This window comes from Pseudomonas sp. RA_105y_Pfl2_P56 (genome assembly GCF_963970845.1).
Classification (GTDB): Bacteria; Pseudomonadota; Gammaproteobacteria; order Pseudomonadales; family Pseudomonadaceae; genus Aquipseudomonas; species Aquipseudomonas baetica_A.
Genome location: NZ_CAXAPL010000004.1, coordinates 1 through 115,343, shown reverse-complemented (window position 1 = coordinate 115,343; position 115,343 = coordinate 1). Strand labels below are relative to the sequence as shown.

Annotated in this window: 95 protein-coding genes, 1 tRNA gene and 2 pseudogenes (1 of these 98 running past the window's edge); 47 read left to right on the top strand and 51 right to left on the bottom strand. The window is 58.4% G+C overall.

Translation table 11 applies throughout. The annotated features are described in order from the left end of the window. From AACY11_RS04550 to ureC, 12 genes are all read left to right on the top strand, one after another. A protein-coding gene (locus tag AACY11_RS04550) for a FecCD family ABC transporter permease (protein ID WP_339493966.1) crosses the window boundary here: on the top strand, positions 1 to 941 show its 3' portion. 70 nt of this gene lie to the left of the window's left edge; the window shows 941 of its 1,011 coding nt (coding positions 71–1,011); its start codon lies beyond the left edge, outside the window; it ends in the stop codon at positions 939 to 941. Positions 942 to 1,267: 326 nt separating this feature from the next. Next, positions 1,268 to 2,533 carry an urea ABC transporter substrate-binding protein gene (gene urtA, locus AACY11_RS04545; RefSeq protein WP_339431821.1) on the top strand — a complete coding sequence of 422 codons (1,266 nt, stop codon included), beginning with the start codon at positions 1,268 to 1,270 and terminating at the stop codon, positions 2,531 to 2,533. A 162-nt stretch (positions 2,534 to 2,695) separates the two neighbouring features. Beyond that, positions 2,696 to 4,198: an urea ABC transporter permease subunit UrtB gene (gene urtB, locus AACY11_RS04540; RefSeq protein WP_339431820.1), complete on the top strand. Its 1,503-nt coding sequence runs from the start codon at positions 2,696 to 2,698 to the stop codon at positions 4,196 to 4,198. Beyond that, positions 4,198 to 5,277, top strand: a complete 1,080-nt coding sequence (urtC, locus tag AACY11_RS04535) for an urea ABC transporter permease subunit UrtC (protein ID WP_339493965.1) — start codon at positions 4,198 to 4,200, stop codon at positions 5,275 to 5,277. The genes urtB and urtC overlap by 1 nt, the downstream gene beginning before the upstream one ends. Further along, complete coding sequence (gene urtD / locus AACY11_RS04530) at positions 5,274 to 6,143, top strand: urea ABC transporter ATP-binding protein UrtD (protein ID WP_401065072.1); 870 nt, start codon at positions 5,274 to 5,276, stop codon at positions 6,141 to 6,143. Before urtC ends, urtD begins: the two co-directional genes overlap by 4 nt. A 134-nt stretch (positions 6,144 to 6,277) precedes the next feature. Next, positions 6,278 to 6,976, top strand: a complete 699-nt coding sequence (gene urtE, locus AACY11_RS04525; protein ID WP_339493963.1) for an urea ABC transporter ATP-binding subunit UrtE — start codon at positions 6,278 to 6,280, stop codon at positions 6,974 to 6,976. A gap of 30 nt (positions 6,977 to 7,006) precedes the next feature. Next, positions 7,007 to 7,846: an urease accessory protein UreD gene (locus tag AACY11_RS04520; protein ID WP_339431818.1), complete on the top strand. Its 840-nt coding sequence runs from the start codon at positions 7,007 to 7,009 to the stop codon at positions 7,844 to 7,846. Positions 7,847 to 7,888: 42 nt separating this feature from the next. Next, positions 7,889 to 8,191, top strand: a complete 303-nt coding sequence (gene ureA, locus AACY11_RS04515) for an urease subunit gamma (RefSeq protein ID WP_339431817.1) — start codon at positions 7,889 to 7,891, stop codon at positions 8,189 to 8,191. Positions 8,192 to 8,200: 9 nt separating this feature from the next. Continuing rightward, positions 8,201 to 8,734, top strand: a complete 534-nt coding sequence (locus AACY11_RS04510; RefSeq protein ID WP_339493961.1) for a GNAT family N-acetyltransferase — start codon at positions 8,201 to 8,203, stop codon at positions 8,732 to 8,734. A 5-nt stretch (positions 8,735 to 8,739) separates the two neighbouring features. Then, complete coding sequence (locus AACY11_RS04505) at positions 8,740 to 9,273, top strand: GNAT family N-acetyltransferase (RefSeq protein ID WP_339431815.1); 534 nt, start codon at positions 8,740 to 8,742, stop codon at positions 9,271 to 9,273. Next, a complete protein-coding gene (locus AACY11_RS04500) occupies positions 9,273 to 9,578 on the top strand; it encodes an urease subunit beta (protein WP_007915947.1) in 306 nt (101 codons plus the stop codon). Before AACY11_RS04505 ends, AACY11_RS04500 begins: the two co-directional genes overlap by 1 nt. A gap of 142 nt (positions 9,579 to 9,720) precedes the next feature. Then, positions 9,721 to 11,421 carry an urease subunit alpha gene (gene ureC / locus AACY11_RS04495; RefSeq protein WP_339431814.1) on the top strand — a complete coding sequence of 567 codons (1,701 nt, stop codon included), beginning with the start codon at positions 9,721 to 9,723 and terminating at the stop codon, positions 11,419 to 11,421. A 163-nt stretch (positions 11,422 to 11,584) separates the two neighbouring features. Here the strand turns inward: ureC and AACY11_RS04490 are convergent, their stop codons facing one another. Continuing rightward, complete coding sequence (locus tag AACY11_RS04490; RefSeq protein ID WP_339493960.1) at positions 11,585 to 13,213, bottom strand: hypothetical protein; 1,629 nt, start codon at positions 13,211 to 13,213, stop codon at positions 11,585 to 11,587. A 430-nt stretch (positions 13,214 to 13,643) separates the two neighbouring features. Here AACY11_RS04490 and AACY11_RS04485 point away from each other — a divergent pair, with 430 nt between their 5' ends. Next, positions 13,644 to 14,771: a sensor histidine kinase gene (locus AACY11_RS04485; RefSeq protein WP_339431812.1), complete on the top strand. Its 1,128-nt coding sequence runs from the start codon at positions 13,644 to 13,646 to the stop codon at positions 14,769 to 14,771. Positions 14,772 to 14,919: 148 nt separating this feature from the next. On the opposite strand, the gene AACY11_RS04480 is transcribed toward AACY11_RS04485, so the two are convergent. Together AACY11_RS04480 and AACY11_RS04475 are read right to left on the bottom strand one after the other, a co-directional pair. Then, a complete protein-coding gene (locus AACY11_RS04480; RefSeq protein WP_339431811.1) occupies positions 14,920 to 15,225 on the bottom strand; it encodes a chaperone modulator CbpM in 306 nt (101 codons plus the stop codon). A 23-nt stretch (positions 15,226 to 15,248) separates the two neighbouring features. Then, entirely contained in the window at positions 15,249 to 16,196 is a 948-nt protein-coding gene (locus AACY11_RS04475; RefSeq protein WP_339431810.1) for a DnaJ C-terminal domain-containing protein, read from the bottom strand. A gap of 292 nt (positions 16,197 to 16,488) precedes the next feature. Between AACY11_RS04475 and AACY11_RS04470 the strand changes: the two genes are divergently transcribed. Next, complete coding sequence (locus AACY11_RS04470; protein ID WP_339493958.1) at positions 16,489 to 17,763, top strand: Hsp70 family protein; 1,275 nt, start codon at positions 16,489 to 16,491, stop codon at positions 17,761 to 17,763. Between the two features lie 134 nt (positions 17,764 to 17,897). Here AACY11_RS04470 and AACY11_RS04465 read toward each other — a convergent pair whose 3' ends face one another. From AACY11_RS04465 to AACY11_RS04455, 3 genes are all read right to left on the bottom strand, one after another. Next, positions 17,898 to 18,911 (bottom strand): AI-2E family transporter, encoded by a 1,014-nt coding sequence (locus AACY11_RS04465; RefSeq protein ID WP_339493956.1) that lies wholly within the window; start codon positions 18,909 to 18,911, stop codon positions 17,898 to 17,900. Positions 18,912 to 19,114: 203 nt separating this feature from the next. Next, a complete protein-coding gene (locus tag AACY11_RS04460; protein ID WP_339464598.1) occupies positions 19,115 to 19,420 on the bottom strand; it encodes a PsiF family protein in 306 nt (101 codons plus the stop codon). A 63-nt stretch (positions 19,421 to 19,483) separates the two neighbouring features. Continuing rightward, a complete protein-coding gene (locus AACY11_RS04455; protein ID WP_339493954.1) occupies positions 19,484 to 20,278 on the bottom strand; it encodes an AraC family transcriptional regulator in 795 nt (264 codons plus the stop codon). Between the two features lie 96 nt (positions 20,279 to 20,374). On the opposite strand from AACY11_RS04455, the gene AACY11_RS04450 reads away from it, so the two are divergent. After that, positions 20,375 to 21,262 (top strand): DMT family transporter, encoded by an 888-nt coding sequence (locus AACY11_RS04450; RefSeq protein ID WP_339431805.1) that lies wholly within the window; start codon positions 20,375 to 20,377, stop codon positions 21,260 to 21,262. Between the two features lie 96 nt (positions 21,263 to 21,358). Here AACY11_RS04450 and AACY11_RS04445 read toward each other — a convergent pair whose 3' ends face one another. Further along, positions 21,359 to 22,237 (bottom strand): triacylglycerol lipase, encoded by an 879-nt coding sequence (locus AACY11_RS04445; RefSeq protein ID WP_339431804.1) that lies wholly within the window; start codon positions 22,235 to 22,237, stop codon positions 21,359 to 21,361. Between the two features lie 258 nt (positions 22,238 to 22,495). Between AACY11_RS04445 and AACY11_RS04440 the strand changes: the two genes are divergently transcribed. After that, positions 22,496 to 23,026: a ferritin-like domain-containing protein gene (locus tag AACY11_RS04440; RefSeq protein WP_221732851.1), complete on the top strand. Its 531-nt coding sequence runs from the start codon at positions 22,496 to 22,498 to the stop codon at positions 23,024 to 23,026. Positions 23,027 to 23,085: 59 nt separating this feature from the next. On the opposite strand, the pseudogene AACY11_RS04435 reads toward AACY11_RS04440, so the two are convergent. Further along, positions 23,086 to 25,161, bottom strand: a pseudogene (locus AACY11_RS04435) (AsmA family protein). Between the two features lie 383 nt (positions 25,162 to 25,544). On the opposite strand from AACY11_RS04435, the gene AACY11_RS04430 reads away from it, so the two are divergent. The 7 genes from AACY11_RS04430 (at position 25,545) to AACY11_RS04400 (ending at position 30,710) form a co-directional block, all read left to right on the top strand. Beyond that, positions 25,545 to 25,886, top strand: coding sequence for a hypothetical protein (locus AACY11_RS04430; protein ID WP_339431802.1), 342 nt, complete (start codon positions 25,545 to 25,547; stop codon positions 25,884 to 25,886). A 172-nt stretch (positions 25,887 to 26,058) separates the two neighbouring features. After that, positions 26,059 to 26,691, top strand: coding sequence for a TetR family transcriptional regulator (locus AACY11_RS04425; RefSeq protein WP_339431801.1), 633 nt, complete (start codon positions 26,059 to 26,061; stop codon positions 26,689 to 26,691). Positions 26,692 to 26,991: 300 nt separating this feature from the next. Further along, positions 26,992 to 27,492: an urease accessory protein UreE gene (gene ureE, locus AACY11_RS04420; RefSeq protein ID WP_339431800.1), complete on the top strand. Its 501-nt coding sequence runs from the start codon at positions 26,992 to 26,994 to the stop codon at positions 27,490 to 27,492. Next, the gene (locus AACY11_RS04415; RefSeq protein ID WP_339431799.1) at positions 27,489 to 28,163 is read left to right on the top strand and encodes an urease accessory protein UreF; all 675 of its coding nucleotides are present in this window, start codon (positions 27,489 to 27,491) and stop codon (positions 28,161 to 28,163) included. Before ureE ends, AACY11_RS04415 begins: the two co-directional genes overlap by 4 nt. Before the next feature lie 23 nt (positions 28,164 to 28,186). Next, a complete protein-coding gene (ureG, locus tag AACY11_RS04410; protein ID WP_339431798.1) occupies positions 28,187 to 28,801 on the top strand; it encodes an urease accessory protein UreG in 615 nt (204 codons plus the stop codon). 27 nt (positions 28,802 to 28,828) lie between these two features. Next, positions 28,829 to 29,401, top strand: coding sequence for a HupE/UreJ family protein (locus AACY11_RS04405; protein ID WP_339431797.1), 573 nt, complete (start codon positions 28,829 to 28,831; stop codon positions 29,399 to 29,401). Between the two features lie 175 nt (positions 29,402 to 29,576). Then, positions 29,577 to 30,710 (top strand): AGE family epimerase/isomerase, encoded by a 1,134-nt coding sequence (locus AACY11_RS04400; protein ID WP_339493952.1) that lies wholly within the window; start codon positions 29,577 to 29,579, stop codon positions 30,708 to 30,710. Positions 30,711 to 30,763: 53 nt separating this feature from the next. Here the strand turns inward: AACY11_RS04400 and AACY11_RS04395 are convergent, their stop codons facing one another. The 8 genes from AACY11_RS04395 to amaB all read right to left on the bottom strand — a co-directional run bounded on the left by AACY11_RS04395 (position 30,764) and on the right by amaB (position 40,716). Then, positions 30,764 to 31,528: an SDR family oxidoreductase gene (locus tag AACY11_RS04395; protein ID WP_339493950.1), complete on the bottom strand. Its 765-nt coding sequence runs from the start codon at positions 31,526 to 31,528 to the stop codon at positions 30,764 to 30,766. 772 nt (positions 31,529 to 32,300) lie between these two features. Further along, positions 32,301 to 33,017 (bottom strand): ABC transporter ATP-binding protein, encoded by a 717-nt coding sequence (locus AACY11_RS04390; RefSeq protein ID WP_339431794.1) that lies wholly within the window; start codon positions 33,015 to 33,017, stop codon positions 32,301 to 32,303. Further along, positions 33,014 to 33,886 (bottom strand): ABC transporter ATP-binding protein, encoded by an 873-nt coding sequence (locus AACY11_RS04385; RefSeq protein ID WP_339431793.1) that lies wholly within the window; start codon positions 33,884 to 33,886, stop codon positions 33,014 to 33,016. The genes AACY11_RS04390 and AACY11_RS04385 overlap by 4 nt, the downstream gene beginning before the upstream one ends. Then, positions 33,883 to 35,184 (bottom strand): high-affinity branched-chain amino acid ABC transporter permease LivM, encoded by a 1,302-nt coding sequence (gene livM / locus AACY11_RS04380; protein WP_339493948.1) that lies wholly within the window; start codon positions 35,182 to 35,184, stop codon positions 33,883 to 33,885. Before livM ends, AACY11_RS04385 begins: the two co-directional genes overlap by 4 nt. 3 nt (positions 35,185 to 35,187) lie before the next feature. Continuing rightward, positions 35,188 to 36,102: an ABC transporter permease subunit gene (locus AACY11_RS04375; protein WP_221733065.1), complete on the bottom strand. Its 915-nt coding sequence runs from the start codon at positions 36,100 to 36,102 to the stop codon at positions 35,188 to 35,190. Positions 36,103 to 36,280: 178 nt separating this feature from the next. Continuing rightward, positions 36,281 to 37,414 carry an ABC transporter substrate-binding protein gene (locus AACY11_RS04370; RefSeq protein ID WP_221733066.1) on the bottom strand — a complete coding sequence of 378 codons (1,134 nt, stop codon included), beginning with the start codon at positions 37,412 to 37,414 and terminating at the stop codon, positions 36,281 to 36,283. Between the two features lie 368 nt (positions 37,415 to 37,782). Then, a complete protein-coding gene (gene amaA / locus AACY11_RS04365) occupies positions 37,783 to 39,066 on the bottom strand; it encodes an L-pipecolate oxidase (protein WP_339431791.1) in 1,284 nt (427 codons plus the stop codon). A 159-nt stretch (positions 39,067 to 39,225) separates the two neighbouring features. Next, entirely contained in the window at positions 39,226 to 40,716 is a 1,491-nt protein-coding gene (amaB, locus tag AACY11_RS04360) for an L-piperidine-6-carboxylate dehydrogenase (protein ID WP_339493946.1), read from the bottom strand. A 162-nt stretch (positions 40,717 to 40,878) separates the two neighbouring features. On the opposite strand from amaB, the gene AACY11_RS04355 reads away from it, so the two are divergent. Continuing rightward, positions 40,879 to 41,775 carry a LysR family transcriptional regulator gene (locus tag AACY11_RS04355; protein WP_339431789.1) on the top strand — a complete coding sequence of 299 codons (897 nt, stop codon included), beginning with the start codon at positions 40,879 to 40,881 and terminating at the stop codon, positions 41,773 to 41,775. A 35-nt stretch (positions 41,776 to 41,810) separates the two neighbouring features. On the opposite strand, the gene AACY11_RS04350 is transcribed toward AACY11_RS04355, so the two are convergent. Next, positions 41,811 to 42,620, bottom strand: a complete 810-nt coding sequence (locus AACY11_RS04350; RefSeq protein WP_339431788.1) for a helix-turn-helix domain-containing protein — start codon at positions 42,618 to 42,620, stop codon at positions 41,811 to 41,813. Between the two features lie 174 nt (positions 42,621 to 42,794). On the opposite strand from AACY11_RS04350, the gene AACY11_RS04345 reads away from it, so the two are divergent. The 5 genes from AACY11_RS04345 (at position 42,795) to nadE (ending at position 47,018) form a co-directional block, all read left to right on the top strand. Beyond that, positions 42,795 to 44,261 carry an alanine/glycine:cation symporter family protein gene (locus AACY11_RS04345; protein ID WP_339464594.1) on the top strand — a complete coding sequence of 489 codons (1,467 nt, stop codon included), beginning with the start codon at positions 42,795 to 42,797 and terminating at the stop codon, positions 44,259 to 44,261. 135 nt (positions 44,262 to 44,396) lie between these two features. Then, positions 44,397 to 44,666, top strand: a complete 270-nt coding sequence (locus AACY11_RS04340) for a hypothetical protein (RefSeq protein WP_339431786.1) — start codon at positions 44,397 to 44,399, stop codon at positions 44,664 to 44,666. Next, complete coding sequence (locus AACY11_RS04335; RefSeq protein ID WP_339493944.1) at positions 44,659 to 44,913, top strand: hypothetical protein; 255 nt, start codon at positions 44,659 to 44,661, stop codon at positions 44,911 to 44,913. The genes AACY11_RS04340 and AACY11_RS04335 overlap by 8 nt, the downstream gene beginning before the upstream one ends. Before the next feature lie 49 nt (positions 44,914 to 44,962). Continuing rightward, positions 44,963 to 46,186 (top strand): nicotinate phosphoribosyltransferase, encoded by a 1,224-nt coding sequence (gene pncB / locus AACY11_RS04330; protein ID WP_221733073.1) that lies wholly within the window; start codon positions 44,963 to 44,965, stop codon positions 46,184 to 46,186. 4 nt (positions 46,187 to 46,190) lie between these two features. Further along, entirely contained in the window at positions 46,191 to 47,018 is an 828-nt protein-coding gene (nadE, locus tag AACY11_RS04325) for an ammonia-dependent NAD(+) synthetase (protein WP_339431784.1), read from the top strand. A 118-nt stretch (positions 47,019 to 47,136) separates the two neighbouring features. Here the strand turns inward: nadE and AACY11_RS04320 are convergent, their stop codons facing one another. Further along, the gene (locus AACY11_RS04320; RefSeq protein WP_339431783.1) at positions 47,137 to 47,430 is read right to left on the bottom strand and encodes a hypothetical protein; all 294 of its coding nucleotides are present in this window, start codon (positions 47,428 to 47,430) and stop codon (positions 47,137 to 47,139) included. A gap of 183 nt (positions 47,431 to 47,613) precedes the next feature. After that, positions 47,614 to 48,060 carry an azurin gene (gene azu / locus AACY11_RS04315; protein WP_339493942.1) on the bottom strand — a complete coding sequence of 149 codons (447 nt, stop codon included), beginning with the start codon at positions 48,058 to 48,060 and terminating at the stop codon, positions 47,614 to 47,616. A gap of 343 nt (positions 48,061 to 48,403) precedes the next feature. Between azu and AACY11_RS04310 the strand changes: the two genes are divergently transcribed. Further along, the gene (locus tag AACY11_RS04310; RefSeq protein ID WP_339431781.1) at positions 48,404 to 48,991 is read left to right on the top strand and encodes an LOG family protein; all 588 of its coding nucleotides are present in this window, start codon (positions 48,404 to 48,406) and stop codon (positions 48,989 to 48,991) included. A 68-nt stretch (positions 48,992 to 49,059) separates the two neighbouring features. Beyond that, positions 49,060 to 49,239 (top strand): hypothetical protein, encoded by a 180-nt coding sequence (locus tag AACY11_RS04305; protein WP_339431780.1) that lies wholly within the window; start codon positions 49,060 to 49,062, stop codon positions 49,237 to 49,239. A gap of 128 nt (positions 49,240 to 49,367) precedes the next feature. Here the strand turns inward: AACY11_RS04305 and AACY11_RS04300 are convergent, their stop codons facing one another. From AACY11_RS04300 to AACY11_RS04280, 5 genes are all read right to left on the bottom strand, one after another. Continuing rightward, positions 49,368 to 50,261, bottom strand: a complete 894-nt coding sequence (locus tag AACY11_RS04300) for a transglutaminase family protein (RefSeq protein ID WP_339431779.1) — start codon at positions 50,259 to 50,261, stop codon at positions 49,368 to 49,370. Further along, positions 50,261 to 52,747, bottom strand: coding sequence for a circularly permuted type 2 ATP-grasp protein (locus AACY11_RS04295; RefSeq protein ID WP_339464591.1), 2,487 nt, complete (start codon positions 52,745 to 52,747; stop codon positions 50,261 to 50,263). Before AACY11_RS04295 ends, AACY11_RS04300 begins: the two co-directional genes overlap by 1 nt. 88 nt (positions 52,748 to 52,835) lie before the next feature. Continuing rightward, entirely contained in the window at positions 52,836 to 56,111 is a 3,276-nt protein-coding gene (locus tag AACY11_RS04290) for a transglutaminase family protein (protein ID WP_339493940.1), read from the bottom strand. Between the two features lie 383 nt (positions 56,112 to 56,494). After that, positions 56,495 to 57,916, bottom strand: a complete 1,422-nt coding sequence (gene ltrA, locus AACY11_RS04285; RefSeq protein WP_339493938.1) for a group II intron reverse transcriptase/maturase — start codon at positions 57,914 to 57,916, stop codon at positions 56,495 to 56,497. A 477-nt stretch (positions 57,917 to 58,393) separates the two neighbouring features. Beyond that, the gene (locus tag AACY11_RS04280; protein ID WP_339464589.1) at positions 58,394 to 60,706 is read right to left on the bottom strand and encodes a YgiQ family radical SAM protein; all 2,313 of its coding nucleotides are present in this window, start codon (positions 60,704 to 60,706) and stop codon (positions 58,394 to 58,396) included. A gap of 188 nt (positions 60,707 to 60,894) precedes the next feature. Here AACY11_RS04280 and AACY11_RS04275 point away from each other — a divergent pair, with 188 nt between their 5' ends. Together AACY11_RS04275 and AACY11_RS04270 are read left to right on the top strand one after the other, a co-directional pair. After that, on the top strand, positions 60,895 to 63,618 hold the full coding sequence (locus AACY11_RS04275) for a hypothetical protein (RefSeq protein ID WP_339493936.1): 2,724 nt from the start codon (positions 60,895 to 60,897) through the stop codon (positions 63,616 to 63,618). A 52-nt stretch (positions 63,619 to 63,670) separates the two neighbouring features. Continuing rightward, entirely contained in the window at positions 63,671 to 68,392 is a 4,722-nt protein-coding gene (locus AACY11_RS04270) for an NEL-type E3 ubiquitin ligase domain-containing protein (RefSeq protein WP_339493934.1), read from the top strand. A 43-nt stretch (positions 68,393 to 68,435) separates the two neighbouring features. On the opposite strand, the gene dnaB is transcribed toward AACY11_RS04270, so the two are convergent. The 7 genes from dnaB to rnr form a co-directional block, all read right to left on the bottom strand. Further along, positions 68,436 to 69,833 carry a replicative DNA helicase gene (gene dnaB / locus AACY11_RS04265; protein WP_339433667.1) on the bottom strand — a complete coding sequence of 466 codons (1,398 nt, stop codon included), beginning with the start codon at positions 69,831 to 69,833 and terminating at the stop codon, positions 68,436 to 68,438. A 121-nt stretch (positions 69,834 to 69,954) separates the two neighbouring features. Continuing rightward, entirely contained in the window at positions 69,955 to 70,401 is a 447-nt protein-coding gene (gene rplI / locus AACY11_RS04260) for a 50S ribosomal protein L9 (protein ID WP_003186385.1), read from the bottom strand. Positions 70,402 to 70,420: 19 nt separating this feature from the next. Next, on the bottom strand, positions 70,421 to 71,314 hold the full coding sequence (locus tag AACY11_RS04255) for a hypothetical protein (RefSeq protein WP_339433666.1): 894 nt from the start codon (positions 71,312 to 71,314) through the stop codon (positions 70,421 to 70,423). 36 nt (positions 71,315 to 71,350) lie between these two features. Beyond that, positions 71,351 to 71,581 carry a 30S ribosomal protein S18 gene (gene rpsR, locus AACY11_RS04250; protein WP_002551829.1) on the bottom strand — a complete coding sequence of 77 codons (231 nt, stop codon included), beginning with the start codon at positions 71,579 to 71,581 and terminating at the stop codon, positions 71,351 to 71,353. Positions 71,582 to 71,609: 28 nt separating this feature from the next. After that, positions 71,610 to 72,032 carry a 30S ribosomal protein S6 gene (gene rpsF / locus AACY11_RS04245; protein ID WP_003236224.1) on the bottom strand — a complete coding sequence of 141 codons (423 nt, stop codon included), beginning with the start codon at positions 72,030 to 72,032 and terminating at the stop codon, positions 71,610 to 71,612. A gap of 307 nt (positions 72,033 to 72,339) precedes the next feature. Next, positions 72,340 to 73,104 carry a 23S rRNA (guanosine(2251)-2'-O)-methyltransferase RlmB gene (gene rlmB, locus AACY11_RS04240; RefSeq protein ID WP_221733085.1) on the bottom strand — a complete coding sequence of 255 codons (765 nt, stop codon included), beginning with the start codon at positions 73,102 to 73,104 and terminating at the stop codon, positions 72,340 to 72,342. Further along, the gene (gene rnr / locus AACY11_RS04235) at positions 73,101 to 75,731 is read right to left on the bottom strand and encodes a ribonuclease R (protein ID WP_339433665.1); all 2,631 of its coding nucleotides are present in this window, start codon (positions 75,729 to 75,731) and stop codon (positions 73,101 to 73,103) included. The genes rlmB and rnr overlap by 4 nt, the downstream gene beginning before the upstream one ends. 226 nt (positions 75,732 to 75,957) lie before the next feature. Between rnr and AACY11_RS04230 the strand changes: the two genes are divergently transcribed. The 3 genes from AACY11_RS04230 (at position 75,958) to AACY11_RS04220 (ending at position 78,810) form a co-directional block, all read left to right on the top strand. Further along, a tRNA-Leu gene (locus tag AACY11_RS04230) sits at positions 75,958 to 76,044 on the top strand. 190 nt (positions 76,045 to 76,234) lie between these two features. Continuing rightward, a complete protein-coding gene (locus tag AACY11_RS04225) occupies positions 76,235 to 77,245 on the top strand; it encodes an extracellular solute-binding protein (protein ID WP_339433664.1) in 1,011 nt (336 codons plus the stop codon). Next, positions 77,245 to 78,810 carry an ABC transporter permease gene (locus AACY11_RS04220; protein WP_339493933.1) on the top strand — a complete coding sequence of 522 codons (1,566 nt, stop codon included), beginning with the start codon at positions 77,245 to 77,247 and terminating at the stop codon, positions 78,808 to 78,810. The genes AACY11_RS04225 and AACY11_RS04220 overlap by 1 nt, the downstream gene beginning before the upstream one ends. An 81-nt stretch (positions 78,811 to 78,891) precedes the next feature. Here AACY11_RS04220 and AACY11_RS04215 read toward each other — a convergent pair whose 3' ends face one another. The 12 genes from AACY11_RS04215 to AACY11_RS04160 form a co-directional block, all read right to left on the bottom strand. Continuing rightward, complete coding sequence (locus AACY11_RS04215; RefSeq protein ID WP_339433662.1) at positions 78,892 to 80,826, bottom strand: methyl-accepting chemotaxis protein; 1,935 nt, start codon at positions 80,824 to 80,826, stop codon at positions 78,892 to 78,894. A gap of 139 nt (positions 80,827 to 80,965) precedes the next feature. Next, positions 80,966 to 82,258 carry an adenylosuccinate synthase gene (locus AACY11_RS04210; protein WP_221733090.1) on the bottom strand — a complete coding sequence of 431 codons (1,293 nt, stop codon included), beginning with the start codon at positions 82,256 to 82,258 and terminating at the stop codon, positions 80,966 to 80,968. Between the two features lie 54 nt (positions 82,259 to 82,312). Next, the gene (locus AACY11_RS04205; protein WP_221733091.1) at positions 82,313 to 83,500 is read right to left on the bottom strand and encodes an ATP phosphoribosyltransferase regulatory subunit; all 1,188 of its coding nucleotides are present in this window, start codon (positions 83,498 to 83,500) and stop codon (positions 82,313 to 82,315) included. 312 nt (positions 83,501 to 83,812) lie between these two features. Next, positions 83,813 to 84,682 carry a protease modulator HflC gene (hflC, locus tag AACY11_RS04200; protein WP_221733092.1) on the bottom strand — a complete coding sequence of 290 codons (870 nt, stop codon included), beginning with the start codon at positions 84,680 to 84,682 and terminating at the stop codon, positions 83,813 to 83,815. Next, the gene (gene hflK / locus AACY11_RS04195; protein ID WP_339433661.1) at positions 84,682 to 85,854 is read right to left on the bottom strand and encodes an FtsH protease activity modulator HflK; all 1,173 of its coding nucleotides are present in this window, start codon (positions 85,852 to 85,854) and stop codon (positions 84,682 to 84,684) included. The genes hflC and hflK overlap by 1 nt, the downstream gene beginning before the upstream one ends. A 96-nt stretch (positions 85,855 to 85,950) precedes the next feature. Then, a complete protein-coding gene (hflX, locus tag AACY11_RS04190; protein ID WP_339433660.1) occupies positions 85,951 to 87,252 on the bottom strand; it encodes a ribosome rescue GTPase HflX in 1,302 nt (433 codons plus the stop codon). A 12-nt stretch (positions 87,253 to 87,264) separates the two neighbouring features. Further along, positions 87,265 to 87,531, bottom strand: coding sequence for an RNA chaperone Hfq (gene hfq, locus AACY11_RS04185; RefSeq protein ID WP_095109354.1), 267 nt, complete (start codon positions 87,529 to 87,531; stop codon positions 87,265 to 87,267). Positions 87,532 to 87,626: 95 nt separating this feature from the next. Further along, positions 87,627 to 88,598 (bottom strand): tRNA (adenosine(37)-N6)-dimethylallyltransferase MiaA, encoded by a 972-nt coding sequence (gene miaA / locus AACY11_RS04180; RefSeq protein WP_339493931.1) that lies wholly within the window; start codon positions 88,596 to 88,598, stop codon positions 87,627 to 87,629. Next, positions 88,598 to 90,508 carry a DNA mismatch repair endonuclease MutL gene (gene mutL / locus AACY11_RS04175; RefSeq protein WP_339433657.1) on the bottom strand — a complete coding sequence of 637 codons (1,911 nt, stop codon included), beginning with the start codon at positions 90,506 to 90,508 and terminating at the stop codon, positions 88,598 to 88,600. The genes miaA and mutL overlap by 1 nt, the downstream gene beginning before the upstream one ends. Beyond that, complete coding sequence (locus AACY11_RS04170; RefSeq protein WP_445261467.1) at positions 90,505 to 91,878, bottom strand: N-acetylmuramoyl-L-alanine amidase; 1,374 nt, start codon at positions 91,876 to 91,878, stop codon at positions 90,505 to 90,507. Before AACY11_RS04170 ends, mutL begins: the two co-directional genes overlap by 4 nt. A gap of 57 nt (positions 91,879 to 91,935) precedes the next feature. Then, positions 91,936 to 92,406 (bottom strand): tRNA (adenosine(37)-N6)-threonylcarbamoyltransferase complex ATPase subunit type 1 TsaE, encoded by a 471-nt coding sequence (tsaE, locus tag AACY11_RS04165; protein WP_339433656.1) that lies wholly within the window; start codon positions 92,404 to 92,406, stop codon positions 91,936 to 91,938. Further along, complete coding sequence (locus AACY11_RS04160) at positions 92,394 to 93,893, bottom strand: NAD(P)H-hydrate dehydratase (protein ID WP_339433655.1); 1,500 nt, start codon at positions 93,891 to 93,893, stop codon at positions 92,394 to 92,396. The genes tsaE and AACY11_RS04160 overlap by 13 nt, the downstream gene beginning before the upstream one ends. Positions 93,894 to 93,956: 63 nt before the next feature. Here AACY11_RS04160 and queG point away from each other — a divergent pair, with 63 nt between their 5' ends. Beyond that, positions 93,957 to 95,069 (top strand): tRNA epoxyqueuosine(34) reductase QueG, encoded by a 1,113-nt coding sequence (queG, locus tag AACY11_RS04155; protein WP_339433654.1) that lies wholly within the window; start codon positions 93,957 to 93,959, stop codon positions 95,067 to 95,069. Positions 95,070 to 95,114: 45 nt separating this feature from the next. On the opposite strand, the gene AACY11_RS04150 is transcribed toward queG, so the two are convergent. The 3 genes from AACY11_RS04150 to AACY11_RS04140 all read right to left on the bottom strand — a co-directional run bounded on the left by AACY11_RS04150 (position 95,115) and on the right by AACY11_RS04140 (position 103,793). Further along, entirely contained in the window at positions 95,115 to 99,848 is a 4,734-nt protein-coding gene (locus AACY11_RS04150; protein WP_339493929.1) for an RHS repeat domain-containing protein, read from the bottom strand. A 79-nt stretch (positions 99,849 to 99,927) separates the two neighbouring features. Continuing rightward, entirely contained in the window at positions 99,928 to 100,914 is a 987-nt protein-coding gene (locus AACY11_RS04145) for a hypothetical protein (protein WP_339433652.1), read from the bottom strand. Positions 100,915 to 101,261: 347 nt separating this feature from the next. Beyond that, positions 101,262 to 103,793, bottom strand: a complete 2,532-nt coding sequence (locus AACY11_RS04140) for a hypothetical protein (protein ID WP_339433651.1) — start codon at positions 103,791 to 103,793, stop codon at positions 101,262 to 101,264. Between the two features lie 343 nt (positions 103,794 to 104,136). Here AACY11_RS04140 and AACY11_RS04135 point away from each other — a divergent pair, with 343 nt between their 5' ends. Next, on the top strand, positions 104,137 to 104,433 hold the full coding sequence (locus AACY11_RS04135) for a hypothetical protein (protein WP_339493928.1): 297 nt from the start codon (positions 104,137 to 104,139) through the stop codon (positions 104,431 to 104,433). Positions 104,434 to 104,553: 120 nt separating this feature from the next. Here AACY11_RS04135 and AACY11_RS04130 read toward each other — a convergent pair whose 3' ends face one another. Then, positions 104,554 to 105,165 carry a trimeric intracellular cation channel family protein gene (locus tag AACY11_RS04130; protein ID WP_221733102.1) on the bottom strand — a complete coding sequence of 204 codons (612 nt, stop codon included), beginning with the start codon at positions 105,163 to 105,165 and terminating at the stop codon, positions 104,554 to 104,556. Between the two features lie 97 nt (positions 105,166 to 105,262). Further along, positions 105,263 to 105,805 (bottom strand): oligoribonuclease, encoded by a 543-nt coding sequence (gene orn, locus AACY11_RS04125; protein ID WP_123530761.1) that lies wholly within the window; start codon positions 105,803 to 105,805, stop codon positions 105,263 to 105,265. A gap of 107 nt (positions 105,806 to 105,912) precedes the next feature. On the opposite strand from orn, the gene rsgA reads away from it, so the two are divergent. From rsgA to AACY11_RS04105, 4 genes are all read left to right on the top strand, one after another. Beyond that, entirely contained in the window at positions 105,913 to 106,944 is a 1,032-nt protein-coding gene (rsgA, locus tag AACY11_RS04120) for a small ribosomal subunit biogenesis GTPase RsgA (RefSeq protein WP_339433650.1), read from the top strand. Positions 106,945 to 107,156: 212 nt separating this feature from the next. Next, positions 107,157 to 107,564, top strand: a complete 408-nt coding sequence (locus AACY11_RS04115) for a TIR domain-containing protein (protein WP_339433649.1) — start codon at positions 107,157 to 107,159, stop codon at positions 107,562 to 107,564. Between the two features lie 2 nt (positions 107,565 to 107,566). Continuing rightward, positions 107,567 to 108,526 carry a caspase family protein gene (locus AACY11_RS04110; RefSeq protein WP_339433648.1) on the top strand — a complete coding sequence of 320 codons (960 nt, stop codon included), beginning with the start codon at positions 107,567 to 107,569 and terminating at the stop codon, positions 108,524 to 108,526. Further along, positions 108,526 to 109,011, top strand: coding sequence for a toll/interleukin-1 receptor domain-containing protein (locus AACY11_RS04105; protein ID WP_339433647.1), 486 nt, complete (start codon positions 108,526 to 108,528; stop codon positions 109,009 to 109,011). The genes AACY11_RS04110 and AACY11_RS04105 overlap by 1 nt, the downstream gene beginning before the upstream one ends. A 42-nt stretch (positions 109,012 to 109,053) precedes the next feature. On the opposite strand, the gene AACY11_RS04100 is transcribed toward AACY11_RS04105, so the two are convergent. Together AACY11_RS04100 and AACY11_RS04095 are read right to left on the bottom strand one after the other, a co-directional pair. Next, positions 109,054 to 109,329, bottom strand: coding sequence for a hypothetical protein (locus AACY11_RS04100; RefSeq protein WP_339433646.1), 276 nt, complete (start codon positions 109,327 to 109,329; stop codon positions 109,054 to 109,056). A 473-nt stretch (positions 109,330 to 109,802) separates the two neighbouring features. After that, entirely contained in the window at positions 109,803 to 110,207 is a 405-nt protein-coding gene (locus AACY11_RS04095; RefSeq protein WP_339433645.1) for an acyl-CoA thioesterase, read from the bottom strand. 430 nt (positions 110,208 to 110,637) lie between these two features. Here AACY11_RS04095 and AACY11_RS04090 point away from each other — a divergent pair, with 430 nt between their 5' ends. The 5 genes from AACY11_RS04090 to AACY11_RS04070 all read left to right on the top strand — a co-directional run bounded on the left by AACY11_RS04090 (position 110,638) and on the right by AACY11_RS04070 (position 114,882). Then, positions 110,638 to 111,819 (top strand): ferritin-like domain-containing protein, encoded by a 1,182-nt coding sequence (locus tag AACY11_RS04090; RefSeq protein WP_339433644.1) that lies wholly within the window; start codon positions 110,638 to 110,640, stop codon positions 111,817 to 111,819. A gap of 10 nt (positions 111,820 to 111,829) precedes the next feature. Further along, complete coding sequence (locus AACY11_RS04085) at positions 111,830 to 112,342, top strand: PaaI family thioesterase (RefSeq protein ID WP_339433643.1); 513 nt, start codon at positions 111,830 to 111,832, stop codon at positions 112,340 to 112,342. Then, on the top strand, positions 112,329 to 112,592 hold the full coding sequence (locus tag AACY11_RS04080; protein ID WP_339433642.1) for an acyl carrier protein: 264 nt from the start codon (positions 112,329 to 112,331) through the stop codon (positions 112,590 to 112,592). The genes AACY11_RS04085 and AACY11_RS04080 overlap by 14 nt, the downstream gene beginning before the upstream one ends. Before the next feature lie 80 nt (positions 112,593 to 112,672). After that, a complete protein-coding gene (locus tag AACY11_RS04075) occupies positions 112,673 to 114,343 on the top strand; it encodes an AMP-binding protein (RefSeq protein WP_339433641.1) in 1,671 nt (556 codons plus the stop codon). Next, positions 114,340 to 114,882: an acyl-CoA thioesterase gene (locus AACY11_RS04070; protein ID WP_175554138.1), complete on the top strand. Its 543-nt coding sequence runs from the start codon at positions 114,340 to 114,342 to the stop codon at positions 114,880 to 114,882. Before AACY11_RS04075 ends, AACY11_RS04070 begins: the two co-directional genes overlap by 4 nt. A 3-nt stretch (positions 114,883 to 114,885) precedes the next feature. Here the strand turns inward: AACY11_RS04070 and AACY11_RS04065 are convergent. Then, positions 114,886 to 115,343: pseudogene (locus tag AACY11_RS04065) on the bottom strand (hypothetical protein); the annotation flags it as partial.

The window sequence follows — 115,343 nt, the reverse complement described above, 5'->3', positions numbered from 1 at the left end:
CGCTCGGCTTCGGCCCGGCGCGGGTGCCGGTGGACGTGGTGTGGCGGATTATCCTGCACAAGACGCTCGGTTTCGGCGAGCTGAACTGGAGCGCCGGGCAGGAACATATCGTCTGGCTGATCCGCGTGCCGCGCATGTTGCTCGGGGCGCTGGTCGGTGCCGGCCTCGCACTGATCGGCGCGGTGCTGCAAGCGGTGACGCGCAACCCTCTGGCCGATCCGCATCTGCTCGGTGTGACATCCGGAGCGACGTTGGGCACAGTGATTGTGGTGCTGCACGTCGGTGAAATCATCGGCCTGCTGACCTTGCCGATTGCGGCGTTCATTGGCGCGTTGCTGAGCATGCTCGTGGTGGTGGCGATTGCCAGTCGCCATGGCCGGCTCGACAGCGATCGCTTGCTGCTGTGCGGTGTGGCGGTGTCGTTCGTGATGATGGCGATCGCCAATCTGCTGCTGTTCATGGGCGATCACCGCGCCAGTTCAGCGGTGATGTTCTGGATGCTCGGCGGACTCGGGCTGGCGCGCTGGGAGTTGCTCGCGGTGCCCGCGGCCAGCGTATTGCTCGGATTGTTTTTGCTGCTGGGCATGGCGCGGCCATTGAACGCGTTGATGGCGGGCGAGCAGACCGCCGTGACCCTCGGCCTGAATGCTCGCTCGGTACGCTTGCGGGTGTTTGTCATCGCCTCGTTGATGACCGGGGTGCTGGTGTCGATCAGCGGCTCCATCGGGTTTGTCGGGCTGATGGTGCCGCACATTGCGCGGCGTCTGGTCGGCGCCGAACATCGGCGCTTGCTGCCGGTGTGCATGTTGCTCGGCAGTGTGTTTCTGATCTGGGTCGATGTGGCCGCGCGCACAATGATCGCCCCCGAAGACCTGCCCATCGGCGTCGCGACCGCTGCCATTGGCGGGCTGTTCTTCATCGGTCTGATGCGCCGTCGCTGACTCTCCACCTTTCAAAACTGTGGGAGCGGACTTGCTCGCGAAGGCGTCGTGCCAGTCACCTTATGCATTGACTGACAGACCGCTTTCGCGAGCAAGCCGCTCCCACATTTGATTTTTGTTTACCACCAGATCGCGCCCCAATCTGGCGCGGCCGCCTGCACCAACGCTCCACGAGCGTTCCTTCATGGTGCACCCAACCCACGCGCAAGCGCTCTAAACCGACATTTTCCTGCCCATCCCCGACCGGGCACAGCCCTTGCAAAACACCCTTCAGTCGTCCGCATCTGCCAACCATAAAAAACTTTAACGTTCATGGAGATCGCACAATGAAGCGTCGCAGTTTGATCAAGGCTTTCACACTCACGGCATCCATTGCCGCGATGGGCATGACCTGGACTGTCCAGGCCGCCGAGACCATCAAGGTCGGGATTCTGCATTCGTTGTCCGGCACCATGGCGATCTCCGAAACATCGCTCAAAGACATGGCGCTGATGACCATCGACGAGATCAACGCCAAGGGCGGCGTCAATGGCAAGATGCTCGAGCCCGTTGTCGTCGACCCGGCGTCGAACTGGCCGTTGTTCGCCGAAAAGGGCCGGCAGTTGCTGACCCAGGACAAGGTTGCCGTGGTGTTCGGCTGCTGGACCTCGGTGTCGCGTAAATCGGTGCTGCCGGTGTTCGAAGAACTCAACGGTCTGCTGTTCTACCCGGTGCAATACGAAGGCGAAGAGATGTCGCCGAACGTGTTCTACACCGGCGCTGCGCCCAACCAGCAAGCGATCCCGGCGGTTGAATACCTGATGAGCGAAGAAGGCGGCAGCGCCAAGCGTTTCTTCCTGCTTGGCACCGACTACGTCTACCCGCGCACCACCAACAAGATCCTGCGTTCGTTCCTGCATTCCAAAGGCGTGGCCGACAAGGACATCGAAGAGGTCTACACGCCGTTCGGTCATAGCGACTATCAAACCATCGTTGCCAACATCAAAAAATTCTCGGCCGGTGGCAAGACGGCGGTGATTTCCACGGTCAACGGCGACTCCAACGTGCCGTTCTATAAAGAGCTGGCCAACCAGGGCCTGAAAGCCACCGACGTACCGGTGGTGGCGTTCTCGGTGGGCGAAGAAGAGTTGCGCGGCATCGACACCAAACCGTTGGTGGGCAACCTCGCGGCATGGAACTACTTCGAGTCGGTGGAGAACCCGGTGAACAAGAAGTTCGTCGCGGACTGGAAAGCCTACGCGAAGAAACACAACCTGCCGGGCGCCGACAAAGCGGTGACCAATGACCCGATGGAAGCCACCTACGTCGGCATCCACATGTGGGCTCAGGCCGTGGAGAAAGCCAAGTCCACCGACGTCGACAAAGTCCGCGAAGCCCTCGCCGGCCAGACTTTTGCCGCACCGTCGGGCTACACCCTGACCATGGACAAGACCAATCACCACCTGCACAAACCGGTGATGATCGGCGAGATCCAGAGCGACGGTCAGTTCAACGTGGTCTGGCAGACCGAAGGCCCGATCCGTGCGCAGCCGTGGAGCCCGTTTATCGAGGGCAACGACAAGAAGCCGGATTATGCGGTGAAGAGCAACTGAGCCACTGGGTGTCAGGGCCCGAGTACAAAACCCGGACCTGATGCAATTCCCTGTGGGAGCGGGCTTGCTCGCGAAGACGGCGGCACATCCAACATCAATGTGACTGACCCATCGTATTCGCGAGCAAGCCCGCTCCCACATTGTCCGCGTAAGGCCAATGACATGCTGACTGCCCTTTACCGTCTATTGCTCGCCATCGCGCTCCTGCTGCCGATGGCCGCCCATGCCGGCGACGCCGAAGACTTCGTCGCCGCCAACCCCATGCAACAGGCCAAACTGCTGCAAGAATGGGCCGCGCAGCCCGAACCGGCCCGTATCGAGCTGATCAACGCCCTGCAACAAGGCGAACTGACCGTCGACGGCCAAGCCAAAACCCTGCGCCTGAACAACCGCCTGCGGGGGCTGATCGACACCGCTCTGGCCAGCCACCAATTGCTCGCCGCCGACGCCAAAATCCGTCTGGCTGGCGCGCAGCAATTGCAGAAAAGCGCTAAACCCGCGCAGCTGAAATTCCTTGACCAGCAACTGGCTGGCGAAACAGATGAAAGCGTCCACGCCGCCCTGAGTCTGGCCCTGGCCAATCTGCAACTGGTCGACACTGACCCGGCCGTGCGGCTGGCCGCCGTGCGCTTGCTCGGTAAAACCGGCGATCCGCTGGCTCGCACTCGTCTTGAAGGCTTGCTTGAACCCGGTGTCGAAACCGATGCCGGCGTGCGCACTGCCGCCCAAACCAGCCTCGCTCAGGTGAAACGCAAACTGTTGATCGGCGAAATACTCGGCCAGGCGTTCAGCGGCATGTCACTCGGCTCGATCCTGCTGCTCGCGGCACTGGGCCTGGCGATTACCTTCGGTCTGCTGGGCGTGATCAACATGGCCCACGGCGAAATGCTGATGCTGGGCGCCTACTCGACCTACGTGGTGCAACTGATGTTCCAGCGCTACGCCCCACAGGCCATCGAGTTCTATCCGCTGATCGCCCTGCCGGTGGCGTTCTTCGTCACCGCCGCCATCGGCATGGCGCTGGAGCGCACGGTGATTCGCCACTTGTATGGCCGACCGCTGGAAACCCTGCTCGCCACCTGGGGCATCAGCCTGATGCTGATTCAGCTTGTGCGTTTACTGTTCGGCGCACAGAACGTTGAAGTGGCCAACCCCGCCTGGCTGTCCGGTGGCATTCAGGTGCTGCCGAATCTGGTGCTGCCGTACAACCGCATCGTCATCATCGCCTTCGCGCTGTTTGTGGTGGTGCTGACCTGGCTGCTGCTGAACAAGACACGCCTGGGCCTCAACGTGCGTGCTGTCACCCAGAACCGCAACATGGCTGCTTGCTGCGGCGTGCCAACCGGGCGCGTCGACATGCTCGCTTTCGGTCTCGGTTCCGGTATCGCCGGCCTCGGCGGTGTGGCGCTGAGCCAGATTGGCAACGTCGGCCCGGACCTCGGCCAGAGCTACATCATCGATTCGTTTCTGGTGGTGGTGCTTGGCGGCGTCGGCCAATTGGCCGGTAGCGTGCTGGCGGCGTTCGGCCTCGGTATCACCAACAAGATTCTCGAACCGCAGATCGGTGCGGTGCTCGGCAAGATCCTGATCCTCGCGCTGATCATTCTGTTCATTCAGAAACGTCCGCAAGGCCTCTTCGCACTCAAAGGACGGGTGATCGACTGATGAACCAGCCTCTATTAGTCACGGCCACGCAAAAGGCTGGCCCGAAAATCACGATTGCCGTTGGCGCGGTGATCCTCGCGTTACTGATCGCCCTGCCTTTGCTGTCGCTGTTGTCGCCGGAAAACGCGCTGCATGTCTCGGCGTACACCCTGACGCTGGTCGGCAAAATCCTCTGCTACGCCATCGTCGCGCTGGCGCTGGATCTGGTCTGGGGTTACGCCGGTCTGCTGTCCCTCGGCCACGGCTTGTTCTTCGCCCTCGGCGGTTATGCGATGGGCATGTACCTGATGCGTCAGGCCGCCGGTGATGATTTGCCAGCGTTCATGACCTTCCTGTCGTGGACCGAATTGCCGTGGTACTGGGCCGGCACCAGCAGCTTTGTCTGGGCCCTGTGCCTGGTGGTGCTGGCGCCGGGGTTGCTGGCACTGGTGTTCGGCTTCTTCGCCTTCCGTTCGCGGATCAAGGGCGTGTATTTCTCGATCATGACCCAGGCCCTGACCTTCGCCGGCATGCTCCTGTTTTTCCGTAACGAGACTGGGTTTGGCGGCAACAACGGCTTCACCAATTTCCGCACGATTCTCGGTTTCGGCATCACGGAACCGGGCACCCGTGCGGTGCTGTTCCTGGCCACGGTGTTGCTGCTGGTGGCGAGTCTGTTTATCGGCTGGCGTCTGGCGCAAAGCAAGTTCGGCCGAGTGCTGACGGCGCTGCGCGATGCGGAAAACCGCCTGATGTTCTGCGGTTACGACCCGCGTGGCTTCAAGCTGTTTGTCTGGGTGTTGAGCGCAGTGTTGTGTGGCTTGGCCGGTGCGCTGTACGTGCCGCAGGTGGGGATCATCAACCCGAGCGAAATGTCGCCGACCAACTCCATCGAAGCGGCGGTCTGGGTCGCCCTCGGCGGGCGCGGCACGTTGATCGGGCCGTTGCTTGGCGCCGGCGTGGTCAACGGCATGAAGAGCTGGTTCACCGTGGCGTTCCCCGAGTACTGGCTGTTCTTCCTCGGTGCGCTGTTCATCATCGTGACCCTGTATTTGCCCAAAGGCGTGATTGGTCTGCTGAAGAAACGAGGTGAACAATGAGAGTCACGGCAAGTGCTGAATTCATGCTCGAACCGGCCTTTTTTCCCGTGGAGCCCAACAAGGATGAGGGCACCAGCCGCGACTCGATCGGCCTTGGCCAGCGCGTTGGCCCGGGGCTCGACACGCGTCACGGGACGATCCTGACCCTGGAAGATATCAGCGTCAGCTTCGATGGCTTCCGGGCGCTGAACAACCTCAACCTGTACATCGGCGTCGGCGAATTACGCTGCATTATCGGCCCCAACGGCGCGGGCAAGACCACGCTGATGGACGTGATCACCGGCAAGACGCGCCCCAGCCACGGCAAGGCCTGGTTCGGCGAAACCCTGGACCTGACGCAGATGAGCGAAGTGCAGATCGCCCAGGCCGGCATCGGCCGCAAGTTCCAGAAGCCGACGGTGTTCGAAGCGCTGAGCGTGTTCGAAAACCTCGAACTGGCGCAAAAAACCGACAAGTCGGTGTGGGCCAGTTTGCGTGCGCGCCTCAGTGGCGAGCAGAAGGATCGCATCAGCGAAGTGCTGGAGACCATTCGCCTGACCGCCTCGGTCAATCGCCCTGCGGGCTTGCTCTCTCATGGCCAGAAGCAGTTTCTGGAAATCGGCATGTTGCTGATGCAGGACCCGCAATTGCTGCTGCTCGACGAACCGGTCGCGGGCATGACCGACGCTGAAACCGAATTCACCGCCGAGCTGTTCAAGTCGCTGGCAGGCAAGCATTCGCTGATGGTGGTGGAACACGACATGGGCTTTGTCGGCTCGATTGCCGATCACGTCACGGTGTTGCACCAGGGCAGCGTGCTGGCCGAAGGGTCGCTTGAGCAGGTGCAGGAAAACGAGCGAGTGATCGAGGTCTACCTCGGCCGCTGACCCTGAAAACACCTTTCCAATGTGGGAGCGGGCTTGCTCGCGAATGCGGTGTGTCATTCAAAGTTGATGGCGACTGATCCACCGCATTCGCGAGCAAGCCCGCTCCCACAGGGGGATTTGAGGAGAATTTGAGAATGCTGCAAGTCGACACGCTGCACCAGTACTACGGCGGTAGCCACATCCTGCGCGGCCTGAGCTTTGACGTGAAGGTCGGGGAAGTCACCTGCCTGCTCGGGCGCAACGGCGTGGGCAAGACCACCCTGCTCAAATGCCTGATGGGTCTGTTGCCGGCCAAGGAAGGCGCAGTGAATTGGGAAGGCAAACCGATCACCACGTTCAAGCCGCATCAGCGGGTGCACGCCGGGATCGCTTATGTGCCGCAGGGCCGGGAAATCTTCGGCCGCCTGACGGTGGAAGAAAACCTGCTGATGGGGCTGTCGCGATTTCCCGGCAGCGAAGCCAAAGAGGTGCCAGGTTTCATCTACGAATTGTTCCCGGTGCTGCTACAAATGAAGCAGCGGCGCGGCGGCGACTTGTCCGGTGGTCAGCAACAACAGTTGGCCATTGGTCGAGCCCTGACCAGCCGCCCGCGTTTGCTGATCCTCGACGAGCCCACCGAAGGTATTCAGCCGTCGGTGATCAAGGAGATTGGCGCGGTGATCAAAAAGCTCGCCGCCCGAGGCGACATGGCGATTCTGCTGGTGGAGCAGTTCTACGATTTCGCCGCTGAACTGGCCGATCAGTACCTGGTGATGTCCCGGGGCGAAATTGTCCAGCAGGGACGCGGAGAAAACATGGAAGCCGAGGGTGTGCGCGGACTGGTTACGATCTAACCTGTAGCGTCCTGACGATAATCAGAAAACATGAATTTACCTTTAACGACTGCCCTGTTTACCCCGAGCTGGCATGCCGAGCTGGAGTTGGCGTACGCCCGCTTCGGCGACTGCACGCGCCCGGTTCAGCGCCGGCACCTCGGCCCGCTGCGGGTGCAGAAGCATCTGTATGCAGAAGGCCCCGAGGTCTGCCAGCACATCATCGTCCATCCGCCGGGTGGCATTGCCGGCGGTGATCGGCTGGACATCAGCGCCCGTGTCGAACCACACGCCTGGGCGCAGATCACCAGCCCCGGCGCGGCCAAGTGGTATCGCGCCGCGGGCCCGGCCTTTCAAAAGCTCGACTTGAAAGTGGCTGCCGGAGCAACGCTGGAATGGCTGCCACAGGAAACCATCGTCTACAGCGCGGCACAGGCTGAGCTGACCACCTCGATTGAGCTTGAGGGGGATGCGCGGCTGTTCTACTGGGACGTGGTGGCGCTGGGTCGTCCGGCCAGCGGCGAGCGTTTCGACCTCGGGCATTTTCAATCGCACCTGGATATTCGTCGCGACGGTCGATTGCTCTGGCATGAGCGCCAGCGCATTGTCGGCGATGACGGTTTGCTCGATTCGCCGATAGGGCTGGACGGCCAACCGGTGTTTGCCACGTTGTTGGTGACCGGTGAGATTGATGCCGAACGGCTGGAACACTGCCGCTCGCTGGGCCATGACGTGCGCGGGGATCTGACGCAGTTGCCGGGATTGCTGGTTGCCCGTTGCCTGGCGAGCGAGGCACTGCTGGCCCGCGCCTGGCTGATCGACTTGTGGCGCTTGCTGCGCCCCGCCCTGCTAGGCCGCGACGCCCTGCCCCCAAGAATCTGGAACACCTGAAATGCATGACAACTTTTCAATCTGCCCTGATGGATATCCACAATGGACCTGACCCCACGCGAAAAAGACAAGCTGTTGATCTTCACCGCCGGCCTCGTCGCCGAGCGGCGTTTGGCGCGCGGTGTGAAGCTCAACTACCCCGAAGCCATGGCCTACATCTGCGCCGCGCTGCTCGAAGGCGCCCGTGACGGCCAGACCGTGGCCGAGCTGATGCACTACGGCACCACCCTGCTGACCCGCGAACAAGTGATGGAAGGCATCCCGGAGATGATCCCCGAGATCCAGGTCGAAGCGACGTTCCCCGACGGCACCAAACTGGTCACTGTTCACCAACCGATCGTCTGAGGCCGGGCCATGACTTACAGCATTCGCGATGCGCTGCATGCCGACCTGCCGGCGATCCGCGACATTTACAACGACGCGGTGCTCAACACCACGGCGATCTGGAACGACGCGCCCGTCGACCTCGGCAACCGTCAGGCATGGTTCAGCGCCCGTCAGGCCCAGGCTTATCCGATTCTGGTGATCGTCGACGCCGACAACGCGGTGCTCGGCTACGCTTCTTTTGGTGACTGGCGGCCATTCGACGGTTTTCGTCATACCGTCGAGCACTCGGTTTATGTGCGCAGCGACCAACGCGGCAACGGCCTCGGCCCGCAACTGATGAGCGTGCTGATCGAGCGGGCCCGGGCCTGTGGCAAACACGTCATGGTCGCCGCCATCGAAACTGGCAACGCTGCCTCGATTGCTCTGCATGAACGCGCCGGTTTCATCACCACAGGCCAGATGCCGCAAGTCGGCACCAAGTTCGGTCGCTGGCTCGACCTGACTTTCATGCAGCTCACCCTCAACCCTGGCGCGCAGCCGCCTGACGCCAACAAGGAGTGACATCGATGAACGCCGCCCAACTGCGCCGCGTCAATGCTGAAAGCTTTGCCCACTATCGTCAGGGCCTGATCGATCTGCTGCTCGATGCAGTGGGTTATGGCGCCAGTGTCGGATTCATGGCCGACCTCGATGCGGCTCAGGCTCGCGCCTATTTCGATGAGGTTCAGGACAACATCAACAAAGGCAGCGTGTTGCTCTGGGTGGTGGTCAAGGACGAGCAAGTGCAGGCCAGCGTGCAACTGGGACTGTGCCAGAAGGCCAACGGCCTCAATCGCGCCGAAGTGCAGAAGCTGCTCGTGCGCGAACACGCCCGTCGGCGTGGCCTTGGCCAGCAATTGATGAGCGCCCTGGAGCTTGAAGCCCCAAGGCACAAACGCGGCATGCTTTACCTCGACACCGAAGCCGGCTCTCCAGCCGAAGACTTCTACAGGGCGCTTGGCTACATCCGCGCAGGTGAAATCCCCGACTACGCCTGTGACCCGCACGGCACCTACCGGCCAACCGCCCTCTACTACAAGATTCTGCAAGGAGCCCAGTGATGATTCCCGGTGAATACCAGATCCAGCCCGGCGACATCGAACTCAACGTCGGCCGCCGCACGGTCAGCCTGAAAGTCGCCAACAGCGGCGACCGGCCGATTCAGGTCGGCTCGCACTATCACTTTTTCGAAACCAATGACGCCCTGACCTTTGATCGAGCGGCCAGCCGTGGCATGCGCCTGAATATTCCGGCCGGCACGGCGGTGCGCTTCGAGCCGGGACAGAGTCGCGAGGTTGAGCTGGTGGATTACGCCGGGCATCGCCGGGTGTTCGGTTTTGCCGGACGGGTGATGGGTGATCTCTAAGTAATGCGGTGTCTGCTCTGGCCCCTTCGCGAGCAAGCCCGCTCCCACATTTGGACCGCGTTCCCTTGTGGGAGCGGGCTCGCTCGCGAATCTGTGAGCGCAGCGAACAGTCTCAAACTCAACTGAATTTCAAGGCGAACGAATGAAGATCTCCCGTCAAGCCTACGCCGACATGTTCGGCCCCACCGTCGGCGACAAGGTGCGCCTGGCCGACACCGAGCTGTGGATCGAGGTCGAAAAAGACTTCACCACCTACGGCGAAGAAGTGAAATTCGGCGGCGGCAAAGTCATCCGCGACGGCCAGGGACAGAGCCAGTTGCTGGCCGCCGAGGTGGTCGACACCGTGATCACCAACGCACTGATCGTTGATCACTGGGGCATCGTCAAAGCCGACGTCGGCCTCAAGGACGGCCGCATCGCCGCCATCGGCAAGGCCGGCAACCAGGACGTGCAACCCAACGTGACCATGGCCATTGGCGCCGGCACCGAAGTGATCGCTGGCGAAGGCATGATCCTCACCGCCGGCGGCATTGACACGCACATCCACTTCATCTGCCCGCAGCAGATCGAAGAGGCGCTGATGAGCGGCGTCACCACCATGATCGGCGGCGGCACGGGACCGGCCACCGGCACCAACGCGACGACCTGCACTTCCGGCCCGTGGCATCTGGCGCGCATGCTCCAGGCCGCCGACGCCTTCGCGATGAACATCGGCCTCACCGGCAAGGGCAACGCCAGCCTGCCGGAGCCGTTGATCGAACAGGTCAAGGCCGGCGCCATTGGCCTCAAGCTGCACGAAGACTGGGGCACCACCCCGGCGAGCATCGACAACTGCCTGAGCGTTGCCGATCAATACGATGTGCAGGTGGCGATCCACACCGACACCCTCAACGAATCCGGCTTCGTCGAAACCACCCTCGGCGCGTTCAAGGGCCGCACCATCCACACCTATCACACCGAGGGTGCCGGTGGCGGCCACGCGCCGGACATCATCAAGGCCTGCGGGTTTGCCAACGTGCTGCCGAGTTCGACCAACCCGACCCGGCCGTTCACCCGCAACACCATCGACGAACACCTGGACATGTTGATGGTCTGCCACCACCTCGACCCGAGCATCGCCGAAGACGTCGCGTTCGCTGAAAGCCGCATCCGCCGCGAGACGATTGCCGCCGAAGACATCCTCCACGACCTCGGCGCCTTCTCGATGATCAGCTCCGACAGCCAGGCCATGGGCCGTGTTGGCGAAGTCATCACCCGCACCTGGCAAACCGCCGACAAGATGAAAAAGCAGCGCGGCCCGTTGCCGCAGGATGGCGAAGGCAACGACAACTTCCGCGCCAAACGCTACATCGCCAAATACACCATCAACCCGGCGATCACCCATGGCATCAGCCATGAAGTCGGTTCGATCGAAGTCGGCAAGTGGGCCGATCTGGTGCTTTGGCGTCCGGCGTTTTTTGGTGTCAAACCGACGCTGATTCTCAAGGGCGGCGCGATTGCTGCCAGCCTGATGGGCGATGCCAACGCCTCGATCCCGACCCCGCAACCGGTGCACTACCGCCCGATGTTTGCCAGTTATGGTGGCTCGCTGCACGCCACCAGCCTGACCTTCATCAGCCAGGCCGCGCAGGAGGCCGGTTTGCCCCAAGCATTGGGTTTGAAGAAGAAGATCGCCGTGGTCAAAGGTTGCCGCGAGGTGCAGAAAACCGACCTGATCCACAACGATTACCTGCCGAACATCGATGTCGATCCGCAGACGTATCAAGTCAAGGCTGACGGTGTGCTGCTGTGGTGTGAACCGGCGGAAACGCTGCCGATGGCTCAACGCTACTTTCTGTTTTAGAGCCCGCGTCCCGAGTACGGACACTCGTGTCCGTACTCGAGATCCCTGCATAGGTGACGGTGTCCCGATTTACGGCGGGACTGATGACTCACCCACAGATCAGCCACGCTCTTGAATCCGCCCCGCTCAGTGGTGTATCAGCAATGAGATTACAAACATTCCATCATGGAGCCGGAAACAACAAAGCGACCATCTCGCGAGAGTAGTGATAATTCAACCTTAGTTCCTTACCCGCCGGAATATCCGTGGTTGCAAAAACAGTACTCAGCTCTAATCCTCTGCGAACCACCTCTCCCCCGGATCGGTCTTCGGCGTCAACGCGAAAAGCAACGGTTTCAACGTTATACCCTCCCGGCGATTGTCGCAGTGGCCGGCCGGCCGCGTTAAATACGAAGTTGGTGTTGATTCTGGAAACAATATTGTCGCCCGCCACAACGATTGAAAATTCCCGGGGCCTGCCATCCTCTATAAAAGTGCCGGTAGTTGCGTACATGGCAAATGTTTGTTCGGCCAGTGACAGGCGAGCGGCAGGTACAAGATCTCCACCATATACCCCAATGATTTCCCCTTTGCTGATGCGCCGGTTCGCCACCACCATCGATTGTCCGATCAGAGCCTTTTCGCCGGGAACGATAATGTCTGCTTCAGTAAAGGTCCGTAACTGCAGTTTTTCCTCATACAACCTGGCGACCTGTTCAAAACCACCCGCCTTCAGGTAGGGCAGAACCTGCTCCGAGGTGTATCTGTTTCCACTGGCCATGGACGCTTCTGGCTCAATGCTTCTGACATACATCGGTTTGCCATCAATTCCCCTGATCGGATATTTACCATTGTTGGCACGGTTGTATGAGCCCAGCTTGTTGTTCTCGCCCGAATAACGCACATAGTGGCGCATGCTGCTGAGTTCTTCAGGGGTATAAGGCTTGATCGGCATCGACTCCGACGCCAGTTCAAAAACATCATCGGGAGAATCCGATCGCGTCGGCAATGATTCCAGCGCCAATTCGAACTCTTCATCGGAATGCCCGGCCTTCATTCCGCCCTTGCGACCTCGACGATGCCAGGTACCCGCCGCATCGGGAGTGGCAATGATCCCGCTGCTGAGCAGCTCGGACGGTTTTTGGGGGTCGCGTACCCGCAGCAGGTAATGCTGCCCGTCTCCCGCGTCAGGTGACCGGGCGGCGAAGTATTTGGCGCCGTTGAATTCCACTTCGTGCGCGGCCGACAGTTTCAGTTGCACGGTTTTGTCAGATGCGAATATCCGAGGGCTGGCGGATCGGCTGGCACCCGATCCGAATTCACTCAGCTCGGCCCATTGCCCACTGACAGGATCACGCTCCAGCGCAGGCCCCGACGCAAACCGTTCGCTTTCCAGTCGTGCCCGGTACAGACCGGTTTGCGGATCCGTTGCGACAGGCACGATATCTCCGCCCGACACTTCGGCATAACCACGTCCCTTGACTGACCGTAAACCGTGCGCGTCGGCCTCCGGCAGTTGGACCGACGCCCTGAACGCGTAATCTGGCAAAGTGTTTCGAGTCACCGCCCGGGCGAAGTCGGGAGGGGGGGTGACCGCGCTGATCGTGACCGTGGATGCTGGCAAAGATGTATCAGGCGTCACGCCGGCGGCGGTGCCGTCACCGCGCAGATTTCGCGCTGGCGCGATGTCAGGAGAAAGGAAATCGAAGCGGTGTAGCGTATCGCGAGGCGGCGAGACAGCGCCCGACGGTGGCGTGGGCCCTGTGTGCCCATCGACAGAGGCAGGGCCTTTGGAAGGCGGTTTTCGTACCATGAATTATTCGTCCTTGAATAGGTTTTATCAGTGACCGACATCGGTAACCGAGTAGCGTGCTGCATGATTGCTTGTTGACTGTGTAACTGCCGCGCCCGGTATCAGACAAGTACATATCCTTATGTACGACGCTATATAAACAACACAACCAAAACATCTTATAAAACGGAAAGCATGCACTTAAGATCATCTGCAACTCTTTCATGCACGATAAAAATACCAGATACCTCGCAGATAAAAACAACTAAAAATCATCAAGAAACAGCTCACAAATAGCAGCCAATCATTCACAATTTCGAAGTTTAAGTTTATGAATCAATACCAAGCCGTACTATCAGAACAATAGAAACTTTCCGATACGTATCAACGGTACTGTGGCAGGGGCTACAAAGAGGTTAATATCCCGAAACAATCCAGAAGGGAACCTGCCATGCGCCTATCCGAATTCATCAGGCAACACGTTGATCGTATCGTCGATGAATGGGAGGAGTTCGCAGGCACCATTACGCCCGCCGCCGATTATCTGGACTCGACCGCGCTGCGTGATCACGCCAAGGCCATCCTGCTGGCCGCCGCACGGGACATGAACAAACCGCAGAGCCCCGACGAGCAAGCGGCCAAAGCCAAGGGTGAAGGCCTGGAAGTAACCCCCAGCCTCAATCAGGCCGGCTCCAGCCATGGCGAACTGCGCCACACCGTCGGTTTTGATCTGGTGCAGATGACCTCGGAGTTTCGCCACTTGCGCGCCTGCGTGATCCGCCGCTGGGTCGAAAGTCTGGGGACGCCGGAGATGGTGTACTTCCAGGACATGATCCGTTTCAACGAAGCCATCGACCAAGCGTTGGCCGAGTCGACTGCAGCCTACGCCGAGCAGGTCGAGCGTTCGCGGGACATTTTTCTCGCCATCCTGGGGCACGATTTGCGCGTGCCGCTGCAAGCGGTGAGCATGTCCAGCGAATTGCTCTTGCGCAAAACCAGTCTGGAGGGAGATGCGCTGACCTGTGCCCTGAACATCAAGCGTGGCGCCCGGCACATGGCGTCGATGGTCAGCGACTTACTCGAACTGGTGCGCTGTCGTCTGGGAAAGAGCCTGCCGATCGAGTCAGTGCCAATGGACATGGCCGACGCTGCAAGGGCAGCGATTGCCGAGGCCCGCGCCGGCAATCCGCAGTGCCATCCAACGTTGAAAATCAGCGGCGACACTCACGGAACGTGGGACGCGGGGCGGATCGATCAGTTGCTGCAAAATCTGATCGGCAATGCCTTGCAGCATGGTTCGAATCAACGCGACGTAGCGATCGACCTCAGGGGCGAAGGCGACAGCGTGCTTGTGTCAGTGCATAACCACGGTACGCCGATTCCCGAAGAGGCGATTGGCACGATTTTCGACCCGTTGGTGCGCAGCGCCGACGAGCAACTCGGTCAGCCGTCAACCAGCCTGGGGTTGGGTTTGTTCATCGTCAAGGAAGTGGTCAGCGCCCATGGCGGGACGATTGAAGTCAGCTCGAACGAGGCTGACGGGACGCGCTTCAGCGTGGTGTTGCCCAGAAACGTTTAGTCAGGATTAGCGCGTTATCGTTCTTCGCGAGCAAGCCCGCTCCCACAGAAGTCCGCATTCCACTGCGCACAGAAGTCCGCATGCCAATTGTGGGAGCGGGCTTGCTCGCGAAGGGCCATGCCCAAACAACCGATCGACATCAGACAAGCTATTCGACCACCAAGCGTCCCAACCGCTGCTTGAGCATGCGGTTCTCGGCCCGCAGTTGGCGAACCTCCTCAAGCAGATCGAGCGCCAGCGCCACCCCTTCCCACTCCAGCTCCAGATCGCGCCGCAACTTGGCGGCGCGTTTGGCCAGGGCCAGTTCGTAGTCGGTGAAACGCCAGTCCCGGGGCTGCGCGCCCTGAGGTTCGAGGATGCCGTGTTCGACGATTTCGATCACGTAGACGTCCGATAAATCGGCTGCCTCACAGAATTCTGCCATGTCCAGTTGAACGATCAGGGGGCTGCTCATGTTGGGCTACTCCGTCGCTGGGTTCAGAAGTTCTCTCGCGGATTGAAGGCGGCTTTCTTCGCCAGTTCCTGCCACAACGCGATGACCTCATCGTCTGCGGTTTTCGGCATGACGGCCTTGAGCTGCACGAACAGGTAACCGCGCTCGCCCGCCTTGTTTTTCAGACCATGACCCTTGGCCCGCATGCGCTGACCGTTCTGGCTGCCGGCCGGCACTTTGAGGTTGATCTTGCCGGTCAGGGTCGGCACGGCCACTTCAGCCCCCAGCACCAGCTCCCACGGCGCCAGTGGCAGCGTGATGATCAGGTTGTCGCCTTCGACATCGAACTTGGGGTGCGGCGCAAAACGAATCGTCAGGTACAGATCGCCATTCGCCCCGCCACCGATGCCCGGCGCGCCCTGGCCTTTGAGGCGGATGCGCTCGCCGTCGGCCACGCCTGCCGGGATCTTCACGTTCAGGCTCTTGGTGGTGTTGCTGACGTGCTGGCCGTTAGCGTTGTATTGCGGCACCTGGAAGGTGACTTTCTTGGATTCGTTCGAAAGCGTCTCTTCAAGGAAAACCGGCAGTTCCATTTCCACGTCTTGCCCTCGGCGTCCCGTACTGCGTTGTTGCCGACCTTCGCCGCCACCGAAACCGGGGCCGCGATTGCCAAAGATCGAACTGAAGAAGTCCGAGAAATCGCCGGTGTCCTGACCGCCGCCAAAGCCGCCACGGCTCTGCCAGCCCGGTGGCCCCTGGAACGGTTGTCCGTGCTGGCCATAGCGGCGCAGTTCGTCGTATTCGGCGCGTTTGTCCGCGCTTTTCAGCGCTTCATAGGCTTCCGAGGCATCCTTGAACTTGGCCTCGGCGTCTTTTTCCTTGCTGACATCGGGGTGGTATTTGCGCGCCAGCTTGCGATAGGCCGCCTTGATGGCCTTGTCGTCTGCTGTCGGCTCCACGCCGAGTATCTTGTAATAGTCTTTGAAGTCCATTGAAGGAGTCACCATCCGTTATCGATTTCGCGCCGATGCCAGCATGCGCCTATTTGCGCGTGCCGGGTTGACCGATCTCAAACTTGTGACCGGGTGGCGCAACAGAAGTTTATCGGCAGTGGGCGGCGGTTCTTGCGACCGCCGGTATGTCTGCCTGCCCATGCCAGCAAGTTTGGGGCAAAGCTGAGACTTTCAACCCAGCGTGCTCGTGAAATAGCTGATGACCGGCCTTCGAATCTGCCGCGCACTGACATACACTGCGCGGCCGTTTTTTGACCGGAACCCGAAAGACATGAACAACGCCTCTCCAGCCCGTGCCTGCGGCATCGACTTCGGCACGTCCAACTCCACCGTCGGCTGGCTGCGCCCCGGCATGGAAACGATGATCGCGCTGGAAGACGACAAGATCACCCTGCCGTCAGTGGTCTTCTTCAACATTGAGGAGCGCCGTCCGGTGTACGGTCGCCTGGCGCTGCACGAGTACCTGGAAGGCTACGAAGGCCGGCTGATGCGCTCGCTCAAGAGCCTGCTCGGCTCCAAGTTGATCAAGCACGACACCAGCGTCCTGGGCACCGCGATGCCGTTCAAGGACTTGCTCGGTCTGTTCATCGGTCAGCTCAAGAGCCGTGCCGAAACCGCCGCCGGTCGGGAATTCGAGCAAGTGGTGCTGGGCCGTCCGGTGTTTTTCGTCGATGACGATCCGCTGGCCGACCAGGAAGCCGAAGACACGTTGGTAGACGTCGCGCGCAAGATCGGCTTCAAGGACGTGTCATTCCAGTACGAACCCATTGCCGCGGCCTTCGACTACGAGTCGACCATCGAGAAAGAAGAGCTGGTACTGATCGTCGACATCGGCGGTGGTACGTCCGACTTCTCGCTGGTGCGTCTGTCGCCCGAGCGTCGCGGTGTGGATAACCGTCACGACGACATCCTCGCCACGGGCGGCGTGCACATCGGCGGTACCGACTTCGACAAACAACTGAGCCTGCAAGGCCTGATGCCGCTGTTCGGCTACGGCAGCCGTATGAAGAGCGGCGCCTACATGCCGACCAGCCACCACATGAACCTGGCGACCTGGCACACGATCAACTCGGTGTACTCGCAAAAATCCAGCCTGGCGCTGGGCAGCATGCGCTACGACATCGAAGACACCGGCGGCATCGATCGCCTGTTCAAACTGATCGAACAACGCGCCGGGCACTGGCTGGCGATGGAAGTGGAAGAGACCAAGATTCAGCTCACGCATACCGACAGCCGGCATGTGCCGCTGGATCGCATCGAAGCCGGGCTGAGCGTGGAACTGACCCGTGCCCTGTTCGAATCAGCCATCGACGCGCAACTGGAACGGGTTCGCGGCAGCGTCACGCAACTGTTGAACGACGCCAATGTATCGGTAGGTCAGGTGGATACGGTGTTCTTCACCGGTGGTTCCAGCGGCATTCCGGCGCTGCGCAACAGCGTCTCGGCGATGCTGCCGAATGCGCGACATGTCGAAGGCAATATCTTTGGCAGCATCGGCAGCGGTCTGGCGATTGAAGCCATGAAGCGTTATGGCGCCATGGCCTGATCCGAAATCGGCGGTGCGCCCTTCGCGAGCAAGCCCGCTCCCACACTGGATTGCATTCTAGCTGAAGGAATGCGGTCAAATGTGGGAGCGGGCCTGCTCGCGAAGAGGCCCGCTCAAACACTACAAAATCTGAATCAAACCATCCCGCCCAGCTTCAACTCACTCTTGAGATACGCGTAGTAAATCGGCCCCGCCACCACCCCCGGCAGGCCGAACGCGGCCTCGAACACCAGCATCGCCAGCAGCAACTCCCACGACTTGGCACTGATCTGCCCGCCGACAATGCGCGCGTTGAGAAAGTATTCGAGCTTGTGGATAAAAATCAGGTAGCCCAGCGCCGCCAGCGCCACCCAGATCGACAGCGACAGACCGACAATGGTAATCAGGGTGTTCGACATCAGGTTGCCGATCACCGGCAGCAGGCCGAGCAGGAAGGTCAGCACGATCAGGGTTTTGGTCAGCGGCAGTTTGATGCCGAACATCGGCAGGATCACCGCCAGGAAGATGCCGGTGAAGAAGGTGTTGAGCAGGGAAATCTTGATCTGCGCGAAGACGATGTTGCGAAACGCCTGCACCAGCAGGTGCAAGCGGTCGAACAGTGCGGCGGCCAGCGGCTTGCGCTTGGTCACGTCCGGTATGCGCTGCAGCGCGATGATTGCGCCAAGCACCATGCCGATCAGCAGCGTGACGAACATGTGCGCTGCGTCCTTGCCCACCAGTTGCAGATCGGCCAGGTGTTTGCCGGCCCATTCGCCGATCGCCACGCGAAATTCCGCCGCACTGGCCGGCAGGTAGGCGTCGATGAACGGCGGCAACTGACCGCGCGCGCGATCAATCACGCCCATGAATTTGTCGAGCGCCGCCCCGGGATTTTCCGCTTCGTGCAGCAGGAAACTGATGGCGCCGGCGAAGAGCAGCGCCAGCACACTGACCACCAGCGTACCGAGCAACGCCACCGCCAGCCAACGTGCGCGGCGGCCTTCAATCAGCCGTTGCAGTTGCGGGGTGAGCATGTTGACCAATTCGAACACCAACAATCCGGCCAACAGACTGGGCAGCAAGCGCAGCGGCAACACCAGCAGCAAACCGCCGAAAATGATGATGCAACTGACCCAGAACACAACATGACGCTGAGAAAACGTTGGCATACAGCCTCAAAACGAACGGCGTAAAAGGATGGGCAGTCTGCCAGCGATCCGGGGGGAGCACTAGGAATATGCAGGGGCGAAGGGTGTGGGTGCGCTCAATGGCCCCATCGCGAGCAGGCTAGCTCCCACTGGGGTACGCATTTCAATGGGGGAGCGAGCCTGCTCGCGAAGAGGCGGGCCCGTTCGCCGCATATCCCTGCTGATTACTTTTTCTTCAGGCAATCACTCATGAAAGTCTTGCGTGCATCGCCGGTCAACGCCTTGGTTTTCGCATCAGCGTTGCAGGTTTTCATTTTCTGCTGCTGGGGCGTCATCGCCTTGCCATCGTTGGCTGCTGGCGCGGCTTTGAGGCAGGTGCTCATGAACGTTTTGCGCGCATCGCCTTTCAGGCTCTTGGCGGTCGCATCGGCATTGCAGGTGGTCATTTTGTTCTGTTGCGCGGTGGCGGCAAAACCCTGGAAGCACAGCAGCAGACCGATCATCAACAAAGGGACACGCAACATCTTCATGGAGTTTTCTCCTTGTCGCCGCACCGATGGATGCGGCCTACGCAGAAGTGTAGCCAAATCTTGTTACACCTTCCTGCCTTCCAGGTGGCTGCGCCGGTACTGCTCCGGCGTACATCCGGCCTGACGGGCGAACATGGCGATAAACGCCGAGCCACTGCTGTAACCCAGGTCGAAGGCGATTTCCTGCACGCTGCGCGACGTTTCCAGTGCATCGATCGCGGCGAGATAGCGCAGGCGCTGGCGCCACTCACCGAAACTCATCCCCAGTTCGCGCACGAACTGCCGAGCCAGCGTGCGTTCGCTGACATGCACTTGCGCCGCCCACTGTGCCAACGGCTGGTTGTTGCCCGGATAGGCCTGCAACGCGTCGAGGATCGATAGCAAACCGGGACTGCTGGCATACGGCAGGTAACACTCATGCACCGGCGCCTGTTGCAGTTGATCGACCAGCACCTGGGCCAGACGCTGATCGGCATCGTGTTCGGGGATCTTCACGTCGCGGGCGGCGAAGTCCTTGAGGATCGCCTTGAGAATGTCGCTGATCGCCAGCGTGCAAGCCCGCGCCGGCAACTCGGCACAGACCTTGGGCGCGAGACACACCGCCCGATAATTGACCGGTTGATAGCTGTAGAAACTGTGCTCGACCTGCGGCGGCACCCACACCGCGTATTGCGGCGGCGACATGAAACGGCTGCCGTCGACGTCCATGTGCAGCACGCCATGAGCCGCATACTCCAGCGTGCCCCACGGATGGCGGTGCGGCGCGGCGAATTCGTGGGCGTTGAAGTCGGCGTAACGGAAGTACACCGTCGACGGCAGTTCGCTGAAATCCAGCAGATCGATGTGTTTGCTGTTCATGCTGTCCGGTTTCAGAGGCAGGTTGTCCGGTTCGAAGTATAGGGCTGTATCCAGACAGAGGATAATCACGCTTCATTAACGTTCTGGTTTCAACGCATGCAATACGCTTTTCCCCTGCTGGCGATTTTTATCTGGGCCGGCAACACCGTGATCAACAAGCTCGCCGTCGGCGCGATCTTCCCGGCCGAAATCGGTTTCTACCGCTGGCTGCTCGCCGGCTTGCTGTTCACCCCGTTCATGCTCAAACCGGTGATTGCCCACTGGTCGAAGATCCGCCCGAACCTGGGCAAAATCTTTGTGCTCGGGGTGCTCGGCATGGCGGTGTACCAAAGCCTCGCCTATTTCGCAGCGACCCTGACCACAGCGACCAACATGGGCATCATCCTGTCGCTGATGCCCTTGATGTCGCTGGCCATGGCGATCATCAGCCTGGGCCAGCGCCTGACCGCCGGTGCATTGGTCGGTGCCGTGCTGTCGTTTGCCGGTGTGCTGGTGGTGGTGTCGTCCGGCAGCCTCGGCGCGCTGCTGCAACACGGGGTGAATCTGGGGGACGCGATGATGCTGATCGCCACCCTGGCGTACGCGGTTTACAGCACGTTGCTGAAGAAATGGCAGCTGCGTTTGCCGCCGCTGGTGTTGCTGTATTTGCAGGTGCTGGTGGCGATTGTGGTGTTGTTTCCGCTGTTTGCTGTTTCGCCGAAAACCGGCCTGACCCTGCAGAACATTCCGTTGGTGTTGTACGCGTGTCTGTTGGCTTCGATGCTGGCGCCATTGGCGTGGATGCAGGCGGTGCAGCGCCTGGGGCCGAGCCGCACCACACTGTTCTTTAACCTGCTGCCGTTGATCACGGCGCTGATTGCGGCGCTGGTGCTAAAGGAGCAATTGGCGATGTATCACTTGGTCGGCGGGTTGTTGACCTTGGGAGGGGTGATTCTTTCCGAGCGCTGGACCACCGTGCTGGGCCATAAACGCCGCGTTGCCTGATCCGGCCTCTTCGCGAGCAAGCCCACTGCCCCATTTGGCCTGCATTTTCCTGTGGGGACGGGCTTGCTCGCGAAGAACGCTCACTTGGGCTGACCGCTAGACCCCGGCAGCCTTGAGCCGCGCCGCATGCTCGACAAACAGCCGCACCGGATCAGCCCCCTTCCCGACCAGCCCCAGCGACTGGTTGACGATGTCGAAATGATCCAGAGGAAAGTCATCGCCAATCACCGTGCCCAGATGCGAGCTGTAACGCCCGACCATGCCGTCACACTGCCCCGCTTCACGTTCGAACGTCGTGGCAAACAGCCGACAGCTGCGATGGGTGCCGTCAAACAGATTACCGCCGCGATCGGTCTTGCCCGGCTGTAACGTCCCCGACCACGAGTAATAACGCACGCCATTGACCACTTCCGGCCCGTGCCCGCCCCAGGTGTCGGGCAGCCCCTGTGGATAACGCTGATTGAACAGCGCCACGCCTGCTGTCGTCAGCGAGTGATGCGAGGCATGGATATCCACCGGCAGTTTCGGCCCGTGATAACCGGTGTCGAGTAACGCCATCATCCAGCCGATAGCGCGTAGCAACGCATCAAGAACGCGCCCTTTGGCACTGTCCGCGGGGTAGTGCTTGAGCAGGTAATCGGCCAGCTCCGAACCGTGATTGGGCCCGGCGACCGAGGTCACCGAAGCCACCAGATCCGGACGTTTGGCCGCCGCATAACGCGCCGTCAGCGAGCCTTGGCTGTGACCGAACAGGTTGACCTTGGCCGCGCCGGTCTCGCGCAAAATCTCCTCGATGCGCCGCAGCAACTGCTCACCGCGCACCTCGGTCGAGTTGAGCGGCGACACCTGCACGGCAATCACCGTCGCACCACCACGGCGCAACGCCTTGATGATCCCGAACCAATACGGATAAAACACCAGCCGGATAAACCCGAGCATGCCCGGCACCAGCACCAGTGGATAACGCGTCGACATGGGCAAACATCCTTGTGGTCGGTGAGTGGATGCAAGGCGTGCAAAACGCCCGCCAAGCATCCGCCCTGAACATGACAACTCGATGAGCAGCCTGCCCCCCCCGCCACCATCAGCCCCACCGGTAAGCATTTGGATGACGGGCGTCAAGACCGCAAAAAATCCCATAAAACTTTTTGCGTCGCTCAAGACTCACAACCTGGGTAGGCGATCACGACTGTAGAACGTGGCGCCAATCGGATTAGCCTCCAGGAGACTGAAATGAGCGACCTGCATTTGTCTGATGTTCAAACCCTGCGCGAGCGCGCACGGCAACACGTTGAAAACGGTGCCGTCACCGAAAGCTACAGCGCCAACCGTGAAGAGGTGCTGCGCTTGCTCAACGAATCGCTGGCCACCGAACTGGTCTGCGTCTTGCGCTACAAGCGCCACTACTTCATGGCCAACGGTTTGAAAGCCAGCGTGGCCGCCGACGAATTCCTCGAACACGCCATTCAGGAAGCGCAGCACGCTGACCGCCTGGCTGAACGCATTGTGCAATTGGGCGGCGAGCCTGAGTTCAACCCCGACCTGTTGTCCAAGATGTCCCACGCCCAGTACGTGGCCGGCAACACCTTGAAGGAAATGGTCTACGAAGACCTCGTGGCCGAACGGATCGCTATCGACAGCTACCGCGAGATCATTCAGTACATCGGTGATAAAGACCCGACCACCCGGCGTATCTTCGAAGATATTCTGGCTCAGGAAGAAGAACATGCCGATGACATGGCGGACATTCTGAACGACCTCTAAACCTTCGAAATTGCCATCGCGGGCAAACCCGCGATGGCGTCCTGACAGGCGCTGTAGATTTACTTGCTTGGCTTGACGGTCACCGGCGCCTTGCCCGCCTTCATCTGCTCAAGCAGCGGCGCACACTGATTCGGCTCTGCGCCACTGGGCGCCACCAACGCCAGCAGCCCTGCCGCCGGTGCAGCAATCACCCCCAACGCCACCATCCCCGCCCCGCGCAGCAACAGCGGCACCGCTTTGACCCCGGCATCGGGCTTGATGAACTTGCCACGCACATACAGCGGCGAGCGCAGCGAGATCAGACGCCAGCCCTTGGATTCGGGGGTCACCGTCAGGTCCAGTTGCTCGGTGGCCATGTTCGCTGTGCCGTCGACGTAAATGATCGCGTTCTCGGTATCAAAGACAAACAGTCGCGTGGTCGCCAAACCGGTCTTGATGTCGAAGTCCGCCGCCGCGCAGTTGATCTTCACTTCCTTGTCGCCAAAGATCTTGCCGACCACGTAGTTGCCGACGTTGAGACCGGCCAGCTCCATCAACTCACGACTGATCGCGCCGTCGTTGATCAGCATCTTCAGGCTGCCGTTGGCGCCGCCCAGCAACTTGGCAACCGAGTTGCCGCGACCACTGATATCGGCATCGCCATTGAGCTCACCAAAACTGGTCTTCATGGGCTCAAACGTCGGGAACAGTTCCTTGAGTTTGAACTTGCGCGCAGTCAATCTGGCCCGGCCTTCCAAAGGTTCGGTGCGCCCGTTGAGGCGGATCTGTGCGTCGAGATTGCCGCCCGCGACGCCGAAGCGCAGCGGTTCCAGGCTGAGCTCACCGTCATCGAGTTACAGATGGGTATAGAGGTCGGTGAGCGGCAGTTTTTCACTGTGGACGATGCGCTTGCCGGTGAATTCAACATCCGCGTCCATCGCCCGCCAGCGGTCGGTCTTGAATGCCTCGACCGGCAGCACTTTATCGGCCGGTTGCTTGCTCTCGCCGCCCCGGGCCTTTTGCTTGTCATTGGCGTCAGCACCGATCAACGGCGCGAGGTCAGCGAACAGCAATTGATTGGATACCAGCGCGCCGCTGAGTTTTGGCCGTGGCTGGCTGGCGATGTAGGTCAGGTCGCCATGGATGTCGCTGCCGCCGATCTTGCCGTTGAATTGCTCATAGGTGAATGTCGCGCCCGCCGCGTCATGCAGCTTGGCGATCAGATGGCCGTCGGTTGCATACGGGGGCGTATCCGGCAGGGTCACGCCGGTCAGCGGGTAGAGGTTGCCGAGGCTGGCACCGGCCAGTTTCAGGCGCAGGTCGAGGGCGCCGAGGTTGAGCGGGTCGGTCAGGGTGCCGGCCAATTCAATGCGGGTGTCGCCGATTTTCGCCTGAGCTTGCAGCGGGAACGGTTTGCTCGCGTCCTGCAACGCCAACAACCCGCCGATCTTGCCTTGGCCGGTGAGGTTCTGGCCGTGATATTGGCCGTTGACCTTCAACGCGAACGCGTAGTCTTGTGGCGCGCCGCCCTTGTCCTGTGCGGTTTTGGCGGCTTTATCACCGACGATTTCGCTGAACGGAATCGGCTTGCCCAGCGGATCGATCAGCACATCCAGCTTGGTCTTGAGGGTTTGATCATCAAGCGTCACATGGCCCTTGTCGAAACCGATGGCGCCGATATCGACCACCCAGTTCGACGGTTCGGCATTCGGGTCCTTGGGATCAAACGTGAACGTCCAGTTGGCCCGGCCATCGGCCAGGCGTTGCAGCTCAGCGTTGGGCTCGGTCAGGTCGATGCGCGGGATGACCACACGTTGCGCCAACAGCGCCAGAGGCGAGATGCGCAGCTCAACGCGCTTGAGCGTGACCATCTGCGGCGTCTTCGACCAGCCCGGATTGCCCAGGCTCAAGTCCTCGGCGACTACATGCGGCCAGGGTATCCAGGCACGCCAGCCCCCTTCATCCGGTTCACGCTGCCAGATCACCGCCAGGTTGCCGTTAATGGCAAATGGTCGATGCAGTTCTTGCGAGACTTTGGCATTGAGCGGCGGTTTGATCCGGTTCCAGTCGAAGAACACGATGATCAGGACCAGCACGGCCAAGAGCAGTACAAGGGTGGCGAAGGTCCAACTGAAGATTTTTCCGGTGCGCGTCATGCACAAAGCTCCTGATGACGACCGCACGCCCACATCACGGCGAACGGCTGAAACGGCGGGCCAAAGCGGCCCTCATGAATTCTGTGACTGGCAAAAGGCCCGCAGGTTTAATCGAAAGCCGGATCTGGGCGGAAAAAGCCACGCAAATCTGACCGATTGGTCGAACAGCGTTACCGCCCCCGCACTTTTGTGAGGCGCAAGTGGGTCGAAAATACCCACCAAGGTGCAAAACCGTCACCCTGAAAGGCCCGTTCTAGAGCCTCCCGTCAGAACAATCAATTCTGTTGATTATTACCATTGCGTTTATGAACTTTTATATCGACTTATCGAGAGTAGCATTGCCCTCGTACCCACTTTATCGCCCTCCCAAGGAGCAACCCATCATGAAACGCCAATTACTGCTCAGCCTTACCCTGTCGATGCTAGCCAGCACTGCTTTCGCCCTGCCCGCTGCCGAACAGGCGACTCCACAAGTCAAAACCAGCTACTCCGTGTTCAGCCAGACCGTTGCTGCTGACGGTTCCGACCGCACGCCACAAGGCCAGACCCTGGCTGAAGATGGCTACGACAAAACTCCACAAGGCCAGGCGCTCGCCGAAAACGGTCGCAACCGCCTTGAACAAAAAGGCCTGGTTGAAGACGGTTACGACAAAACCCCACAAGGCCAGGCGCTCGCCGAAGGTGGTGGTGACCGTGTGATCGAACGCAACGCCGCTTTAAGCTAAGCCCGTGGTGGCCTGGAAAAAAAGCCCAATTCCCCGATTGGGCTTTTGACTTTTCAGCCACAGCGTTAAAGAAGTCGCGATTTCCCTCCGTTGCATCCCCGCTGCCGTTCGACGCCGATAAAGCCGATTTGCTAGAGTGCGGCGCTTGTCCTGCCAAAGAACACGTCCTGCGATGCTGCCCCGCGCTGAACAGAAACAACAGACCCGCAACGCCCTGATGGACGCTGCCCGCCACTTGATGGAAAGCGGCCGAGGATTCGGCAGCCTGAGCCTGCGCGAAGTGACGAAAACCGCCGGAATCGTGCCCACCGGTTTCTATCGGCATTTTGCCGATATGGACGAATTGGGCTTGGTGCTGGTGAGTGAAGTCGGCCAGACCTTCCGCGAGACCATCCGCTTGGTGCGCCACAACGAATTCGTCATGGGCGGCATTATCGATGCGTCGGTGCGCATCTTTCTTGATGTGGTCAGCGCCAACCGTTCGCAATTTCTGTTTCTGGCCCGTGAGCAGTACGGCGGCTCGCAACCGGTGCGACAGGCGATTGGCCGCTTGCGCGAAAACATCAGCGCAGACCTGGCGGCTGACCTTGGGCTGATGCCCAAGCTTCAGCACCTGGACGCAGCCGGCCTGAGCGTGATGGCCGACCTGATCGTCAAATCCGTTTTCGCCACCCTGCCGGACATCATCGACCCGCCCGCCGAAGCCTTGCCGGAGCATCTGACGCCTCAGGCGAAGATCACCCAGCAATTGCGCTTCATCTTTATCGGTCTCAAGCACTGGCAAGGGCTGGGCAGTACCGAATAACCCTCCTCCCTCCAAATAGTCATACATCTCCTGTGGGAGGGGGCTTGCTCCCGAATGCAGTGTGCCCGTCGAAACATGCCTGCCTGACACACCGCTTTCGGGAGCAAGCCCCCTCCCACAATTGGATCAGCGTCTCGGCCTCCATTTGGTGCATGTAAAAATCTTCATGCACCAAAACCTCTCAAATTCCCGCAACATCTTGAAACATCCACTACGCTCCGACAGGGATTTCCTACATCTCGTCCGATTGGCAAGCCCCTTGCTCTAGCCTGAGTATTGTCCACTGCTGGAAGCTTTCCGATGCTGGTGATTCATCGCAGAATCGACCCTCAACCCCTCTGGGCCGCCGAGTTGCACCTGACCTTCGAAGCACGGAGCAAAAGCCGTTTGCGCTGTTTCAGTGCCGAAGGTGAAGACGTCGGGTTGTTTTTGGAGCGCGGTCAGGCACCGCTGTATGACGGCGAATGCCTACAGGCTGAAGACGGACGCATCGTTCGAGTTTGCGCCCGCCCCGAACAACTGCTGCACGTCACCTGCGCCAATGCCTTTGAACTGACCCGCGCCGCTTACCACTTGGGCAATCGCCACGTTGCCCTGCAAGTCGGCGAGGGCTGGCTGCGTTTGCTCGATGATTACGTGCTCAAGGCGATGCTCGAGCAACTCGGCGCGCAGGTCGAAGCCATCGAAGCGCCGTTCCAGCCGGAGCACGGTGCCTACGGCGGCGGCCATCACCATTCGCGCCACGGCGACGAAGACTTCAACTACGCGCCCAAACTCCACCAGTTCGGCGTGCGTCTGTGAATCCGGCCTGGGCGCTGTTGCGCCTGGCCAGTCCGCAATTGCCGATTGGCGGCTACAGCTATTCCCAAGGCCTGGAAATGGCGGTGGATAACGGCCGGGTCAACAACCCGGACAGCGCTCGCCGCTGGATCAGTGATCAGTTGCTGCTCAACCTCGCCCGATTCGAAGCGCCGCTGCTGCTCGCCCATTGTCAGGCCGCGGCGGATGAAAACTGGGGCGAACTGCTGCAGATCTGCGAAACCCACCGCGCCAGCCGTGAGACCCGCGAGTTGCATCTGGAGAGCCGGCAGATGGGTTACTCGTTGCAGCAACTGCTCAACGGCTTGCCGGAACTGGACGCACCCGCACGCGATTTTCTTGAGCAGTGCACCGAACCGCATCTGGCCCTCGGCTGGGCGCTGGCCGCCCGTGCCTGGGGCATCAGCCCGCAGGACGCCCTCGCCGCGTGGCTGTGGAGCTGGCTGGAAAACCAGCTGGCCGTTCTGATGAAAACCCTGCCGCTGGGCCAGCAAGCCGCCCAGCGCCTGACCAGCGAACTGCTGCCGCTGCTGCAACAGGCACAGCAGGACGCCACCCGAATCAACCCCGAACACATCGGCAGCGCCGCGTTCGGTCTGTCCCTGGCGTGCATGGCCCATGAGCGCCAGTACAGCCGCCTGTTCCGTTCCTAGGGCCCGTTATTTTGGAGAAGCATATGAACACACAACCTCTGCGCGTCGGCATCGGCGGCCCGGTCGGTTCCGGCAAAACCGCATTGACCCTGGCCCTGTGTCTGGCACTGCGCGAGCGCTACAACCTCGCCGTGGTCACCAATGACATCTATACCCGCGAAGACGCCGATTTTCTGGTGCGCAATGAAGCCCTGGCACCGGAGCGGATCATCGGCGTGGAAACCGGTGGCTGCCCGCACACGGCGATCCGCGAGGACGCCTCGATCAACCTCGAAGCGGTCGATCAACTGAACCGACGCTTCCCGGGGCTGGATCTGATTCTGGTGGAGTCCGGCGGCGACAACCTCTCGGCGACGTTCAGCCCGGAACTGTCCGACCTGACGATCTACGTGATCGATGTTTCGGCCGGCGACAAGCTGCCACGCAAGGGCGGGCCGGGTATTTGCAAGTCCGACCTGCTGGTGATCAACAAGATCGATCTCGCCCCGCTGGTCGGCGCCTCGCTGGACATGATGGACAGCGACACAAAACGCATGCGCAACGGCAAGCCGTTTGTGTTCAGCAACCAGAAAACCGGTCAGGGCCTGGAAGCGATCATCGCCTTCATTGAACGCCAGGGCCTGCTGACCGCAGCCTGATTCACTTATCAACAAGGAAGCTTATCCATGACATTCAAACGTATTCTGGGCGCCCTGGCGCTGCTGCTGACCCCCGCGCTGGCCTTTGCTCACCCAGGGCATGGCGACAGTGGCTTGATCGCGGGTATCAGCCATCCGATGGGCGGCCTCGATCATTTGCTGGCGATGATTGCCGTCGGTTTGTGGGCGGCTCAGCAGCAAGGCGCGGCGCGTTGGGCGCTGCCGTGCACCTTCGTCGGCACCATGTTGATCGGCGGCATGCTCGGTTTTGAAGGGCTGGAGTTGCCGGCACTGGAAAGCGGGATTGCGGCGTCGGTGCTGGCGCTGGGCCTGGCGGTTGCGCTGGCGGTGCGTCCGCCATTGGTGATGGCGGTGGCGGCGACGGCGTTGTTTGCGCTGTTCCATGGTGTCGCGCATGGCCTGGAGTTGCCGGACATGTCGAGTCCCTGGGCGTATGCGACGGGATTTGTGGCGGCGACCGCTGCGCTGCATGCCGCTGGTTATGCGGTGGTTCGTTTTCTGCCTCAGGCTGCTGCGCCGCTGGTGCGCCTGGCGGGTGCTGCTTCGGCGGTGACGGGTGCGTGGTTGCTGGCCGGTTGATTTCTATCGCCTGAGCAGGCCCCTTCGCGAGCAAGCCCACAGGTTTTGTGTTTACCCTAAATCCATGGTGGGAGCGGGCTTGCTCGCGAAGACGGCCGATCAGACACCGCATCGCTCCCCCCATGCTGTCTGCTACCATGTCGCGCAATCGCCCCAGCCGTGACGACGTCCGCCCATGCCCCTCGCTTCCCGCTCCAAGTCCCTGCCTGAATTGACCGCCCTGTTCAGCGACGTGCAACAGCATTTCGTCAACGTGATCGTGCCCCTCTGGCAAGGCCCGGGCTGGAACGCCGACATGGCGCTGCCTTACGAGGCGCTGGACGCCGCGCATCAGCCGCTGCCACCGCAACGCTATCGGGCGATGGCCTGCGCGCGACAGCTATATCTGTTTTCCAGCCTGATCGGGGTTGTGGATAACGCCGAAGATCGCGCGGCCGCGCTGTTTCGCTCGCTGCAACGACACTTCCACGATGGCGAACATGGCGGCTGGTTCTACAGCATTGATCCACAGGGCAAACCGCTGGATCAGCGCAAGGATCTCTATACCCACGCCTTTATCCTGTTCGCCTGCGCACATTACTGGGACAAGTCCCGTGAGCCGCTGGTGGAGTCGACGCTCAATGCCGCACTGGAAATCATCGGCCGCCGTTTTGCGACCGGTGACGGCTTGTACGAAGCGTGCCTTGAGCGCGACTGGATCACCCTGCAAACCGGCCCGTTGCAGAACCCGCTTATGCACTTGGCCGAAGCCTTTCTCGCGACCTTGTCAGTGCGTGAAGACGCGGCAACGCAACAAGCGCTCGTTGAGTTATGCACAGCCATGCACAAGCGGTTCATCGATCCACAACATGGCGTGTTGATGGAGAAACCGCTCGGGGCTGTGGATAACTGGTACGAGCCGGGGCACCAGTTCGAGTGGTACTTCCTGCTGCAATCCTCGGCGCTGTTGCGCGGCTCGAAACTGCATTCGGCGCTGGACAAGGCGTTCGCGTTTACCGAGCAATTCGGTGTGCAGCAGCCGTGCGGCGCCGTGCGGGCGATGCTTGATCTGGAACTGGACGGACGCCCGAAAGATTCGACTCAACGGATCTGGGCGCAGGCCGAATATCTGCGGGCGCTGACCTTACGCCCCAACAGCGAGGCTGTGGTGCTGCATCAATTGCAAGCATTGCAACAGCGCTTTCTGCATGCCGGTGGCTGGCATGAGTGCCGCGATGAACAAGGTGACGTCAGCCGCAAGGACATGCCTTCGACGACGCCCTATCACCTTGCGACCTGCTACAGCGGACTGGCGGCCTATCTTCGTTGATGGGCTGCCTGTGACCTGTGCCAAGCGTGCTCGCTCGGCACAGGCTGCTGGCTCTAAACCTTGTTGCGCTCGATGGCAAAATCCGCCCAGGTCTGGCTCACCGGCATCAGCTCAAGGCTGTTGATGTTGATGTGCGCCGGCGCATTCATGACCCAGAAAATCGTCTCGGCGATGTCCTGCGGCTGGATCGGCTCGGCACCGGCGTAGGTCGCGTTGTAACGCTCCTGATCGCCGGCAAAACGCACCAGCGAAAACTCGCTTTCACACAGCCCCGGCTCAATGTTGCTGACCCGCACACCCGTGCCCTGCAAGTCGCAACGCAGGTTCAGCGAGAACTGCTTAACGAACGCCTTGGTCGCGCCGTACACATGGCTGCCCGGATACGGATAGTTGCCGGCGATAGAACCAAGATTGACGATGCCAGCGCCACGACCGTGGGCGATCAGGCGCGGCAGCAGCAAACGCGTGGCGTACATCAGGCCTTTGACGTTGGTGTCGACCATCGTGTCCCAGTCATCCAGATCGCATTTCGGCGCAGGGTCGACGCCCAGCGCCAGACCGGCGTTGTTGATCAGGCCACGCAGCTTGGCGAACGATGGCGGCAGGTTGGCAATCGCCGCCTCCATCGCCTTGCGATCACGCACATCGAGCACCAGGCCATGCACTTCGGTTTGCCTGGACAGTTCGGCGCACAGGGCATTGAGGCGTTCTTCACGACGGCCGGTCAGCACCAGTTTCCAGCCAGCCTCGGCAAAACGGCGGGCACAGGCTTCACCAAAACCGGACGTCGCGCCGGTGATAAACAGGGTGTTGGACATCGTGTTCTCCTTGCTTCGGCCGCCAAGGCAGCCCTTGAAATAGAAAATCAGGTGGCAGCATGCCCGGCCTCGCAATCACGAGCAACACTCGCGAACTGTGCAAAAAACAACCAGCAGCGCCAACGCTATAGCGAACGTGGCTTGTAGCCATGTGCACGCACCTTATCCACAGGCCCTTCCACAGTTTCCGGGGGCAAGTGGAAACGCGTAAAGCCTCGCCACACAAGGCTTTGCGGGACGAATAGAAAGTTTTTTGCTTGACCCTGAAGCGGCAGATGTGCGGGACATGGCATTTTGCACGACCGAGCAGTCACCGCGATGATTGCGCGAAGCCAGTCATTACGCCGCTTAGCGGAGTCTTTCCAGAGTTTAATCACAGACTTATCCACAGCCTGACCAACCTCGGGTCGACGGCAATACACGCCCCATAAAAAGGTTGACAACGGCGTCTGTCACTCACGCAAAAAAGCCTGATCAAAAAACAATCACACGCCTGAAAGCCACGGTTTCAAAGGCTCGCAGCCAGCTACTACCACGTTATTCACAGCCGGCTCCACAGCAAACGGGGACAAGTCAAAACTGTGGAAAAACAGCCAATTGCAGCGTCTATATGTCGCGCTTTGGCAGGTTGGGGAGTTTGTTTTCCACAATTCTGGAACTTGCGCATATCAACTGCGGGAGCGAGCTTGCGCCCACAAGGGGCTGTGGTGGTTCGAGGAATGAAAAAGCCCCGGGACTTGCGTCGCCAGGGCTGTGTGTATCTGGGGATAACTCAGTGCCCGCCCAGATAGGCGTTACGCACCTCCTCGTTCACCAGCAACTCTTTCCCCGTACCCGTGAGGCGAATCTCGCCGTTGACCATCACATACGCCCGATCCGACAGCTTCAGCGCATGGTTGGCGTTCTGCTCGACGAGGAAAATGGTCATGCCGGTTTTCGCCAGCTCGCGCAGAGTGGCGAAAATCTGCTTCACCACAATCGGCGCCAGGCCCAGGCTCGGCTCATCGAGCAGCAACAACTTCGGCCGGCTCATCAACGCGCGGGCGATGGCGAGCATCTGCTGTTCGCCGCCGGACATGGTCATCGCTCGCTGATTGCGCCGTTCTTCAAGCCGTGGAAACAGCGTGAACATGCGCTGCATATCCTCTTTGGCGTGTTTGTCGCCAATCGGGATGGTGCCCATCAACAGGTTTTCCTCGACGGTCATGTCGGGGAACACCCGTCGTCCTTCTGGCGACTGCGCGATGCCGTTGGAGGCGATGTAGTGCGAAGACTTGTGGGTAATGTCGACGCCTTGATAGAGGATCTGCCCGCTCGCCGCTCGCGGCTGGCCGAAGATCGACATCAGCAACGTCGACTTGCCCGCGCCGTTGGAGCCAATCAGGCTGACGGTTTCGCCTTCATTGATCTGCAGCGAAACACCCTTGAGTGCCTGGATCGGACCGTAGAACACGTCGAGGTCTTTGAGTTCGAGGATCGGTTGAGTCATACCAGCTCCTCTTCGTCGGCGCCCAGATAGGCGGCAATCACTTTTGGATCATTACGGATGGCTTCGGGCCCGCCCTCGGCGATAACGATACCGTGGTCCAGCACCACAATGTGGTCGGAAATGCTCATGACCATGCCCATGTCGTGTTCGATCAGCACCACGGTCAGATCGTGCTCGTCGCGCAGCAGCCGGATCATCGCGCTCAGCGCTTCGGTTTCCTGAGGGTTGAGGCCGGCGGCCGGTTCGTCGAGACAGATGATCTGCGGCCGTGTGCACATGGCCCGGGCGATCTCCAGTCGGCGTTGCTGGCCGTAGGAGAGCTCACCGGCCAGACGGTTGGCGCAGTCCACCAGATCGACCACTTCCAGCCAATAGAACGCACAATCGAGCGCGTCGCTTTCGGATTTGCGATAGCCCTTGGTGTTGAGGATGCCGGCCAGCATGTTGCGGTTGACCCACATGTGCTGGGCCACCAGCAGGTTTTCCAGTACCGACATTTCCTTGAACAGGCGAATATTCTGGAACGTGCGGGCCAGGCCTGCGCGGTTCACCAGATGGGTGCCACCGAACATCTTGTAGTACAGACGGCTGAGGAAGCTTTTCGGCGAAACGAAATCGGTCGGTTTGAACGACTCGCCCAGCAATTGAATGACGTTGGTCTTCTGGCCGCGCACATTGAGTTCGATCTTGCCACCGGAGGCTTTGTAGAACCCGGTCAGGCAGTTGAACACCGTGGTCTTGCCGGCGCCATTGGGGCCGATCAGCGCGAAGATCGAATTGCGTTTGACCTTCAGGCTGACATCGCTCAACGCCTTGATGCCACCAAAATGCATCATCAGTTTTTCAACAGAGAGTACGACTTCACTCATGGCGCAGTCCTCTCGTAGTGAATGGCACCTTTGCGTGGAGTGACCCCGGAACGGCTGATGCGGATCAGCCCTCGTGGTCGCCAGATCATCATCAACACCATCAGGATGCCGAACAGCAGCACGCGATATTCGGCGAAGCCGCGCAGCAGTTCCGGGGCCACCGTGAGCACGAACGCCGCAATCACCACACCGATGGTCGAGCCCATGCCGCCGAGCACGACAATGGCCAGGATCAGCGCCGACTCGAAGAAGGTAAACGAGGTCGGGTTGACGAAACCTTGGTAGGTCGCGAAAAACACACCGGCCAGACCGGCCGTCGACGCACCGATGGTGAACGCCGACAGTTTGACCAGTACGTGGTTCAGGCCCATCGAACGGCAAGCGATTTCATCTTCACGCAAAGCTTCCCAGGCGCGGCCGACCGGCATCTTCACCAGACGATGCTTGATGTACAGCACGGCCAGCACCACCAGGAACAACACCGCGTAAATGAAGTAATACTTCACGTCAGAGTTGTAGGCGATGCCGAAGAACTCGTGAAACGGTATCCCACCCTCCTTCGCCCGTTTGCCGAACTCCAGACCGAAAAAGGTCGGCAGCGGTGCCGACATGCCATTCGGGCCGCCCGTCAGGGACAACCAGTTGTTGAGGATCAGACGAATGATTTCACCGAAGCCCAGGGTCACGATTGCCAGATAGTCGCCATGCAGGCGCAAGACCGGGAAACCGAGGATACAGCCGGCAAGGCCAGCCGTGATCGCCGCCAGCGGCAGCACGGTCCAGAAGCCCAGACCGAGATACTGGTAACCCAGCGCCAGCCCGTAGGCACCGATGGCGTAGAACGCCACGTAACCCAGATCGAGCAAACCGGCCAGGCCCACTACGATGTTCAGGCCCAAGCCCAGCAACACGTAAATCAACCCGAGGATGACCACGCCAAGCAGGTAGGAGTTAGAGAAGAACGGCACGGCCACGGCCAGCAGAATCAGTAACGGGATGATCCAGCGCAGGCTTGATTTGTGATCGGCTGGCAGCACATGCACGCCGGAACTGGTGCTCTCGAATCCGTCGAGAATCTTCAGCCCCTTGGGCGTTTGCAGGAACAGGCTGAGGGCAAATCGGCCAACCATGACGATGGCGATAATCCACGCCACACGGGTCGGTTCGAGGTTGAAACTGTAGCCGTCGAGTACGACGCCGACAATCGGGCCAAACACGACCAAGGCAATGAGGCCGGCAAGAATCGACTCAACCAGGCTTTTTTTGATATCGATATTTTTTTGAGTGGTTGAAGACATCGCTTACACCTTCGACACAAGAGGACGGCCCAACAGGCCCTGCGGCCGGAAGACCAGAACAAGTACGAGCAGCGAGAAGCTGAACACGTCTTTGTAGTCGGAGTTGACCAGGCCGGAGAACAGCGACTCGGAGATCCCGAGGATGATCCCGCCGAGCATCGCACCGGGCAATGAACCGATCCCGCCAAGCACCGCTGCGGTGAACGCCTTGATGCCGATGATGAAACCGGCATAGAAGTCGAACGTGCCGTAGTTCATGGTGATCAGTACGCCCGCCAGCGCCGCCATGGCCGCACCGATGATGAACACGTAGGAAATCACCCGGTCGGTGTTGATCCCCAGGATCGAAGCCATCTTGCGGTCTTGTTGGGTCGCGCGGCACATACGACCGAGTTTGGTGTACTTGATCACGTAGGTCAGCAGGCCCATGCCCACGAACGCCGCGACCAGAATGAAGATCTTGGTGTAAGTCAGTTGCACGAAGCCGGTGCCGATGTCGACACGCAAGGCACCGGTCAGCAGGGTCGGCACGCCTTGTTGCTTCGCGCCTTGGGCGATCTGTGCATAGTTTTGCAGGATCAGGGAAATACCAATGGCGCTGATCAGCGGTGCCAGTCGGGTGGAGTTACGCAGGGGTTTGTAGGCTACACGCTCGATGACCCAGCCATAGACCGCCGTGACGACGATGGTGAAGATCAGCGTGCCGAGCATCAGCAGTGGGAAGGATTCGATACCGAAGTAAGCCAGCAGAGCCAGACTGATTGCCGCCAGGTAAGCGGAAATCATGTAAACCTCGCCGTGGGCGAAGTTGATCATGCCAATGATGCCGTAGACCATTGTGTAGCCGATGGCGATCAGGCCATAGACCGACCCGAGGGTCAGGCCGTTGACCAGTTGCTGCAGGAAAATACCATCCATAACGCAATCTCACGCAGTGAGAACCTGCACACCTGAGGCGTGCGGCTCTTCTAGGGAAAATACAGATTTACGTCGGAGCAATGTCAGAGCGCGATTTACCTATCGCCACCGCCTCCTGTGGGAGCGGGCTTGCCCGCTCCCACAGGGGTTTATGGCGTTCAGGTGATCGCGTCAGCCCTTACTTCTGTTTTTCCAGCTGGTGGTATTTGCCGTCCTTGTCCCATTCGTAAACCACGTAGTCGGAGACTTTCAGGTCGCCCTTGGCGTCCCAGGATTTCTCGCCCATGACGGTCTTGACCGGGTTTTTCTTCAGCCATACAGCCGCTTTTTCGCCGTCGTTGGACTTGGCGCCGTTGAAGGCTGCAGCCAGGGCTTGTACAGAGGCGTAAGCGTAGAGGGTGTAGCCTTCAGGCTCGGTGCCGGCCTTGCGGAACGCATCGACGACCGCCTTGCTGTCTGGCAGCAGACGCGGGTCGGCGCCGAAAGTCATCAGGACGCCATCGACGAATTGCGGGCCACCGGCGGTGGTCACCAGTTCGTCGGTCACAATGCCGTCGTCGGACATGAACTTGACGTCTTTCAAGCCCTGTTCACGCAGTTGGCGAACCAGAGGACCGGCTTCCGGGTGCAGACCACCGAAATAGACGACGTCGGCGCCAGCGCCACGGATTTTGGTCACGATGGTGCTGAAGTCTTTTTCGCCCCGGGTCAGGCCCTCGTAAAGAACCGGAGTCACGCCGCGCTTGATCAACTGAGCCTTGGTGGCGTCAGCCAGACCTTGGCCGTAGGTGTCCTTGTCGTGCAGAACAACAACTTTTTTGCCCTTGAGCACGTCGACAATGTAGTCGCCGGCGACGATGCCCTGCTGGTCGTCACGTCCGCACATACGGAACATGGCGCTCAGGCCGCGCTCGGTCACTTGCGGGTTGGTGGAGCCCGGGGTGATCGCAATAATGCCGGCTTCGTCGTAGATTTCCGACGCTGGAATGGTCGAAGAGGAGCAGAAGTGACCGACCACGCCGGCGACTTTCTGGTTGGTGAGGTCCTTGGCGACCGTCACAGCCTGCTTCGGTTCGCAGGCGTCATCGCCCTTGACCAGAACGATTTTCTCCCCGTTGACGCCACCGGCCGCGTTGACCGCATCGGCTGCCGCCTGGGCGCCCTTCATGTACTGCTCGCCAAATGCCGCGTTGGCGCCCGTCATTGGACCCGCTACGCCGATTTTGATGTCAGCCTGAGCAAACGCAGAAACACCCAACGCAGTAGCCACTGCGAGGGCCAGAAAGCCTTTCTTGTAAAACGTCTGGGACATGAGGTGGTGCTCCAAGGTTTTTTTTAGTTGGCACTGCGACTTCATTTCACTGAATGCTCAGAGCAAGGGCCGTGCCATCGGTTTTTTATTCTTCAAAAAGTCGCTGCTTTCTTGTTATTTCGACTGTTTCGTTCCCATTTTCATTGGGCGTGCAACCGTCTAAACCGCGGAAGGTGAAACCTTTTAAAATTTCAGGCGCAACCCGCGTGCGCCATCATTGCAACCGCGGCACCAAACGACGTGCAACCAGCCTGTAACCGCTCGCGTCACCGAACTGCACACTGCTGGTGCGGGACTGCTACAACCCGCACCATTACAGGCTAGTCGCTACGCGCAAAAGCGCCGCGTTACGCAACATCTTTCAACATTCAAATGACAATGCGCAGGCACTGGCCCGCGTGATACAGCGAGAATCCGGCCTCGTACAGGCAACTGCGCAACCCCGCGCCAGACAGGGGCTGCATCGGTGCAAAGGGAATCGGCAGGGCTTGAGGATTACCGTTACACAGATAGTCGGCGAAGGCTTTGCCGACCACCGTGCCCGTGGTCACACCCCGGCCGTTGTAACCGGTGACTGCCACCAGTCCCGGTGCCGGCTCGAACAGACGCATCAAGTGATCGGGCGTAAAAGCGATGCGCCCGGTCCAGGTGCACTCCCACTCGACCGGCTTCAGATTGGGGAAGTAATGCTGCTGCACCCGGTCGGCCCAGGCCTTGAGGAACCAGGTCGGTTTCTGATTGCCATTACCGAGACTGCCAAGCAATAACCGCCCGTCTTTGTCGCGGCGGATGCTGCTGAGCACTTGCCGGGTATCCCACGAGCCCTGCCCGCCCGGAAGGATCTGCTGTGCGGCGTCTTCGCTCAAAGGCACCGAGGCAACCTGATAGTAAAAACCGGGAAAGAAATTGCGCTTGAGCTCGGTCCAGTCGCCTTCGGTGTAGGCGTTGGAGGCGATGACAACCTGCTCGGCCAGCACCGAACCCTGTTCGGTCTGTACCGACCATTTCGGGCCTACACGCTCGAGACGAGTGACCGGGGAGTGATCGAACATCTGCCCGCCGAGCCCCATCACCGCATTCGCCAGCCCGGTGACATAGGCCATCGGATTAAGCGTCCCCGCGCGACGGTCGAGCAACGCAGCAGCAATTTTCTGTGTGCCGGTGGCTTGCTCGCAAGCCTTGCCGGTCAGCAATTCGACGGGGGCACCACGGCGTTTCCATTGCTGCTCACGACTGCGCAGATCCGCCTCCCCCTTGGCGTTGTGGGCCATGTGCAGGGTGCCTTCGCGGCGCAACTGGCAATCGATGTTGTACTTATCCACAAGGCTGAACACCAGCGCCGGCGCCGCACCGAGCATGCGGTTTAGCTGGCTGCCAACGGCTTCGCCGAACCCGGCTTCGATCTCGTCCGGCGGGATCCACATACCGGCGTTGACTAATCCGACGTTGCGACCGGAACCGCCGTGACCGGCGCGATGGGCTTCCAGCACGCAAACGCTTTTGCCTTTCTCCAACAGATGCAGCGCCGCCGACAACCCGGTAAACCCGGCACCGATCACGCAGACATCGACGTTGACCTCACCCTTGAGCGCGGTGTTATCGGGCCTTTGCGGCGTGAGTTTTTCCCACAGACATTCTTCGCGTAACGGCATTGCCAGACTCCAACAGAAACCTAACAAACACACTGTTCAACAATGTGGGAGCGGGCTTGCTCGCGAAAGCGGTATATCAGACAACGTCTAAGTCGACTGACCCGACACCTTCGCGAGCAAGCCCGCTCCCACAAGGGGTTATCCATCTGACTGAAGGTATCAGTCGAAGGTGATGCCCTGCGCCAGCGGCAATTCCAGCGAGTAGTTCACGGTATTAGTCTGACGACGCATGTAGGCGCGCCACGCATCCGAGCCCGACTCACGACCACCGCCGGTCTCTTTCTCGCCACCAAACGCGCCGCCGATTTCCGCGCCGCTGGGGCCGATGTTGACGTTGGCGATGCCGCAGTCACTGCCGACTGCCGACATGAACTGCTCGGCCTCACGCACGTCCGTGGTGAAAATGCACGACGACAGACCTTGTGGCACCGCGTTGTTCAAACGCAGCGCTTCCTGGAAATCGCTGTAGCCAACCACGTACAAGATCGGCGCGAAGGTTTCGCTGCACACCACATCACTCTGCTCCGGCATTTCAACGATGGCCGGCGAAACGTAGTAGGCGTTGGGGAATTGATCCTCCAGTTGACGCTTGCCGCCAAACACGCGACCGCCCTCGCTCAATGCCTGCTCCAGCGCATCCTGCATGTTCTCGAAACTGTGCTTGTCGATCAGCGGGCCCACCAGATTGCCTTCCAGCGGATGACCGATGCGCACTTTGGCGTAAGCCGCCTTGAGGCGGGTGACGATTTCTTCTTTGACCGATTCGTGGGCGATCAAGCGACGCAGCGTGGTGCAACGCTGACCGGCAGTGCCGACCGCGCTGAACAGAATCGCGCGCACCGCCATGTCCAGATCAGCGCTTGGGCCGAGGAGCATCGCGTTGTTGCCGCCCAGCTCAAGGATGCTGCGGGCGAATCGTGCAGCGACTTTCGGCGCCACTTCGCGGCCCATGCGCGTGCTACCGGTGGCGCTGATCAGCGCCACACGCGGGTCGTCGACAAGGGCTTCACCGGCGTCACGGCCACCGATGATCACCTGGCAGAGGTTCGCCGGGGCGTCAGTGAAATTCTTCACCACGCGATCAAACAGGGCCTGGCACGCCAGTGCCGTCAGCGGGGTTTTCTCCGACGGTTTCCACACCACCGGGTTACCGCAAACCAGCGCCAGCGTGGTGTTCCACGCCCACACCGCGACCGGGAAGTTGAACGCACTGATCACCCCGACCACGCCCAGCGGATGCCAGGTTTCACGCATGTGGTGGCCCGGGCGCTCGGAGGCGATGGTCAAACCGTACAACTGGCGCGACAGACCGACGGCGAAGTCGCAGATGTCGATCATCTCCTGCACTTCACCCAGGCCTTCCTGAGTAATCTTGCCGGCTTCCCACGACACCAGTTCGCCGAGATCGGTTTTGTATTCACGCAGCACTTCGCCGAATTGACGCACCAGTTCCCCGCGACGCGGCGCCGGCACCTTGCGCCACGCCTCGAACGCATGATCTGCGCGACTGATGTGCTGCTCGACTTCAGCCGCGCCTTCCCAGTTCACGGCGGCAATCCGGCTGCCGTCGATCGGCGAATGCACCGGCACTTTGCCGTTCTGATAAAGGGCCGGGTTTACACCAAGACGATCAAGCAATGCGGCAACCATGGGTCACTCCTCAAGCAAAAACTGAATGTGTGCGGCCGCTTTTTCACGACCGGGCAGGCCTTTAGTTGTAGCGTCCCAACGGCAAGGCAACAAACGACCTTTACGCGAGATATCATTCCGTTTATTCATGCTGAGCATAGAAAGACAAGAAAAGGATCCGCCATGCTGAACAAACGCCACTTGCCATCGATCACCGCGTTGCAGTGCTTCGAGGCCGTGACCCGGCACTTGAGTTTCACCCGCGCCGCCGAGGAGCTGAACCTGACGCAGAGCGCTGTCAGCAAACAGGTCGCGCAGCTTGAGGAATTGTTGCAGCACTTGTTGTTTCGTCGCGTGCGTCGCCGTTTGCAGATGACGCCCGCCGGGGATTTGTACTTGGTCGAAGTCAGAAAAATCCTCACACAGGTAGAGATGTCGACCCATTACCTGCGCTCCTACGGCGGTGAGACCGAAGTCCTGCGCGTCTCGACGCCATCGACCTTCGGCGCTCGCTGGCTGGTGCCGCGCCTGAAGGGCTGGCGTTTGCGCCATCCGTCGATTCATCTGGATCTATGCAACGAGCAGGAAGCCGATGATTTGCTGCAAGGGCGCAGTGATCTGGCGTTCTATTTCGGCCAGAGTTCGCGGCCCGGCACTGAATCCCTGAAGCTGTTCGGCGAAGAGCTTGTGCCGGTCTGCGCGCCGGGCAGCCTGCCGCAAACACCGTTCACTGACCCGACGCAACTCACCGATCTGGTGCTGCTGCAAAATGCGTCGCGCCCACAGGCCTGGCACGACTGGTTCGACAATCAGGGTTACCAGACCGAGCACAGCTACCACGGGCCGCGTTTCGAAACCTTTTATATGTGCATCCGCGCCGCACAAGTCGGCTGCGGTGTAGCGCTATTGCCGAGGTTTCTGGTGGAAGAGGAATTGGCCGACGGCAAACTGGTCATTCCCTGGCAGCATGCAATGCCCAGCACCGACGCCTATTACCTGGCCTACCCGGAACACTCGGCGGAAGTGCCCAAGGTGCGCGATTTTGTGAAGTGGATGCTGGAACAGATCGATAGCCCCTGATCCCATTCCCTGCGCCAGCTCCTACACGGACGGGGTCAGGCAATAACAAACAGACCGTCCACAACCTGAGCTTGAGCAAGGCGTGCGCGCAGATCGGCGTCGATAGCGCAATCATTGGCCTTGTACAACCTTACGCGCCGATAGGCATCGGCCCGATTGATTTCCTGCCCGAGATACTCCCAGACAACCCTTGAACATGAAGGAGCACGATGATCGGCTGCAGAAACCCCAAGCTTCAAACCATTGAGCCGAGTGATACAGCTTTTGAAACTTGGGATGAGGATGGTTTGGCTGATCTCGTTTGACGTCAGCGATTCATAATCGACGAAAAACAAGCGATCGCGCAGGTAATAGGCAACACCCAAATATCGATACGTCTCGAAATCATCGCCAACCCCGGCGATCTGTAAGCGCTCGTTTCGCTCATAGACAACGTCGTCACCCTCCTCCCGTACATGCACAAGCGAACACAGAATAGAGCCGGGCTCAGTCATTGCGTTGTAATACTCGTAGTAATAACCGCTGTGGGCTTTCAGCTCAGGTGAGGACTGTTCGCGCAGGTGTTCATGCATGATCCGTGATGCTCTCACCTCCCCCGAGGCCTGATTTTTATTGGCCCTAACGTCAATCAAGGCAACGAATTGCTCCGATGGCAGCGCTATTTCAAACGCTTCCACGCCAAAAAAGTCGCAGATTCGCTTGAGGTTGAAAGGTGTGGGGATGCTTTTCCCACATAGATACTTATTGAATTGCCCACGATTAATTCGAAGTTTCCTACAAACTTCCGCGACAGATCTGTAGTGACTACACAGCAGCCTCAAGTTAGCAGAAAAAAACTCGCACATAGACCGACTCAACAAAAATCAAGAGACAGCAACCATAGCAGCAACTCGCATCACATTTAAGCAACTTGCGAAATTGCATCAATTGAAATACGGCTGGATATTACGAGTCCTGAAAGGCTTCAGGACTGACAACACCATTAATTCGCCAGCACTCTAAATAGCAAGGAGCTTCGAATGCTAGACGTCATCAACGACTTTCTGTCGAGCAAGGTATTGATACCTTTGGTTCTTGGACTGGGAGTCTATTTCACTGTCCGCTCAGGATTTGTCCAGCTCAGATACTTCCCCCATATGTTCGGTATTTTGCGGGGCAGTTGGCATACCGACAGCCATCAATTGAGTTCATTTCAGGCGCTGACACTCAGCCTTGCCGGACGTGTCGGTACCGGCAATATCGTCGGGGTGGGGATTGCAGTGAGCATGGGTGGACCCGGTGCAGTGTTCTGGATGTGGATGACCGCTCTTCTGGGCATGTCGAGCAGCTTCTTCGAATGCACGTTGGGACAACTCTATAAACGTAGCGATGGCAAAGGCCTGTATCGAGGTGGGCCGTCCTGGTACATCCAGCACGGTCTGGACAAGCGCTGGCTCGGGTTGGTCGCGGCCGTGTTATTGCTGGTGACCTTTGGTTTTGCAATCAATGGTCTCGAGTCCCATGCCGTATCACACTCGCTAAAAAATGCGTTTGGCCTGCCGCCTATGTGGTCGGGGCTCGCAATTTCTTTCATGCTGGGAGCTGTCTTCGTAGGCGGGATAAAACGTATCGCGGCAGTAGCCGACCTTCTGGTTCCTATAAAGGTTCTCGCCTACGTCGGCGTAACAGCCTATGTGATCGTTCTGCAGTTCGATCAGGTTCCGGCAATGCTGATGACCATCATCAAAAGCGCATTCGGTCTGGATCAGGCGTTTGGTGGATTGGTGGGCAGCGCAATCATCATGGGTGTCAGACGCGGTGTTTTTTCCAACGAGGCAGGACTGGGCAGTGCTCCCAATGTCGCCTCAGTCGCGAAGATCGACCACCCGGTTGCACAAGGCGCGGTACAAGCACTGAGTGTGTTCATCGATACATTCGTAATCTGCACCTGTACTGCGCTCCTGATTTTGCTATCAGGGTTCTACACACCGGGATTTGAAGGTGACGGGATTGCTCTGGCACAAAACTCGCTGGCAGCCATCGTCGGGGAATGGGGACGGATGTTTATCAGCGTGGTGCTTGCCTTATTCGTATTCACGGCAATGCTTTACAACTATTACTTGGGAGAAAACAGCCTGCGGTTCATGTTGGATGAACCTCGAAAAATGCTGATTTTCTATCGTGTGCTTGTGTTGATATTGGTGTTCTGGGGCTCCGTCGAAGATCTGTCGACTGTTCTGGCTTTTGCAGACATCACCATGACGCTGCTGGCGCTTGTCAACCTGGTAGCCATGTTTCTGCTCTTCAACATCAGCATGCGTGTTCTGCGCGACTACGACGAACAACGCCGTGCTGGCATCAAGACGCCTGTGTTCGACCCAAGCAAATTCCTTGATCTGGATCTTGATCCTTTAGCGTGGCCGCCGCAGCACGACGGCTCAGGCACAATGATTCGTAGCGAACCCGCTCTTTCCTCAAGCGTAAGCAAACAGCCCATACAGGCTTAGACCGGGCAGGTGCAAAGCCATTAAAACAATTAATGGCTTTGCAGCAACTACACCAACACACTGCAAACATCATATCTAAAGAACTATAAACCCTTCGATCTGTCACGCCTAAAACAAACGGAAGGACTTCACCCCATGAATCGTTTTTGCCCCCTAAAAGCAAATGCAACCAATAACCCTACATACTTCATAGATTCACACGCCACGCCCAACCAATTATTTGAAGATGCCTGTTTCAGAATTCGCGCCGCCACCGGACTCTTGGAGTCATTCACTTTAGTTACCATTAAAGGCACCAATGATTCTGACTTTTATAGACTGATACTTCCGGCTTACGTATTACTTCAGGACGGCGTCGACACGCTGGAACAGATCACCTTCAAAGGCGGTGTCATTCATGTATAAAATCGTCACCCACGAAATGCTCAGAGCCGCTTCGATTAAAGCAGTTGAAATCAATTTAATACCAAAACACTCTCTATTGGCTGACTACTTAAAAAGCGGTGACCGACTTGAACAGGTCATTCAAGCCGCGCTGGAGGTGCAACCGAAAACGTATAAGTTCTGTGGGCTGAGATGTATACCATCAGAGGATCTTTCCCCTGAAAGCAAAAAAGCGCTGGCAATCCCCACCGCTGATATGCGCCACTAGCGCCACTGATTGAGCCCGCGCAACGGCGCGGCGTACCTGGAGACCCGTTATGAGCGAGAGTGTGTTTGCCGATCGCATCGTGCAGAACCTGCTCGACACCGACTTCTACAAACTGACCATGATGCAGGCGGTGCTGCACAACTACCCCAACGTCGAAGTCGAATGGGAGTTTCGTTGCCGTAACAGCGAAGATTTGCGCCCGTATCTGGCGGAGATTCGCTATCAGATCGAGCGTTTGGCCGAGCTGAGCCTGAGCGCCGATCAACTGAGTTTTCTTGAGCGCATCTCCTTCCTTAAACCGGATTTCCTGCGTTTTCTCGGGCTGTTCCGCTTCAACCTGCGTTATGTGCACACCGGCATCGAGAACGGCGAGCTGTTCATCCGCCTGCGTGGGCCGTGGCTGCATGTGATCCTTTACGAAGTGCCCCTGCTGGCCATCGTCAGCGAAGTGCGCAACCGCTATCGCTACCGCGAAACCGTGCTCGAACAAGCGCGTGAGCAGCTCTACCGCAAGTTCGACTGGCTGACCGCCAACGCCTCGGCAGACGAACTGGCGCAATTGCAGGTGGCGGATTTCGGCACCCGTCGCCGGTTCTCCTACCGCGTGCAGGAAGAAGTGGTGAACGTGCTCAAGCACGATTTCCCCGGGCGTTTCGTCGGCACCAGCAACGTGCACCTGTCCCGCGAACTGGACATGAAGCCGCTAGGCACCATGGCCCACGAATGGATCATGGCGCACCAGCAACTCGGCCCGCGGCTGATCGACAGCCAGATTGCCGCGCTCGACTGTTGGGTGCGCGAGTACCGTGGTCTGCTGGGGATCGCCCTCACCGACTGCATCACCACCGATGCCTTCCTCGGTGACTTCGACCTGTTCTTCGCCAAGCTTTTCGACGGTTTGCGCCACGATTCCGGAGATCCCGTGGTGTGGGGCGAAAAGTGCATCGCCCATTACCACAAGCTCGGTATCGACCCGATGAGCAAGACGCTGGTGTTCTCCGACAGCCTGACACTGCCCAAGTCGCTGGAGATATTCCGGGCGCTGCACGGTCGGATCAACGTGAGCTTCGGCATCGGTACCAACCTGACCTGTGACATTCCGGGTGTCGAACCGATGAGCATCGTGCTTAAAATGACCGCCTGCAACGGCCAACCGGTGGCGAAGATCTCCGACGAGCCAGGCAAGTCGCAATGCAAAGACCCGAATTTCGTCGCCTATTTGCGACATGTTTTCCAGGTTCCTGCCGATTCCAGTCCATCTAGCAAGGAGTGAATTCATGCAAGCCGTACAGCGTGAGATTGCTGAACAGCTCAAGGTCCAGCCGCCGTTCGCCAACCACCAGGCCCTTGAGGCCGAAGTTGCCCGGCGCATCACCTTTATCCAGGATTGTCTGACCCATTCCGGACTCAAGACCCTGGTGCTGGGCATCAGCGGCGGTGTCGACTCGTTGACCGCCGGTTTGATGGCACAGCGCGCCATGCGCGAGCTGCGTGAGCGCAGTGGCGACAACCGCTACAAGTTCATCGCCGTGCGCCTGCCGTACGAAACCCAGTTCGACGAACACGATGCCCAGGCCTCGGTGGATTTCATCGCCCCGGACGAGCGCCACACGGTCAATATCGGTCCGGCAGTAAAGTCGCTGGCCAGTGAAGTCGCGGCGTTTGAAGGCAAACACGCGGTGTCGGTGGATTTCGTCCTCGGCAACACCAAAGCGCGGATGAGGATGGTGGCTCAGTACACCATCGCTGGCGCGGCGCAGGGGCTGGTGATCGGCACTGACCATGCGGCGGAAGCAGTAATGGGTTTCTTCACCAAGTTCGGCGACGGTGCCTGCGACCTAGCACCGCTCAGCGGTTTGGTAAAAAACCAGGTGCGCGCGATTGCCCGCCACTTTGGTGCACCGGAGTCGCTGGTTGAGAAGGTTCCAACTGCGGATCTGGAGGACCTGTCGCCGGGCAAGCCGGACGAAGCGTCCCACGGCGTGACGTATGCCGAGATCGATGCCTTCCTGCATGGCGAGGCGGTGCGTGAAGAAGCCTTCGACATCATCGTCGCGACCTACAACAAGACCCATCACAAGCGCGTGATGCCGTTTGCGCCGTGATGTCTTGATGTCTTGATGTCTTGATGTCTTGAGTATCAGTGAGGCGCTTTTTAAGAGCGCCTCACCTAGTAAAGGATAGAAAGCTCGCTTCGATGACAAAAGCCATCACTGAACGCTGTCACACGATATATAAAATCCAGCTCTGCGAACGCTTTCCGTCAACCACCGCTTCAAGGTAACGCTCGCCCACCGGCAGTTTTTTAAGCGTAGCCCCCCATCCCCCTGTAGGATCCGTGGTCACTTTCTCACGGAAGAGAAAATCATCTTCAATGGTTACCTCCGCTTGACGATAGGCTTTCCCATAGACAATCAATGTCCGATCAGAGGTTTTACCCCCCCGCTCAATCAGATTGCCCTTCGAATCCGTGACTTTGGTAATTTCCAGCTGATTGACTTCAACGTTATCGGTCATGGCCTTCTCCTTCTTTCTCATGTCGCACGACAAGCGCGACGCCTGGAGATTTGAACCTCGAAGTAAAACTGCGTCTACTGTCAGAACTTACAGGTTCAGTACAGAACCCGACAAACGGTTCAGACATAAAAAAGCCGCTGTAGCGAACTACAGCGGCTCTTTGCTGACAGGTATCTCTGCAATTTACTTCAGGGTCAGGGTGCCTTTCATCATCGAGATGTGGCCCGGGAACGAGCAGAAGAAGCCGTAATCGGTGCCGGCAGCCAGTTTCGATACATCGAAGGTCAGCGAGTCTTTCTCGCCAGCGCCAATGATCTTGGTGTGCGCAATCACGCGATCATCACTTTCTTTCAGGTAGTTTTTGTCGATGCCAGCCGCCAGGCCGTCGGTAGCGATCGGCTGCATGTCGGCCACTTTGCTGATGACCAGGTTATGGCCCATCACGTTCTTCGGCAGGTTGCCGGAGTGAGTCAGTTCGACGGTGAACGTCTTGCAGCTCTTGTCGATCACGATTTCCTTGGTGTTGAAGGACATTTGATCGGTGGAGTCAACGGTGGTTTTGCACTCGGCAGCCATCAATTGGCTGCTGGCCAGCGCCAGCAGGGATACCGCAACAACTTTGGAAAACATGGTGAATCTCCAAGGCAGGGTTAACAAAAACACTAATGGTTGGAAGACTGCCTGAAATCTTCGCAAGTTCCTATGACTTGAGTCAAAAATTGTATACAACTTTCAGGCTATGAGACTCATCGAGACAATCTAACGGCCAGATCAGCCGGCAGAACCTATGATCGGCGCATCTCATTGATACGGAGTGCCAGTCATGATCTTTAACAGCCTGTTGTGCAGCCTGCTTGCCGCGTATGCCTGTGGTGCCAGCGGCACCTGCGAAACACCCCAGCGCGAAGTTTAGACCTTGGAGCGCGGCGTGCCAGCCATTACCCTGTGCGACTGATCGCCCCAGGAGAAAGGCATGTCCCTGAAATCCGTTTGTGTGTTTTGCGGTGCCAATGCTGGCACTGATCCGGCTTACACCGAAGCCGCCCAGGCCCTTGGCAGAGCCCTCGCCGAGCGCAAGTTGACGCTGGTTTATGGCGGTGGCGCCGTGGGTCTGATGGGCCTGGTGGCGGACGCCGCGCTGGCCGCCGGCGGCGAAGTCATCGGGATCATTCCGCAAAGCCTGATGGACAAGGAGATCGGCCACAAAAGCCTGACTCGCCTTGAAGTCGTCGATGGCATGCACGCCCGCAAGGCACGCATGGCTGAACTGAGCGACGCGTTTATCGCCCTGCCCGGCGGCCTCGGCACGCTGGAAGAGCTGTTTGAAGTCTGGACTTGGGGCCAACTCGGCTACCACGGCAAACCGCTGGGCCTGCTGGAAGTGAACGGCTTTTACAGCAAACTCACTGCATTTCTCGACCACATCGTCGGCGAAGGCTTCGTTCGCGGGCCACACCGTGACATGCTGCAAGTGAGCGAATCGCCACAAACGCTGCTCGATGCCCTCGATCAATGGAGGCCGACCGTCACGCCAAAGTGGGTCGACCAAAAACCCGGCTAACCGTCAGGCATCGATACAGGGCAGAATACGCGCCGCTCAACCTCACCTTCGACCCCAGAGGATCGCCCATGGCCAAACCCAATTACTCCTTCGCCAAACGTCAACGAGACCTGGAAAAGGAAAAGAAGAAAGAGGAAAAGCTTCTGCGCAAAAAACAAATGGCTGAAGAAGCAGCACTGAACCCTGACGGTGAAGTGGCGACAGATGATGATGTTGATGCACCGAAAGATCTGGCGCCAGACGCCTGAGCCGTTTGCGCAATTGTTGAACAGAGTTCCTGTGGGAGCGGGCTTGCTCGCGAAAGCGTCGTGACATTCACCCCTGAATGTCACTGGGAAATGGCCTTCGCGAGCAAGCCCGCTCGTACATTTGATGGTTATGACTCCAGTGGCATGACCGTGACCCGTACATCCGGATCATGACTCCCGCCGCCCAGAATCACTCCCCGCAACGGCGACACATCGGAAAAATCCCGGCCCCACGCCAACGTGATGTGCTCCAGCGCAGGCTGCACGTTGTTGGTCGGATCGAAATCCACCCACCCCAGCACCGGACAAAACACCGAAACCCAGGCATGCGACGCATCGGCGCCGATCAACCGTGGCTGCCCTGGAGGCGGCTGGGTCAACAGGTACCCGCTGACGTAACGCGCCGCCAATCCGCGTGATCGCACGCACGCCAGCATCAGATGAGCGAAGTCCTGACAAACCCCACGTCGACGCTCCAGAACCTCCACCAGCGGCGTCGCTACCTGCGTCGCCTCGGCATCGAAGGTGAACTCGCTGAAAATCTTCTGCATCAGGTCCTGCACGCCCAGCAGCAAAGGCCTGCCTGGGGGGAAACAACTTTGCGAGAACTCGACGAAGCTGCGCTTGAGATGCACATACGGTGACTGGAATCGGTAACGGCACGCCTCAAGCAGGTCGGCGGGCAGCGGCTGGCTGCTGTAGGTCAGCGCATTGCGCGTCAGTTCCCACGCCGGGGATTGATTGAAATCCAGTACTGGCCGCGCCAGCACTTCAACCGTGAGCCGGGCATTGACCTGCAATTCATCGTGGGGCCGCTCGAACGCCAGTCGGGTCAATGGATTGCCGAACACATCCTGTTCATCACGACGCGCGGTCGGCTCTGGACTGATCAGCAATTGCTGTTCGGTGCAGCGTTGCCAGGCGCACTCACGCGGCCACAGGTGCGCCAGTTGTTGCGCAAGGGACACCGGGCTGTCGTAGTGATAACAGGTGTCGTGGAAGATCTGGTAATGCGCGTTCATCAGACGGACACCGTGCGCTGGCTGACATCATCGACATGGGCGAAATGGCGCAGGGCCAGACGATCCGATACTTGCCCGCTGGCGTCGGCGACCTCCTGCAGCAGATCCGCCAGCCCCTCAAGCGCCGACCGCACGCTGGATTCACCAAACAACGGATTCTCCAGACACCCCAGATCAAAACGCCCCAGTCGCTCGACCAGTTGCGCCAGCCCGGCCTCCCTTGGCACACCGAAATCATCGTTCAAACGCTTCAACGTGCGGGTCACCAGTTTCAACTGGAACAACACCGCGTGCGGGTTCTGCTCATCAAGCAGTAACAGGTCGAGCACAGGAATCAACTGCGCCACCGCCAGGTAGCGCGAGCGGTAAGTGATGCTGCTGTTACCCAACTCCAGCAACCATTCAAGCCCCGCCTGATCGAACGCCCCTGCGCCACGCAGAAACGCCGCCAGGCTGCTGCTCAGAAATTGCAGACGCTCGATGCGCCGGCCGATCATCAGAAAGCGCCAGCCTTCATCGCGGGTCATGTCGTCCAGCGCGAACCCGGACAGCGCAGCGAGCGACATCACCAGACGATTGAGGAAATCCAGCAACTCGCCGAAGTCCGGCTCGTCGGTATCCAGTTGCGTGGCTTCACGCTGCAATTCCACCAGCGCCTGCCAGTTTTCCCGCGAGAGCTTGCCGCGCACCTGCGAAGCGGCCCACTGCAGGCGTTGCAAGTTGGAACGCAGGCTGAACGACCAGTCCTCGCCGAGCAACGCAGCCAGCAAGCGCTCTGGCAGCTCACCTTCGTCCGGCAACAGCGCCAGCCGTTCACCAAGATCGACCGCGGCCAGCAAGGCTTGCGGGTCATCGCCGTCGACGTAACGCGCCAGCATGATCCGCAGCAGTCGCGCACTGTCGTCGCAACGCTCGCAGTAACGGCCAAACCAGAACAGGTTTTCCACCACCCGCGACGGCAGGTAAGGGTCGCGTCGCACCAGATCGTGTACACCGACGTTGCGTTGAGTCTTCCATTGCTCGCCGCTTGGCGCTCGATCACCCAGCACCCAGGTGTCCTTGCTCGCCCCGCCGCGCTGCATCGATACCACTTCGGCATCGGCGTCGGCCGCCACTCGGGTCAGACCACCCGGCAGCACCCGATACCCGTCACTACCGGCCACGGCGTACATGCGCATCCCGATGGCGCGGGGCTGCAACTGGCCGTCTTCGGCTTGCCAGATCGGTGCCTGGGACAGCTGGGCCAATTCTTGCGCTACATAGGCGTAAGGCCGTGCCTGCATGCGCTCGGACAAGCTCTTGCGCTGCTTATCACTCAGATCACGGCCAAATACCGGTGCAAAACTTTGCGAGGGAAAGGCCGGTTTGATCAACAATTCCGGCAGTTTTTCCAAAGCCTGGGCCAACACCGGCGCTTCACCGCACCACCAGGTCGCGATGGAGGGCAGGATCAGTTCTTCGCCAAACAGGTATTGGTTGATCTTCGGCAAAAACCCCAGCAACCCCGGGGACTCCAGCACGCCGCTGCCAAGCGCATTGGCGACCAGCACCCGGCCCTGACGCACCGCCTCCAGCAGCCCCGGCACACCGAGTGCAGAATCCGTGCGCAGCTCCAATGGATCGCAGAAGTCATCATCGAGCCGACGCATGATCGCGTGCACCCGGCGCAAACCACTGAGGGTTTTCAGGTACACCGTGGCATCGCGCACCGTCAGGTCGCCGCCCTCGACCAAGGGATAGCCAAGCTGGCGGGCCAGATACAAATGTTCGAAATAGCTTTCGTTGAAGCGCCCCGGCGTGAGCAACACCACCAGCGGTGCGTCGTCATCGCAAGGCGCCTGACGAGCCAGGGTTTCTTGCAGGGTGCGGAAGAAACCGGCCAGATGCCGCACCTTGAGATCGCGGTACAACTCGGGAAACGCCCGCGACACGATGGTGCGGTTTTCCAGCGCATAACCGGCGCCGGACGGCGCCTGAGTGCGATCCGCCGTGACCCACCAGCGCCCGTCCGGGGTGCGCGCCAGATCCACGGCGTACAGATGCACAAAGGCTTGCTCCGGCAGCGCGATGCCCTGACACGGCCAGAGAAAATTGTTGTGCCCGAACACCAGTTCCGCCGGCAGCAGGCCTTCCCTGATCAGCCGTTGCGGGCCGTACAGATCCGCCAGCACCGCATTGAGCAGTCGCGCACGCTGAGCGATCCCCGCCGACAATTGCTGCCACTCATCCGCAGCGATCACGTTCGGCAGCAGGTCCAGCTCCCACGGGCGATCCGCCCCTTTGGGGTCGGCATAGACGTTGTAAGTCACACCGTTTTCCTGAATCTGCCGGGCCAGCAACGCCTGACGCTGCAGCAGTAGCGCCGGACTGCTGCGCTGCAATTGGTCGAACAGGCGTTGCCAGTGCGGGCGCACCGCACCACTGCCATCAAGCAGTTCGTGGTAGGTGCCCGCCGTCAGCGGGTAGCGGTCTAGCAGGTCAGGCATGGAAAGCTCGGCAGACAGCAAGGAACGGTCAGACTAACGCAGGCACATGACGCCCGGATATACGAAAAATCCGGGCGTCGCGCACGATCTAGAAACGTCGTAAATCGAGCGTCATCGGTAGCTCGTCGGAGATTGTCAGATCAGGTATGGGAAGTTTCCCCGGTGTGTGTCCGATACGGAAGAAACGCGCCATGCGCCGACTCTCCGCTTCGTTGGCGTTGACCGGCAGCGTCTCGTAATTACGCCCGCCGGGGTGGGCGACGTGGTACTGGCAGCCACCCAGCGAGCGTTGCATCCAGGTGTCGAGCAGGTCGAACACCAGCGGCGCGTGTACCGGGATGGTCGGTTGCAGGCAGTTGGCCGGCTGCCAGGCCCGATAGCGCACACCCGCGACGAATTCGCCCAAACGCCCGGTCGGGTGCAACGGCACGGCAATGCCGTTGCAGGTCAGCAGATACCGCTGCGGCGGCAAGCCCTTGAGCTTGACCTGCAAACGTTCAAGCGATGAATCGACGTACCGTACCGTGCCACCCGCCGTACCCTCCTCGCCCAACACATGCCACGGTTCAAGCGCTTGATGCAGTTCCAACTCGATGCCATTGACGGCGTAGTCACCGACCTTGGGAAAACGAAACGCCAGATGCGCCGCGAACCACTCGGCGCGCAACGGATAACCGGCGTTGTTGAGTTCGACGATGACGTCGGCGAAATCCTGTTCGATAAAGTGCGGCAACAGGAAACGATCGTGCAGTTCAGTGCCCCACCGCGCCAGTTTCGGCGGCGCATAAGGCTCGCGCCAGAACCGTGCGACCAGCGCTCGCAACAACAGTTGCTGGGCCAGACTCATGCGGGCGTGCGGTGGCATTTCAAAGGCGCGCAATTCCAGCAATCCGAGGCGCCCGGTGGCGCCATCCGGTGAATAGAGTTTGTCGATGCAGAATTCGGCGCGGTGAGTATTGCCGGTGACGTCGATCAGCAGATTGCGCAGCAATCGATCCACCTGCCACGGCGCGCATTCCTCGCCCGGCTCGGGCATCTGCGCAAAAGCGATTTCCAGTTCATATAAAGCATCATTACGCGCCTCATCGACCCGCGGAGCCTGCGATGTCGGGCCGATGAACAATCCGGAGAACAGATACGACAATGACGGATGGTTATGCCAGTAGCTGATCAGGCTGCGCAGCAGATCCGGACGACGCAGGAACGGCGAATCCGCCGGTGTCGCGCCGCCGAGGACGAAATGGTTGCCGCCCCCGGTGCCCGTGTGACGACCGTCGATCATGAATTTCTCGGTGGTCAGGCGGGTTTGCCGCGCTTCTTCATAGAGAAACTCGGTGCGTTCGACCAACTCATCCCAGGTCGCAGAAGGCTGCACGTTCACTTCGATCACGCCCGGATCAGGGGTAATGCGCAAGTTGCTCAAACGCTGATCGCTCGGCGGCTCGTAGCCTTCCAGCAGCACCGGACAATGCAGTTCTTCGGCGGTGGCCTCGATGGCCGCGACCAGTTCCAGATAGTCCTCGACCCGTTCCAGCGGCGGCATGAACAGGTACAACCGCCCTTCGCGGGCTTCGGCGCAGAACGCGGTGCGGGTCAGCCAATCGGCGGACTCGTCGATTTTCGGTGTGCGCTCGTCAACCGTGGCGGGCTCACCGTGACTGTTCAGTTGCGCGGCATCCGGCAGTTCGGGAAAGTCCTGATTCGGGTCCTGGGGATGGATGAACGGGTACTCCGCCGCCTTCACCCAGGGCTGCGAACCGAGCGGTAAGCGGTAGCCCAGCGGTGAATCTCCCGGCACCAGACGGCAATGTTCGTCGCGCAGATACCAGCGCCCGCTCTGCCATTGATCACCTTTAGCGGTGCGTGCGAGCGGCAGCACTTGGCCGATCACTTTATCCAGGCCCTGGCTGAAGACCTTGCGCAGGCGTGCGCGTTCTAAAGGCTCCTCCAGACGCGAATCTTCGGCGCTGACGTTGCTCGGCAACGAACCCTCGCGCCAGAGGTAATAGAAATTGTCCTCATAGGCAGGGAATACAAAATGTGTGGGCAGTTTCAGGCGTTCGGCGACACTCGCCAGAAAGCGTCCGGCCAGCTCGCCATCGGCGCCGTAATCCTGTTGCTCGTCGGCGATCAACGCGTCGTTGTGCCAGATCGGCGCACCATCGCGGCGCCAATAGCAGTTCAGCGACCAGCGCGGGAGTTGCTCGCCGGGGTACCACTTGCCCTGACCGAAGTGCACCAGCCCCTTCGGCGCGTAATGCTTGCGCAGGCGCTGAAACAGTTCGGCGCAGAGCCGACGTTTGTCCGCCCCCAACGCGGCGGTGTTCCATTCGGCGCCATCCGGGTCATCGATGGACACGAAGGTCGGTTCGCCGCCCATGGTCAGGCGCACATCGCCTTCCAGCAGGTCGGCATCGATCTGCCGGCCCAGTGCCTGAATCGCCAGCCACTGCTCATCGGTGTAAGGCTTGGTAACGCGTGGCGCCTCCCAGATTCGCTCCACGGACATTTCGTGGCTCAATTGCGTCTCGCAAGGTTCGACCATGCCGCTGATCGGTGCCGCCGAGGAGGGATCGGGGCTACAGGCCAGCGGGATATGCCCTTCGCCGGCGAACAGCCCGGACGTGGCGTCCAGGCCGATCCAGCCGGCACCTGGCAAATACACTTCGCACCAGGCGTGCAGGTCGGTGAAGTCGACGTCGGTGCCGCTGGGACCGTCGAGGCTCTTCACGTCGGCAGTGAGCTGAATCAGGTAACCGGAAACGAAACGCGCCGCCAGCCCGAGGTTGCGCAGCAGTTGCACCAGCAACCACGCCGAGTCGCGGCAGGAGCCGGAGGCGTGTTCGAGGGTGTGCTCCGGGGTTTGCACACCCGGCTCCATGCGGATCAAGTAGCCGATGTCTTCACTCAGACGCTGATTGAGCGCCACCAGAAAGTCCACGGCCGGCAACGGCGTGCGGTCGATCGCGTCCAGATAGGCTTCGAAAGTCGGCGTCAGCGGCAGGGTTTCAAGGTACGGCGCCAACTCTTTGCGCTCATCGGCGGCGTAAGCGAAGGGGATTTTCTCGGCATAGGGTTCGAGGAAGAAGTCGAACGGATTGAAAACGGCCATTTCGGCCAGCAGATCGACCTCAATGCGCAACTCATCGGTTTTCTCGGGGAACACCAATCGCGCCAGGTAATTGCCCTGTGGGTCCTGCTGCCAGTTGATGAAATGCTGCTCGGGCGAGACTTTCAGCGCATACGAGAGAATTCGCGTGCGGCTGTGGGCGGCCGGGCGCAGGCGAACGATCTGCGGGCCGAGTTCGACAGCGCGCTCGTAGCGATAATGCGTGACGTGATGCAATGCGACATGAATCGACACGGCGTGCCTCCTGCGAGCCTAAGCGTATTCGAAAGCGCGCAAGACTTATGCCATACAGAGGCTTGGGCGCTTTCCCGGAATGCTTTGGGCAGTACAGCACCAAAATCGGGCAATGCGGGGAAATGGTTTGGGGAGTTTGCTTCTATTTGTGGCAGGCATGTGATCAAGGTCGCCTGTTCTGGCCTCTTCTCGAGCAAACCCGCTCCCACATTGGATTGGTGTTGAATACACATATTGAAACCGACCACAAATCTCCTGTGTGGGCTTGCTCGCGAAGGCGTCAGTAGCCTCACCACATTTCCCGAGCCCTGAATCGAGTAGGAGACGGATTTACATCCGTCGTCCTCTCACACCACCGTACGTACGGCTCCGTATACGGCGGTTCAAATTATGCGATTAAGCCGAGTTATCGTATCCAGTATCGAGACCAGTCCGAGTCCATCCCAGAGCTTCTTCGGCAGCGCCTGATTCATATGAGGTGCCCCCGAATTCCACCAAGGGCCTCGACCATTGAACGCTGACTGGTAAGCGCGCTGCTCGTCTATCCCCAAGCGCATCAGGTTGCGCGCCCTCGCTGAGGGCCGTTTCCATTGCCGCCAAAGAGCACAACGAAGCTTGTGACGCACCCACCCATCAAGTATCTCTAAAGCGCGTTTGCCCTGAGTGAGCTTGAAGTATCCAGCCCAACCGCGCAGCACAGGGTTTATACGCTCAATGGTATAGGCCATTTTACGTCCTCGTGCTCCGCGCAGAAGCGCCCCGAGCCGGTCGCGCAAGCGAAGCAAGCTCATCGTTGCCACTCGTAACCGTGGCTGTCGATGCCAGCTCATCCCATAGCCCAAGTAATCACACATCCACGATCCGGCTACTCGGCTCTTTTCCCGGTTCAGCGTCAGTTTCAGGCGCTGCCTCAGGAAACGCTCAACGCTAGCCATCACCCGTTCGCCTGCGCGACGACTGCGCACATAAATGTTCGCATCGTCGGCATAACGTACAAAACGATGGCCCCGCCGTTCCAATTCACAATCGAGTTCGTTGAGCAGGATGTTCGACAGCAACGGCGAGAGCGGGCCGCCTTGCGGCGTCCCTTCCTGCCGGCGACTGACGAGTCCGCCTGACATCGTTCCCGCTTCGAGATAACGACGGATCAGCGTGAGCACACATCTATCTTCGATTTGACGCTCGATGTAGGCCATCAATACATCGTGGTTGACCCGATCAAAGAACTTCTCCAGATCAAGTTCCACGCACCAGCGGTGACCCGCCGCCACATGGGCGCGGGCTGTTTCGATGGCTTGGTGAGCGCTTCTACCCGGTCGAAAGCCGTAGCTGTAGTCCGAGAACAGAGGGTCGAAGATTGGCGTGAGCTGTTGCAGCAAAGCCTGTTGAATCAGGCGATCCACGACATTGGGGATACCCAGTTGCCGTGTTCCTCCTTTGGGTTTGGGGATGTCGACGGCGCGTACACCTTGCGGGTGGTACTCGCCTGCCAGCAACCGAGCCTTAAGGATCGGCCAATACTGTTTCACGTAGCCCCCCAAGTCGGCGACCGTCATGCCATCGGCACCCGGCGCCCCCTTGTTGCTGACTACGCGTTGATACGCACGCTTGAGGTTGGCGGGTGCGAGCACCCGCGCCATCAACGTGCCCGGCTCCGCGTTCGTCCCCGTCACAGACGCCGCTGATACCTGTGCGCTGTCAGTCGTCATCCTCGGATTCTGTCCGGGACTCGGAGTAACAGTCTTCTCTGGGAGAAATTTCTGCATTTCGGTATTCAACGAGACTTTGACGCCTACTGGCGGCATAACTTGTTCGGCCCTTGGTGGCGCGGTTAACCGCCACTTACTACGGCCTCGGCTGACTTCTGCACGTTCATCCCGTCGCCTCTCGACGCTCGGTAGCACAGCGGCAAACGTGCAGATCTCCCAGGGTAATTCGCGCGACCTTCCTGCTTATGCCTGTCGGATTTACGTCGTAGCGCTCCGTGCAAGTATTGGGCTTTGATGAGCATTGCCACCTGACCCCGCTACGCCGCCTGATCCGCTTCCTGTTCGTCAGGCCAGCATTTTGCCTCGGGCTTCCTTCAGATTCGCGGTCACCCGCGACACCCTTGCCTCTGGCTAACACTTCCCCTTGCCGGGTGTGTAGAGGACTTTCACCTCCAAGTCACCAGCGAGGCCACCACAGCCAAGCTGGTTGCGCTTACGCGCAACGCGCCATGCCTGGCGCACAATGCAAAACGCCAACCCGAAGGTTGGCGTTCTGTTGAGCTAAAAAGCGACTTAGCGTGGCACCACCGGTTTGCGCGCCGGTTTCGGCCCTTTGCCCTTGGCCGCGTCCTTGCGCTCCTTGGCGGCCTGCTGGTTGCGGGCGAACGCCGCCGCCTTGGCCTGTTCACGCTTGTCCCACGGATTACCACCATCACTGGCACGCGGTGGCAGACCGGTGTGCTGGGTGAGCATCTTGGTGGTTTTCTCTTTGCCCTCTTTCGCCACTTTATGGCTGCCAGCCGGCGTCGAGTTCTTGCGACGGGCGCTCTGGTAGCTGTCGGTGGACGGCTGATGCAGCGGGATCAGTTGATCCTTGCCCGGTCCGATCAGATCGCCACGGCCCATGCGGGTCAGCGCTTCACGCAGCATCGGCCAGCCTTTCGGGTCGTGGTAACGCAAGAACGCCTTGTGCAGACGACGCTGCTCTTCGCTCTTGACGATGGTCACGCCGTCGCTCTTGTAAGTGACCTTGCGCAGCGGGTTCTTGCCCGAGTGGTACATCGCGGTGGCGGTGGCCATCGGTGACGGGTAGAACGCCTGCACCTGGTCGGCGCGGAAGCCGTTGCCCTTGAGCCACAGGGCCAGGTTCATCATGTCTTCGTCGGTGGTGCCCGGGTGCGCAGCGATGAAGTACGGAATCAGGTACTGCTCTTTCCCGGCTTCCTTGGTGTACTTCTCGAACATGCGCTTGAACTTGTCATAGCTGCCGATGCCCGGTTTCATCATCTGGTTGAGCGGACCTTCCTCGGTGTGTTCCGGGGCGATCTTCAGGTAACCACCGACGTGGTGGGTCACCAGCTCTTTGACGTACTCCGGCGACTCGACCGCGAGGTCATAACGCAGGCCGGAAGCAATCAGAATCTTCTTCACACCCGGCAACGCACGGGCACTGCGGTACAGCTGAATCAGCGACGAGTGGTCGGTGTTCAGGTTCGGGCAGATGCCCGGGAACACACAGGACGGCTTGCGGCACGCGGATTCGATTTCCGGCGTTTTGCAGGCGATGCGGTACATGTTCGCGGTCGGGCCGCCGAGGTCGGAAATGACACCGGTGAAACCTGGCACCTTGTCGCGGATCTCTTCGATTTCGCGAATGATCGACTCTTCGGAACGGTTCTGGATGATCCGGCCTTCGTGCTCGGTGATCGAGCAGAAGGTGCAGCCACCGAAGCAGCCACGCATGATGTTCACCGAGAAACGGATCATGTCGTAGGCCGGGATTTTCTCCTTGCCGTACGCCGGGTGCGGGACACGGGCGTAAGGCATGCCGAACACGTAGTCCATTTCCTCAGTGGTCATCGGAATCGGCGGCGGGTTGAACCAGACGTCGACTTCGCCATGCTTCTGCACCAGCGCACGGGCGTTACCCGGGTTGGTTTCCAGGTGCAGCACGCGGTTGGCGTGGGCATAAAGCACGGCATCACCACGAACCTTTTCAACCGACGGCAGGCGGATCACGGTCTTGTCGCGGGTCATGCGCGGGCTGGCCAGGATCTGCACGACCTTGGCTTCCTGCGGATCTTCGACCGGGCCCTTTTCCTGCTCGATGGCGCAGGCCTGGGTGTCCTGGGTATTCACGTACGGGTTGATGATCTTGTCGACCTTGCCCGGACGGTCGATGCGTGTGGAATCGACTTCGTACCAGTCTTTCGGCGTATCGCGACGAATGAACGCGGTGCCGCGCACGTCGGTGATGTCTTCGATCTTGTGACCGTAGGACAGGCGCTGCGCGACTTCAACGATGGCTCGCTCGGCGTTGCCGTACAGCAGGATGTCGGCGCTGGCGTCGATCAGGATCGAGTTGCGCACGCGATCCTGCCAGTAATCGTAGTGAGCGATACGGCGCAGGGAGGCTTCAATGCCGCCGAGCACGATCGGCACATGTTTGTACGCCTCTTTGCAGCGCTGGCTGTAAACCAGGCTGGCGCGATCCGGACGTTTGCCAGCCATGCCGCCCGGGGTGTAGGCGTCGTCGGAACGGATCTTTTTGTCCGCGGTGTAGCGGTTGATCATCGAATCCATGTTGCCGGCCGCGACCCCGAAGAACAGGTTCGGCTCGCCGAGCTTCATGAAGTCGTCTTTGGACTGCCAGTTCGGCTGCGCAATGATCCCGACGCGAAAGCCCTGAGACTCCAGCAGCCGGCCAATGATTGCCATGCCAAACGACGGGTGATCGACGTAGGCATCTCCCGTAACAATGATGATGTCGCACGAATCCCAGCCAAGCTGATCCATCTCCTCCCTGCTCATTGGCAGGAATGGCGCTGGCCCGAAACATTCGGCCCAATATTTTGGATAGTCAAATAACGGCTTGGCTGCTTGCATGTCGACGACCGGTGTTGAGATGAAAAATCGCGGGCGCGGAATATAGCACAAAATTTGACCAATTCCGACGGCAATGGTCGGTTGTTAATCTCAGCCCCCTCTTCTGTGCTTCAAGCAGAAAAGGCTACGGCGGCTTTCGACCCGCCAGACACTGGCAATGATGCCAAACGCCAGTCAGGCGCCCATGGATGGGTGCTGCCGACAGCTCCACCGCCACCTGCGCAATCATGCAAACCGGCACGATGCCAAATAAAACAAGCCCTTGCGCGAAAGCCGGAGGGCATTTTTCAAGGATGAAAAACATGGCAGGAAAACCACCTCGTAATGGCCCCCACTTGAATGTGGATGTCCATATCAGACCGAATCGACGAACGGACATCGACGCACCGCATCCTGACGCTGCGGGCCGCAAAGTCTTCGATCCATGGATCGCTGTCGACCCTGCGAAGCCGCCGGCCAGACTGCCGGGCGATACAGACCTTGACGCAATACTACCGGCCCCTGCCGTCATGATTCATCTGACGCCGTCTCCCATTTCAGCGCCTTCCGTCATCCATCAGCCGCTGAAGAACTACTGGCTCAAAGCCGTGAAAGGGTTACCGGCTGCCAACAGCGAAGGTTTCAGGGTTTACAACAAACGCCGGTATGTCGACGTGCCCGATGGCGGTACCGTTCTTGTCGCAGTGGATCCGGACACCGGACTGTATCGGGCGCGACTTTCGAGCGAATTGCTTCCCTCCGGTCCGGTATTGCTGCGCGACACCGACAGCGACCTCTGGCATCCGCTCAATGACGTTGACTCAAGCAGGCTCCCACTGACGCAGGCAAGGCTGAACGCTTTTCGCTCGGATCTGGATTTCAGCGGTGTCGAGCCTGGCAGTGACGGCCTGTTTCGCCACGACGGCAAGCTCTATGTGGTCATCGACAGCCACGCGTATCAGGTCATGCAGGACCTTGACGCGTCCACGCCGACTCAAAAGGTGTGGCGCATTGTTAACCCCAAGGATCCCGTTGCCTCCGATAGCGCGAACATCTACCGCGCCAGTCGCAGTGGCGAAACCCGGGCGATCATTCGGAGCGAGGAGAACACCTGGGTTTCCATCCTCACGGGTTTGAGGGGCGGCATGCGCCGCAATGAGGGCCTGCAAGCCAACCTGGCGCTTCTGATGCAACGTTACCAACCTTTCGCGGATGCTCACCGGGCTCTGACCGAATCATCTGAACATTACGACACACTTTGGGGCCAGGTCCGCGACTTGCCGGATGGCGCGGCCAAAACGGCGGGCCTGATCGCGCTTGAGGTACACCTGCTCAAGCACATCAAAAAACAGACGGACTTTATTCAGTCGCTGGTTGTTAACAAGGATTGGCTCCCCCTCGTCAAAGCAAGCGGGGTGTTCAAGGAAGAGCTGCATACCTTCCGGATAGAACGCGTGGAATATCTCAACAGACTGATGGCCGTCATGGATCTCAGGGTCCGGCCTTCGGTGACAGATTTGAGTGCCGGAAACTGCAAGAAAACCATCAAACATCTGAACAAGAAACTGAAGTTTCTCGAAGAGCGCCAGGCGGTGATGGAGCAGATCAGAAAAGCCTCACCCGGAGCAGCCCCTCGACTCGCCGAACTACGCCTCCAGGTGCACGATACCGAGCGCATCAACTTCAACAAACTGACCCTTTACGTTCACCTGTTTGCGGACACTCCCGACCATGCGCCAAACACGACCATGCCCTCGCTCTCGGCCATCGATCTGATCACCGGAGATTTGCAAAACGCTCCGCAACGAGAGCATCCAATGGCACTGCTGTTGGCCCTTGATCAAATCAAGGGAGATAAAACCCGCTTTGAAACACTGCTGGCCGCGGAGCATCCCAACGCCGAATACATCAGGGAGATCGTTACCCTGATCGATCCCATCGAGAAAAAAATCGAAAACAAGTTGACCGAAATTCTTGACGCGTCCGAGCGAGCTCACGATCTGCCGAGCCTCGACCAAGACATTGATTTCGACTTTATCCCGCCGCAACCTATCAACGAGGCGTCAGCCCCTCCCGCGCGCGCCAGGAAAATATTCCGCACCCGTCAGCACGGCACTTACAGAGTGTTGGTCGGGGAAACGGAAACCGCACTGGACGGCACCATCACCATCAAGGTTCCCGACCTGCTGCGACCTGATTCGCCTCCCAGGCGCTACAAAAAAATAGAAGACGAATGGCTGCCCGTGCTTCCTCCGCTTATCCGAACGCCACGGCCACAACTCATTGGCGAGGCGAACCGGTTACTGGCCAGGGTCGAAGATCACGCGACCAACGCGAGAACACAAGAAGCCCAAAACACTAACCCGACAAAGATCGTCGAAGATCTGGGCAAGGAAACCGATCTGCTCAATCAACAGGCAAGGCAACTGGAAAACCACGATACAGATGTTGAAGATCGAGTGATCATCAACCTGGCCGGACAGTTGCGGGCCGCCGCCGTTTCGTTGACAGAACTAGGCCAGAAAACGCTGGTGCGGATGTACAAGAACAAAGACGTGCTGGACATCATGCGCCTGAACTATCTGCTGGATCGTAACGAGCTCAAGGCAAGCAAGATCGTTGATCGCAAACAATCGGGAAAAGGCCAGAAAAGGTCGTTTCTGGATGTTTATTCGATCAGCGACAGCGCCGATAACACGCCGTTGTGGCACGCGCATTTTCACTACGACGCCGAGAAGAGCCTGCCTCTGAGCTTCAAGGTCGATGGCGCTCATCTCAAGACGCTTGAACAAAGCAGACGAGGTATCGAGTCTCAGCGCCGAGATGAACGGGCCGGTTTGCCGCACGTCGGCATCTGGCGGCAAAGGTTCGATGGCAGAACAGCGAGCAAAATATTCGCCCTGGCAGACAGTCACGCCGCAGCCTCCGAGTAAATGCGCAAAGCCCGAACAGCAGGCTTTGATGTAGCCCCAGTACAAACAGGCAATGACGCCGAACGCTTATCAGCACGCCCTCGCGGGCGCGGATAAACACCCCATCAAGGAAGAAAGAATGTCACCAAAACCACCCGTCAGAGGCAACGCCACTGTCGATATACACCATCGCCCAGGCCCATCGCCGCAAGAAAATACGCCGCGCATCAACACTGGCGCGCCCCCCCTGCACCTGGGTGACAATCCGACGGTATCGGGCAGAAACACCGGCGGTGTCGATCTCGATGCAATCAGGCCGGCACCACAGATCACGGTTCACGAAACAACTGAAACAATGACGCTCGGTGCCACCCCCACACCCGCTGTGGAGTCGCTGGAGCATTACCGGATCAGCGCGCCGCCCACGTTGGCGGCCGCCGATGCCGAGGGTTTCAGGACATACAGGGGGCGCCGATACGTCGACGAGCCAGGGGGCGCCATCGTGCCGGTCAAGCAAGATCCGGACACGGGACTGTACCGGGCCGCCCTGGCGAAAGAGTCGAAACCAACAGGTCCGGTGATGCTGCGTGACACCGCCAGCGGCCTGTGGCACCCGCTGGAAGACTTCGAGCCCATTACCTTTGCGTTATCTTCCACACGCCTGGAGGCTTTCCGCACCGGGCTGGACTTGAGTGACGCAACACCCGATAGCAATGGCCTGCATCAGTTCGACGGCAAACTCTACGTGGTGATCGAGAATCACACGTACCAGGTACTGCACGATCCAGACGCATCAACCCCGCTGGCCACCGTAATGCGTATCGTGCGAGGCGAAGATCCTGTGTCCAGCGACAACGGCAATCTGTATGTCGCGACACGCCCGGGAAGGTCGGAGCCCATCGTTTTCGATGCCATACAAGGCTGGGTCGGGATTACGGTAGCCGGTGCCGGCGGGATGGTGCGCAGTGACGCCAACCCCACAGCATCCCTGAGCCTGCCGGAAAGACTCTCGCTGATGCTCACTCGACTGCGCAGCCCAGAGTCCCGTGCCCGAAAACTGTTCCCGGATCACACCGAGGATCAGATCAGAGACTTTATCCGCTCACTGGGCAGTGATGTCCGCGACGTCTTGACCCGTCGCGAAACCGACTACAAGACACTCAAGGCCGAACTGAAGATCTGGATCAGAAACACGTCCACCGCTTCGCCCCAGGCAACAGCAAAAGGCTGGGCGCAACAGGTCGCCAATGACATCAAGCGCTGCTGGCGCCAGCAGACAGGGGATACATTTCGACTTGAGCCGGGCGATGGAACGCTGCCGGCATTAACAGCGGATTTCAGCCATATCCGGCGCCTGGATCTGGACGCCGTCACCTGGTCAGACACCGCCGATACATTCCTCAGTGGATTCTCCGGCCTGGAGCGTCTGACAGTGACCCACTCGTCGCTCGATACACTGCCCGCCGCCGTTACTCATATGCCCCACCTGAGCACACTGGATCTGAGTTCGAACCGTATTGTGCTCAATGCACAAACCGCGGCAAAACTGAGCGCACTCGGCCAACTCAAGAACCTTGATCTGTCGGACAACCCGTTGGGCAAGCCACCTGACTTCACCGGCATGAGCGAACTCAAGACCCTGAACCTGAGCAATACACAATTGGATCAGTGGCCTATCGGCTTGCAGCACCAGACCGGACTCGAACACGTCGACCTGCGCAGGAACCGGCTGACAGAAGTCCCATCGGCCATCCTTTCCCCCTCCCCTGATCAGTTCGAAGCGATCGCCCGGATCAACAGCGTCACGCTGTTTGAGGGCAATCCATTCCCTGCCGGCTACTGGAAAACGCTTGAATTGTATTGGCAACGTGTCACAGCCGATCATCCAGGGCTGGGCACCAACAGCCTGCCCGGTGCGTTCAGGCTTGACGGTGATATCCCGGAGGTCGCCAACGTACAGCGGCTGTACCCGGACAAGTCGGCACAAGAGGCCAGAGAGTTTTTTATCGGATTGGACCCTGAGACAGAAGCCAAACTGGGTCGACGCCTTCAGGAACTGGATGTACTGGAAAGCCAGCTCGATGCCTATGTCGCCGACAGTCAACCCGAGCCGTCCGCCGTCGACACGCCGGCCAAAATACAGGCGCAACGTGTCGCCCAAACCCTCAAGAACTGCTGGCTTCAGGACTCGGACGAAATACTCAAGCTGCCTTCCATCAACGCGCCACTCCCGGCCCTGAGCGTGGACTTCAGTCATGTAAAGCAACTCAGTCTCAGCGCTGTTATCTGGTCGGGCGATGCCGATACATTTCTGTCCGGTTTTCCCAATCTGGAGCGTTTGTCCATTACCCGTTCCAGGATTGAAACGTTACCCGGGCAAATTGGCGCGATGGACAAATTGAACAATCTGAACCTGAGCAACAACTACCTTGCACTGGACGAGCAAAGCGCTGCAACGCTCAGCGCCATGAGTCATCTGGAGATCATCAATCTTTCTGACAACCCAACGCTCACGCTCACCCCTGACTTCAGCAAGATGTCCAAGCTGAAATACCTGATGCTGAATAACACGGGAATCAATCAATGGCCGACTGGATTGCAGGACAAGACCGGGCTGCTCATTTTTGATCTGCACAATAATCGCTTGAATGAAGTACCGCAGGCATTTATCAATCCTGCGCCTGAACAGTTGCTGACGATCGCCCGGATCAATAGAGCCGCGTCACTCGGTGGCAACCATTTCCCTGCCGATTACTGGAGAAAATTCGACGACTACTGGCGTCGAGTGAACGAGGAACACCCCGATCTGCTGACCTCTTACCATGGAGTGATATTTGATACCGACAACTCCCCGGCGCAGCGGTATCGGCGATTATTTCCAGGCAAGGACATCAAGAAGTGCAGGGAATACCTCTGGAGCTTTGAGAGTGAAACCGCGGCAGCAACGAAACTCCAAAGTCTTGAACGGGAACACCGCGTACTGAAAAGTCAGCTCGACGATTGGGTTTTTTCTGGAGGCGGCAACCGCGGGGGCTACATTCGGGCGAATCAGTTAGCGGTCAACGCGCGAACCCGTCCTGACCGTGTCGTGGCAAGTGAGCGGATTCTGAGTTGCTGGAGGGGGGAAACACCGCAAAAACATGCCAATGACGGTACACCCATCGGCCTGGAACTGAATCTCGGCGGCCTGCGCCTGCCGAGCCTGCCAGACATCGACGCGGACTTCAGTCACGTCGGCTCGCTCAAACTGAGCAACATGAATCTGAGCACCTCGCCAGAAGGTTTTCTGACCCATTTTCGCCATGTGCGCTGGCTGGATCTTTCGCACAACCAATTGCGTGAATTGCCTCCTGCAGTTGGAGAAATGAATGGGCTGACTCGCCTGTTTCTGCAGAACAACCGGATTATCCTGACCGCCGACACTGCCCGCGTTCTGTCGCAGCGCACAACATTGCGAGCCTTGTGGCTGCACGAAAATCCGCAACTCGGTATCACCCCGGACTTCACCCTGATAACAGACATGCGCGAGATTGATCTGGCAAACACAGGCATCAACACCTTCCCTGCCGGGCTTGCCGATCAGCCACTGCTGGGCATTGTGAATCTGAACAACAACCGGATCGAGGAAATCCCCGATGCGGTCATAACCCCGCCGGCTGAACGACTCGCCAACAGTGCGCGGGTCAATAACGTGACCAGCATCACTAACAATCCATTGTCAGTGGCCACCCGCACGCGGCTGGAACAATACAACAACCGTCTTATCGAAGCCCAGATACCGATGACTAGCCAGCGCGATCTGGTCGCTACGGCGCGCGGCCATGTCCGGGCAGTCATCCGGATTGCGGCAAATGATCCAATGACGCGCTGGACAATAGGGCTATCGGAAGATCAGGTATCAGCCAGAAGAGTCCAATGGCAAACACTGCGTGATGAACAACGCTCGGATGGTCTGTTCAATACGCTTGCACGCTTGCTCGAGGTTCCCGACGGCCACAATGAGCTTCAGCGCCGGGTCTGGAAGCTGATCGACAGCATTACCGAAAACAATCCGGCGTCCGAACGCCTGCGCAAGGAGGTATTTGATCGGGCCGGCGAAGCGGCCTGCTGTGATCGGGCAGCCTTCACGTTCGCTAATCTGGAAACCCGGGCAATGGCGCACGATGCGCGTGCCCAGGCTCAAGACGAAGCACGGGGCCCGCAATTGTCTGCGCTTTCCAAAGCGTTGTTCCGCTTGCATGAAGTCGACAAAATCGCATCGGCGGACATTGCGCAGCGTGAGGCAAGAATCATCGAAGCGAGGGGGCCTCAGAGGGGCGCGGCCGCTCCAGCGCCACACGTGTCAGAGGAAGTCGAAATCAGACTCGCCTATCGATACTTCCTGAAAGACCGGCTGCAACTGCCGGGACAACCCGAACAAATGGGATTTGCCCGGCTGGCCAATGTGTCAAAAGCGCAATTGAATGCCGCGTACAAAAAAGTCATCGCTATGGATAACTCCCCTGAAGAATTCAAGGCGTTGGTGTCGAGGGAGTTCTGGCAGGAATTCATCACTCATAAGTACCGGGCACAATTCGAAGCGCACCGCCAGACGTTCCAGGATCGACAAGCCATCCTCGACGACGCGCACGTAGCTAACACGCTTGGGTTTAACGATTACGACGCACAATCCAGGGCGCTGCAAAAATCACTGGCGACCGAGGAAGAGGCACTGATCGAGTCGTTGTCCCGACAGGAACTGAGCGAGCATCCAGCCACCAACACTGACGAGGAGGCAGACGGCACAACTGAATAACACGCAAAAAGAGGAGCGCTGGCCGAATGATTTCGGCCAGCCATCACTCGTCGTCGTCGAAGTTGTAACTGCCCGGCGCGAGGTTTTCGAAACGCGTGTATTTACCGATGAACGCCAGGCGGATAAAGCCGATAGGGCCGTTCCGCTGCTTGCCGATGATGATTTCGGCGATGCCCTTGTGCTCGGTTTCCGGGTGATACACCTCGTCCCGGTACACAAACATGATCACGTCGGCGTCCTGCTCGATCGCTCCGGATTCGCGCAAGTCGGAGTTTACCGGGCGCTTGTTGGGGCGTTGTTCCAGGGAACGGTTGAGCTGCGACAGAGCCACTACCGGGCAGTTGAATTCCTTGGCGAGGGCTTTCAGGGATCGCGAGATTTCGGAAATCTCGTTGGTCCGGTTGTCACCGCTGGAGCCGGGGATCTGCATCAGTTGCAAGTAGTCGATCATGATCAGGCCGACATCGCCGTGCTCACGCACCAGACGTCGAGTACGCGCGCGCATTTCCGACGGGCTGATACCGGCGGTGTCATCGATGAACAGCTTGCGATCGTTGAGCAGGTTCACCGCTGAAGTCAGGCGTGGCCAATCATCGTCTTCCAGTTGGCCGGAACGCACCTTGGTCTGGTCGATACGGCCGAGCGAGGACAGCATACGCATGATCAGCGATTCGCCTGGCATCTCGAGGGAATACACCAGCACGGCCTTCTCACTGCGCAACACGGCGTTTTCCACCAGGTTCATCGCAAAGGTGGTTTTACCCATCGACGGACGACCGGCGACGATGATCAGGTCGGACGGTTGCAGACCGCTGGTTTTCTCGTCGAGGTCGGTATAACCAGTGGACAGGCCGGTGATGGCGTTGTCGGTGTTGAACAACGTATCGATGCGGTCGATGGCTTTGGTCAGCAAATCGTTTACGCCGACCGGGCCACCGGTTTTAGGCCGGGCCTCGGCGATCTGGAAGATCTGGCGTTCGGCTTCGTCGAGAATCTCGGCGGCCGTACGGCCTTCCGGGTTGAAGGCGCTGTCGGCAATTTCAGTGCTGATGCCGATTAACTGGCGCAAGGTCGCTCGCTCTCGAACGATCTGCGCATAGGCTTTGATGTTGGCGACGGACGGTGTGTTTTTCGCCAGTTCGCCGAGATAACCGAGGCCACCGACTTGCGACGTCTGACCTTCCTTGTCCAATTGCTCGGCAAGGGTCACGACATCGATCGGCATGTTCTGATCGGCCAGTTTGGCGATCGCACGGAAAATCAAACGGTGGTCATGTCGATAGAAATCGCCATCGGAGACTTGATCGAGCACGCGTTCCCAGGCGTTGTTGTCCAGCATCAGACCACCGAGTACAGCCTGTTCGGCTTCGATGGAATGCGGCGGCACCTTCAGGGCAGCGGTTTGCAGATCGTATTGCTCAGGAGCGGAGATTTCGTTCATGGCCACTTGGAGTCAGGGTTGAAAACGGGAGTACCAGAAAGACAAAGGGCACGACCTGTAAACAGGATCGTGCCCGATGTTAACCGTCTGACGGGCAAGCCGCCAGCCGATCAGGTGTTACTTAAGCTGCTACCACGACAACGCGTACGGTGGCTTCAACTTCGGCGTGCAGGTGCACGGCTACGTCGAATTCGCCTACGTTGCGGATGGTGCCGTTCGGCAGACGAACTTCGCTTTTCGCAACTTCAACGCCGGAGGCGGTCAGTGCGTCAGCGATGTCGTGAGTACCGATCGAACCGAACAGCTTGCCTTCGTCGCCAGCGGTGGCAGTGATGGTCACTTCCAGCTCGGCCAGTTGGGCAGCACGGCTTTCAGCCGATGCTTTACGGTCTGCGGCAGCTTTTTCCAGCTCGGCACGACGCTCTTCGAACGCAGCCAGGTTGGCAGCAGTCGCAGCGGTCGCTTTGCCGAAAGGCAGCAGGTAGTTACGGCCGTAACCGGCCTTAACGTTTACTTTGTCGCCCAGGTTGCCCAGGTTGGCGATTTTTTCCAGAAGGATCAGTTGCATGTGGAAATCCTCTTAACTTTTAACCTTCACCGTTCGCGCTGTCGGTGTCTTTCGACACGTGACGACCGCGAAAATCAATCAGGCTGTCGACAATGGCCAGAACCACGAGCAACGGATAGATCAGCTGCATGAACAGCAACAGCGTGACGTACAACCCCACCAGCCAGAAACCGGCCAGTCGCTTCTGCCCGACCAGCCCGTGAATCAGGGCAAGTCCGGCGAACACCAGCGGTACACTGCACAACGGCGTCAACATGGCCATCTGTGCACCGAGATTCGGGCCCAGAAGCATCAACGCCAGCAGTAACATCGCCGGCCCCAGCGGGATTCGGATGGCGCGAAACTCGCGACCAAAACCACCCGGGTTGTACAACAACGCCTGCCAATGACGCCCGACAATCAGGCTCAGCACGCTGACGATCTGCAACAAAGCCGCAATCAGCCCGGTCAGGACCGGTGCAATCAGGGACGCGAAACGCGCTTGCTCATCGACCGACAATTGCTTGTAGGTCTCACCGAGAAGCGCTGGCATGACCTTTATAAGGGCCTGCGCGAGCATCTCGATCTGGGCTGCAAACGCCGCCCCGAGCACCACTGAAAACACCACTCCAATGGCTACGCTGACCAGCAGCGTGCGAACCCAGGACTCACTTGCGCGCAAAACCAACGCAAGCCCCGAAGACCCCAGCAGCACTAAAAGTGCGCGTGGATCATCGGCATACAACCACCAGACCAATGCCGGCAGCAGCCCCAGGGACAGAACGCCGAGGGCGTCCGTCAATCCGCGCCGCAGAAGCACAAGGCTCCCGGCGGCAGCACCCAACCAATACAACAACGGCAATGTTGCACATCCGGCCACCACGAGAGTGGCCTGCATACGGCCTCGCATGATGAACTCAGCTAAGGCACGCATGCATTCAATCCTTTGCTACTTGTCGACTGCCCGGTCTCAGCGGCCGTGGCTGTCGGTGTAGGCCAGCAGGGCCAGGAAGCGGGCGCGCTTGATAGCGGTAGCCAGCTGACGCTGATAACGAGCTTTGGTACCGGTGATGCGGCTTGGAACGATTTTGCCGGTCTCGGATACGTAGGCTTTCAGAGTGTTGAGATCTTTGTAATCGATCTCTTTCACGTCTTCAGCGGTGAAGCGGCAGAATTTACGACGACGGAAGAAACGTGCCATTTGATAGGCTCCTTAAAAGGTCCGTGGATTACTCGTCAGCGTTATCGCTGTTGTCGCTGTCATCACTATCAGCGCTATCAGCGCCTTCGTGCTCAGGACGGTCGCGACGCTCACGGCGCTCACTGCGGTTTTCTTCAGCCTTGAGCATCTCGGATTGGCCGGTAACGGCTTCTTCGCGACGGATGACCAGGTTACGGATCACTGCATCGTTGTAGCGGAAGTTGTCTTCCAGCTCGGCCAGGGCCTTGCCAGTGCACTCAACGTTCAGCATCACGTAGTGAGCCTTGTGAACATTGTTGATTGCGTAGGCCAGTTGACGACGGCCCCAATCTTCCAGACGGTGGATTTTGCCGCCGTCTTCTTCGATCAGCTTGGTGTAACGCTCAACCATGCCGCCGACTTGCTCGCTTTGATCCGGGTGGACCAAAAAGATGATTTCGTAATGACGCATGAATGCTCCTTACGGGTTGTAGCCTGCCGCTCAAAAACGGTCAGACAAGGAGTGAATGACACTTATGGACTTGCCGGTGCGGGGCACATGCGTGCCTGCCGTGACAGCAAGGGGCGCAATTGTAGAGAAGGGACTGAAGAGGTGCAAGGCAATTGGTGATTATTTGAACAATCACCAATCCTGCCTTCACCACAAACCAATGTGGGAGCGGGCTTGCTCGCGAATGCGATACATCAGGCAACATTGTTGTCGACTGACACTGCGCCTTCGCGAGCAAGCCCGCTCCCACAATTGATTGCATACAACTTTATTTCTTGGCGGAGGCCTTGGCTTTGACGCCACGCTGGCGCTGCGCTTCGAACAGGCATACCCCCGTCGCCACGGACACGTTGAGACTGCTGACGCTACCGGCCATCGGCAGATTCACCAGATAGTCGCAATGTTCGCGAGTCAGGCGACGCATGCCTTTGCCTTCGGCGCCCATGATCAGGATGGTCGGGCCGGTCAGGTCCTGGTCATAAATGCTGACCTCGGCCTCGCCCGCCGTACCGACAACCCACAAACCGCGCTGCTGCAGCTTTTCCAGCGTGCGCGCAAGGTTGGTCACTGCCACCAGCGGAATTACTTCCGCCGCACCGCAGGCCACTTTACGCACGACGGGCGTCAGGGTCGCCGACTTGTCTTTGGGCACGATCACGGCGAGCGCACCAGCAGCATCCGCCGAACGCAGACAGGCACCGAGGTTATGCGGATCGGTCACGCCGTCGAGCACCAGCAACAGCGGCGCGCCTTCGGTGCGATCAAGCAACTCGTCGAGCATCGCCTCGCCCCAGACCTGGCTAGGACTCACGTCCGCGACCACGCCCTGATGCACGCCTTCAACCCAAGCGTCCATTTCACGTCGCTCTGCCTGACCGACCTGGACACGATTTTCATTGGCCAGTTCGATCAGGGTCTGCACACGCGGATCGTTACGGCTTTCGGCCAGCCAGATCTGCTTGACGCGCTTGGGGTGGTGACGCAACAACGCTTCTACCGCGTGAACGCCGTAGATTTTTTCCAACTGACTCATGACTTCGCCTTCGGTTTACGTGCTCCGCCACTTTTGGCTGGAGCAGAACCCGCCTTCGGCGGGCCTTTACGGTGCTTGCTCGGTTTGGCTGGCTTGCCGCCGGTCGCCTTTTCAGGCGCCGACCGCCCGGTCTTTCCCCCGGACGCCGCTTTACCACCGTTTTTGGCGTCGGAAAGCAGCGCTTTCTTCATTTCACGGCTTTTACGCAGCTCGGCATTTTTCGCCACGGCATCGCTTGGGCGATAGGCTTCGACAGCTTTTTCCTTGGCCGGACGGCGACTGGCGGTTTTTGCCGGCGCCTTTTCTTCCGAAGCCTTGGCGGCTGGAGCAGCCGTTTCGTGACCGCGTTTTTTGCGACCAATCGGTGCGCTGATGGTTTTTTCCGCCATCTCGAAGTCGATCTTGCGCTCGTCAAGATCGACGCGCATCACGCGCACTTCAACGGTGTCGCCGAGACGGAAGCTACGACCGGTGCGCTCGCCCGCCAGGCGGTGATGCACAGGATCGAAGTGGTAGTAATCACCCGGCAGCGCGGTGACATGCACCAGGCCTTCGACGTAGATATCGGTCAGTTCGACGAACAGGCCAAAACCGGTCACGGCGGTGATCACACCCGGGAACGATTCGCCCACGCGGTCTTTCATGAACTCGCACTTGAGCCAGTTCACTACGTCGCGGGTCGCTTCGTCGGCACGGCGCTCGCTCATCGAGCATTGCTCGCCGAGTTGCTCCAGTGCCGCTTCGTCGTACGGATAGATGCGCGCTTTCGGAATGGTCATCGCGCCGGCACGACGAACGTGCGGGGTGTCCTGTTTCGAATGGATCACGCTGCGGATCGCGCGGTGCGTAAGCAGATCCGGGTAACGACGGATCGGCGAAGTGAAGTGGGTATAGGCTTCGTAATTCAGGCCGAAGTGGCCCTGATTGTCAGCGCTGTACACCGCTTGGCTCAGCGAGCGCAGCATCACGGTCTGGATCAGATGGAAATCCGGACGGTCCTTGATGCTCGCCAGCAAGGCCTGATAGTCCTTCGGCGACGGGCCGTCCTTGCCTTTGTGCAGGGACAGGCCAAGTTCACCGAGGAAGGCGCGCAGTTTTTCCAGACGCTCCGGCGGCGGACCATCGTGGACACGATACAGCGCCGGGATTTCGTGTTTCTTCAGGAATTCGGCAGTGGCCACGTTGGCCGCCAGCATGCATTCCTCAATCAGCTTGTGCGCATCATTACGGGTGGTCGGGCGGATTTCGGCAATCTTGCGCTCGGAACCGAAGATGATCCGGGTTTCCTGAGTCTCGAAATCGATCGCGCCACGCACATGACGGGCGGCCAGCAACACTTTGTACAGCGAATAAAGCTGCTTGAGGTGCGGCACGACGTCGGTGTATTCGCCACGCAATTTACGCGCTTCGGCAACCTTCGGCGTTTCCAGCATCGCGCTGACCTTGTTGTAGGTCAGACGAGCGTGAGAATGAATCACCGCCTCATAGAAGCAGTAGTCAGTCATTTCGCCAGACTTGGAGATGGTCATCTCGCAAACCATGGCCAGACGATCGACATGCGGGTTCAGCGAGCAGAGGCCGTTGGACAACTGCTCTGGCAGCATCGGCACTACGCGCTCAGGGAAGTACACCGAGTTGCCGCGCACCTGGGCTTCGTTGTCCAGCGCCGAACCGATTTTCACGTAACTGGAAACGTCGGCAATCGCCACGTACAACTTCCAGCCACCGGAGAACAGTCGCAGCTTGCCAGGCTTGGCTTCGCAATAGACCGCATCGTCGAAGTCGCGGGCATCTTCGCCGTCGATGGTGACGAACGGCAGATGGCGCAGGTCGACGCGCTTCTCTTTGTCTTTGTCTTCCACTTCCGGCTTGAGCTTGGCGGCTTCTTTGAGAACCGCTTCAGGCCAGACGTGCGGAATATCGTAGGTACGCAGGGCGACATCGATTTCCATGCCCGGCGCCATGTAGTTGCCGACCACTTCAACCACATCGCCTTGCGGCTGAAAGCGTGGTGTCGGCCAGTGAGTGATCTTCACCTCAACGAACTGGCCGATCTGGGCGTTGGCATTGCGACCCGGGGTCACCAGCACTTCTTGCTGGATCTTCGGGTTATCCGCAACGACGAAGCCGATGCCGCCCTCTTCAAAGTAGCGACCGACAATGCTTTCGTGAGCACGGGTCACCACTTCAACGATCACACCTTCGCGGCGACCGCGACGATCGAGGCCGGAAACACGGGCCAGCGCGCGATCACCGTCGAACACCAAGCGCATTTGCGCCGGGCTCATGAACAGGTCATCGCTACCGTCGTCCGGCACCAGGAAGCCAAAGCCGTCACGGTGACCGCTGATGCGACCGAGGATCAGGTCGAGCTTATCCACCGGCGCGTAAGTACCACGACGGGTGTAGATCAGTTGAGCGTCGCGCTCCATGGCGCGCAGACGGCGGCGCAGGGCTTCGACCTGGTCTTCTGTGGTCAGACCAAACTCTTCGACCAGTTGCTCGCGGGCAGCAGGCGAACCCCGATCGGCGAGATGCGCCAGGATCAGTTCGCGGCTAGGAATAGGGTTTTCATATTTTTCCGCTTCACGAGCGGCCTCGGGATCGAGGGACTGCCAATCGGCCATTAGATAGTTTTCACCTTGTCTATATACGGGTTAGTTTGGCATAGGCGCCATCAAACGGGAAATTTCCGACTCTATAAGGCCCTTCTGAAGCCCTGTATCGAAGCTGGAAAGCCGTTTTGAACACCGCCGGTAAAAAAAACCATTTTTTTTGCTGGCAGGGGTTTACAGTTAAAAAGACGCTCCGTATAGTGCGCGCCATCGACGACGCACATGCGCTGCCGATACTGCCCAGATGGTGAAATTGGTAGACACGCCAGCTTCAGGTGCTGGTGACCTTACGGTCGTGGAAGTTCGAGTCTTCTTCTGGGCACCAATTCAAATTCAAGGTTAGGGCCTTGGATTTCACAGAAACCCGCGAAAGCGGGTTTTTGCGTTTCTGGCATTTGAAAATCCATTCCCCTCGCCTTAGCAAACCTGCTCGTACGCCACAAGGCGCATTTGAGAAACAATATCGTTTATCATTGTTGCAAGTTTTTGCAATGCGACAGTGAGGAACCCTGCGAATGACGTTTCGAAATACCCTGCGCCGAGGCTTTACCTTCACCCTCCTCGGCCTGGCACTCGCCACTCCCCTCGCCCAGGCTGCCGATGCGGTTTCCCTGACTCTCTACAACGGCCAACACAAGGAAGTCGGCGACGCGATCGCCAAAGCCTTTGAAGCCAAGACCGGCATTCACGTCAATGTCCGCAAAGGCAGCAGCAATCAGCTTGCCAGCCAGATCATCGAAGAAGGCGACCGCTCCCCCGCCGACGTGATCTACACCGAAGAATCCCCTCCACTGAATAACCTCGGCGAACAAGGCCTGCTGGCCAAGACCGATGACGCCACACTGGCCGTACTGCCGAAAAAATACGTCGCTGGCAACGGCACCTGGATCGGCGTCACCGCTCGCGTTCGCGTGGCGGCGTTCAACCCGACACTGATCGACGAAAAAGACCTGCCGAAGTCGGTAATGGAATTCTCCGAGCCGAAATGGCAAGGCAAGATCGGCTTTGTGCCCACCAGCGGCGCCTTCCAGGAACAGGCCGTGGCCATCATCAAAATGCACGGTCGCGATGCCGCCGAAGAATGGCTGACCGGCCTGCGCGCTTTCGGCAAGACCTACAGCAACAACATGGTCGCGCTCAAAGCCGTCGAGAACGGTGAAGTCGCCGCCGTACTGGTGAACAACTACTACTGGTTCGCCCTGCAACGCGAGAAAGGCCAACTGGATTCCAAACTGCACTACTTCACCGGCGGCGATGTCGGCGGCTTGATTACCGTTTCCAGCGCTGCCGTGCTGAAATCCAGCAAACACCCAAAAGAAGCGCAGCAATTGCTCGCCTACATGGCCAGCGAAGAAGGCCAGCGCGTGATCACCCAAACCACCGCCGAATACCCGCTGCACAAAGGCATGGAATCGGATCGCGGCCTCAAGCCGTTCAGCGAACTGGAAGCGCCGAACGTCACACCGGCCGATTTGGGCAATGCTGAACAAGCACTGGAGCTGGAACGTGAAGTTGGCTTGAACTGATGACCGCATCGTTATCCGCCCCCGCCGCGCGCGGGGGGTACGTGCCACGGCGCAAGCGACCATCGATCTGGCTGGTACTGCCGGTATTGCTATTGGTGGTCTTGAGCCTGTTGCCGCTGGCCTACGTTGGGATAAAGACCTGGCAGGCCGGCTGGGCCGAGGCGCTGCATTTGTTGTGGCGCCCCTATGTCTTCGGTCTACTGCGCAATACGCTGGCCTTGATGGTCGGCGTGACTATCACCTGCGGCGTGATCGGTCTGTCGCTGGCCTGGCTGCTGGAGCGCAGCAATCTGCCGGGGCGGCGTTTGTGGGGTGTGATCCTGTGCCTGCCGTTCGCGGTTCCGGCGTTTGTCAGCAGCTTCACCTGGGTTTCGCTGAGCGCACAGTTCGAAGGCCTCGGCGGCGCGATTCTGGTGATGAGCCTGTCGAAATACCCGCTGATCTTTCTCCCAGTGGCGGCAACCCTGCGCAATCTCGATCCTTCTCTCGAAGAGTCAGCCCGCACCTTGGGGCAGAATCGCTGGGGCGTTTTTTTCCGGGTCACCCTGCCCCTGCTCTGGCCATCGCTGCTAGCGGGCTCGCTGCTGATCGCCTTACACATGCTGGTGGAGTTTGGCGCACTGTCGATCATTGGCCTGCAAACCTTTACCACGGCGATCTACCAACAATTCGAACTGGCATTCAGCAACGCCAATGCAGCAATGCTGTCCGCCGTGCTGCTCGCGCTGTGCCTGGTGCTGCTGTGGCTGGAACTGCGAGTGCGCGGCAAGGGCCGGCACGTGCGCACCGGGCAAGGTGCGGCGCGTCAGGCTGAACAGGTTCTGCTAGGGCCTTGGGCGGCGGTCGGCCAGTTGTATTGCCTGATCCTGGCGATCATTGGCAGCGGGATTCCACTGGGCATGCTGGCGTACTGGCTGGCTGTGGGCTCTTCGGCTGCATTCCCGGTTGCGGCCATTTCCGAGGCGCTGCTGTCATCGCTGGCGTTATCGCTGGGTGGCGCGGCACTGTGCCTGTTGCTGGCAGTGCCGGTCGGGCTGCTGGTGGTGCGCTATAAAGGCCAACTGGCGATCTGGGCCGAACGCTTGCCGTATCTGCTGCATGCGCTGCCGGGTTTGGTGATTGCGCTGACGCTGGTGTATTTCGCCCTGCACTACGTGCCTGTGCTGTATCAAACGTCCGGCCTGTTGCTGATCGCTTATGCGCTGTTGTTCCTGCCGCTGGCTCAGGCTCCGATCCGCACGGCACTGAACAAGGCAGCGCCGCAACTGGAAGAGGCTGCACGCACACTGGGCGCATCGTCGTTTACGGCGTTTTGCCGGGTGACACTGCCGATCATCTTCCCGGCATTGGGCGCAGCGTTTGCGTTGGTGTTTCTGGATGCGATGAAGGAATTGACCGCGACGTTGCTGCTGAGTCCGACCGGTCTCAATACGTTGGCAACCGAGGTGTGGGCGCATACGGCGAATGTCGAGTTTGCGGCCGCAGCGCCTTATGCGGCGCTGTTGATTGTGGTTTCTGGATTGCCGGTTTATCTGCTGACAACCCGGATGTACCTGAGCCGCTGAAACGGCCATCGCGAACCGACTCACTCCCACAGTGGAATGCATCCCCCTGTGGGAGCCAGCCTACTGGCAATCGGATCTGAATCACGCCCTGAACTGCCCCAGGCTCGCCTTGAGCTGGGCCGCCAAACCATCCAGCACCTTGCCACTGGCCGTGGTCTCCACCACCGCTTGAGCCGCTTTCTCGGCTTGAGCATGAATCGTCTCGACCCGCCCACGCACTGCCTGTGCACCTTGCGCCTGATGCGCCGCCGCCTGCGTGGCCAAACCAATTGCCGCGTGCACCTGCTCGACCGACACCTGCACAGATTGCTGTAAGCGCGCACTGTCACGCAGCACCAGCAAACCTTCGCTGGCCTGACGCCCAGCCTGACCAATCGCCTCCACCGCCTCCCGCGCGCCCTGCTGCAAAGCCACAATGTGCGCTTGAATGTCGCCGGTAGAACTCTGGGTTTTACTCGCCAGTGCACGAACCTCGTCCGCCACCACGGCGAAACCGCGCCCGGTCTCGCCCGCCCGCGCCGCTTCGATAGCCGCGTTCAGCGCCAGCAAATTGGTTTGCTCGGCAATCCCGTGAATCACTGTCAGCACGACTTCAATCTGCTCGCTCTGCTGCGCCAGTCGCTCGATGACTTTTGCCCCGGTATCGACCTGTCCGGCGAGCGCCTCGATCAGGCTGCCGACCTTGGCCGACGTGCGGGTGTTTTCATCGGTGGCCTGTCGAATGTCGACCACCTGCTTCAACGCCGCCTGCATGGCATGGCTTTCCGATTGCGCCTCATCAGCCATTTGCGACAGTGCGCGCAGACTTTCCGCCACTTCGTCGCGCTGCATCCCGGCCGCAGCATCCGCGCCGGCATTGCGCAGGGTCATCGCACCGATTTCCACACCCGTGCGCTGAGCCACGTCGCCCGCCTCGCGCACGATCGGCTGCAACTTATCCACAAAGCGATTGACCGCCGAGGCCATGTCGCCGATCTCATCCTTGCTGTTGATTTGCACACGCTTGGTCAGATCGCCCTCACCCGCTGCGAGATCATCCATCGCCACGTTGAGCATCTTCAGGCGATTGACCACACGATGACCCAAAACCACGGCCAACAACAGCAGCACACCCGCACCGACCAGCGCCAGGCCCATGCCGATCCGCCAGCGCAGAGTCGCGGCGGCGTCCTGCACGGTACTGGCAGTATTGGCTTTCATTTCTACCGCAGTCGATTGCGCCGATTGCAGGCGCGCGCGCATCGCGGTCGCACTGTCGGCTGCCGCGCCTTTGAGGCTGTCGCCAACCAACTGATCACTGCTGGCGATCAACGCCGAGAAGCGCTTATCCAGCGCCGCCAGATCGGTCTCTACGGACGCCGTGGAGACCCCCATCAACACCTTGCCGATTTCCACGCCATTGGGATTGATCGACGCCTCCAGGTAATAGACCGACGGATCGTGCTTCGCCGCATCCAGCACTTTATCCAGTGCACGCTCACCCTGGCCCTTTTCCAGCAAGGCCTTGTTGATCGGGTTTTCGCGATTGAGATAACGGGTCAGGTGCTGACCGGTCGCATCGTCGTACACAACGAACAGCACGCTGGGGTTGCGCTGGGCGCGCCGGGCGAATTCAGACAAGGTCGGTACATCGCTATCCCACATGGCGCGAGGTGCAACGGAAGCCAGCAATTGGGCCATGTCATTGGCCGAATCCTGCAGATCCTTTTCCAGTGTCGCGCGAAGTTGCGCCTGCTCTTCCTTCAAACGCGACGACAGACCCGCGGTCAGCCGCTGACGAGTGTTGGCGGACAAAGCATCAAGACTCGACGTGACTTCACGCCCTGCCTGCTCCAGTTCGCCGGAAAGTTTCTGGCTGTCAGCACCGAGCCGCACCGCCAGATCAGCTTCCAGCGCGGTGACCGTGCTCCGTGTCAGGGCGACGGCCACCAACACCTGCACCAAAAGGGCGATACCAAGGGTAACGAATACAGGCCGCAATAAACGGCTTTGTAACAGTGAGAGAACGGCCGACACTGTGAATACCTCTACGTCTGACGCCATTAATTTGATGGCACTCTTGTAGACAGAATCACAGCAAAGGTCATGCCGTCCAACAGGCATAAACGACAAAGGCCCCAATTAAGGGGCCTTTGTTTTTTACATCAACGACTTATCAAGCAAACGGATGGCGCAGAACGATGGTTTCGTTGCGATCCGGGCCCGTCGAAATAATGTCGATCGGCGCGCCGACCAGCTCTTCGATGCGTTTGATGTAGTTACGCGCAGCCTGTGGCAGCTCTTCCAGGGTCTTGGCACCCAGGGTCGATTCGCTCCAGCCCGGCATTTGCTCGTACACCGGCTCAAGGCCAATGTAGCTATCAGCGTCAGTTGGTGCGTCGATCACTGCACCATCAGCGTTCTTGTAGCCAACGCAGATGTTGATGGTTTCCAGACCGTCCAGTACGTCCAGCTTGGTCAGGCACAGGCCCGAGATGCTGTTCACATCGATGGCGCGACGCAGGATGACGGCGTCGAACCAGCCGCAACGACGGGCACGACCGGTGGTTGCACCGAACTCGTGGCCACGCTTGGCCAGGAATGCGCCAACGTCGTCGAACAGTTCAGTCGGGAAAGGACCCGAACCTACACGAGTGGTGTAAGCCTTGGTGATGCCGAGGATGTAGTCCAGGAACATCGGACCAACGCCCGAACCGGTGGCGATGCCGCCGGCCGTGGTGTTGGAGCTGGTGACGTACGGGTAGGTACCGTGGTCGATGTCCAGCAGCGAGCCTTGGGCGCCTTCGAACATGATGTCTTTGCCAGCGCGACGCAGGTCGTGCAGTTCGGCAGTGACGTCGAGCATCATCGGCTTGAGCAGCTCAGCGTATTCCATGCACTCGTCGAGAGTCTTCTGGAAGTCGATGGCCGGCTCTTTGTAGTAATTGACCAGTACGAAGTTGTGGTAATCCAGCAACTCGCCCAGCTTGGCGGCGAAACGCTCGCGGTGGAACAGGTCACCGATGCGCAGACCGCGACGTGCAACCTTGTCTTCGTAAGCCGGGCCGATGCCGCGACCGGTCGTACCGATCTTCAGCTCGCCACGGGCCTTCTCACGGGCCTGATCCAGCGCAACGTGGTAGGACAGGATCAGCGGGCAAGACGGGCTGATACGCAGGCGCTCGCGCACCGGCACGCCTTTCTCCTCCAGCTTGTTGATTTCCCGCATCAGAGCGTCAGGTGCAACCACCACGCCGTTACCGATCAGGCACTGCACGCCTTCGCGCAATACGCCCGACGGGATCAGGTGCAAGACGGTTTTTTCGCCGTCGATCACCAAGGTGTGACCAGCGTTGTGGCCACCCTGGTAGCGCACTACGGCGGCAGCATGTTCGGTCAGCAGATCAACGATCTTGCCTTTGCCCTCATCACCCCACTGGGTGCCCAGGACTACGACATTCTTACCCATAACACTTGTCCTCATTCGCGCAAACTTGGTGCCGGCGATGGCCGGCAGGAAAACTCAAGAAGCCAGTGGCGATACTTGCCAAAGCCCGTTCTGCTGAATCAATTGCCGGTCGCAGTCCGCATCACGGGCGGCGGCCAAAGGTTGTCCAGGCAACGCCTGAACAACACGCTGACCCTCACTGCGCAACTGGCAAACCTGCTGCCAGAGTGCCGCATCCGTACTGTCAGGCATCCAGATACCGCCAGACGGTAGCTCGATTTCAGCACGCCCCAGGGTCACCAGGGTTTTCAAATCGGTAGAGAAGCCGGTCGCCGGACGGGCGCGACCGAAGTCGGCGCCGATGTCGTCGTAACGACCGCCTTGAGCGATGGACTGGCCAACGCCCGGCACGAACACCGCGAACACCACACCGGTGTGGTAGTGGTAGCCGCGCAGCTCGCCCAGATCAAAGTACAGCGGCAACTGCGGGAATCGCGCCGACAGACGCTCGGCGATTGCCAGCAAATCTTCCAGTGCCGCCAGCACCGGCGCCGGCGCATTGGCCAAACGCTCACGTGCGGCGACCAGCACCTCGCGGCCACCACACAGGTCGACCAGCGCACGCAGCATGCCGGACAGATCGGCCGGCAAGCCTTCGGTCAACGTAATGACCTCGTCGATCGCCTTGCGTTGCAGCGCATCGAACAACTGCTGCTCAACTTCACCGGACAGGCCGGCGGCGCGCGCCAGACCACGGTAAATGCCGACATGGCCAAGGTCCATGTGCACATCCGGCACATCGGCCAGGTGCAGCATGGCCAGCATCAGGCTGATCACTTCAACGTCGCTGCTCGGGCTGGCGTCGCCGTACAACTCGGCACCCAACTGGATCGGGCTGCGAGAAGACGACAGTGCACGCGGCTGGGCATGCAGCACGCTACCGGCGTAGCACAGACGACTCGGGCCTTCGCGACGCAGGGTGTGTGCGTCGATGCGCGCCACTTGCGGCGTGATGTCGGCACGGAACCCCATCTGCCGGCCCGATTGCGGGTCGATGACCTTGAAGGTACGCAGATCCAGATCCTGGCCCGCGCCGGTCAGCAGGGATTCCAGGTACTCGATATGGGGGGTCACGACAAACTCGTAACCCCAGCTCTGGAACAGATCCAACACCTGACGACGCGCCACTTCAATGCGCGCAGCTTCCGGTGGCAGTACTTCTTCGATGCCATCTGGCAGCAGCCAGCGGTCTACCGTTGCCATTACGCCTTCCCCTTTGATCCGGGCGGCCAGCACTAGGGCGAGCCTTGAGTGAAGCAGAAAATGATCGGGCCATTCAAAACGCACGCGCATGAACGACGCAGCGAAAGGCCTGATACCGGCCTCGCCCATCACTTTCCTCGAAAAACTGTCGAGCTATTCAGCCCGATGTTCTGCAGCAAAAACAGCAATCAAACGTGCAGACGCAAAAAAGCCGGGAATTTCCCGGCTGCCGCATCATACACACGTTTTCCCAAAGGATCACCCCGCCCGAGGTTTTAGCCGCCGGGCGGAATGATTCAGGTCAACGTCGTATCAAGGCTTGGACTTTTCCAGGTAACGGAAAAAGTCGCTGCTTGGGTCGAGGACCATGACGTCGGATTTGTTCGCGAAGCTTTCACGGTAGGCACGCAGGCTACGATAGAAAGCGTAGAACTCCTGATCCTGACCGTAGGCCTTGGAGTAGATCGCAGCAGCCTGGGCATCACCGTCACCACGAACCTCTTCGGATTCACGATAGGCTTCAGCCAGCAGAACGCGGCGTTGACGATCGGCGTCGGCACGGATGCCTTCAGCCAGCTCGTTACCCTTGGCGCGGTGCTCGCGAGCTTCACGCTCACGCTCGGTGCTCATACGCTCGAACACGCTGCGGTTAACTTCTTTCGGCAGATCGATACCCTTGACCCGGACATCGACCACCTCGATACCCAGCTCTTTCTCGGCCATCGTGTTCAACGAAGCAGTGATATCAGCCATCAGCGCGTCGCGCTCACCGGATACCACTTCATGCAGGGTGCGTTTACCGAACTGGTCACGCAGGCCGGATTCCAGACGACGGGACAAACGCTCGTCGGCGATCTGCTTGAGGCCGGAAGTCGCGGTGTAGAAGCGCTCGGCATCTTTCACACGCCACTTGGCGTAAGCATCGACCATCACGGCTTTCTTTTCCAGGGTCAGGAAGCGCTGCGTCGGTGCATCCAGCGTCATCAGACGTGCGTCGAATTTACGCACCTGGTTAACGTAAGGCACTTTCACATGCAGACCTGGCTGAACATCGGCCTCTACCACACGACCGAATTGCAGCATAACCGCGCGCTCGGTCTGAGACACGATGTAGAAGCAGTTCCAGCCAACCAATACCACAACGACGCCAACGATCAGGGCGATCAGCGATTTATTGCTCATCAGCGGGTCTCCCTTGTACGCGACTGCGGCAGGTCAGTGACATGCGGCGTGACATCCGAGTTTTTACTGGCAGCAGCCGAACCGGCGACCGGCGCATTGCTACCCGAACCGCTCTGAATCATCTTGTCCAGCGGCAAATACAGCAGGTTGCTCTGGCCGTTCTTGTTACCAGTCACGAGCACCTTGCTGGTATTGCTGAAGATTTCCTGCATGGTGTCCAGGTACAGACGCTCACGGGTAACTTCAGGTGCCTTGCGGTATTCGGCGACCAGTTTAGTGAAGCGATCTGCCTCACCCTTGGCGCGAGAGACCGTTTCGTCGCGGTAACCGTTGGCATCCTCAAGGATACGCTGGGCCTGACCACGCGCCTCAGGCACGACGCCGTTGGCGTAGGTTTCCGCCTGGTTGCGCGAACGCTGTTCGTCTTCACGCGCGCGGATCACGTCATCGAAGGCTTCCTGCACTTCACGCGGGGCTGCCGCGTTCTGTACGTTCACCTGAGTCACGGTGATACCGGTGCGATAGGTATCGAGGAAGCGTTGCAGACGCTCCTTGATTTCGCTGGCCATCAACTCACGACCTTCGGTCAGCACCTGGTCCATGGCGGTCGAACCCACCACATGGCGCAGGGCGCTGTCGGTTGCATGCTGCAAGCTGATTTCAGGTTGATCGACGTTCAGCACGAAGTCCTGAAGGTTGCTGATCTTGTACTGCACGGTCAGCGGCACTTCGACGATGTTCTCGTCTTCGGTGAGCATTTGACCCTGCTTGGTATAGGCACGCTCACGCGTAACGTTTTCCATGTACTTTTTATCGATCGGCGGGAAATAGATGTTCAGACCCGGGCCAACGGTTTCGTAGTATTTGCCGAAGCGCAGCACGACGGCTTGCTCCTGCTCGTCGACTACGTAGACCGCGCTGTACAGCCAGACAGCCGCCAGCACGACCAGTCCGATGCCGAGCAGACCGCCGAAGCCGCCTCCACTCTTGCCCGAACCACCGCCGTCATCACCACGTTTCTTACCACCACCGAACAACCCGTTCAGGCTTTCCTGCAGCTTACGGAAGGCCTCGTCGAGATCTGGTGGCCCCTTGCGGTCGCCATTATTGCGGCGCTTGCCACCCCAAGGATCCTGATTGTTCGAGTTGCCACCCGGCTCATTCCAAGCCATAGCGCTCTCCATCTGATAAAGCAAAGACGCACCCACGGCGCGCCGACCAATGCTACAGAATGCCTGCCTTCACGGCACAACCGCTTTTTCAGGCTTTTATTGCAAAGTGTGTTGCTCGATGAACTCCATCGGCTGCAATCCTTCGCGGCTTACCAGTCGATTCAACTCGACCCGGGGCAAACGAACGGCCAGCAGACAGATGCCTTCTTCGTCGTGTTCTTCTTTCTGCACCGCACCGAGCTCAAAGAACTGCGCACGCAGTCGAGCGAATCGCTGCGGCAAGCGCAAGGTTCCCACAAACAAATCACTGCCGAGCAACTCGGCAATGGCTTGCTCAAGCAACTCCAGACCACTACCGTCCCGCGCCGACAACCAGACCCGCTGCGGTTTGCCATCGGCATCGCGCTGGATCTGCGGCTCAACACCCTCAAGCAGATCGAGTTTGTTGTATACCTCAAGGATCGGCAAGTCTTGCGCCCCGATCTCACCCAGCACCACCATCACCTGCTCGATCTGCAACATGCGATCCGGCTCGGCCGCATCGATCACATGCAACAGCAAATCAGAGTTGCTGGACTCTTCGAGCGTAGACCGAAATGCTTCGACCAGCTTGTGGGGCAAGTGACGTATGAAACCCACAGTGTCGGCCAGAACGATCGGCCCCAGGTCGTCCAGTTCCAGACGGCGCAAGGTCGGGTCCAGCGTGGCAAACAACTGATCAGCCGCGTACACGTCGGATTTCGTCACGTTATTGAAGAGCGTCGATTTACCGGCGTTGGTATACCCCACCAATGAGACGGTAGGAATATCCGCACGCGATCGGCCGCGTCGCGATTGCTCGCGCTGGCTGCGTACTTTTTCCAGGCGGCCCTTGATCTGTCGCAGGCGAACCCGCAGCAGACGGCGGTCGGTTTCCAGCTGGGTTTCACCCGGACCACGCATGCCGATACCACCACCTTGACGCTCAAGGTGAGTCCAGCCACGAACCAGCCGGGTGCTCATGTGGTCAAGCTGGGCCAGTTCGACCTGGAGCTTGCCCTCATGGGTACGGGCGCGTTGGGCGAAAATATCGAGAATCAAACCGGTGCGGTCGATCACGCGACACTCGAAAACACGTTCGAGGTTACGTTCCTGACTGGGCGTGAGAATGTGATTGAAAATCACCAGATCGGCCTTCTCGGCATGGACCAGGTCGCGTAGCTCCTCGACCTTGCCGCTGCCAATCAGGAATTTGGCGGTTGGCCGATGACGCGGCACGTTAAAAAACGCAACGGTCTCGGCGCCCGCCGAATTAGCCAGTTCCTGAAACTCCTGCGGATCTTCGCGCGCCTCAGGGTCCTGTCCATCCAAGTGAACGAGGATGACTCGCTCACCACCACCGTGGCGCTCAAAGAACAAAGGAGACTCCTATCAGGCGTTACCCGGAGCTGGATCAGCGTCGCCTTGTTCGTTTTCGGTTGCGCTAGGCAGACGAATTGGACGAACCGGCACTACTGTCGAGATAGCGTGTTTGTAGACCATCTGGCTGACGGTGTTTTTCAGCAGGATCACGAACTGGTCGAACGACTCGATCGTGCCTTGCAGTTTGATACCGTTGACCAGGTAGATGGAAACCCCAACTTTCTCTTTACGTAAAGTATTCAGGTAAGGGTCTTGTAGCGAATGCCCTTTTGACATGTGCCGCACTCCTTTAAGGATTCAATAATAAAAAATAGGTAATTCAGATGGCTTTGGCCGCCACACCCCCAAGGATAGACGGCAATTGCAAGGACTCAGCTCAATATGGAGATGGTCCCAAGGTATTTCAAGGCGCGTGGCAGATTGTCGCAATCAAGACTGTCCAGCCAGTGTAAATCTTCCCAACTGCGCAGCCAGGTGAACTGGCGCTTGGCCAATTGGCGCGTGGCGATGACACCGCGCTCCTGCATTTCGGCCAACGTCAGCTTGCCATCCAGATAATCCCAGACTTGGCGATAGCCTACCGCACGTATAGACGGCAACCCTGAATGCAGGTCACTTCTTTTACGCAGGGCTACGACCTCGTCGATGAACCCCTGTTCCAGCATATTTGTGAATCTTTGTTTAATACGCTCATGCAATACCTGGCGATTTGCCGGGGCAATGGCCAAGTTTGCGACAGTATAGGGCAATTGTTGCTGACCAGAAGCTGATGCTTCAGTACTTTGCACAGATTGTTGCTGGCGAAGGGCAGTCATGCTCTGACCGCTGACCCGATAAACTTCCAGCGCCCGACTCAAGCGTTGCGGATCGTTCGGATGAATACGCGCTGCAGACACCGGATCGATCACCGCCAATTGATCGTGCAGGGCTTGCCAGCCAAGGCGTGCAGCCTCTTCTTCGATTTGCGCACGCACCTCGGGATCGGCGGCCGGCATATCGGCCAGACCTTCGACCAAAGCCTTGTAATAGAGCATTGTGCCGCCGACCAGCAGCGGAATTTTCCCGCGGGAGGTGATCTCTGCCATCGCTTGCAGGGCATCGCGACGGAAATCCGCAGCCGAATAGGCTTCAGCCGGGTCGAGAATGTCGATCAAACGATGCGGAAATTCAGCCAGCAGCTCTTTCGAGGGTTTGGCCGTGCCAATGTCCATGCCTCGATAGACCAGCGCGGAATCGACGCTGATCAGCTCGCACGGCAGCACTTTGGTCAGTTCGATGGCCAGGTCGGTCTTGCCCGCAGCGGTCGGGCCCATCAGGAAAATCGCTGGAGGAAGCTGCTTCATCAACGACCGCGCAAGAACAGTTTGTCCAGATCGTCCAGACCCAATTGGGTCCAGGTCGGCCGGCCATGATTACATTGACCGCTGCGCTCAGTGTTTTCCATGTCACGCAGCAGGCCGTTCATTTCGGGCAAGGCCAGGCGCCGGTTGGCGCGGATCGCGCCGTGGCAGGCCATGGTGCCGAGCAGTTCGTTCAGGTGCGCCTGAATCCGGTCGCTGGTGCCGTATTCCATCAGGTCCGACAGCACATCGCCGACCAAACGGTTGGCTTCAGCCTGCTTCAGCAAGGCCGGAATCTGCCGAATCGCCAGCGTCTCCGGGCCCAGGCGCTGCAATTCAAAACCCAAACGCTGGAACCACGCTGCGTGCTCTTCGGCGCAGTCGGCCTCGCGCTGACTGACCGCCAGCGACTCCGGCACCAGCAACGGCTGGCCGCTGAGGCCTTCGCTGGCCATGGCGATCTTAAGGCGCTCGTACATGATCCGCTCGTGAGCGGCATGCATGTCCACCAGTACCAGGCCTTGGGCGTTCTCGGACAAGATATAGATACCCTTGAGCTGCGCCAGCGCGTAACCGAGCGGTGGAATGTCTTCCTGTCCAGCGGGTAGCGCGTTGGCATTCGCTTCAGGCAGCGGCGCAAAAAACTCCCGGTAGGCGGCCTGAGCCTCGGCGGCCGGCGGCATCGCAGATTGCGGACGTGGCGTGTATTGATACTGATAAGCGCCGCCAGCGCTGGCGCCAGAGGAGGCATTGAGCGTCGGTTGCGCCTGCGGTTGCTCAAGCAGCGCATTGGCCGCCAGGCGCATTTCGCCCTGAGGTCCGAATTCACCGGCATCAAGGCCGCTTGGCCTGACGATGGCAGTGGTGACGGCGCCGGCAAGTTGGTCTTCCGGGCGCACATCGCCCAAAGCACGGTGCAGCGTGCCGTAGAGGAAGTCATGCACCATGCGTCCATCACGGAAACGCACTTCGTGCTTGGTCGGGTGCACGTTGACGTCCACTGCCGCCGGATCGACCTCGAAAAACAGCGCAAAGGTCGGATGACGGCCGTTGAACAGCACATCGCGATACGCCTGACGCACCGCGTGGGCCACCAGTTTGTCGCGCACCGCGCGACCATTCACGAAGAAATACTGCAAATCTGCCTGACTACGGTTGAAGGTCGGCAAACCGACCCAGCCCCACAGGTGCAAACCGTTGCGTTCGATCTCGATCGGCAACGCCTGTTCAAGAAAACCAGAACCACAGATGGCCGCCACACGTCGTGCGCGGGCCGCGTCATCATGGGCTTCGTGCAGGCTGAGAATGGTCTTGCCGTTGTGGCGCAGATGGAAAGCCACGTCGAAACGCGCCAGCGCCAGGCGCTTGATCACCTCTTGCAGATGATCGAATTCGGTTTTTTCGGTCTTGAGAAATTTACGCCGCGCAGGGGTATTGAAGAACAGGTCACGCACTTCCACCGACGTACCGACCGGGTGTGCCGCTGGCTGAACCCGAGGCGCCATGTCCCGGCCTTCGGTTTCGACCTGCCAGGCCTGATCGGCATCACGGGTGCGCGAGGTCAGGGTCAGACGCGCGACAGAGCTGATTGATGCCAGTGCCTCACCGCGAAAACCCAGACTCATGACCTGTTCGAGGTCTTCGAGATTACGGATCTTGCTGGTGGCGTGACGGGCCAGAGCCAACGGCAGATCATCGGCAGAAATACCGTTGCCATCATCACGCACTCGCAGCAGTTTGACGCCGCCCTGCTCGACATCGACGTCGATGCGTTTGGCACCAGAATCGAGGCTGTTTTCCAACAGTTCCTTAATGACCGAAGCCGGACGCTCAACCACCTCACCGGCGGCAATCTGGTTCGCCAGCCGTGGACTGAGCAGTTCGATGCGGGCTGCGCTCAGCTCCTGATTCATTCTTTGGACGCCAGTTCGGTGCCAGGAATGGTCAAGTGCTGACCAACCTTCAGTTCATCGCTTTTCAAATTGTTGACATTGCGCAACGTGACTGGCGACACCTGATAACGCACGGCGATCATGGAGAGCGTTTCACCCGGGCTTACCCGGTGATCCCGAGGTCCCTTGGCGATTTTCCCCGAATCACGCAGCCAGGCAATGTAAGTTCCCGGCGGTGGATTCTGCTGGAAGAACTGGCGCACGCCACTGCTGATCGACCGTGCCAGCGCCTGCTGGTGGCTCGATGCAGCAAGCTTCGAGGCTTCCTTGGCATTGGAGATGAAGCCGGTTTCAACCAAAATCGACGGAATGTCCGGCGACTTCAACACCATAAAACCGGCCTGCTCGACGCGCTGTTTGTGCAACGGCGTAACCCGGCCGATGTTGGTCAGGACTTTCTGGCCGACGTTGAGGCTGGAGGTCAGCGACGCGGTCATCGACAGATCGAGCAGCACGCCTGCCAGCATGCGGTCCTTGTCGTCGAGGCTGACGTTACCGGCACCACCGATCAGGTCGGAACGGTTTTCGCTGTCGGCCAGCCAACGGGCGGTCTCCGACGTAGCACCGCGATCAGACAGGGCAAACACCGAAGCACCAAAGGCTGCCGCGGAAGGCGCAGCGTCGGCGTGAATCGAAACGAACAGGTCGGCGCCCTTCTTGCGGGCGATTTCGGTACGACCACGTAACGGGATGAAATAGTCACCGGTACGGGTCAATTCGGCACGGAAGCCTTTCATCCCGTTGACCTGACGCTGCAATTCGCGAGCAATCTGCAACACCACGTCTTTCTCACGCTGACCGCGCGAGCCGGATGCTCCCGGGTCTTCGCCGCCATGGCCGGCATCGATCACCACAATGATGTCGCGCTTGCCAGCCGGGGCTGGCGGCAACTTGATTTCGGGCTTTGTCGGGGTGACTGGCACCGCCGGTACGGTGGCCACCGATGGCGTTGGCGCAGGCGGCGGCGCGGCGTCGGCCGGGTTATCGAACAAGTCGACCACCAGACGGTTGCCATACTGCGCATTCGGCGCCAGCGAGAAGCTTTTCGGGGTGACGGCTTTCTTCAGGTCGACGACCACTCGCAGGTCGGTCGGCGTACGCTGGGCCGAGCGTATCGCCGTGATCGGCGTGTTTGCAGTCTGTACATTCAAAGGCGCCCCCAAGGTGGCGCCATTGATGTCGATTACCAACCGGTCCGGAGCGGTCAGGGTGAAGACACTGTGCTGCACCGGGCCGCTCAGGTCGAAAACCAATCGCGTGTTGTCCGGCGCCCGCCACAGGCGCACGCTGTTGACCTTTGAGTCGGCCAAAGCGTTGACGGTTACTGCCATCAACAACAGTCCAGCGGCAGCCACCAACGCGCGAAAGCGCATACCTAACCCCATCATTTAATTGGATTCCAATGCCAAAGCGGCACACCAGGCCTCGCCACGCGAGCCTTGGGATGAAATTTTCAGCGAACGCCCGCTGTCTTGCGGGCTAATGGTAATGGTCAGGTCCGGCTTTGGCAAAAAGCCTGCACCTTTATCGGGCCACTCGATCAGGCACAGGGCATCGTCCTCGAAGTAATCACGAATACCGAGGAACTCCAGCTCTTCCGGATCGACCAGTCGATACAAGTCGAAGTGGAAGGCGCGGATTTCGCCCATCTCATAAGGCTCGACCAACGTGAAGGTCGGACTTTTTACCGCCCCGACATGCCCCAACCCACGAATAATCCCCCGGGACAGGGTCGTTTTGCCCATGCCCAGGTTGCCCTCAAGAAAAATCAGGCCATGGCCTTGGGTAACGCGGGCGATCCGTGCGCCAAAGTCGCTCATGGCCTGTTCATCGGCCAGGTACAGGGTTACTTCAGACACGGTGCAAGCTCCTCCAACAACTGACGAATGGCTGGAATCAGATCACTGGCCGCCAGCCCACGGCCGCATTTTCCTTGTTGCGCCCCGGCGTTGGCGTGCAGCCAGACCGCCAGGCACGCGGCATCGAAACCGTCCATGCCTTGTGCCAGCAACGCGCCGGTCAAACCTGCCAGCACATCGCCGAGCCCGGCAGTGGCCATGGCCGGATGCCCCTGGTGACACAACGCCAGACGACCATCGGGGTGCGCGATCAGGCTGCCAGCACCTTTGAGCACCACCACTGCGGTGTATTTTTTGCTCAATGCCAGCGCTGCGGCGGGGCGGTCGGCCTGCACCTGGGCGGTGCTGATCCCCAGCAAACGTGCCGCTTCGCCGGGATGCGGAGTGATCACGCAATCCTTGGGCAGACTGACGAAACCGCTCGCCAGCAGATTCAGCGCGTCCGCATCCCATACTTGCGGTAACGGCGCATTGGCGGCGGCTGACAATAACGCCCGGCCCCAACTCGCCTGTCCAAGCCCCGGCCCTACGACCAGCGTCGACACCTTCTCCAGCAAGCCCATCAACTGGTTGGCCGAAGAAACGCCGAGCGCCATGACTTCAGGAACGCGGGTCAGCGCCGCCGGCACATGCTCAGGGCGCGTTGCCAACGACACCATACCCGTACCGCTGCGCAGAGCGCTTTCACTGCTGAGCAGAATCGCCCCGCCAAAGCCATGATCGCCGCCAACCAACAGCAAATGACCGAAGCAACCCTTATGAGATGTCGGCTCGCGAGGGCCCAATAGCGCAAGATTAGCTACGTTGAGGCGCCGGGCACGGACAGCAATGTCACTGTAGATTTCAGCCGGGGCCTGCAGATCATTGAACACCCACTTGCCGACATGATCCGCCGCGTCGCCCGTGAACACCCCCACTTTCAAGCCTATAAACGTCACCGTGAGATCGGCACGCACGGCAACACCCAGCACTCGCCCGGTATCCGCGCACAATCCCGAAGGAATATCGACCGCCGTTACAGGCAAGCCGCTGGCGTTGATCGCATTGATGGCAGAGGCATAAGGCTCACGCACTTCGCCACTCAACCCCGTGCCCAGCAAGGCATCGACAACCACACCGCGCAACTCGGACCGGGCACTCCAGCCCTGCACAACGACACTCTCGGCCAAAGCCTCGGCGTGCGCCTGTGCTGCGTCACCCTGCAAGCGTTGCGGGTCGCCGACCGCCAACACCTGCACCGTCCAACCGGCCCGACGCGCCAAGGCAGCGACCAGATAACCGTCGCCGGCGTTGTTGCCATGGCCGCAAAGCACGGTCAGCTCGCTGGCGGTGGGCCACTGCCGAACCAGCGAACGCCAGGTCGCCTGCGCCGCGCGCTGCATCAATTCGAAGCCCGGTGTGCCGGCAGCCATGAGCCGTGCATCGAGTTCGCGCACCTGTGCGGCGCCGTACAGCGCGTCGGGTAATTCATCTTTCGTGTGCGGCATGCGTCTTCGGGCTCCGATGTCTGGCAGAATTATACGCACCTCAGCTCCGGTTTCTCTCGCCTCATGTCCGCCATTACTACAGACCTGCCCGCCCTCGCCCGATCCATCAAGGAATGGGGCCGCGAGCTGGGCTTCCAGCAAGTCGGCATCAGCGGCCTGAACCTGGCCGAGCATGAGCAGCACCTGCAGCGCTGGCTCGAAGCCGGCTACCACGGCGAAATGGACTACATGGGCGCCCATGGCAGCAAACGCTCGCACCCCGAAGAGCTGGTGCCGGGCACATTGCGCGTGGTGTCACTGCGCATGGACTATCTGCCCGGCGACACAAAAATGGCGCAAATGCTGGCGCAACCGGAAAAAGCCTACGTGTCGCGTTATGCCTTGGGCCGCGATTACCACAAATTGATCCGTAAACGCGTGCAACAATTGGCCGACAAGATTCAATCCGAGATTGGCCCGTTCGGTTTCCGCGCGTTTGTCGACAGTGCCCCGGTGCTGGAAAAAGCCATCGCCGAACAGGCCGGGCTGGGCTGGATCGGTAAAAACACCCTGGTGCTGAATCGCAAGGCCGGCAGCTTTTTCTTCTTGAGCGAACTGTTCGTCGATCTGCCATTACCGGTAGATGAACCGCACAGCACCGAACACTGCGGGCGCTGCACCGCGTGCCTCGATATCTGTCCGACCAATGCCTTCGTCGGCCCCTATGTGCTGGACGCGCGACGTTGTATTTCCTACCTGACCATCGAACTGAAAAGCGCCATCCCCGAAGACCTGCGCCCGCTGATCGGCAATCGCGTATTTGGCTGTGATGACTGCCAGATCGTTTGCCCGTGGAACCGTTTCGCCAAGCCCTCCGGGGAAAGCGATTTCAAGCCAAGGCACAACCTCGACAACGCCGAATTGGCCGAGCTGTTTTTGTGGGATGAAGAGAAGTTCTTGAGCAGCACTGAAGGTTCGCCGTTGCGGCGAGCGGGCTATGAGCGCTGGTTGCGGAATCTGGCCGTGGGGCTGGGCAATGCGCCCTCAACGATTGCGGTGCTGGAAGCGTTGAAGGCGCGACGGGATTATCCGTCAGAGTTGGTCAGAGAGCATGTGGCGTGGGCGCTGGAACAGCATGCCCGACCTGTGCACGCAGAACCGGCCAGTAAAGTGCTCAAATCCTGGCCGGGACATTGAGGCTCTCGGCTCATGCTGAACACTGCCTCGCCGCGTTATTTATGTTTATTTTTTTTCTTTGTAGTGCCCACCCATCTGTTTGATGATGACAATCCTGTCCTTCGCATTTTCAGTGAGATACACGCGATCACCCTTTGACAAATAAAGATGCATCAACCTGGACGATGAACTGGATGGCCCCTTCAATGGCGTGTATTCGGCGTGAAGGAGCGCGGCAGCGGAGGTCGGAGAGTTACCCTCCTCAATGAGCTGAATGAATAACTTAACCCTGGTCTCAGAGGCATCCCGCGCCTCTATATTAAGAAAATTCATCTTGTCTTTAGGCCTGACCACTGTCCATTTCTGTTCGACCTCGTCCTCAACCCGTGCGGTGGCTTTCGCAGACTGGGCTTTTGCCGCAGCCTTGGCGCCTTTTCCTTTGGCAAACGCTTTGGCCGCTTTACCCGCGCCTCGTGAACTAAGCCCTGACTGAAAGGCTGAAGCCAGCTTCCTGCCCGCGTTGACAGCAGCCTTGGCTCCGGCCGCCAGACCGGTACCCAGCGAAGCCAAGCCTAGCCCAGCACTGATCCAGCCCAATGCCTCTCCTGCCGAAGAATCCGGTGCATAGTGATTGACCAATTCGCTGGCAATACCCGCCAAGCCTGAAGCAACGGCCAGCCCCAATGCCGCCGCCGCCCATGGCGTCGCGGCCCCCATCGTCAGCACACTGGCAACAATCCCGAGCACACTGAGTCCGATGCCCAGAATCGATTGCCAGGAGATATGCCCGGTAGGATCAACACGATTGACGGGGTCGCCCAGGCAATAAGCGTAGGCATTCAATCCGCCCTCACCGAATGGACTCATGTTGTCGGGGGCGAGGAACCGCATCAATGTCGGGCTATAAGCCCTGTAGCCATTGCCCAATAGATACAGCCCGGTTACCGGATCCAACTGCTCGCCGTTGAACCCCGCCAGACTGAACAAACCACCCTCGGCGGGACGATGCCCGTAAGGGCTGTAAGTGCAATCAGTCAGTTGTTCTTCACCCAGTGCTGCCAACACACTTTGCTGCTGATCGGTGCCGAACAACTGCGCGCCGGCCTTCAATCCGAGTTGTTGCTGGCCCACGAGCAATCCACCGTGACGCAGGACACTGGATGAATTTTCACCGCTGACTTCATTGGCGACCCGGCCTTCGTGGTAATAACGCTGGGCAGTGGTGGTATTGGGTTGCGACAGTTCAACCAGGTGGTCAAAACCGTCGTAATGGTAGCCGCGAATAACCGAACCTGCGGCGCTGGTCAGTTGTTCCAGACGCCCGAACGCGTCATAGGCCAGGGTTCGCGCCTGATCATCCTTGATCATCCTGCCGTTGGCGTCGTATTCCAGGGTCACGGCCGATGGATAGTCGACATGAGAATGTTTGACTGCGCTGAGTTGTACTGGGTCCGGATTGTCGTAACTGAAGGTGGTCAGGTTCACACCCAGAGGGAACCGCGTCTGTACGGTGAGAAGATTATCAAGCGCATCGAATGTGAACGTCTGCTGAGCAATTTCTTTGCCGTACGGGTCCCGGGGCTTTAGGGGGCCGGCACAGTCGTACTGGATCAGGCGCCCACGCACATCGTAGACAAATTGCTCATCGCGCAACACTTGCGTGCCACGCCTGGACACTTTCTGCGCCAGTTTGCCGGCGAGCGTATAAGTAGACGCCAGCGTCTGGTCGGGCTGGCCCTTCACCTGGAAAGTACGGCAGATTTCACGACCGATATCATCATAGGTAAACCGAGTGATCATTTGACGTTTGATCGACGTCTCTTCGGTCTTCGTCCATTCCAGCATCCCCGTCTGGATGTTGTAGTGGAATTCGGTTTTCAGCGAACCCTGCAAGGTTGATAACAAGCGGCCATGGTCATCGTATTCGGATCTGCGTTCGGATCCGAGTACATCGATGCAGGTGATCGGTCGCCCCTCCAGGGAATAGGTAAAGGAGGTTGCTTTGCTGATAGCGCCGTAGGTCGTCGTTTCGGATTTGACGCGCCCGGAAGGGTAATACGTAAAACGACGCTCTCTGCCATTTTCGATACAGGTCAAGGGATGGCCGTTGACGGGGTCGTAAGTCAGGGTCGTGAGCAATGCCCCCGCCTTGCGCTCAGTCAGTAAACCGCCCCTATGGCGCAAATACGTGAATTCGATTTTCTTGCCGTCAGCGCTCTTGTACCACTGCGGCTGGCTGAAACCTGCTTCATAACCGGCCTCGGACTTGCGGCCGCCTACTGTACTTTGCGTCAGGCGATTCAATCCGTCATAGGTTTGCCGGCCCAACACTTTGCCATCGACCTGAATGCCGACCGGCAGCGCTTCGTCACTGTGATCGGCGTAGTCGGTGACCACCTCGCTGGCGTCGGGCAGGACACTGCGAATCATCCGGTCAAAAACGTCGTACTCATATCGAGTGGTATTGCCGGCCGGATCGGTCTGGCTGGTTGTACGCCCGAATCCGTCATAGGTGTAATCGGTTTTGCCAAGACTCTTGTGCTTCAGATTGAAGCTCTCGACCCTCAGGGGTTTACCAAACTCGTTGATGAGGGTAACGGTCTTGCCCATCCCCTGAAGCCAATTCGTTTGCTGGCGAAGGACCGGATCGGCCTCGCTATGTTCGACACGCCCATCGGCATGGAACGTCTTGCAGACCTGGCCCCAGTTATCGAATTCGTAGCGGGTGATCAACGGATAAGGCTTGCCATCGCGCCAATCGGTCAGCGTCACTTCTACCTTGTGACCCGCCGAATCATGACGGGCGCAATAAAGAGTACGAGACGCAATGAGCCCATCCTCGTCCGGACGGTCGCAGTCCTTTTCCTGAACGGCGATCACTCGTTCCAGGCCATCATAGGTCACTCTTTGTTCGCCGCCGGCGGGATCCGTGGTGACCATCGTGGCCGGTTGTTGTTTGCTGGCGGCCAAAAAGGCCCACCTGGTAGCGGCCGCGTACGGGGTGCCGGGGGCAACCGTTTTGCACACTGCTCGGCCGATCGCGTCGTACTCATGTTCGATACGCTCGCCATCGATACCGACTTCTGACACCTGTAGCCCAGTGAGCGTCGAGAGCACGGCCTCACTGGTCTGCAGCGAGCCATCGAAGCCCTGCGTGCTGGACGTCACCCGCAGCCTGATACCTTCAAGCTCATAGGAGAATTGCGTGCAGGTCTTTTTATCTTTACGGGTAATGCTTTGCTGTTTCATGGCCCCGTGCTTGAGCGGGTCCTTTGGCGTATTCAGGTAACTCCTTTGGGTTTTCGAACGCAGGATCTCAACCCCCTCCACGCGCTCGAAATAACGCTCTTCAACCGGTAAGACAGATGCCAGTTCTGCGCCTTCCAGCGCAGGATGCAACGCATAGTCGTAGTACGTGACAGACGAGGCGCCACTCGCGGCCGCAGCGCTGACCGTTCTCTTTTTCTGGAACCTGGTGAAACCCAGCGGATCCTCCGGGCAGTTGTCCCCACCGCTTGCAGGATAATACTCCGACAAAGTCGTCACCCCACTCGGCTCGACATGTTTGAGCAGGTTGCCTTCGCCGTCGAACTCGGTGACGGTGGTTTCCTCGCGCTTCTGTTGGGTGCGCCGATCGAAATAAGTCACCGTCTGAACTTTCGGCATGCGGAACTGAGCCGGTTGCTCATTGAACAGTTTGGTAACCGAACAGTGATACTCGGTGGCGATTGTGGTCTGGGCATTGCCACATGTCGTGACCTCTGCGACCAGCAAATGGAATTTGTTGTAGGTGCGGTTAATCCGGGTGTGCACCTTGCCATTGACCACTAATTTCTCGTCCGAGGTATAGACGTAGTGGTCGGGCGCCAGGTAGAGAGGATCTATGTCATTGTCCCTGGCCGGGATGAGGCCCTGCCCGAGAAAGTTATGGTTGGAATACGTATATACCTTGCAAAGCCTGGGTTGGCGCCGGCCTGGGTAAATATCGTGAGCGATGACAAACGGAAGTGTTCGCTGCACGCCACTTACGAAGCGGTGACCTTGACGCTTGTAGCGAATGATTTCTACGCCGCGCAATGGATTGACGACGCGGCACAGATAGCTGGCCTCATCAATGACTTCATATTCCAGATCCCAACCTTTGCCGAGCGGAAGTTCGATTGCCGTTACCCGACTATTTTTCAGGATCAGGTTGTAGTCGGAACTGGACGAGGTATCGGGATGCCGGGTCAATGTCACCTGACCGGCCTTGCGCGTAACTCTCAACAGGCATCTCTTGGCGTCACAGACTTCGGTCAACATGGCAAACTGATTGAACGTCTCATGCTTGAGCGTGATGCTCACACCGTTCGCCGCGACAATTTTTTCTGCTACCGCGATATGAGTGCCGGCCTGAACTTTAAGCAGTTCACGCCGACCATCGCGGTATCGAACTTCATAGCGCCCTGCCCCGGTCACCAGTACCCTGGCAGTTTGCAGTTTCATTTCCTTGAACTTCAGGCCCGCAGATGTCTCGACAGCCTTGTAGCGCTCGCCGTTGGACAGCGTCATGACTTTGCTGCGCACGTCATACTGAGTCATGGTCAACGACCAGCCGAGGCCGAAACCGGCATCCACCTGATTGAGCGGGTTGAAACCCAGTGAAAGTGCAACCTCAGGGCCATTGAGATCCGCCGAACACAACTTGCCTAACGAAAAGGCGCACGTATACATGCCCGTGCGGGGGTCAACGCCTCCGGAAACAAACTCACCAAAGTTGAAAGCATTCGAGTGAACGGCGGAGGATGAATTACTTTTCATTGAAAACGTCCTTTATTTCCAGATTCAGATATTGGCCAGTCAGGTTGGCCAGCGAAAACTCGCTGGCCATGTATCGAAATCAGACAAGCTGTTTCATTGACCGCTTGGACTCACCCAGAACAAAAGTACGTTGTTCTTTATCACCATCAATACTAAGCCTGTGCTCCGAACCGAACTCATCGACCACTGCAAACTCGAATGCGCTTTCATTCTCCCGCGCCACTTGCAGGTCCGCGGAAACATACTGAACAAGCGTCAATTGTCCAGGCACTTTGTTAATCGGGACGGTTATGTAGCCGAGCGGGCTGCGAAACGTTGTTTTCAGCCCATAAATCGGCGCCATGTAACCATAAAAACATCTGCGACCATCCTGTGTGTCGGGAATATTGCCGGACACATAAACCTGCACCGCATTTTCGGAATCATAAGGGTCAAGTTTCACCTCACTGCTATACCAGTCAAGGAGGTGAATCTGCCGGCCCTCTGCTTGCAGAGCAATATGATAATGCTGGACCCAGTCATATTGGGCACGCTGCTGTTTCTCATCATATTTACTCAATGAAAAACTACTCAGCGGATACTCTTTAGGCGGAATCGCCTCCAGCGTCACACTGCTGTCAAAGCCGACTCCATTGCTTCGCAATACCACTGAGTCCATGACGATTTCGGCAGCGACTTCCATGATTCCAGGCCTGGAGGCGGAAACCCAAAACTCAAGAATTTGTACAGGATCAGAAACGTCACTTTTGCGATTGTCATTAACACGCGGAACTTCTATAGCCCGCGGTGCCCCACCCGACATTTCATGGGCATACCGATTTTCCTGCACGGATACGCTCCAGTCACCTTCAAGAGGTCGAGCGCCGTTATAGGCAATCAGCCGCAGTGTTTGTAATGCAGGATGCCCATACAGTGACGCGCCGTCTCCATTGTTATCGACACCGTGTAAAAGCACCAATACGCGTACTTGCATGCGACCGTTGGCGTAAAGAATCTTATGTTGACCAGACCTTGTGGAGTCGGTTTTCACCTCGATACGGGAAATATTAAGCTGCTCATCAAACATTCAATAACACCTTGGCTAATTAATAAGTTTCGCCTCCATCAGGACGCGCCGAGGCATTGAGACACGGCACTAAAAACAATAAAAGACAGGACATTCGACAAATTAAAACCACGGAAACACCTGAACATAGAAACCAACAACACACATAAACTCTAAAACATTCTAAAAATCCGGATCTCCTGTCACCCGATTTGAAATCAATCCTGCCAACCCTTTAATTCCGGCCTTGCCAGAGGTTCCTCCCCTCCTGACCACGGCAAAATCAAAAGCAGAAGGGGAGCCAGCGCGTTATTTATATTTATCAGACTATGTTAGACCGGCAAGAAAACAGTTACTTCCCCCCACATTCAGTCACTCTCTGAGCCCGTCGAAAATCCACTCTCTGAGGATTCACTGTCAGACTCTACATCCGACAGTGGCTCTTCCATTTCAATTTCAATTTTCCGGTCCATGCTGGCGTTTTCCAGATACTCGGTAATCCGCTGCCTCGACGCGTCACTCAAGGGATTATTCACCAGACCAACGAATAAATTCTGTGTATCCGGGATATCGAACAGCTCATCCCCCACCTCTGAAATATTATTATTCTGCAACGCCAACACCTCGAGTTCTTTCAGCGAATCTATTCCTGAAGGAACGCTGGAAAGATTGGCGTCATACAGCATCAATTCCGTTAAATCCGGCATGAAGCCTACAGGTGGAGCAACTGTCAGAGGATTGCGTGCCAGGTTCAACAATGTAAGCGTTTCCATTCTTGCCAGCCCTTCAGCCGTCATATCAGAAAGTCTAAGCGAGCAACTATCCAACGTGAGTTGCAGCAGTTCACGCATTTGAAAGATCCCTGACGGGAATTCCTGCATCTCTACACCAGTCACCTTCAAGTATTTAACATTGGGAAAACTGTCAAGAAACGCGCCTATCCGTGCGCCTGGTTTTTCTGCGGTCAATATTAACTCTGTTACATATTCAAACCTGGCAGACAGCCTTGGTAGCTCACCGGAAAAATCGACGCTGGAAGAAAAATGATAGTCACCGTACCCCCATCTCGAAACGGACTTGCGCCGCCAGATATCTTGCAGCTTTGCGCTGAATTGCTCGCGAGCCTGACGTTGCTCCGCGGGGGTTGGCGCTCTCCCCTGTCCCGACGAATCCGCATGAGGTGACGGCTTATCGGCACTCCATATCGACAATTCACTGCACAACGTCGCGAACTCTTTTTCCAGCCTCATCATTACGCCGGCCAGATCACTCTTTAAACGCTCGTTGATAAACGTCGTCACCTCCTCACCCGAAAGCTGCGGATAAAGATCATGTACGCGGTCAACAACGGTCTTTGCCGATGTCGGATTGTTATCGGCGCCGCCTCGCAGCTTCCACGCTTGCCTGTATTGCGCGGTGGCAGAGTCGACCGTCATTGGAATCGGCGCCAGCCCCAGCAGTTCGCTCACAGCCTGGCGCGATGGCAACGGCTGTGCACGAATCAATCGCTGCAGCGTTTGCCCTCCTCCCTCCGCCACACCGAAGGCCTGACGCTGTACGGGCAGTAACAGGAACCAGACAGCCGAATACAGATCGCTCATGCCTTTGGACGATGAACCCTCGGGGCTGCTGATGACATACCCGGCGTCCTGCTGGACCAGAACGTGATGGAACGAAGTCAGCACATCGCCGATAGCCGTCAAGACCTTCCCGTCAAACACATCCTGACGAATCTCGATACGGACATCTCGCGGCCACTGCGCAAGGCGTCCGATCATATGCAACGCCAGTCGGTCACTGTCCGGACTGGATACCGAATCCAGATAAATCCCTTCACAGGCTCTTGCGAGACGAACATCGCGCAGCACCAACAGCGCCTCTTCTGCCATTTGCCGTGGCATTCCCGGTTGGTTATGCATATGCAGACGCTCGGCGGCACTTGCATCGCGCCACAAGGCCTCGGCTGCCGCTTTGGGCAAGTCAGGAAAAATCCGCCGCATCTGCAACGTGTTTTCATCACAGTCAAGTTCGAACGCACGCTCATGATTCTGAAAGAGCGCGGCGCGGTCGCGCTGGGCAATGCTTGCGCCAGGCTCGCCTTCGCGCAACTGCAGCAGAGCCTGCAACTGCGGATCGACCTGGGCGCGCACTAGCGGATCGGGATGTTGCATTTGTGTGATGAACGTGTGGATTTTCTGATCGAGGCTCAAGCGCCTGAGAGCGTCCTGCAGCAAGACGAGGGACCGAGCGTAAGCGGGGGAATCGCGTGCCAGCGTTTCATCCATCCCACTAACGGCAAGAATGCGTGTAATCGTGACCTCGGAAAAGCCGTCCACTGAATACCCGACGCGGTGAAACAGTTCTGCCGTTCGCCTCCTTAACGAATTGAGTCTTGCAGGGTGATTACGCGAATCACTGCTTTGCAGAGGGACCCAGAACCTGCCCTCGCTATCCGGCTTCAGAAGCGGGCCGGAAGGGTTGAGTTCTCTGGCTAGCGTGGCGCGAAACAGGCCACTCTCGGCGTCCAGGACAACTTGCACGAAATGGTTGTCGGCTACGGCCACATACTGACGCTGCCTGAACCTCCGGATGCCCTGCGCATCGGGCTCGCCGAGGCTTTTGTCGGTGTGTATCCAGTAATCTGCCAGCGAGGGCGTCGCGGCAAGCTTCGAAAAATCGTCGAACGCGAAAGACAACGGGCTCACACTCAAACTGCTCGCCTGCGTCACCGCGACCAAATCTGGCCGGTAGGACGGGTGCAAGTGTTCCGGGCGAGGGGGGAGAGGTAAATGCGGCATTGCTGGAGAGGGGTACGCTGGGCGATGTGGTTCATTCGCGCTGAAATCGGGTGTTTTGGCAGGGGCAGGAACAGGTTTGATCTTTGGCGGTTTACCAGCCATGAATGCTCATCCTTGAGGTTTGGTTAGTTGGGCCCCGTAACACTGCAGGGCCGTCAGTACAATCAGTTTATCGGCTTATCCGGTGTAAACCGGTATATAGGTGTACTACATTTATCGCATTAATAAACAACGACGCCAATTAGTTCTCGATGTGTGACTCGCGAAGCTTGTTGACGTAGACGAAAGCGCAGTCACTATCAACTAGCTTATTCGACCTGTTTGTTTTTAGCCCCTCAGGTGCTGGCCCAGGTATAAGTGCCCGACACGAATACCGGTAATTCACATCCGCGCCAGACCACAAACGTGCGCAGCCACTTAATGGAATAATTTTGAAGTTGCTGTAATGCCGGCTCGACAAAGCATTGCCACTGCTACGGACAACCTACCCGTTGAACTTGATGGCGACACCGATCTGGAAGGTTTTCCCGCTTTGGCTGGAAACCCGGAACGCACGCATACAAGGCAGGACCGGACCCTCCTCGTTTTCATCATCCACACGATCTATTACAGCGACAGTGTTCAGTACCGCCAGAGTGAAACGTCCCTTTTCATTACTGGCTCGCCAACCATTTCGCAATGGTTCTCCCAGTCTCATATTGAATCAGCGGCAAGACTCAGAAATAACATGCCCCCCTACTAATTCCGCTTGAGCAGAAAGGCAAGAAACCTCAACAACCGGTAAAAACAGATAAAAACCCGCCGCCACCGTCAATTCGCAAAACCCGGCAGAACTGTATTTTTTATTCGATAGCAGGCGGAATCAATGCTCATCGTTATAAACGAACTTGGGCATTTCCCAATGAAAACGAATGGCCAGCAGACGTAACAAAAACCCGCCGAACAGGGTAATCAGAATGGCTTGTTCACCTGGCACGTTCAGATACAGGCACAACATGTAACACCAGGCGGCGGCGAACGACACGCTGGCATACAGTTCTCGGCGGAAGATCAACGGGATGTCATTACAGAAGATATCGCGCAGGATGCCGCCGAAGACACCGGTGATCACACCGCTGACCGAAGCCACCAGCATGCCGTGGCCCATTTCCAGAGCGGTCATGCAGCCGATCAGGGTAAACGCCACCAGACCGACGGCATCGAGCACCAGAAACAACGAACGCAGATGCCGCATCCAACGTGCAGTGAACACGGTCAACATTGCCGCAGCGGAGGTCAGCACCAGGTATTCCGGGTGTTTGACCCATGTCAGCGGGTAGTGCCCGAGCAGCACGTCACGCACCGAACCGCCGCCCAGCGCCGTGACACACGCAATCAGCACCACGCCGAACCAGTCCATGCCGCGACGGCCCGCAGACAGCGCGCCCGTCATGGCTTCAGCGGTAATGGCGATCAAATAGAGCATTAGCAACATGGTGGCGATCCTGGCAGGAAGGCGCGCAGTCTAGCCATTTCGGTGCAGCACCAAAAGAGGGCGAGAACACCCGCCACAAAAAGCCGCCAACCCGGTATCAGAACTTGATGAAGTGCTTGCGGTAATGCTGCAGTTCGGCGATCGATTCACGGATGTCGTCCAGCGCCAGGTGCGTGCTGCCCTTCTTGAAGCTGTCGCGTACGTCCGGCGCCCAGCGTGCGGCCAGCTCTTTGAGTGTGGAGACGTCAAGGTTGCGGTAGTGGAAGTAGCTTTCCAGCGCCTTCATGTGGGTATAGAGGAAGCGGCGATCCTGGCAGATGCTGTTGCCACAGATTGGCGACTTGCCCTTGGGCACCCACTTCTCCAGAAACGCGATGGTTTCGGCTTCGGCTTCGGCCATGCTGACGCGGCTGTCGCGAACGCGTTGGGTCAGGCCGGAGTTACCGTGGGTACGGGTGTTCCACTCGTCCATGCGTGCCAGCACTTCGTCGCTGTGGTGAATGGCGATCACCGGTCCTTCGGCCAGCGTGTTGAGGTCACTGTCGGTGACGATGGTGGCCATTTCGATGATGACGTCGTTGTCCGGATCAAGACCGGTCATTTCCAGGTCGATCCAGATCAGATTCTGTGGGTTCTGCATATTTCGGCTCCTAGGCAATGCTGCGCAGTTTAGCCTAGGCCGGTGCCCCGGCGTGCTAAACTCGCGGCCGTTTTACCTAATCGCTGCATTCTTCAGACGGAACACCCATGGCCAAACGCCAACTCAATCGTCGTCAAAACTGGCGCATCGAAAAGATTCAGGGCGAGCGCGCCGCACGCGCCGCCAAACGTGAGTCCTCGGCTGTCGAGGCGCTCGAAGGTGGCGACCTCGGCCCTGAGCAGCACGGTCTTGTGATCGCTCACTTCGGTGTGCAGGTCGAAGTCGAGGCCAAGGACGGCGAACTCGCCGGCCAGGTGTTCCGTTGCCACTTGCGCGCCAACCTGCCAGCGCTGGTGACCGGCGATCAGGTCGTCTGGCGTGCCGGCAACCAAGGCATCGGTGTGATCGTCGCGCAATTGCCGCGCACCACCGAGCTGTGCCGTCCGGACAGTCGCGGCCAGCTCAAACCGGTGGCCGCCAACGTCGACATGATCGTCATCGTCTTCGCCCCGCTGCCCGAGCCCCACGCCAACCTGATCGACCGCTATCTGGTCGCGGCCGAACACGCTGGCATCCGTCCGCTGTTGCTGCTGAACAAGTTCGACCTGATCGACGAGCAGAATGCCCCGGCACTCAACGCCCTGCTGGCGGTTTACCGCACGCTCGGTTATCCGGTGCTGGAAGTGTCCGCGCACCACGGCAACGGCATGGAACAACTGCAAAAGCAGCTCGACGGGCGCATCAGCGTGTTCGTCGGCCAGTCCGGCGTCGGCAAGTCGTCGCTGGTCAACAGCTTGCTGCCTGAAGTTGAAACCCGTGTCGGGCCGTTGTCCGAGCTGTCCGGCCAAGGCACGCACACGACGACCACCGCGCGCCTGTTCCATTTTCCGGGCGGTGGTGAACTGATCGACTCCCCGGGCATCCGCGAATTTGGCCTGGGCCACGTCAGTCGTGCCGACGTCGAAGCCGGCTTCATCGAGTTCAATGACCTGCTCGGCACCTGCCGCTTCCGCGATTGCAAGCATGATCGTGAACCGGGTTGTGCACTGCTCAAGGCTCTGGAAGATGGCCGCGTGCAGCAACAACGAATGAACAGCTACCGCTCGATCATCGCCAGCCTGCCTGAAAACGGCTATTAAACAGGCGCACCGGCAGCCCTGAAACACAGGGCTGCCGGCTGTAGGATCACGCCTGACAAATCCTCAGAACGCCTAAACGTCAGACCTTTCTGTAGGGCTTTAGCACGCCTGTTTGCAGGACATTTCTCTTTTACCGCCAGCACCTTGTAGGCCTCACGCAGATGCCTACATTCAGTTCCTCCTTCGCACTGTCGCGACCTCCGAGGAACCCCATGCAAACCTATCATTTGTTCATCAGCCATTCGTGGAACTATTCCCACGCCCACGACAACCTCGTACGCCTGCTCAGCGCGCAACCCGGTTTCACCTTCAAGAATTTCTCCGTGCCACCGCACAACCCGATCATGGGCGCGCAAACCGACAAGCAACTGGAAGAGGCTATCGAGAACAAGATCCGCCCTTGCTCGGCAGTGCTGATCATGGCCGGCATGTACTCGACGTACAGCAAGTGGATCAACAAGGAAATCGAAATCGCCAAGCGCATGGGCAAAGTGATCATCGCGATCAAGCCGTTCGGGGCCGAGCGGATTTCCACCGTCGTACGCAACGCCGCTGATGCCGAGTGCGCGTGGAGCACCAAAAGCATCGTCGCCGCCATTCGCCTGCATACGGCGGTGTAATCATGCGCAAGGGACTGTTTATCGGCATCAACCACTACGCCCACGTCACGCCACTGAGCGGCTGCAACAACGATGCAATGGCCATGGCTTCGGTGCTGGAGCGTCACGCCAGCGGGCGCCCGAACTTCAGCAGCAAAGTGCTGACCTCATCCGAGGAGAACCTGACGCTCACGGCCATGAAACAGCACATTCAAAGTCTGTTCTCGGGCGACTGCGATGTGGCGCTGCTGTACTTTGCCGGCCACGGCCAGTTCGACACCAGCATCGACGAAGGGCTGCTGATTCCACAGGACTTCAAACACGGCGGGGAAGGCATTCGCATCAGCGACATTCTGGAGTGGGCGGACAAGGCCCCGCACATCAAGAACAAAATCATCATTCTCGATTGCTGTCAGGCAGGCGCAGCCGGCGCCATGCGCAATTTGCGCGGTGGCAGCAGTGTGATCGGCGAAGGCATGACCATTCTCACCGCGTGCAAAAAAGAACAGTCCGCCCTCGAAAGTCGCGGCCACGGCGTATTCACCGACCTGCTGTTACAGGCGCTGCACGGTGGCGCCGCGAACGTGCTCGGCAAGGTCACGCCGGGTAGCGTTTACTCGTTTGTCGACAATGCCTTGGGTGCCTGGGAGCAGCGCCCGGTGTTCAAGACCAACGTGTCGCAGTTCGTGCCGTTGCGCGAGGTAGCACCGCTGATTGCCGAACAAACCCTGCGCAAACTCAAGGACTGGTTCCCCGAGCCGAGTTTCGTCTTCAGGCTCGATCCCAGCTACGAGCCCACCGAAGCAACGTTCGACCCCGATCACGGCGCCGTCTTCAAGCAACTGCAAATGTGCAACCGCCACAGCCTGGTCGAACCGGTCGATGCCGAGCACATGTATTACGCCGCCCTCAACTCCACCGGTTGTCGCCTCACCGCCCTCGGCGCCTACTACCGCGAACTCGCCCTCAAAGGACACTTCTGATGCCCGTCTTCATCAGCTACCGCCACATGGATCGCGCCCACGCCATCGCCATCAACACCCGACTGATGCAGGCCAACATCAAAACCTACCTCGACGTACTGGATCCGGAATCCCAGACCACCGAAGACATCACCGGGGTCATCACCCGCAACATCACCGAATGCACGCACCTGTTGGCGGTGGTTTCGGAAAAAACCGCGCTGTCGTGGTGGGTGCCGTTTGAAATCGGTGAGGCGACGATCAGCAACCGGCGGATCTGTTCGTTCAAGACCGGGCCGACGGAATTGCCGTTGTACCTGGATAAGTGGCCGAAGCTGAGCACAGAGAGTGATCTGAATTTCTTTATCGATGCGTATCGTGAGGAAGTGTCGAGCAAGCGTTCAATGACGCTGGACTCGAGCAACGAATCGTTCAGCGGCACCTATAAACGCAACGCCGAGATTTTCCATGAACAACTGAAAAACCGGATTCGGCGGGGGTTCTGACCGACGTAAAAAAGCCGCGACACCATCGCGGCTTTTTAACTTTCAAAGGCTGGGTGCGACTCTATCCAGCTTCCAGCCCAACGCATCCAGTGCGTCACAGCCGTTCTGAAGCAGGATATGCGCGGCGCTGGCGAAGTGTTCCAGATCATGACCTTCGGCATCGTTGACGCACAGGCAACTGACGCTGTTGAGCATATTGCGCAGGATGTTCAAGCGATGCTTTGAGGTTTCGAGAAGGGTCGAGGCCTTGGCTTCGGTGTCGATGTAGAGCGTGGGGGTGGTGCTTATGTTGCCTTGCAGCGGACGATAAATAGCCATGGTCTGATCCTGGCTCGGCGTCATGAGTTGTACGAGCAAGCTCGGGAGAAATGCCCGGAACGCTGGTCTGGCCAGACAAGAAACTGGGAGCCGATGGGCACTGTGATGTTGAACCCGGATCGGCAGCAGCAGACCGAGAAAAGCGCGGCATAGTTAGACGGCGACGCGACAACAACCTTGAAAAACGCCGGAAGCTTGAACACCAAGGAGCCTGAAATGCTTCATTTTCTGGACGCCGTTCCCATTCTGTTTGGGGCGCAATCTGTCAAGTGAACCGGCAAGAGCGCCAATTGGGTCTACACAAGTAGAGAGCTAAAGGGGGCGAAAGTATTTTCCGGAAATCCCCCCTTTTTACCTGTCCTCTTTCTTCTCGGGGCAATAGCCGTTCCGGACGAATTTCTACTCTTGGCCGATTGCGGCTGCTGGTTGGGGACGCCTGACCGGGTTTTTGGAAATAGCCTATTTTTGGCGACTCATGAAAGAAGTGTTCTAAGTCGTGACGGAATGGCGACAACCTCTTTGGTTTCTGGCGAGACGCAGACATGAGTGATATTCGCTACGAAAGATAATGTTCCATTGCTGATAAACCCCTCGACCAGAAAAGTGAAAGAGTGAATCCCTACTTTTGCCACGCTGACCTTGATGTTTAACTCATCATCCCACGTCAGAGGTGCCAGTAACTCCAATGACATGGCGCGTACCGGCGGCAATATATCAAAGCCCATCAGATTTCTAAGTCCTGGTGCGCCCAGCCACTTGTCAAGTGCAGCATATACAGCTTCTACCGAAAAATATGAAAAACGGGGAGTGTAAACTAATCCTGCGGGATCACAGTCTCCAAACAAAATGGTTCTGCTGACAAAAACTGCATTGGGCATTGGTCTGTTTTCCTTGATTTATCCGATGCCGGAAGTTATCCGCGCGCTGGTGCTCTTTATTGCCGCTCAAGAATGATGCTCGTCATGTTGATGCGGCAAGTCCATAACATAGCATTACCCTCGACGGGTATCCGCAGCGTTCATCAGGTCAAGCAGCCGCTGACATACCTAAGTGAGACGGGTGTTCCAATTCCTATCGGTATATTTAGTCATTTCTGTTTCGCATATCATGATTGTGGTGGTTAAGCAATTAGCTAAAGGTCTTATGATCGGCCTTTAATTAGCTCATTTTTTTGGATCCAACGTCTATATACTCGCCTCGCCGTGACCAATGGGTGGTTTTCGGTCTATAAGCTGACCCTGTGGTCATGGTGCTGGTGCGGCATGCTCAAGTGCCGATATGGAGATGTAAACATTGCAAAGGACTTCTATGAATATCTTTTACCTTTATTCCGGTGAAGTTAACTCTTCCGCTATCTCGCTCGTTGATCGCAAGGGTAATGCTGTAGTCGAAAAAGCCATTCATGAGTTTGTAGTTGATGTGGATTCGCAGAATTCCAACTGCTCGGTCATTCTCATTGCTTCTGACAAGTTGCATGAAGTTGAACAAGTTTTGGAGGCTATCAAGAAGCCGGGGCTGTTGGTCAGTACCCGGGTTATATTAGTCAGCGATGATCCGAAAGTGTGCGCTCTCGGAGATTCGGTGAAATATGACATTCAAGATGTCGTTTCTGCCAAAACCGAAATATTGGATATTGAAAAAGTTATCGAGAAAGCGATTTTTGCTTTTACCACGCTTCAGTCAAAACACAACATCAAAGAGTTTTATCTAGACAATAAATTCAACGAGGTTTTTGACTGGTTTGAACAATCGCGATGGGAGTGGTCAGAAATTGGCGACCTTTCCGGTATCGACAGAAGCTTGTTGACCGACGAGGACATTCAACTTCTGCACGATGGTGCTGTTGTAGAACATACGACATTGCCGGGGTCGCACAACTTCCTCAACGAGTGGCGTGACGAATTCGGCTTTTCCACCTGGTCGTTGATGTGGGGAGCCGAAGAGGCTCGGCATGCCCTGGTGCAGGCCAAATACCTGAAGCAATTGGGTATTGAGGTTCGTTCAAAACACGCCATGTTTACGCGTAAACCGTATGAGGTGGGTGACTACCCGTCCGCCACGCTGATGATGAACGTGATTTCTGAATACCGTGCGGCCAACTACTACAACCTACGCGCCCACCGAACGAATGAGCCCACCCTGAAGAAAATCTGGCGTTTGCTCAGCAAGGACGAGTCTCGCCATGCCAAGGCGTTCTATGTCTTTTGCAAAGAGTTGTGCGACGAAAGCGACGTGAATATGTTGGAAGCACTGAAAATGGCTTACGTCTGGCTGATTGATGCCTCCTATGGCGTCAAACACCCTGCAGGTTTGTTCTTCCCGAATGCGGACTCACCCGACTCGGTCAAGACAATTGAACAGGATGTGGTGGGCGACGATGACAATGAACGTGGTGATGCCAATGTCTACCGCGCCTTGCGCAATCTCACCGGCAATAAAGCAATCGTCGATACACGCTCACTGAAAGCCGAGATCCGCGCCAGAATGTAGGTGATACATCATGAACGACACGCTTGTAGAAGAATCAGGTGTCACCTCGAATTGTTTTGGTTGCAGCGAACAAAATGATATCGGCTTGAAGTTAGTGTTTGACGACGGTGTGGATGAGGTCTCTGCGCGAGTATCACTGGATCGTCAGTATGAATCTTATCCAGGCATCGTCCACGGTGGAATTGTTTCGACCGTTCTGGATGAAGCCATGGGAAGAGCCATTATGGTCTTCACCGGAAAAATGGCAGTCACGATGGGACTCCGAGTGCGCTTCATCAGTATCTGCGAGTCATTTGCAGAGTACCGGGTGGAAGGAAAAATCGTCTCGATTACCGGCAGTATGATCAAAGCTGAGGCACGGCTCCTGACACAAACCGGCGATCTGGTTGCCTTGGGGGAGGCGTCGTGGATTGTGATTGAGCCCGAAGATGTTTTTAGTGGGCAGACTAAAGTCCCGCATAGAACGTTGTTGTATATAAACCATGAAGTTAGCCGCGAGGGAGCGATTTGTGAACGAAATTGAATTCGACATACTGGACATTCTTACTACGGTTGTTGGGCTGGAAGCCGGCACTGTGACCAAAAGCACCAGTATCAGAGACCTTGGTGTAACGTCGATGAAGATCGTTGAAATGATTTTGATGATTGAGAAAAAATACGATGTGGAAATGCCCGATGATGCAACTTACACGATCGAAACCGCGGAGCAGCTGATTGCCGCTGTTCAGCGGCTGATTAAAGCTAATCAGGAAGAGTCTCTCGCTATTAATTGACCGGCGACTGATGTGGCGCTTTGCAGTCAGTCAATAGACGGCAAGGCGCTTTTTGGTGGTTTGTAAAATCAGGGAATGATGTGAATACAATACTGACTGCACTTACACGTACAGCCGAACTGTCACCAGAGCGTGGATTTCACGTCATCAAGAATGGCAAGGTTTCGTCGTTTTTGAGTTATGCCAGCCTTCATGGGCGCGCACAGGCCCGCGCCAGTGCAATGCAGGAATGCGTGACGTTCAACGAACGAGTGGGATTGATATTTTTCAACGAACTCAGCTTTATCGAAAGCTTCTTTGCAGTCTTGTTTGCCGGCGGTGTGCCGGTCCCCATCGCACCACCGCAACCTTTTTCGCCGTTGCAGAGCTTCTATAGGCGCGTGGGTCTTATTGCCAGGCAGTCAACGATCCACAGGTTTCTGGTTTCTGAATCGCTCAGTGAAGAGGTCAAAGAATCTCTAGGTGCTCAAACCGCCTCGATCGTACAGACGCTTGATGAGTTCAGCGCTCTGGGTGAAAGCGATCCAGTGGCACCCCGTCAGCGCCCAAATGCAGTCAGTGACACCGCGCTGATCCAGTACACCTCGGGCAGTACTTCGGACCCAAAAGGGGTCGTGGTTTCTCAAGAAAATCTGATTTTGAATGTTGCCGCAATGTGCGAATCATTTGAAATGAACGCAGAGTCTGCCGGTGTTACCTGGTTGCCGTTCTTTCATGACATGGGCTTGATCGGTGGGTTGCTACTGCCTGTGTTTGCTGGCTCGGACTCTTACATAATGCGAACCGCAGATTTTGTAAAAGCACCGTTAAGCTGGTTAAAGGCCATCTCCGACTTTTCCCTGGAGATTTCACCAGCACCCAATTTTGCCTACAAGTATTGTCTTGAACGCTTCAACGTTGATGCCTTGTCGGATCTGAATTTAACCTCCTGGCGCTCTGCCACGAGTGGGGCGGAACCCATCAACCCTAAAGTCATGCGCGCTTTTACCCAGACTTTTGCGCCTTACGGATTCTCCGCACGCTCGATCATGCCCCTTTATGGAATGGCCGAAGCGACGCTGGGTGCAACGTTCACCACGGTGGGTGAGGGCATGCAAAGTGTATTTGTCGATCGTGAGGCATTGAACAACGGCAGGGTCGTGCTCGCGGACCGCGATGCACCGGGGAACAAAGAGATCGTTTCGTGCGGAAAACCCATTCGTCATGTAGACGTCAGTATTCATGTCGACAACCTGGATTTCGTGGATACCTCACTGCTGTTGGGTGAGATTGCGCTGAAAGGGAATTCGGTGTGCTGCGCCTATGACAATGACCAGAAAAATACCGCTGCAATGCTTGAAAACGGCTGGTTCTTGACCGGTGATATAGGCTTCCTGTTTGAGGGGAACCTGTATGTCGTCGGTCGAAGCAAGGAAGTCATCATTATCAATGGCGCCAATTACTTCGCCAATGACATTGAAAGTTACGCCGCTGAAGTCGAAGGTGTCCGGGGTGTTGCAGCAGTTCCACTGACTGAGTCGGACACTGAAGAATGCGCGTTACTGATCGTCCCAGCCAAAGGCCATGACACATCAAGCCTGACCCAAATCGTGCGCAGAAAGATCAGTGACGAACTGGGAATCCAGATAACCACTATCGACATCATTGCGGCGAGTCAGCTGTCCAAGACGACCAGTGGGAAAATCGACCGAGCCAAAATCAGATCTCTTTACAACAACCTCTCACGATCCGCCGAGGCCGTTAGCCAATGAACCTGTTTTTCAGATTATTTGTCATGTCGTTGGTAGGTTTTATCAAGAGATGGCGCAAGCCTGGCCACTTCAGGAGCGCGACGACGATTGGATTCACCGCCACACCGCTTGATATCGATTTGAACATGCACATCAATAACGGTCGTTTTCTATCGCTCGCTGATTTGGGCAGGCTGCATTTCCTGTGGTCTGTCGGCACGCTTGGAGGGATTCTGAAAAACGGCTGGATGCCTCTGGTAGGCAATGTTGACATTGAATACAAAAAGTCCATAAAGCTGTTTCAGCGGTTTGAAATTAAAACCGAACTGCTTTACTGGGATGAAAAGTGGTTTTACTTCCAGCATGTTTTCATGGTTGGGTCGAAAGTGTCGGCAGTGGCCAACGTCAAGGCACTCTTGGTAGACCGTTCACGCAAAGTCGTAGAGCCTGCCCGAATATTTGCTTTGATTGGTGAATCCCCTGAACCCCCGGAAGTGCCGGAATCCATTGCTGATTGGGTTGTACGTCCACGCGCACAACCACAAACGGCTGCACTCTGACATTCAAGAATGAGCGGATAGCAAATCGGGTGGCGGGCACAGCTTCTTCCTTTGCAGGTAGGTGGCGAGAGGAGCATTGAAGATGAATACGCCAAAGACACCTTCCCACAACAGGGTCAAAAACCAGCCACGTTCTTTGGCTTTATCCTTCATGTAATCGATGTAGTAACGCAGGTTTGCCCCTGAATTAAGCGCTGCGGCATCCGGTGCCGCCTCTGGCCCGATCTCCATATAACTGCGCATGCATTCCCACAGAGCCATCGCCGTGGTGCCACCGCCACAGTTGAAGCCCAGCGAAAAGTGCTTGTTGTCGTCCGTGGCATGCGAGTCGGGATTTTCGAAACCGATGACCAGTAGACCCATCGTGGCTTTGCCGGCCTGACTGACTGATGAATGCTGGGTGGCAGCCGCTGTAACAGTTTCCCAGGGGACAACCCAGTACTCGCCGTTGTCGCGGGGGA

Excerpts from the sequence above, each read along its gene's own strand:
- urtA (WP_339431821.1), top strand. The coding sequence starts at position 1,268 with ATGAAGCGTCGCAGTTTGATCAAGGCTTTCACACTCACGGCATCCATT.
- urtB (WP_339431820.1), top strand. The coding sequence starts at position 2,696 with ATGCTGACTGCCCTTTACCGTCTATTGCTCGCCATCGCGCTCCTGCTG.
- urtC (WP_339493965.1), top strand. The coding sequence starts at position 4,198 with ATGAACCAGCCTCTATTAGTCACGGCCACGCAAAAGGCTGGCCCGAAA.
- urtD (WP_401065072.1), top strand. The coding sequence starts at position 5,274 with ATGAGAGTCACGGCAAGTGCTGAATTCATGCTCGAACCGGCCTTTTTT.
- urtE (WP_339493963.1), top strand. The coding sequence starts at position 6,278 with ATGCTGCAAGTCGACACGCTGCACCAGTACTACGGCGGTAGCCACATC.
- AACY11_RS04520 (WP_339431818.1), top strand. The coding sequence starts at position 7,007 with ATGAATTTACCTTTAACGACTGCCCTGTTTACCCCGAGCTGGCATGCC.
- ureA (WP_339431817.1), top strand. The coding sequence starts at position 7,889 with ATGGACCTGACCCCACGCGAAAAAGACAAGCTGTTGATCTTCACCGCC.
- AACY11_RS04510 (WP_339493961.1), top strand. The coding sequence starts at position 8,201 with ATGACTTACAGCATTCGCGATGCGCTGCATGCCGACCTGCCGGCGATC.
- AACY11_RS04505 (WP_339431815.1), top strand. The coding sequence starts at position 8,740 with ATGAACGCCGCCCAACTGCGCCGCGTCAATGCTGAAAGCTTTGCCCAC.
- AACY11_RS04500 (WP_007915947.1), top strand. The coding sequence starts at position 9,273 with ATGATTCCCGGTGAATACCAGATCCAGCCCGGCGACATCGAACTCAAC.
- ureC (WP_339431814.1), top strand. The coding sequence starts at position 9,721 with ATGAAGATCTCCCGTCAAGCCTACGCCGACATGTTCGGCCCCACCGTC.
- AACY11_RS04490 (WP_339493960.1), bottom strand. The coding sequence starts at position 13,213 with ATGGTACGAAAACCGCCTTCCAAAGGCCCTGCCTCTGTCGATGGGCAC.
- AACY11_RS04485 (WP_339431812.1), top strand. The coding sequence starts at position 13,644 with ATGCGCCTATCCGAATTCATCAGGCAACACGTTGATCGTATCGTCGAT.
- AACY11_RS04480 (WP_339431811.1), bottom strand. The coding sequence starts at position 15,225 with ATGAGCAGCCCCCTGATCGTTCAACTGGACATGGCAGAATTCTGTGAG.
- AACY11_RS04475 (WP_339431810.1), bottom strand. The coding sequence starts at position 16,196 with ATGGACTTCAAAGACTATTACAAGATACTCGGCGTGGAGCCGACAGCA.
- AACY11_RS04470 (WP_339493958.1), top strand. The coding sequence starts at position 16,489 with ATGAACAACGCCTCTCCAGCCCGTGCCTGCGGCATCGACTTCGGCACG.
- AACY11_RS04465 (WP_339493956.1), bottom strand. The coding sequence starts at position 18,911 with ATGCCAACGTTTTCTCAGCGTCATGTTGTGTTCTGGGTCAGTTGCATC.
- AACY11_RS04460 (WP_339464598.1), bottom strand. The coding sequence starts at position 19,420 with ATGAAGATGTTGCGTGTCCCTTTGTTGATGATCGGTCTGCTGCTGTGC.
- AACY11_RS04455 (WP_339493954.1), bottom strand. The coding sequence starts at position 20,278 with ATGAACAGCAAACACATCGATCTGCTGGATTTCAGCGAACTGCCGTCG.
- AACY11_RS04450 (WP_339431805.1), top strand. The coding sequence starts at position 20,375 with ATGCAATACGCTTTTCCCCTGCTGGCGATTTTTATCTGGGCCGGCAAC.
- AACY11_RS04445 (WP_339431804.1), bottom strand. The coding sequence starts at position 22,237 with ATGTCGACGCGTTATCCACTGGTGCTGGTGCCGGGCATGCTCGGGTTT.
- AACY11_RS04440 (WP_221732851.1), top strand. The coding sequence starts at position 22,496 with ATGAGCGACCTGCATTTGTCTGATGTTCAAACCCTGCGCGAGCGCGCA.
- AACY11_RS04430 (WP_339431802.1), top strand. The coding sequence starts at position 25,545 with ATGAAACGCCAATTACTGCTCAGCCTTACCCTGTCGATGCTAGCCAGC.
- AACY11_RS04425 (WP_339431801.1), top strand. The coding sequence starts at position 26,059 with ATGCTGCCCCGCGCTGAACAGAAACAACAGACCCGCAACGCCCTGATG.
- ureE (WP_339431800.1), top strand. The coding sequence starts at position 26,992 with ATGCTGGTGATTCATCGCAGAATCGACCCTCAACCCCTCTGGGCCGCC.
- ureG (WP_339431798.1), top strand. The coding sequence starts at position 28,187 with ATGAACACACAACCTCTGCGCGTCGGCATCGGCGGCCCGGTCGGTTCC.
- AACY11_RS04405 (WP_339431797.1), top strand. The coding sequence starts at position 28,829 with ATGACATTCAAACGTATTCTGGGCGCCCTGGCGCTGCTGCTGACCCCC.
- AACY11_RS04400 (WP_339493952.1), top strand. The coding sequence starts at position 29,577 with ATGCCCCTCGCTTCCCGCTCCAAGTCCCTGCCTGAATTGACCGCCCTG.
- AACY11_RS04395 (WP_339493950.1), bottom strand. The coding sequence starts at position 31,528 with ATGTCCAACACCCTGTTTATCACCGGCGCGACGTCCGGTTTTGGTGAA.
- AACY11_RS04390 (WP_339431794.1), bottom strand. The coding sequence starts at position 33,017 with ATGACTCAACCGATCCTCGAACTCAAAGACCTCGACGTGTTCTACGGT.
- AACY11_RS04385 (WP_339431793.1), bottom strand. The coding sequence starts at position 33,886 with ATGAGTGAAGTCGTACTCTCTGTTGAAAAACTGATGATGCATTTTGGT.
- livM (WP_339493948.1), bottom strand. The coding sequence starts at position 35,184 with ATGTCTTCAACCACTCAAAAAAATATCGATATCAAAAAAAGCCTGGTT.
- AACY11_RS04375 (WP_221733065.1), bottom strand. The coding sequence starts at position 36,102 with ATGGATGGTATTTTCCTGCAGCAACTGGTCAACGGCCTGACCCTCGGG.
- AACY11_RS04370 (WP_221733066.1), bottom strand. The coding sequence starts at position 37,414 with ATGTCCCAGACGTTTTACAAGAAAGGCTTTCTGGCCCTCGCAGTGGCT.
- amaA (WP_339431791.1), bottom strand. The coding sequence starts at position 39,066 with ATGCCGTTACGCGAAGAATGTCTGTGGGAAAAACTCACGCCGCAAAGG.
- amaB (WP_339493946.1), bottom strand. The coding sequence starts at position 40,716 with ATGGTTGCCGCATTGCTTGATCGTCTTGGTGTAAACCCGGCCCTTTAT.
- AACY11_RS04355 (WP_339431789.1), top strand. The coding sequence starts at position 40,879 with ATGCTGAACAAACGCCACTTGCCATCGATCACCGCGTTGCAGTGCTTC.
- AACY11_RS04350 (WP_339431788.1), bottom strand. The coding sequence starts at position 42,620 with ATGTGCGAGTTTTTTTCTGCTAACTTGAGGCTGCTGTGTAGTCACTAC.
- AACY11_RS04345 (WP_339464594.1), top strand. The coding sequence starts at position 42,795 with ATGCTAGACGTCATCAACGACTTTCTGTCGAGCAAGGTATTGATACCT.
- AACY11_RS04340 (WP_339431786.1), top strand. The coding sequence starts at position 44,397 with ATGAATCGTTTTTGCCCCCTAAAAGCAAATGCAACCAATAACCCTACA.
- AACY11_RS04335 (WP_339493944.1), top strand. The coding sequence starts at position 44,659 with ATGTATAAAATCGTCACCCACGAAATGCTCAGAGCCGCTTCGATTAAA.
- pncB (WP_221733073.1), top strand. The coding sequence starts at position 44,963 with ATGAGCGAGAGTGTGTTTGCCGATCGCATCGTGCAGAACCTGCTCGAC.
- nadE (WP_339431784.1), top strand. The coding sequence starts at position 46,191 with ATGCAAGCCGTACAGCGTGAGATTGCTGAACAGCTCAAGGTCCAGCCG.
- AACY11_RS04320 (WP_339431783.1), bottom strand. The coding sequence starts at position 47,430 with ATGACCGATAACGTTGAAGTCAATCAGCTGGAAATTACCAAAGTCACG.
- azu (WP_339493942.1), bottom strand. The coding sequence starts at position 48,060 with ATGTTTTCCAAAGTTGTTGCGGTATCCCTGCTGGCGCTGGCCAGCAGC.
- AACY11_RS04310 (WP_339431781.1), top strand. The coding sequence starts at position 48,404 with ATGTCCCTGAAATCCGTTTGTGTGTTTTGCGGTGCCAATGCTGGCACT.
- AACY11_RS04305 (WP_339431780.1), top strand. The coding sequence starts at position 49,060 with ATGGCCAAACCCAATTACTCCTTCGCCAAACGTCAACGAGACCTGGAA.
- AACY11_RS04300 (WP_339431779.1), bottom strand. The coding sequence starts at position 50,261 with ATGAACGCGCATTACCAGATCTTCCACGACACCTGTTATCACTACGAC.
- AACY11_RS04295 (WP_339464591.1), bottom strand. The coding sequence starts at position 52,747 with ATGCCTGACCTGCTAGACCGCTACCCGCTGACGGCGGGCACCTACCAC.
- ltrA (WP_339493938.1), bottom strand. The coding sequence starts at position 57,916 with ATGCCGCCAGTAGGCGTCAAAGTCTCGTTGAATACCGAAATGCAGAAA.
- AACY11_RS04280 (WP_339464589.1), bottom strand. The coding sequence starts at position 60,706 with ATGCAAGCAGCCAAGCCGTTATTTGACTATCCAAAATATTGGGCCGAA.
- AACY11_RS04275 (WP_339493936.1), top strand. The coding sequence starts at position 60,895 with ATGGGTGCTGCCGACAGCTCCACCGCCACCTGCGCAATCATGCAAACC.
- AACY11_RS04270 (WP_339493934.1), top strand. The coding sequence starts at position 63,671 with ATGACGCCGAACGCTTATCAGCACGCCCTCGCGGGCGCGGATAAACAC.
- dnaB (WP_339433667.1), bottom strand. The coding sequence starts at position 69,833 with ATGAACGAAATCTCCGCTCCTGAGCAATACGATCTGCAAACCGCTGCC.
- rplI (WP_003186385.1), bottom strand. The coding sequence starts at position 70,401 with ATGCAACTGATCCTTCTGGAAAAAATCGCCAACCTGGGCAACCTGGGC.
- AACY11_RS04255 (WP_339433666.1), bottom strand. The coding sequence starts at position 71,314 with ATGCGTGCCTTAGCTGAGTTCATCATGCGAGGCCGTATGCAGGCCACT.
- rpsR (WP_002551829.1), bottom strand. The coding sequence starts at position 71,581 with ATGGCACGTTTCTTCCGTCGTCGTAAATTCTGCCGCTTCACCGCTGAA.
- rpsF (WP_003236224.1), bottom strand. The coding sequence starts at position 72,032 with ATGCGTCATTACGAAATCATCTTTTTGGTCCACCCGGATCAAAGCGAG.
- rlmB (WP_221733085.1), bottom strand. The coding sequence starts at position 73,104 with ATGAGTCAGTTGGAAAAAATCTACGGCGTTCACGCGGTAGAAGCGTTG.
- rnr (WP_339433665.1), bottom strand. The coding sequence starts at position 75,731 with ATGGCCGATTGGCAGTCCCTCGATCCCGAGGCCGCTCGTGAAGCGGAA.
- AACY11_RS04225 (WP_339433664.1), top strand. The coding sequence starts at position 76,235 with ATGACGTTTCGAAATACCCTGCGCCGAGGCTTTACCTTCACCCTCCTC.
- AACY11_RS04220 (WP_339493933.1), top strand. The coding sequence starts at position 77,245 with ATGACCGCATCGTTATCCGCCCCCGCCGCGCGCGGGGGGTACGTGCCA.
- AACY11_RS04210 (WP_221733090.1), bottom strand. The coding sequence starts at position 82,258 with ATGGGTAAGAATGTCGTAGTCCTGGGCACCCAGTGGGGTGATGAGGGC.
- AACY11_RS04205 (WP_221733091.1), bottom strand. The coding sequence starts at position 83,500 with ATGGCAACGGTAGACCGCTGGCTGCTGCCAGATGGCATCGAAGAAGTA.
- hflC (WP_221733092.1), bottom strand. The coding sequence starts at position 84,682 with ATGAGCAATAAATCGCTGATCGCCCTGATCGTTGGCGTCGTTGTGGTA.
- hflK (WP_339433661.1), bottom strand. The coding sequence starts at position 85,854 with ATGGCTTGGAATGAGCCGGGTGGCAACTCGAACAATCAGGATCCTTGG.
- hfq (WP_095109354.1), bottom strand. The coding sequence starts at position 87,531 with ATGTCAAAAGGGCATTCGCTACAAGACCCTTACCTGAATACTTTACGT.
- miaA (WP_339493931.1), bottom strand. The coding sequence starts at position 88,598 with ATGAAGCAGCTTCCTCCAGCGATTTTCCTGATGGGCCCGACCGCTGCG.
- mutL (WP_339433657.1), bottom strand. The coding sequence starts at position 90,508 with ATGAATCAGGAGCTGAGCGCAGCCCGCATCGAACTGCTCAGTCCACGG.
- AACY11_RS04170 (WP_445261467.1), bottom strand. The coding sequence starts at position 91,878 with ATGGCAGTAACCGTCAACGCTTTGGCCGACTCAAAGGTCAACAGCGTG.
- AACY11_RS04160 (WP_339433655.1), bottom strand. The coding sequence starts at position 93,893 with ATGCCGCACACGAAAGATGAATTACCCGACGCGCTGTACGGCGCCGCA.
- queG (WP_339433654.1), top strand. The coding sequence starts at position 93,957 with ATGTCCGCCATTACTACAGACCTGCCCGCCCTCGCCCGATCCATCAAG.
- AACY11_RS04150 (WP_339493929.1), bottom strand. The coding sequence starts at position 99,848 with ATGAAAAGTAATTCATCCTCCGCCGTTCACTCGAATGCTTTCAACTTT.
- AACY11_RS04145 (WP_339433652.1), bottom strand. The coding sequence starts at position 100,914 with ATGTTTGATGAGCAGCTTAATATTTCCCGTATCGAGGTGAAAACCGAC.
- AACY11_RS04140 (WP_339433651.1), bottom strand. The coding sequence starts at position 103,793 with ATGGCTGGTAAACCGCCAAAGATCAAACCTGTTCCTGCCCCTGCCAAA.
- AACY11_RS04135 (WP_339493928.1), top strand. The coding sequence starts at position 104,137 with ATGCCGGCTCGACAAAGCATTGCCACTGCTACGGACAACCTACCCGTT.
- AACY11_RS04130 (WP_221733102.1), bottom strand. The coding sequence starts at position 105,165 with ATGTTGCTAATGCTCTATTTGATCGCCATTACCGCTGAAGCCATGACG.
- orn (WP_123530761.1), bottom strand. The coding sequence starts at position 105,805 with ATGCAGAACCCACAGAATCTGATCTGGATCGACCTGGAAATGACCGGT.
- rsgA (WP_339433650.1), top strand. The coding sequence starts at position 105,913 with ATGGCCAAACGCCAACTCAATCGTCGTCAAAACTGGCGCATCGAAAAG.
- AACY11_RS04115 (WP_339433649.1), top strand. The coding sequence starts at position 107,157 with ATGCAAACCTATCATTTGTTCATCAGCCATTCGTGGAACTATTCCCAC.
- AACY11_RS04110 (WP_339433648.1), top strand. The coding sequence starts at position 107,567 with ATGCGCAAGGGACTGTTTATCGGCATCAACCACTACGCCCACGTCACG.
- AACY11_RS04105 (WP_339433647.1), top strand. The coding sequence starts at position 108,526 with ATGCCCGTCTTCATCAGCTACCGCCACATGGATCGCGCCCACGCCATC.
- AACY11_RS04100 (WP_339433646.1), bottom strand. The coding sequence starts at position 109,329 with ATGGCTATTTATCGTCCGCTGCAAGGCAACATAAGCACCACCCCCACG.
- AACY11_RS04095 (WP_339433645.1), bottom strand. The coding sequence starts at position 110,207 with ATGCCCAATGCAGTTTTTGTCAGCAGAACCATTTTGTTTGGAGACTGT.
- AACY11_RS04090 (WP_339433644.1), top strand. The coding sequence starts at position 110,638 with ATGAATATCTTTTACCTTTATTCCGGTGAAGTTAACTCTTCCGCTATC.
- AACY11_RS04085 (WP_339433643.1), top strand. The coding sequence starts at position 111,830 with ATGAACGACACGCTTGTAGAAGAATCAGGTGTCACCTCGAATTGTTTT.
- AACY11_RS04070 (WP_175554138.1), top strand. The coding sequence starts at position 114,340 with ATGAACCTGTTTTTCAGATTATTTGTCATGTCGTTGGTAGGTTTTATC.